This window comes from Chryseobacterium herbae, assembly GCF_025154075.1.
GTDB classification, from domain to species: Bacteria; Bacteroidota; Bacteroidia; order Flavobacteriales; family Weeksellaceae; genus Chryseobacterium; species Chryseobacterium herbae.
The window spans coordinates 1-115,343 of sequence record NZ_JAOAMU010000008.1; the positions used below are offsets into that span (position 1 = coordinate 1).

At 38.5% G+C, this 115,343-nt stretch carries 95 protein-coding genes and 1 riboswitch (1 of these 96 running past the window's edge); of the genes, 42 read left to right on the plus strand and 53 right to left on the minus strand.

Annotation, left to right across the window (positions count from 1 at the left end):
* Positions 1-254: 254 nt before the first annotated feature.
* The 17 genes from N0B48_RS20780 to N0B48_RS20860 form a co-directional block, all read right to left on the minus strand.
* Entirely contained in the window at positions 255-938 is a 684-nt protein-coding gene (locus N0B48_RS20780) for a hypothetical protein (protein ID WP_259841189.1), read from the minus strand.
* Positions 939-940: 2 nt separating this feature from the next.
* The gene (gene rfbD / locus N0B48_RS20785) at positions 941-1,828 is read right to left on the minus strand and encodes a dTDP-4-dehydrorhamnose reductase (protein WP_371830629.1); all 888 of its coding nucleotides are present in this window, start codon (positions 1,826-1,828) and stop codon (positions 941-943) included.
* 57 nt (positions 1,829-1,885) lie between these two features.
* On the minus strand, positions 1,886-2,371 hold the full coding sequence (locus tag N0B48_RS20790; protein ID WP_259841191.1) for an acyl-CoA thioesterase: 486 nt from the start codon (positions 2,369-2,371) through the stop codon (positions 1,886-1,888).
* 63 nt (positions 2,372-2,434) lie between these two features.
* Complete coding sequence (locus tag N0B48_RS20795; RefSeq protein ID WP_047452611.1) at positions 2,435-2,938, minus strand: OmpH/Skp family outer membrane protein; 504 nt, start codon at positions 2,936-2,938, stop codon at positions 2,435-2,437.
* A 63-nt stretch (positions 2,939-3,001) separates the two neighbouring features.
* Complete coding sequence (locus N0B48_RS20800; protein WP_259841195.1) at positions 3,002-3,553, minus strand: OmpH/Skp family outer membrane protein; 552 nt, start codon at positions 3,551-3,553, stop codon at positions 3,002-3,004.
* A 9-nt stretch (positions 3,554-3,562) separates the two neighbouring features.
* Positions 3,563-6,100 carry an outer membrane protein assembly factor BamA gene (gene bamA / locus N0B48_RS20805; protein ID WP_259841197.1) on the minus strand — a complete coding sequence of 846 codons (2,538 nt, stop codon included), beginning with the start codon at positions 6,098-6,100 and terminating at the stop codon, positions 3,563-3,565.
* Between the two features lie 27 nt (positions 6,101-6,127).
* A complete protein-coding gene (gene uppS / locus N0B48_RS20810; RefSeq protein ID WP_259841200.1) occupies positions 6,128-6,877 on the minus strand; it encodes a polyprenyl diphosphate synthase in 750 nt (249 codons plus the stop codon).
* Positions 6,878-6,882: 5 nt separating this feature from the next.
* The gene (gene porG / locus N0B48_RS20815; RefSeq protein ID WP_259841202.1) at positions 6,883-7,773 is read right to left on the minus strand and encodes a type IX secretion system protein PorG; all 891 of its coding nucleotides are present in this window, start codon (positions 7,771-7,773) and stop codon (positions 6,883-6,885) included.
* Between the two features lie 213 nt (positions 7,774-7,986).
* Entirely contained in the window at positions 7,987-10,485 is a 2,499-nt protein-coding gene (locus N0B48_RS20820; protein ID WP_259841204.1) for an exopolysaccharide transport family protein, read from the minus strand.
* A 2-nt stretch (positions 10,486-10,487) separates the two neighbouring features.
* Positions 10,488-11,342, minus strand: coding sequence for a polysaccharide biosynthesis/export family protein (locus tag N0B48_RS20825; RefSeq protein WP_259841206.1), 855 nt, complete (start codon positions 11,340-11,342; stop codon positions 10,488-10,490).
* Positions 11,343-11,368: 26 nt separating this feature from the next.
* Positions 11,369-12,496 carry a glycosyltransferase family 4 protein gene (locus N0B48_RS20830; RefSeq protein ID WP_259841208.1) on the minus strand — a complete coding sequence of 376 codons (1,128 nt, stop codon included), beginning with the start codon at positions 12,494-12,496 and terminating at the stop codon, positions 11,369-11,371.
* Positions 12,497-12,611: 115 nt separating this feature from the next.
* The gene (locus tag N0B48_RS20835) at positions 12,612-13,598 is read right to left on the minus strand and encodes a glycosyltransferase family 2 protein (protein ID WP_259841209.1); all 987 of its coding nucleotides are present in this window, start codon (positions 13,596-13,598) and stop codon (positions 12,612-12,614) included.
* Positions 13,595-14,371 carry an SGNH/GDSL hydrolase family protein gene (locus N0B48_RS20840; RefSeq protein WP_259841211.1) on the minus strand — a complete coding sequence of 259 codons (777 nt, stop codon included), beginning with the start codon at positions 14,369-14,371 and terminating at the stop codon, positions 13,595-13,597. Before N0B48_RS20840 ends, N0B48_RS20835 begins: the two co-directional genes overlap by 4 nt.
* An 11-nt stretch (positions 14,372-14,382) precedes the next feature.
* A complete protein-coding gene (locus N0B48_RS20845) occupies positions 14,383-15,450 on the minus strand; it encodes a formimidoylglutamase (protein ID WP_259841213.1) in 1,068 nt (355 codons plus the stop codon).
* 159 nt (positions 15,451-15,609) lie between these two features.
* Positions 15,610-18,168, minus strand: a complete 2,559-nt coding sequence (gene topA, locus N0B48_RS20850) for a type I DNA topoisomerase (protein WP_259841216.1) — start codon at positions 18,166-18,168, stop codon at positions 15,610-15,612.
* 275 nt (positions 18,169-18,443) lie between these two features.
* Positions 18,444-21,875 carry a T9SS type A sorting domain-containing protein gene (locus tag N0B48_RS20855; RefSeq protein ID WP_259841217.1) on the minus strand — a complete coding sequence of 1,144 codons (3,432 nt, stop codon included), beginning with the start codon at positions 21,873-21,875 and terminating at the stop codon, positions 18,444-18,446.
* A gap of 310 nt (positions 21,876-22,185) precedes the next feature.
* Positions 22,186-23,325: an EpsG family protein gene (locus N0B48_RS20860; protein WP_259841219.1), complete on the minus strand. Its 1,140-nt coding sequence runs from the start codon at positions 23,323-23,325 to the stop codon at positions 22,186-22,188.
* A 331-nt stretch (positions 23,326-23,656) separates the two neighbouring features.
* On the opposite strand from N0B48_RS20860, the gene N0B48_RS20865 reads away from it, so the two are divergent.
* The 6 genes from N0B48_RS20865 to N0B48_RS20890 all read left to right on the plus strand — a co-directional run bounded on the left by N0B48_RS20865 (position 23,657) and on the right by N0B48_RS20890 (position 30,985).
* Entirely contained in the window at positions 23,657-27,310 is a 3,654-nt protein-coding gene (locus tag N0B48_RS20865) for an MMPL family transporter (protein WP_259841221.1), read from the plus strand.
* A gap of 43 nt (positions 27,311-27,353) precedes the next feature.
* Complete coding sequence (locus tag N0B48_RS20870; protein ID WP_259841223.1) at positions 27,354-28,268, plus strand: dialkylrecorsinol condensing enzyme DarA; 915 nt, start codon at positions 27,354-27,356, stop codon at positions 28,266-28,268.
* Between the two features lies 1 nt (position 28,269).
* A complete protein-coding gene (gene darB, locus N0B48_RS20875; protein ID WP_259841225.1) occupies positions 28,270-29,409 on the plus strand; it encodes a dialkylresorcinol biosynthesis protein DarB in 1,140 nt (379 codons plus the stop codon).
* On the plus strand, positions 29,409-29,840 hold the full coding sequence (locus N0B48_RS20880; protein ID WP_259841227.1) for a hotdog family protein: 432 nt from the start codon (positions 29,409-29,411) through the stop codon (positions 29,838-29,840). Before darB ends, N0B48_RS20880 begins: the two co-directional genes overlap by 1 nt.
* Before the next feature lie 5 nt (positions 29,841-29,845).
* Positions 29,846-30,289, plus strand: a complete 444-nt coding sequence (locus N0B48_RS20885; protein ID WP_259841228.1) for a hotdog family protein — start codon at positions 29,846-29,848, stop codon at positions 30,287-30,289.
* Between the two features lie 426 nt (positions 30,290-30,715).
* The gene (locus N0B48_RS20890; protein WP_259841230.1) at positions 30,716-30,985 is read left to right on the plus strand and encodes a hypothetical protein; all 270 of its coding nucleotides are present in this window, start codon (positions 30,716-30,718) and stop codon (positions 30,983-30,985) included.
* Between the two features lie 80 nt (positions 30,986-31,065).
* Here the strand turns inward: N0B48_RS20890 and N0B48_RS20895 are convergent, their stop codons facing one another.
* The gene (locus tag N0B48_RS20895) at positions 31,066-33,978 is read right to left on the minus strand and encodes a M16 family metallopeptidase (RefSeq protein ID WP_259841231.1); all 2,913 of its coding nucleotides are present in this window, start codon (positions 33,976-33,978) and stop codon (positions 31,066-31,068) included.
* A 264-nt stretch (positions 33,979-34,242) separates the two neighbouring features.
* Here N0B48_RS20895 and DarG point away from each other — a divergent pair, with 264 nt between their 5' ends.
* The 17 genes from DarG (at position 34,243) to N0B48_RS20980 (ending at position 47,216) form a co-directional block, all read left to right on the plus strand.
* Positions 34,243-34,647 (plus strand): flexirubin biosynthesis protein DarG, encoded by a 405-nt coding sequence (DarG, locus tag N0B48_RS20900; protein WP_259841233.1) that lies wholly within the window; start codon positions 34,243-34,245, stop codon positions 34,645-34,647.
* Between the two features lie 67 nt (positions 34,648-34,714).
* Positions 34,715-35,710, plus strand: coding sequence for a BtrH-related acyltransferase DarH (gene darH, locus N0B48_RS20905; RefSeq protein WP_259841235.1), 996 nt, complete (start codon positions 34,715-34,717; stop codon positions 35,708-35,710).
* A gap of 1 nt (position 35,711) precedes the next feature.
* Positions 35,712-36,470 (plus strand): ABC transporter ATP-binding protein, encoded by a 759-nt coding sequence (locus N0B48_RS20910; protein WP_259841237.1) that lies wholly within the window; start codon positions 35,712-35,714, stop codon positions 36,468-36,470.
* Entirely contained in the window at positions 36,457-37,725 is a 1,269-nt protein-coding gene (locus N0B48_RS20915) for an ABC transporter permease (protein WP_259841239.1), read from the plus strand. The genes N0B48_RS20910 and N0B48_RS20915 overlap by 14 nt, the downstream gene beginning before the upstream one ends.
* Complete coding sequence (locus N0B48_RS20920) at positions 37,715-38,140, plus strand: acyl-CoA thioesterase (RefSeq protein WP_259841241.1); 426 nt, start codon at positions 37,715-37,717, stop codon at positions 38,138-38,140. Before N0B48_RS20915 ends, N0B48_RS20920 begins: the two co-directional genes overlap by 11 nt.
* A complete protein-coding gene (locus N0B48_RS20925; protein ID WP_259841243.1) occupies positions 38,140-39,273 on the plus strand; it encodes a beta-ketoacyl synthase N-terminal-like domain-containing protein in 1,134 nt (377 codons plus the stop codon). Before N0B48_RS20920 ends, N0B48_RS20925 begins: the two co-directional genes overlap by 1 nt.
* Before the next feature lie 10 nt (positions 39,274-39,283).
* Positions 39,284-39,823, plus strand: a complete 540-nt coding sequence (locus N0B48_RS20930; RefSeq protein ID WP_259841245.1) for a 3-oxoacyl-ACP synthase — start codon at positions 39,284-39,286, stop codon at positions 39,821-39,823.
* An 80-nt stretch (positions 39,824-39,903) separates the two neighbouring features.
* Positions 39,904-40,161 carry a phosphopantetheine-binding protein gene (locus N0B48_RS20935; protein WP_034727005.1) on the plus strand — a complete coding sequence of 86 codons (258 nt, stop codon included), beginning with the start codon at positions 39,904-39,906 and terminating at the stop codon, positions 40,159-40,161.
* A gap of 100 nt (positions 40,162-40,261) precedes the next feature.
* Positions 40,262-41,461, plus strand: a complete 1,200-nt coding sequence (locus tag N0B48_RS20940; protein ID WP_259841246.1) for a beta-ketoacyl-[acyl-carrier-protein] synthase family protein — start codon at positions 40,262-40,264, stop codon at positions 41,459-41,461.
* A complete protein-coding gene (locus tag N0B48_RS20945; RefSeq protein ID WP_259841248.1) occupies positions 41,458-42,519 on the plus strand; it encodes a beta-ketoacyl synthase N-terminal-like domain-containing protein in 1,062 nt (353 codons plus the stop codon). Before N0B48_RS20940 ends, N0B48_RS20945 begins: the two co-directional genes overlap by 4 nt.
* A 76-nt stretch (positions 42,520-42,595) precedes the next feature.
* Entirely contained in the window at positions 42,596-43,342 is a 747-nt protein-coding gene (locus N0B48_RS20950) for a polysaccharide deacetylase family protein (RefSeq protein WP_259841250.1), read from the plus strand.
* Positions 43,343-43,344: 2 nt separating this feature from the next.
* Entirely contained in the window at positions 43,345-43,971 is a 627-nt protein-coding gene (lolA2, locus tag N0B48_RS20955; RefSeq protein ID WP_259841252.1) for a flexirubin biosynthesis/transport protein LolA2, read from the plus strand.
* On the plus strand, positions 43,937-44,578 hold the full coding sequence (gene lolB2 / locus N0B48_RS20960; RefSeq protein WP_259841254.1) for a flexirubin biosynthesis protein LolB2: 642 nt from the start codon (positions 43,937-43,939) through the stop codon (positions 44,576-44,578). Before lolA2 ends, lolB2 begins: the two co-directional genes overlap by 35 nt.
* A gap of 1 nt (position 44,579) precedes the next feature.
* A complete protein-coding gene (locus N0B48_RS20965) occupies positions 44,580-45,182 on the plus strand; it encodes an outer membrane beta-barrel protein (RefSeq protein WP_051891224.1) in 603 nt (200 codons plus the stop codon).
* A 4-nt stretch (positions 45,183-45,186) separates the two neighbouring features.
* Complete coding sequence (locus N0B48_RS20970) at positions 45,187-45,558, plus strand: ApeI family dehydratase (RefSeq protein WP_259841257.1); 372 nt, start codon at positions 45,187-45,189, stop codon at positions 45,556-45,558.
* A 4-nt stretch (positions 45,559-45,562) separates the two neighbouring features.
* The gene (locus N0B48_RS20975) at positions 45,563-46,039 is read left to right on the plus strand and encodes a hypothetical protein (protein WP_259841259.1); all 477 of its coding nucleotides are present in this window, start codon (positions 45,563-45,565) and stop codon (positions 46,037-46,039) included.
* 4 nt (positions 46,040-46,043) lie between these two features.
* On the plus strand, positions 46,044-47,216 hold the full coding sequence (locus N0B48_RS20980) for a DUF2062 domain-containing protein (RefSeq protein WP_259841261.1): 1,173 nt from the start codon (positions 46,044-46,046) through the stop codon (positions 47,214-47,216).
* A gap of 241 nt (positions 47,217-47,457) precedes the next feature.
* Here the strand turns inward: N0B48_RS20980 and N0B48_RS20985 are convergent, their stop codons facing one another.
* The 11 genes from N0B48_RS20985 to flxA form a co-directional block, all read right to left on the minus strand.
* On the minus strand, positions 47,458-50,106 hold the full coding sequence (locus tag N0B48_RS20985) for a T9SS-dependent M36 family metallopeptidase (RefSeq protein WP_259841263.1): 2,649 nt from the start codon (positions 50,104-50,106) through the stop codon (positions 47,458-47,460).
* 362 nt (positions 50,107-50,468) lie between these two features.
* A complete protein-coding gene (locus tag N0B48_RS20990) occupies positions 50,469-53,141 on the minus strand; it encodes a T9SS-dependent M36 family metallopeptidase (RefSeq protein ID WP_259841265.1) in 2,673 nt (890 codons plus the stop codon).
* A gap of 184 nt (positions 53,142-53,325) precedes the next feature.
* Entirely contained in the window at positions 53,326-53,691 is a 366-nt protein-coding gene (locus N0B48_RS20995; RefSeq protein WP_259841266.1) for a DUF1648 domain-containing protein, read from the minus strand.
* The gene (locus tag N0B48_RS21000; RefSeq protein WP_259841268.1) at positions 53,688-55,370 is read right to left on the minus strand and encodes a C45 family autoproteolytic acyltransferase/hydrolase; all 1,683 of its coding nucleotides are present in this window, start codon (positions 55,368-55,370) and stop codon (positions 53,688-53,690) included. Before N0B48_RS21000 ends, N0B48_RS20995 begins: the two co-directional genes overlap by 4 nt.
* Entirely contained in the window at positions 55,357-56,892 is a 1,536-nt protein-coding gene (locus N0B48_RS21005; protein WP_259841270.1) for a phytoene desaturase family protein, read from the minus strand. The genes N0B48_RS21000 and N0B48_RS21005 overlap by 14 nt, the downstream gene beginning before the upstream one ends.
* Before the next feature lie 156 nt (positions 56,893-57,048).
* Positions 57,049-57,933 (minus strand): lysophospholipid acyltransferase family protein, encoded by an 885-nt coding sequence (locus N0B48_RS21010; RefSeq protein ID WP_259841272.1) that lies wholly within the window; start codon positions 57,931-57,933, stop codon positions 57,049-57,051.
* A gap of 124 nt (positions 57,934-58,057) precedes the next feature.
* Positions 58,058-58,312 carry an acyl carrier protein gene (locus N0B48_RS21015; RefSeq protein WP_034727052.1) on the minus strand — a complete coding sequence of 85 codons (255 nt, stop codon included), beginning with the start codon at positions 58,310-58,312 and terminating at the stop codon, positions 58,058-58,060.
* Positions 58,313-58,316: 4 nt separating this feature from the next.
* On the minus strand, positions 58,317-59,537 hold the full coding sequence (locus N0B48_RS21020) for a beta-ketoacyl-[acyl-carrier-protein] synthase family protein (protein WP_259841275.1): 1,221 nt from the start codon (positions 59,535-59,537) through the stop codon (positions 58,317-58,319).
* A gap of 73 nt (positions 59,538-59,610) precedes the next feature.
* Positions 59,611-60,342 carry a flexirubin biosynthesis SDR family reductase FlxB gene (gene flxB, locus N0B48_RS21025; RefSeq protein WP_259841277.1) on the minus strand — a complete coding sequence of 244 codons (732 nt, stop codon included), beginning with the start codon at positions 60,340-60,342 and terminating at the stop codon, positions 59,611-59,613.
* A gap of 18 nt (positions 60,343-60,360) precedes the next feature.
* Positions 60,361-61,467 carry a WG repeat-containing protein gene (locus N0B48_RS21030; RefSeq protein ID WP_259841279.1) on the minus strand — a complete coding sequence of 369 codons (1,107 nt, stop codon included), beginning with the start codon at positions 61,465-61,467 and terminating at the stop codon, positions 60,361-60,363.
* 3 nt (positions 61,468-61,470) lie between these two features.
* Positions 61,471-62,994 carry a flexirubin biosynthesis tyrosine ammonia-lyase FlxA gene (gene flxA, locus N0B48_RS21035; RefSeq protein ID WP_259841281.1) on the minus strand — a complete coding sequence of 508 codons (1,524 nt, stop codon included), beginning with the start codon at positions 62,992-62,994 and terminating at the stop codon, positions 61,471-61,473.
* 97 nt (positions 62,995-63,091) lie between these two features.
* On the opposite strand from flxA, the gene N0B48_RS21040 reads away from it, so the two are divergent.
* Positions 63,092-64,348 carry an NAD(P)/FAD-dependent oxidoreductase gene (locus tag N0B48_RS21040; protein ID WP_259841283.1) on the plus strand — a complete coding sequence of 419 codons (1,257 nt, stop codon included), beginning with the start codon at positions 63,092-63,094 and terminating at the stop codon, positions 64,346-64,348.
* Positions 64,349-64,382: 34 nt separating this feature from the next.
* On the opposite strand, the gene N0B48_RS21045 is transcribed toward N0B48_RS21040, so the two are convergent.
* From N0B48_RS21045 to N0B48_RS21055, 3 genes are all read right to left on the minus strand, one after another.
* Positions 64,383-64,991, minus strand: coding sequence for a hypothetical protein (locus N0B48_RS21045; RefSeq protein ID WP_259841286.1), 609 nt, complete (start codon positions 64,989-64,991; stop codon positions 64,383-64,385).
* A 44-nt stretch (positions 64,992-65,035) separates the two neighbouring features.
* The gene (flxY, locus tag N0B48_RS21050) at positions 65,036-66,328 is read right to left on the minus strand and encodes a flexirubin biosynthesis putative acyl-CoA ligase FlxY (RefSeq protein ID WP_259841287.1); all 1,293 of its coding nucleotides are present in this window, start codon (positions 66,326-66,328) and stop codon (positions 65,036-65,038) included.
* Between the two features lie 86 nt (positions 66,329-66,414).
* Complete coding sequence (locus tag N0B48_RS21055) at positions 66,415-68,103, minus strand: M23 family metallopeptidase (protein ID WP_283950730.1); 1,689 nt, start codon at positions 68,101-68,103, stop codon at positions 66,415-66,417.
* A gap of 629 nt (positions 68,104-68,732) precedes the next feature.
* Here N0B48_RS21055 and ileS point away from each other — a divergent pair.
* The 8 genes from ileS to N0B48_RS21095 all read left to right on the plus strand — a co-directional run bounded on the left by ileS (position 68,733) and on the right by N0B48_RS21095 (position 76,147).
* Positions 68,733-72,122, plus strand: coding sequence for an isoleucine--tRNA ligase (gene ileS, locus N0B48_RS21060; RefSeq protein ID WP_259841290.1), 3,390 nt, complete (start codon positions 68,733-68,735; stop codon positions 72,120-72,122).
* Between the two features lie 59 nt (positions 72,123-72,181).
* Positions 72,182-72,562 (plus strand): TraR/DksA family transcriptional regulator, encoded by a 381-nt coding sequence (locus N0B48_RS21065; protein WP_034726982.1) that lies wholly within the window; start codon positions 72,182-72,184, stop codon positions 72,560-72,562.
* Between the two features lie 81 nt (positions 72,563-72,643).
* Positions 72,644-72,889 carry a DUF6576 domain-containing protein gene (locus N0B48_RS21070; RefSeq protein ID WP_259841292.1) on the plus strand — a complete coding sequence of 82 codons (246 nt, stop codon included), beginning with the start codon at positions 72,644-72,646 and terminating at the stop codon, positions 72,887-72,889.
* A 20-nt stretch (positions 72,890-72,909) separates the two neighbouring features.
* Positions 72,910-73,095, plus strand: coding sequence for a DUF2683 family protein (locus N0B48_RS21075; protein WP_034726980.1), 186 nt, complete (start codon positions 72,910-72,912; stop codon positions 73,093-73,095).
* The gene (locus N0B48_RS21080; protein ID WP_259841294.1) at positions 73,095-73,733 is read left to right on the plus strand and encodes a lipoprotein signal peptidase; all 639 of its coding nucleotides are present in this window, start codon (positions 73,095-73,097) and stop codon (positions 73,731-73,733) included. The genes N0B48_RS21075 and N0B48_RS21080 overlap by 1 nt, the downstream gene beginning before the upstream one ends.
* A gap of 15 nt (positions 73,734-73,748) precedes the next feature.
* On the plus strand, positions 73,749-74,393 hold the full coding sequence (locus N0B48_RS21085) for a SanA/YdcF family protein (RefSeq protein ID WP_259841296.1): 645 nt from the start codon (positions 73,749-73,751) through the stop codon (positions 74,391-74,393).
* A gap of 30 nt (positions 74,394-74,423) precedes the next feature.
* Entirely contained in the window at positions 74,424-75,593 is a 1,170-nt protein-coding gene (locus N0B48_RS21090) for a hypothetical protein (RefSeq protein WP_259841298.1), read from the plus strand.
* Between the two features lie 2 nt (positions 75,594-75,595).
* Positions 75,596-76,147: a hypothetical protein gene (locus tag N0B48_RS21095; protein ID WP_259841300.1), complete on the plus strand. Its 552-nt coding sequence runs from the start codon at positions 75,596-75,598 to the stop codon at positions 76,145-76,147.
* Between the two features lie 3 nt (positions 76,148-76,150).
* Here the strand turns inward: N0B48_RS21095 and N0B48_RS21100 are convergent, their stop codons facing one another.
* Complete coding sequence (locus N0B48_RS21100; RefSeq protein ID WP_259841301.1) at positions 76,151-77,503, minus strand: hypothetical protein; 1,353 nt, start codon at positions 77,501-77,503, stop codon at positions 76,151-76,153.
* A gap of 138 nt (positions 77,504-77,641) precedes the next feature.
* On the opposite strand from N0B48_RS21100, the gene trpS reads away from it, so the two are divergent.
* Positions 77,642-78,610, plus strand: coding sequence for a tryptophan--tRNA ligase (trpS, locus tag N0B48_RS21105; RefSeq protein ID WP_259841303.1), 969 nt, complete (start codon positions 77,642-77,644; stop codon positions 78,608-78,610).
* A gap of 3 nt (positions 78,611-78,613) precedes the next feature.
* On the opposite strand, the gene N0B48_RS21110 is transcribed toward trpS, so the two are convergent.
* From N0B48_RS21110 to N0B48_RS21150, 9 genes are all read right to left on the minus strand, one after another.
* The gene (locus tag N0B48_RS21110; RefSeq protein WP_259841304.1) at positions 78,614-79,906 is read right to left on the minus strand and encodes a sensor histidine kinase; all 1,293 of its coding nucleotides are present in this window, start codon (positions 79,904-79,906) and stop codon (positions 78,614-78,616) included.
* Positions 79,906-80,577: a response regulator transcription factor gene (locus N0B48_RS21115; RefSeq protein WP_259841306.1), complete on the minus strand. Its 672-nt coding sequence runs from the start codon at positions 80,575-80,577 to the stop codon at positions 79,906-79,908. Before N0B48_RS21115 ends, N0B48_RS21110 begins: the two co-directional genes overlap by 1 nt.
* 124 nt (positions 80,578-80,701) lie before the next feature.
* Entirely contained in the window at positions 80,702-80,917 is a 216-nt protein-coding gene (locus N0B48_RS21120; RefSeq protein WP_259841308.1) for a hypothetical protein, read from the minus strand.
* Positions 80,918-80,949: 32 nt separating this feature from the next.
* On the minus strand, positions 80,950-81,399 hold the full coding sequence (locus N0B48_RS21125) for a PepSY-like domain-containing protein (protein ID WP_259841310.1): 450 nt from the start codon (positions 81,397-81,399) through the stop codon (positions 80,950-80,952).
* 250 nt (positions 81,400-81,649) lie between these two features.
* Positions 81,650-82,345, minus strand: a complete 696-nt coding sequence (locus N0B48_RS21130) for a YjjG family noncanonical pyrimidine nucleotidase (RefSeq protein WP_259841311.1) — start codon at positions 82,343-82,345, stop codon at positions 81,650-81,652.
* Between the two features lie 204 nt (positions 82,346-82,549).
* A complete protein-coding gene (locus N0B48_RS21135) occupies positions 82,550-83,140 on the minus strand; it encodes an RNA polymerase sigma factor (RefSeq protein ID WP_034726967.1) in 591 nt (196 codons plus the stop codon).
* 198 nt (positions 83,141-83,338) lie between these two features.
* Entirely contained in the window at positions 83,339-83,830 is a 492-nt protein-coding gene (locus N0B48_RS21140) for a hypothetical protein (RefSeq protein WP_259841314.1), read from the minus strand.
* Positions 83,831-83,914: 84 nt separating this feature from the next.
* The gene (gene metK / locus N0B48_RS21145; RefSeq protein ID WP_259841316.1) at positions 83,915-85,195 is read right to left on the minus strand and encodes a methionine adenosyltransferase; all 1,281 of its coding nucleotides are present in this window, start codon (positions 85,193-85,195) and stop codon (positions 83,915-83,917) included.
* A 230-nt stretch (positions 85,196-85,425) separates the two neighbouring features.
* Positions 85,426-86,376 (minus strand): LysR substrate-binding domain-containing protein, encoded by a 951-nt coding sequence (locus tag N0B48_RS21150; RefSeq protein ID WP_259841317.1) that lies wholly within the window; start codon positions 86,374-86,376, stop codon positions 85,426-85,428.
* Positions 86,377-86,508: 132 nt separating this feature from the next.
* On the opposite strand from N0B48_RS21150, the gene N0B48_RS21155 reads away from it, so the two are divergent.
* From N0B48_RS21155 to N0B48_RS21175, 5 genes are all read left to right on the plus strand, one after another.
* Positions 86,509-87,996 carry a catalase gene (locus tag N0B48_RS21155; protein ID WP_259841319.1) on the plus strand — a complete coding sequence of 496 codons (1,488 nt, stop codon included), beginning with the start codon at positions 86,509-86,511 and terminating at the stop codon, positions 87,994-87,996.
* Between the two features lie 104 nt (positions 87,997-88,100).
* A complete protein-coding gene (locus N0B48_RS21160; RefSeq protein WP_259841321.1) occupies positions 88,101-88,868 on the plus strand; it encodes an enoyl-CoA hydratase/isomerase family protein in 768 nt (255 codons plus the stop codon).
* Between the two features lie 43 nt (positions 88,869-88,911).
* Positions 88,912-89,334 (plus strand): deoxycytidylate deaminase, encoded by a 423-nt coding sequence (locus tag N0B48_RS21165; RefSeq protein WP_111958590.1) that lies wholly within the window; start codon positions 88,912-88,914, stop codon positions 89,332-89,334.
* 6 nt (positions 89,335-89,340) lie between these two features.
* Positions 89,341-90,255: a site-specific tyrosine recombinase XerD gene (gene xerD / locus N0B48_RS21170; RefSeq protein ID WP_259841323.1), complete on the plus strand. Its 915-nt coding sequence runs from the start codon at positions 89,341-89,343 to the stop codon at positions 90,253-90,255.
* 42 nt (positions 90,256-90,297) lie between these two features.
* Entirely contained in the window at positions 90,298-90,816 is a 519-nt protein-coding gene (locus tag N0B48_RS21175) for an NUDIX hydrolase (protein ID WP_259841324.1), read from the plus strand.
* Positions 90,817-91,129: 313 nt separating this feature from the next.
* Here the strand turns inward: N0B48_RS21175 and N0B48_RS21180 are convergent, their stop codons facing one another.
* From N0B48_RS21180 to N0B48_RS21215, 8 genes are all read right to left on the minus strand, one after another.
* Positions 91,130-91,588 (minus strand): heme-binding domain-containing protein, encoded by a 459-nt coding sequence (locus N0B48_RS21180; RefSeq protein ID WP_259841325.1) that lies wholly within the window; start codon positions 91,586-91,588, stop codon positions 91,130-91,132.
* A 4-nt stretch (positions 91,589-91,592) separates the two neighbouring features.
* Positions 91,593-93,350 (minus strand): Ig-like domain-containing domain, encoded by a 1,758-nt coding sequence (locus N0B48_RS21185; protein ID WP_259841327.1) that lies wholly within the window; start codon positions 93,348-93,350, stop codon positions 91,593-91,595.
* 22 nt (positions 93,351-93,372) lie between these two features.
* Positions 93,373-94,635, minus strand: a complete 1,263-nt coding sequence (locus N0B48_RS21190; protein ID WP_259841329.1) for a serine hydrolase domain-containing protein — start codon at positions 94,633-94,635, stop codon at positions 93,373-93,375.
* 216 nt (positions 94,636-94,851) lie between these two features.
* Positions 94,852-95,781 carry a 2-hydroxyacid dehydrogenase gene (locus N0B48_RS21195; RefSeq protein WP_259841331.1) on the minus strand — a complete coding sequence of 310 codons (930 nt, stop codon included), beginning with the start codon at positions 95,779-95,781 and terminating at the stop codon, positions 94,852-94,854.
* 36 nt (positions 95,782-95,817) lie between these two features.
* Positions 95,818-96,369, minus strand: a complete 552-nt coding sequence (locus tag N0B48_RS21200) for an acyl-CoA thioesterase (protein WP_259841332.1) — start codon at positions 96,367-96,369, stop codon at positions 95,818-95,820.
* Positions 96,357-97,106: an HU domain-containing protein gene (locus N0B48_RS21205; RefSeq protein WP_259841334.1), complete on the minus strand. Its 750-nt coding sequence runs from the start codon at positions 97,104-97,106 to the stop codon at positions 96,357-96,359. Before N0B48_RS21205 ends, N0B48_RS21200 begins: the two co-directional genes overlap by 13 nt.
* Before the next feature lie 138 nt (positions 97,107-97,244).
* Complete coding sequence (locus N0B48_RS21210; protein ID WP_259841336.1) at positions 97,245-99,383, minus strand: TonB-dependent receptor; 2,139 nt, start codon at positions 99,381-99,383, stop codon at positions 97,245-97,247.
* A gap of 401 nt (positions 99,384-99,784) precedes the next feature.
* Positions 99,785-100,498, minus strand: coding sequence for a WG repeat-containing protein (locus tag N0B48_RS21215; protein WP_259841338.1), 714 nt, complete (start codon positions 100,496-100,498; stop codon positions 99,785-99,787).
* A 499-nt stretch (positions 100,499-100,997) separates the two neighbouring features.
* Between N0B48_RS21215 and N0B48_RS21220 the strand changes: the two genes are divergently transcribed.
* Both N0B48_RS21220 and N0B48_RS21225 read left to right on the plus strand, forming a co-directional pair.
* Positions 100,998-103,778, plus strand: coding sequence for a bifunctional aconitate hydratase 2/2-methylisocitrate dehydratase (locus N0B48_RS21220; RefSeq protein WP_259841340.1), 2,781 nt, complete (start codon positions 100,998-101,000; stop codon positions 103,776-103,778).
* A 328-nt stretch (positions 103,779-104,106) separates the two neighbouring features.
* Positions 104,107-106,374, plus strand: coding sequence for an aconitate hydratase (locus tag N0B48_RS21225; RefSeq protein WP_259841343.1), 2,268 nt, complete (start codon positions 104,107-104,109; stop codon positions 106,372-106,374).
* Between the two features lie 51 nt (positions 106,375-106,425).
* Here N0B48_RS21225 and N0B48_RS21230 read toward each other — a convergent pair whose 3' ends face one another.
* Complete coding sequence (locus N0B48_RS21230) at positions 106,426-107,109, minus strand: LytR/AlgR family response regulator transcription factor (protein WP_259841345.1); 684 nt, start codon at positions 107,107-107,109, stop codon at positions 106,426-106,428.
* Entirely contained in the window at positions 107,096-108,112 is a 1,017-nt protein-coding gene (locus N0B48_RS21235; protein ID WP_259841346.1) for a sensor histidine kinase, read from the minus strand. Before N0B48_RS21235 ends, N0B48_RS21230 begins: the two co-directional genes overlap by 14 nt.
* 161 nt (positions 108,113-108,273) lie before the next feature.
* Between N0B48_RS21235 and N0B48_RS21240 the strand changes: the two genes are divergently transcribed.
* A complete protein-coding gene (locus tag N0B48_RS21240) occupies positions 108,274-110,394 on the plus strand; it encodes an outer membrane beta-barrel family protein (protein ID WP_259841348.1) in 2,121 nt (706 codons plus the stop codon).
* Positions 110,395-110,780: 386 nt separating this feature from the next.
* Here the strand turns inward: N0B48_RS21240 and N0B48_RS21245 are convergent, their stop codons facing one another.
* Positions 110,781-113,525, minus strand: a complete 2,745-nt coding sequence (locus N0B48_RS21245; RefSeq protein WP_259841350.1) for a TonB-dependent receptor plug domain-containing protein — start codon at positions 113,523-113,525, stop codon at positions 110,781-110,783.
* A gap of 288 nt (positions 113,526-113,813) precedes the next feature.
* Positions 113,814-113,912: riboswitch (SAM-I-IV-variant riboswitch) on the minus strand.
* Positions 113,913-114,034: 122 nt separating this feature from the next.
* Here N0B48_RS21245 and N0B48_RS21250 point away from each other — a divergent pair.
* Positions 114,035-115,343: the 5' portion of an outer membrane beta-barrel protein gene (locus N0B48_RS21250; RefSeq protein ID WP_259841352.1), read on the plus strand. It continues 914 nt past the right edge of the window; 1,309 of the gene's 2,223 nt are visible here — the first part of the coding sequence; the start codon lies at positions 114,035-114,037; the stop codon falls past the right edge of the window.

Below are 115,343 nucleotides of genomic sequence, written 5' to 3' on the forward strand. Positions count from 1 at the left end.
TTTTAAGAAGCTTTCTCGTCTACATCCCTTAAGCTCGTTTAAATTATTATGCTTATCTAAAAGCTCTTCTGTGCTACCGAAATACTCTCGTTTTTCAGTGGGGCAAAGATAACAACTTATTAAGACGCAAAACAAGTTTATTTAACTTAAAATTCACGAACAAGCCCCATTAAATCATAAAACACTGGTATGCAGAGAGAAAAATTTTAAACTAATGTTTAATTTTTATACTTCCCTTTTCTATAATAGTGATTCTACCTTTTTGAACGTTCATAAATCAGGCTCAAAAACTCGGCATAAGACTTTTCCAAGCCTATGATATCACCGGATTTTAGATTTAAACCGCCGTTTCCGGACGTATCGGATTTTACTTTTAATGAAGAAGCCTGGAAATATAAGTTTTCATCGGCTGTCTTTGGCTGAACCTTAATTGTAGAGCCCAAAAGTTTCTTGGTTGAAATGGTATAGATTTCCCCGGGAACGATATCCAGGGTAAGATAAGATCTTGGTGTCAGTATATAGTCCTTCTTATTGATATTAATCTTCTGATCTTTGTCTGAGGAAGCAAAAACATACAGCATCCCCTTCTGTACAACCAAATTTTCTTTGGGAGTATAGTATAAAGCAATTTTATAGTTTGCCGGATTGAGGGACTGCAGGGTTCCATCTATATTTTCAAAAGGTTTAAATGAAAATGTATTGGCTCCAACTTCTTTTGCCTTCTTATATATTAATGAAAAAATAGCAGCGTCATCATTTGAGAATCCCTGAACTTCGATTTCTCCCAAATATTCGGCATCGACTGTAGATTCTGTTTTTTGATACAGGAACTTGTCTGTGTTGTCGTTTGTTTTTGCCACTTTTGAAAGGTATACATTCTGGGCTGTACACCAATGGGCACAGAATATGGAAAAGGCAACGGCGAGATTCTTTATCATAATTATTGTTGTGTTAGTATTCTGACAGATTCTTCAAGACTATTTTCCCAATGTTTTGGTTCGATTCTGTAAATTTCTTCTATTTTATCCAAAGACATGGTGCTTCTGGCCGGTCTTTTTGCAGGAGTAGGATACTGTTCTGTTGTCAGAGGGTTTAACTGTACTGAAGCGTTTGAAAATTCTGCAATCTTTTTTGCAAACTCAAACCAGCTTGTTTCAGGATAATTTGAAAAATGAAAAACACCAAAGGTCTTATTTGGAGTCTTGATGATATCCATTATCGCTTCTGCAAGATCATTGGCATTGGTAGGCTGACCGAACTGATCGGCAACAATTCCAAGTTCGTCTTTCTGAGAAAAGAGGTTCAGCATTGTTTTAACAAAATTCTTATTGAATTCTGAGTAGAGCCAGGAGGTTCTCAAAACAATGGTTTTTGGGTTGATCTCCAAAGCCAGTTCTTCACCTTTTCTTTTTGACTCTCCATATATTCCTGTCGGACTGGTAAAGTCATCTTCTGAGTACGGAAGATTGGTATCTCCATCAAAGACGTAGTCGGTGGAAATGTGAATCAGGATACTTTTATAATCTACACAAGCCTGAGCGAGATATCCCACTCCGTCAGCATTGACCGCAAAAGCTTTATCACTTTCCTTCTCCGCAAGATCAACCGCTGTATATGCAGAAGCATTGATACAGTAGTCCGGTTTGTTGTCATAAAAAAAACTACTGACCTGATCTTCGTCTGTAATATCTAAGGTCTGTGAATCTGTAAATATGAACTCATATGAATTTTCATAATCAGGGGCAATTTTTCTGATACAGTTCCCCAACTGTCCATTGCTTCCTAATACGGCTATTTTTTTCATCTGTAATTTTATTATTTTACTTATCAAATGTAGTGTTAAAAGAAAATATTCAGTTTTATAATACGCGTTTATTTTCCTTTATCAAGCGTTTTTTGCGTTCTGAGATCTTAAAAACTTCACTCTAGGCTGGAAATCTTTCTGTTCAAGATCTACATAGAACTTATGGAACGTTTCTTTTATATCTTCCGGGTGGATTTCTGATCTTCTTGTTTTGATATTGAAATAGATCACGGTAACCCATAGCACGGCATGAACTGTTTTTTCATCCAGGCTTTTCATTAAAATTTCCACCTTAGCCGTTCTGTCCTGTATTTCGATGGTCTTGCTGCTGATCACAACCTGGGTATTGTATCTTACTTCTTTCAGGTAAGCGATCTCATTTTGAATGGCGATCCATGTACATCCTGTTTTTTTGGTGTATTCTTCATAGGTGAATCCATAAAATGTTTCTACGTGATCTTCTCTGGCATTGAACATATAATCCAGATATTTTACATTATTTAAATGTCCTATCGGATCACAATCGCTGAACCTAACTTTTACGGTTGTTGATACTTCTTTTTCCATAGCGCAAAAATAAAAAAACCACCTCTAAAAGAGGCGGTTAATTTATAAAACTTTGTTAATTTCTTAGTTGATCCCTAATTCTTTCTTAACAGCTGCTGTAGCATCAGCTCCAGATCTGTAAACAAAAGCCGGAGAGTTTGCATCCATGATGAATTCGTATCCGTTAGCTTTAGCTACTTTCTCGATAGCATCATTCAATTTTTTCTCAATTGGTCCGAAAACAACATCTTTCTTAGCCTCTAAGTCTTTTCCAGCTTTTTCCTGCATTTGTCCGATTTCTTCCTGAAGCTTCTGTAATTCTGCTTCTCTAGCTTTGTTCTCGTCAGCTGTTTTCTTAGGAGCTTCGTCCGTATACTGCTTTAATTTAGCCTGACCTGCATCTGCTTTTTTCTTGATCTCAGATTGTTTTGTATCTAAGAAAGTTTTTATATCAGCATCAGCTTTCTTTTTTTCCGGCATTGCATTAAGCACTCCCATTACATCTACAGTAGCAAATTTCTGAGCTTTTGCCATACTTACCGACACAACCATTATTACCGCGGCAAATAATACACTTAATTTTTTCATAATTGGTAAAATAAATAATTTAATTTGTTTTTAGATTGTAAATTTAAGCAAAAGTTAATTGATTTACTTTTTGCTTTTAGATTTTTCTTTTTTATCAGATGTAGATCCTTTTAATAAGATAGTCAATACTTTTTCTGTATAATCATATCTTGGTAAAAGGAAAAGCACATTGTTATCGGTTTTATCAAGAACCGTGCCCAATCCGTTTTTCTCAGCCATCGTTTTGATAGCATTCCAGATCTCATCCTGGAACGGCACTACAAGGTTTGTTCTCAGTTTTGTAATCTCTCCGTTGACTCCAAAACGTAAACTTGTTGTCGTTTTGATATTCTTTTCAAGATCCATTACTTCTTTTTCTCTAAGTTTGAGCTGGTCTCCTATCAACAATACTTTCTCACTTTCAAATGCCGATTTTTTTCTTTCGTACTCGGACTGCAGATTTTGAAGTTCTGACTGCCAGGTATCGATTTGGGAATTTAATCTTGCTTCAGCTTCTTTGTATTGAGGCAGCTTATCCAAGATATAGCCTGTGTCTACCACTCCTACTTTCTGGGCGTTTGAAAACCCGAAAAGAAGGAACAACACAAATGTGAAAATGATTTTAAAGTTCTTCATATCTATGAATTATAATGATTGGTTCATCAGGAAGTGAGTCTTCCATCCAGATGGTTCTGTTCCGGAAACGGTCTTATCGAATCCATAAGCAAAGTCAAATCCGATCAAACCAAAAGCACCCATGTATACTCTTACCCCAACCCCTACTGATCTTTTCAATTGGAATGGATTGTATCCGCTCCAGCTATTCCACACGTTACCACCTTCAGCGAAGGTAAGTGCATAGATCTTAGCAGTTTGGTTCATAGAGATCGGGTATCTTAATTCTAACGTAAATCTGTTATAGATTGTTCCTCCTCCTCTTTGTGTAATATCATCTGCTTCACCTCCATAAGTGGAAGCATTTTCATATCCTCTTAAAGGGATCAATTCACGACCGTCATATCGACCACCAAACAAACCGGTACCCCCTACATAGAATCTTTCGAATGGCGGAGCCCCAAGTTTTTTGTTATATCCGTCCATGAATCCCATTTCAGCAGAAGATCTTAATACAAGTTTTCCAGCTATCTCATTATAGATATCGGCTTTGAACTTGATTTTATAGAATTCCATCCACTTGTACTTATCCACCGGTGACATTGTAGAATAATCTTTATTGCTGAACAATGAGTAAGGTGCAGTCATTTTCGCGGAAAGCTCAATATTTGAACCCATTGTCGGGAAAATAGGGTCAAGACCTGCAGAGTTTCTGCTTAAACCTAAGTTAAGACTTAAGTTATTTGCATCACCATAGTATTCCGTGGTATCTCCAAACTGGAAAGGATAGTTGCTGAATTTATAATTCTGAAACTGAATCCCTGTGTACAGTGAGAAATAATCATCCGGCCAGTTTAACAGTCTGTTCAGACCTACTGATGCGGAGAAAATATTAAGTTTCTGATCATTTCCACTGCTGTCGTTATATTTTACTCTGGAAGTATTTAAACTTACAGAAAGAGCAGTTGGTTTAGTTCCAAATAACCATGGTTCAGTAAATGAAATCCCGTAGTTTTGGAAATATTGTCCAGCCTGTGCCTGAATAGACAAGGTCTGCCCGTCTCCCTGAGGTACCGGTCTGAAGTCTTTAAACTTAAGGAAGTTTTTCAGAGAGAAGTTGTTGAACGTAAGTCCTAAAGTTCCGATAAAGCTGTTACCTCCGTAACCTGCCTGTAACTGAACCTGAGAAGAACCTTTTTCAACTAATTTCCAGTTGATATCTACTGTATTATCTGTCTGGTTCGGCTGGATATCCTGACCTACCTGCTGTGGATCAAAGAATGTCATTCCCGCCAGATCAAAGTAAGTTCTCTTAATCTCTGTCTTTTTGAAAAGCTCTCCCGGTTTTGTTCTAAGAGCTCTAAGTATCACATGGTCATGGGTTGTTGTATTCCCCTGCCATGTTACTTTATTCCAGGTTGCCTGCTCTCCTTCAGTAATTCTGATCTCAAGGTTTACCGCATCTCCTGATACCGATTTTTCTACCGGTGTAACGCTGGAGAAAAGGTAACCGTTATTCATGTACACAGATTTGATATCTGAGTCATCTTCTTTACCTCCGTCTTCTCCTACTTTTTTATTGAAACCTACGGCATCGTAGATATCTCCTTTTTTATATCCTAAAAGTCTTTGTAAATGCTCAGTAGCGTAAACGGTATTTCCAGTGAATGTAATATCTCCGATATAATACTTTTTACCTTCTTTAAGCTTTACATTGATCTCGTAATTGTTTCTTTTATTTCTCCACACAGAATCTGAAACGATGGTAGCATCTCTGTATCCCAAAGAGTTATAATAGCTTACAAGGCCCTGCTTATCTTCCTGGTATTTTTCTTCAATAAATTTTGAAGATTTCAGAATTCCACCGATACTAAATCTTCTCTGCTTGGTTTCTTTGAAAGCTTTATTTCTAAGCTTGGAATCGGTAACGCTTTGATTTCCTTCAAATTCGATATGGTCAATTTTTATTCTTTTCCCTTTCTCTACATTGATGGTCCAGTCTACCATAGACGGATCATTCGCGTTTACTTTATCCTGAATCGTAATTCTAGCGTCAGCAAAACCCTTTTTCACGTAATCCTTCGGGACTTTAGTCTTAAGGCCGGAGATCAGGTTTTGAGTGATCTTTGTTCCAGGCTTCAGATTATTGTCTTTTATCAGTTTTTCGTTTTTAGATTTACCGATCCCTTTCCCTGCGAATTTTACTTCACCAAGTTCTTTAAGGTCTTGCAGGTAGAATTTTAACACTATGGTTTGCCCTTCAATACTCTGAACATACACTTCAACTTCTGAAAAAGACTGGGTATCCCAAAGCTTTTTAACAGCGTTGCTGATTTTTTGTCCAGGAATATCTACAACTTCGCCTTTTGTTAAGCCTGTAAATCTTAAGATCTGAGCCGGCGTATATTTTTTTACCCCATCTACAACAATGTCTTTAAGCGTGTAAGTGCCTGTGCCATTTTCTGCATGTACAGCATTATTTACTTTAGTGCTGTCCTGGGGAGTCACTTGTCCATAAAAATGCGCAGAAGCAGCAAACATTATGATGGGTAATAGTCTAAACTTCATTTTATCGAGTCTTTCTTTTCTTTAAATTTATTGGGCTTTTATCTGATCGCCGGTTAATCCGTATCTTCTTTCTTTGTTTTGATAATCAACAATACATTGGAAGAAAATATCTTTTGTGAAATCGGGCCATAGGACATTTAAAAACTGTAGTTCCGCATAAGCAATCTGCCAGAGGAGGAAGTTACTTACTCTTATTTCTCCGCTGGTTCTTATCAGCAGGTCTACAGGAGGAAAGTCTTTTGTATAAAGGTAACTTTCGAATAATTTTTCATCAATATTCTCCACATCAACTTTTCCTTCTTTCACGTCAGAACTGATGTTTTTTACAGCATCCAGTATTTCGTTCTGTGAGCCGTAGCTTATTGCCAGCACTAAGTTCCCTTTTGTGTTTTCTTTTGTAAGCTCTACTACACGTTCCAGCTGTTCTCTCACCAGGAGAGGGAGCTTTTCGAGATTCCCTATAACATGCATTCTGAGGCCCTTGCTAAAGATTTCTTCAGCTTCCAACAATAAGGTTTCCACCAACAAATTCATCAGTGTACTTACTTCATCTGCCGGACGGCTCCAGTTTTCAGAAGAAAATGTATACAGTGTTAAATAAGGTATATCAATCTCATTACAGGCATTAATGGCATTTCTTACTGCATTAATGGCATTCTTGTGACCGAAGGTTCTTTCTTCGCCACGAGTTTTTGCCCATCTTCCATTGCCATCCATAATGATGGCGACGTGTTTCGGTAAATTCTCAGAATTTATTTTATCTTTAATCAACGACATATTAATTAATCACAATAGCATGGAGGTCTTCCGAATGAATAGGTAAGTCCTAAACTAAAAGTATTCATCCAGTCCTTAGACCTTTCATCACCAATATTTCTTTTGTTAAGAAGTTCTTTCTCTCTTTCTTTAGAGACTGCATAATAGTTTCCGGACTGCAGCAGTGAAGCACCGGTAGCAGGATCCAGAATATCCGCATTAAAGCTGGATGTTACATCTTTTGACATTAATCTGCTATGATCAAGCTGATCCGTCAATGTATATCTGAACGTAGCTTCTGCAAATATAGCCCAATTATGGTTGAACTTATATTTTAAACCTACCCCAAAAGGGATATGCATCGTTACTTTTTTTCCTATTGTATATACCGGAGTACTTTTAAAATCCAGTTCATTAAGAGGAGCCTGTGCCACTCCGTCTGCATCTCTTCTGAAATCATTCACAAGATCAGCCTTCGGAGCATCAAACATCAAAGCACCGATACCTCCAAAGATGTATGGACTTACCATGCTTACCTGCTCATTATTGACAGGGAAAAGATTGTATTCGAACATTAAACTCGCTTCGTATACATTGTTTTTTCCATAAGAGTTTCTATTCACTCTGTATTCTTCTTTCGCAGCTTTATCGCTGAACTGAACCTGATTGTAACCCAAGTCCAATCTCACGGTCTGGTGCGGGTTAAAATTAAATCTATATAATAAACCTCCATAAAACGGGAATCCCCATTCTGACATCCTGTCTAAATCCAACGGCTTTTGTAAAATATAATTGGTCCTTCCGACGTCCCCTACCAGGTTACTCATCCCTAGACGAACTCCCAATTCGTTTCTTTGTGCTTTAACACTTACCATTCCAAGGAAGGCAAGAAAGCTAAACAATAATTTTTTATTCATAAAAGAATATGGATTTATGGTTATTTTAAAATTTAATTTTTGCAAATATAAAACATTTTTATATTAATGATATTCTTAATGTATAGTTAAAAATAAACAAAAAAACATAATTTGTTATAAAGTAAACGGCAAAGTGCCAAAAATATTCTTTTTTCCTTAGATTCCAAATACTGAAAGTATAAAAAAACCCCCATTTGCTGAGGGTTTAAAACGCTATTTTTTATTAAATATTGTTTGTACCTTATTTCGTATTTTAATCAGTAACGGTTCTTTATAATTTTTGTCTTCATCAAAATAGCCATACCCATATCCGTAGCCATATCCGTAGCCATATCCATATCCCTGCTTCGTATTGTAATCATTATATATTAATCCCAGATGATCAATCTCTCCCTGGTGGTATTTCTCCGTGATCATTTTCAGCATATATTTTTCTGTATATTCATGACGTACCACATAAATATTGGCATCAGAATACTTCATCAGTTCATAAGAGTCCGCTACCAGACCTACCGGTGGCGAATCGATGATGATGAAATCATATTTCTCTTTCAGCTCTTCTATAAATTTGATGTTTCTTTCACTCATCAAAAGTTCTGAAGGGTTTGGAGGGATCGGTCCTGAAGTGGCAACATCCAGATTCGGGATCTTGGTCTTGTTGATGATCTGCTCAATATCTACTTCTCCTGTAAGATAATTCGAGATACCATATTTATTATCAATTTTAAAATCGCCGAAGATCTTTGGCTTTCTAAGGTCCATCCCCAGAAGGATTGTTTTTTTATCACTTAGCCCGATTACTGAAGCCAGGTTGATGGAAATATAGGTTTTTCCTTCCCCACCAATGGAGGAGGTTATCAAAATCGTTTTCCCTTTTCCTTCTTCCTTACCGTTCTCCATCAGGAATCTTATGCTGGCACGTATTCCTCTGAAGGCTTCTGATACTGAAGATTTAGGCTGTTCAAGAACAGTAAGCATATTCTCGTTGCTGTTGTTTCCAATCACACCCAGAAGCGGGATCTTCGTTGCACTCAGCAATTCTTTGATATTTCTCATCTTATTATCCAGAACTTCTCCGATCAGGATGAATAATAGCGGCAACAGTAACAGCCCGGAAATGATTCCAAACTTGATTGCTTTCACGTTCGGTCCTATCGCGCCCTGGCCCAGATTCTTGGCAGGGTCAATTACTGTAATATCAGACTGATTGGTCGCTACTTTCATCTGCGCTTCATTCTGTCTGGATAAAAGACTATTGTAGGTGGCTTCTATCATATTGTATCCTCTCTCTGCATCCAGATATCTTCTTTCTTTTTCCGGATATGAGTTCAGATCGGAATTCGCATCTGCTACCTGTCGGTCTATCTTATTGATCTCATCATAATACCTCGTATAATAATTTCTCAAAGTACCGGATGAGCCCGATCTTGCTTCATCTATCAGCCTATTTATTTCTTTCATCGGCTCTGAATTAGCCTTATAAATAGTAGCCATCTCTCTTTTCTTCGTGTACAGCGCCTTAAGTTCGGTAACTGTAGCTGAAAAGAATCCATCCTCAAAACCTGCAGCATTGGTGCTGATCATCTTATCGAAGTCCTGCGTCTGCAACGTTGTTTTGATATTATTCAGAGAACTGATTTTGCTGATAATGTCCGCTTTTTTTCCTTCAAGCTCTTTTATTTTGTCCAAAGACTTTTCGTCTCTGTCTTTAATATTGTACAGCTTTTCCGAAGTTTTTAAATAATTCAGGACCGCCGCACTTGAATCCAGCTTTTTACGGATATTATCTATATTGGCCTGCAGATAGACATCGGTATTCTTATTGACGATATTTTTGTCGGCCAGCCTCTTTTTCTGAAGCTCTGTTACTGATTTGTTTAAGAAATTGACAGTACTGTTAAGATTAAATCCTTTCTTATTAATAATCATGATCGTCCCGATCTCCTTATCAAATTCTACTGCTATGGTAGAAACAATATCATTAACACTCTGGTTTACAGAATTAAGTGTTACAATAATATTATTCACTTTTATTTTAGGGGTCTCCGTATTTTTAACCAGTCTGAATCTCAGATTCGGGGAATTGTACCATTCATTGACCCTGATGATCTTATTGGCAGGTTTGGCATATTCGTTAATAGACTGGAAACCTTCTGATTCATAACTATATAGATTGGTAGATTGACCTTCTTCAGGAAGAACTACTTCATACATGTCTTTCCCTTTGGGAATAAGGGTCACAGGATAATTGATCTGCTGCAGATGTTTTTTATCTACCTGCATAAAGATTGGTGAATCTGTCTTATCAATATAGGTAGATTTGATCACTCCTTTCGTAGAGTAGTTCACGAAAAGATCCAGCTCTTTCACCAAAAACTCGTTATGAGATCTGGATAAAAGCATTTTTTTCAGATAAACTCCGTCCTGATTTCCGTTCTGTCCCCAGATAAAGTTGATAGACTGGGTGGGGGTAAAATAGCTGGAAGTATTGTTGGATACGCTTAAAGAAAGGTTTGAAGCATAAATGTTCTGTGCATAATATTTACTGTATATCCACGAAATAACATATCCGATACACAGCATAAACACAAACCAATACCAGTTTTTGAGTATTCTTCTCAGGAAATGTTCTATGTCAAATAATGCAAACGATCCGTACTTTTCCTTCTGGGGTTCGCTTTTCCCTACTTTGTTGTCTCTTTCTGGAATCATGGTTAAAGATTTTTAAGAAGCAGGTAAATAGATAATGCTGTCGTAATCACCGATACCCCGGTGGTTAGAGTCTGTACCGGATCTTTTCCAAATCCGTTCAAGCTTTTTCCTCTGGTATTCAGATAGATTTCATCCCCATTCTGCACGTAGTAGAAAGGAGAATTCATGATATCTTCACGGGTAAGATCTATTCTTGCCTTTTTGATTCCTTCCGGAAGTTTTCTGTGGATAACGATATTTCTACGGTCAATAGTTCTGTTCAAACCTCCGTTAATAGCTAATGCTTCGGTAATCGTCAGCGTATTTTTATGAACTACTTTTTCACCTGAAAGACCTGTGGTTTCCACATCTCCCAGAATATAATAGGTGATTCCGTTTGTATTCAGTCTTACTTCCGCTTTTCCTTCCTGAAAGTTTTCATTTACTTTTTCCTGAAGCTCCTGGGTAATATCTTCCACTGTTCTCCCTTCTGCTTTCACGTATCCTACTCCGAAAACATTGATATCTCCTTTGGAATCTACCTTCAGCCCATTAAAATAGAAGTTCATATTTCCACCGTTGGCAGAGCCTCCCACTGCTCCTGCAAATGCCGCAGGATTCGCACCCCCTCCTACTCCTCCGGATGTATTCAAAGATGAATAAAACTGAGCAGCATCTCCCTTGGGAGTCGTCACAATGTTGAGATTAAGGATGTCGTTTTTTGTAATTCGGTAAACGGGAATATTGTAGGGAATAAGTCCTTCTTCATTGATAACCAGGCTTTCGCTCGGCTGCATATACCTTACATCTTTTTTGGTGATGCAGGATGTCATAAAAAAGGGCAGTAGTAAAAATAAATACTTTAAGTTCTTCATCATATTTGAATGTTTTGCAAAAGTAAAAATTAAATTGATATTTTCTTATTATTTCGTAAATGATAAATCAAATCTGGTAAATAAGCTCCAAAAAAACCTAATAAAACGATTATCAGAAGCAAAAGATTTATATTAAGGTGCCTTAAGTAATAAGCCACGGTAACGATCATAAGATAATACACAATGATATAAAATGTGGAACGTCTGTGGGTAAGATCCAGTTTCAGTAATTTGTGGTGGATATGGTTTTTGTCAGCATCAAAAGGCGATTTTTTATTGCAAAGCCTTACAATAATCACATTTAAAGTATCCACGATCGGCAGAATAAGAATAGCTACCGCTACCGCAGGGGCCGACTGAAGGTGATACCTGGGAACATTAGGAAGTTCTTTATCAATGAAAATATCGATGAAACAGATGGACGTAAATGCCAGCAGGAATCCCAGAAGCATTGATCCGGTATCTCCCATAAAGATTTTATTGGTCCTGTAATTCGATAAATTATAGTAGAGAAATGCCAGCACGGTGCCTATGATGATTGCGGATAAAACCACCAGCGGATAGTTATATTCCCCTAATCGGTAATAGCTTATTCCGAACATTGCGCTGCAGATCACGGAATATCCTCCGGCAAGCCCGTCGATCCCATCGATCAGGTTGAATGCATTGATCAGAACTATAAAAGTAATAATGCTAAACACCACACTCACGATATAATTCATCTCATATATCCCGAAAATCCCGAATAAACTTCGGATTCTTATGTCTGATCCTATCACAACCAGTGATGAAACAACGATTTGTGCCACAAGTTTCTTATAGGCCCGCATCACGACGATATCATCCATTACCCCGACGTACAACAGGATAATTAATGAGGCGAATAAAAATTTGTAGAGATCAAAGAGTTCATATGCAAAAATTGATGCACTGATTCCGATCGAGTAAAAGATGGCAATCCCGCCAAGGTTGGGGATTTTTCTGAGGTGGGAACTCCTTACCCCGGGTTCATCCATAAGATTCTTTCTTCTGGATATTTTAATGATGGTGGGTATGGAGAAAAAGGTAATTAAAAAAGCAAACAGAAAACCTAATCCTATTTTCACATAAAAAATAGAAATTCCTGATTCGCTTAAGAACAATTCAAAATTCTTCATTTTTTTTTATCAAGCACATCATCAACGTCTTTGATAAAACTTATCCAAATTCCTCATAAAAGGCTTTCTGTCAAAGTTTTAGTGATGACTGAAATAATTGTACTTATCATTTGTGTTATAACATTTTTCTTATCAGCTTCTTTTGTCCGGCAAAAAACAACAGATAAAAAATCTTTTTTTTCACTGGCAAAGATAAAAGATAATTCTTACCAAAACGACTATAGTTCAATATATCTTGAATATTTATTTTCCTTTCACGCTTAAAAACAGCCAGTTCATCAGCCATTTTATTAAAAGTTTCCTCATTTTTTACAAAAGCCACATAAGCCAGAAAAGAATATACCCCTTCAAATATCTGAAAATTTTTCAGTTCCTCTCTTTTATGGGAATATTCGGATTTTTCGAAGGCATCTTCCACATCTTTCACGGCTTTCAGGATATCTAACCCTTTTTCTGTGTGGGTTTTTGTAATGGAATCCGTACGCTCCAGATACTGATAATGAAAATTCTGGGTCTGAGCCACCACTTTACACTCGAGAAGCAACTGCGGGATCAGCTGAATATCTTCAAAATGAACTCCCTTTTTAAATCTTTTATGATCAAAAAGCTCTTTTTTAAACAGTTTATTGCACGCAAAATAACTGAGATCTGAAAAAACGGAAAAATGATCTTTCAGCTCTATCTTTTCAGACATATTGGGAATCTGTGTCAGTTTCTGGGTGACTTTTCCATTCTGATCCACTTTCTGAATATTGCAGATCACCATTTTGGCTTCATGTTTTTCTGCCAGCTGTACCATTTCTTCAAACATGGTCTCTGTTACATAATCATCACTGTCCACAAAACCAATATATTCTCCCGAAGCTCTGTCCAGACCGAAATTCCGGGCATCGCTTAGGCCTCCGTTTTCTTTGCTGAAAGCCTTTATTTTATTCGGGAAATTGCGGGCGTATTCTTCAATGATCAATCCGGAACGGTCTTTACTCCCGTCATCAACAACGAGAATCTCAATATCCTGAAGACTTTGGTTAACCAGAGAATCCAGGCATTTGGCCAGATAATTTTCGACATTATATACGGGAACTATAATTGAAACCCTCATCTTTTGCCTGTTAAATTAACAATTCCTTTTGCTAAAAACTCACTGAACTTTTGGTATCCCAGCTTATTCAAATGCAGAGGATCTCCAAACAAGTTCCGGTCTTTCTCATAATCTTTGGTGACTTCATCAAAATTTAAAATGACTACTTTCTGATCCAGACCATTATGTTTTAAATCTTTCAGGAGCGCATTTCTGTAATCCTGTATTTTAAATGCTGTACCGCCGTTTAAGACCAGTTCAGCACCTTTGTTGCTGAGTCCGCTCAGGACATTTTTATTTTTAAAATCTTCTTCTACTCCAAATTCCGGCATAGAAACCACCACCGGTTTGATGTTGTAATGCAGCAGTGTTTTAATGATCATCATCATGTGATGGGTATAAAAATCCGGTCCTAAGTGCGTTGCCGCATCATTCACGCCTGCAATGACGATACAATAATCCGGTTTTTTCTCAATCACTTTTTTGGAAGAAAATTCTTCGTCATCTTCTTTAAAAAGGTTTTCATAGATCCTTTTGGTCTTCGCACCCGGATTTCCGGATGAGTAGATTTCCGCATGAACGCCCTGATCAGAAATTTTTCTGCTTAAAAGAGAATCCAGGTTCTGCCTTACGACCCAGCTGTCCCCAATGATACCGATCTGCAGACCCTGTTCAGGTTTTGTGTTTGACGAAAAATAATCTTCTTCGCCGGCATACGCATATTTATTCCAGAAATAAACGAAACAGAAGGCTCCGGTTAACAGAACAATACTTAAAACAATATTTTTTTTCATCTTGTGTATACTTAAAAGGTCAGCCTCGGATTAAGCGTTCCTCTTTTTGCCTCTTCGAAATCTTTTTTGGAACATGGGATGCAGTTTTCAATATTGTCATCATCTCCAAAATACCATAAATTGCTGAAAGTATCCCGTTTGAAAGCGTATTGGTCATCATCTATCAAAACATAGAACTGTTCATAATGCCTTTCCCTTGGATGAGACCGCTGGATATTGATCCCTTCGATCAGATACCAGATCATCTGGGCCAGCAGCTGGTGATTCAGCTGGTTTTCCGAATAAATATTGTAATTAAAAATCCCGACAGACTTTAAATTTTCACTCAGTCCTATTTCTTTCATGTAGGCACAAATCTCTCTTCTGTTCAATCCGTTGACCTGAGGATTCATAGAAAACGGTTCACTAAAACTTTCAACCGCATCACAATTCAGCGTTACCAGGTCGGTTTTCCTGAAGAAAGGCTCTGTTTTTTCAGTGGAATTCATCATTTCAGCGAGTCGGACGATGTCAAACTGCACTTCTTTGATCAGCCTGATGGAATCTGCTTCATTTAAATGCTTCTGATAGCCTAAATGATGGTAATTTTTAATGGAGAAATTTTTAGAACCTAATATTTTCCCTAAAAAAGTATGTTCATTAATCTGCTCACCCTGCTGCAGGGAAATAATATTGCTGATCTGGGTATAGTTGATGTTTTTCTTATGAAAATTCAATGTGGAAAACAATGAAAAAGCAAAATCACTGGATCCGCCGATAATCACCGGAAGGGCTCTTTTGTAATGGCATGCCGACAAAACCTCCTGCAGAATATAATGGGAATCCTGAACTGATTTTCCGGATACCAGATCTCCAAGATCTACGACAGGAATTTCAAAATCCAGCTGTGAAAGTTTATAAAACTCCTTCCTTACGGCTGTAAAATCCTGAACTTCCGCATCGCCGCCCGCTCCTCTGTAATCCGAGACAAAGAGAAGAACAATACTGTCTTCTTTTATATCTTTCGTGATCCTGCTGCCTATCTGCCAGCTTTCTGTTTTGAAATTTCTTGGTGAAATGATAAAATCTTCAAAATCCATATTTTTAATTTGAAAACTTGAGAAAATGTTAATTTATTAAATGCTTTACCGAACAAACATACAAAAAAACCACAGCAAGTACATATGCTGTGGCGTTTTTTGTTGATAAAAAAAGCCGTCAACATATATTGTTAACGGCTTTGTATATTTTTTTTACTATTACTTCTTTTTGGCGGCTGGCTTTTTGGCAGCAGTTGTTTTCTTAGCGGCCGGTTTCTTGGCGGCTGGCTTCTTTTTCTCTGCAAAAGCATTTTTATCCTGATCCGTGATCCATTTTTTCACCTCATCAAGTGATACGTCCTTCAGCTCTTCAGCTTCATATTTGGTATCGTCTTTTTTCTTCGGGATCTTGAACATGGCTTTTCCAAACTTTACGAATGGTCCCCATCTTCCGTTTTCAATGGAAATTTTTTCTTTTTCCCACTGCTGGATGTATCGGTTGGCTTCTTTTTCAAGTTTGGTATCAATCAATTCATTGATGTCGTCCTGAGAAAGATTGTCGAAATTATATTTCTTAGGAACATTGATGAACAGATCTTTGTATTTGATAAACGGTCCGAATCTTCCGGTTCCTTTCGTTACAGGATCTCCTTTGTAAGAAGCAATCGGTGCATCGGCTTTTTTCTTTTCGTTGATGATCTCTTCTGCACGCGCCTGGCTTATTGAAAGTGGATCTTCTCCTTTTGGAATACTGATGAATGTTTCGCCCCACTTCACATAAGGTCCGAATCTTCCAACTCCCACGGAAACAGGCTGCCCGTCAAATGCGTCCAGTTCAAACGGCAACTTGAAAAGCTCCAGTGCTTCTGCTAGAGAAATGGTTGCAATATTCTGCCCTGTCATCAGTGAAGCAAAGATTGGTTTTTCTTCATCTTCCGTTTCACCGATCTGGATCATTGCTCCAAATCTTCCGATTCTTGCATGAACATTTTTGCCGGTTTTAGGATCTACCCCAAGAAGTCTGTCACCATTGGCTCTGTCTGCATTTTCTTCTACGTCTTCAATTCTCGGGTGGAATTTTGAGTAGAAATTGGTCATCATTTCTTTCCACTTCTGATCTCCGTTGGCAATTTCGTCAAAACTTTCTTCTACTCTTGCTGTAAATCCGTAGTCCAGAATTTCTTTGAAGTTATCGGTTAGGAAATCATTTACGACCTCACCGATATCTGTAGGAATGAATTTATTTTTGTCGCCCCCGAATTTTTCTTCAAGGACTTCTTTTTTGATTTTATCTTTTGTAAGAGACATTCTCACCACTTCACGGGCCTGAGGATCAATTTCTCTCTTGTCTACATATTCTCTGTTCTGAATGGTCTGGATCGTCGGTGCATATGTAGACGGACGTCCAATTCCCAATTCTTCCAGTTTTTTCACCAAACCGGCTTCCGTGTATCTTGCGCTTGGTCTCGTGAATTTTTCTGAAGCTGTGATTTTTTTATAACTTAAGATTTCACCTACACTTACTTTAGGAAGTAATTTTTCGTTGTTTTCTTCATCATCGTCTTCTGTCTTTACAATTCCGTAAGCTTTAAGGAAACCATCAAAAATGATCACTTCACCTTGCGCTTCAAAATTCTGAGGCAATGATGCATTTCCTATTTCGATCACGGTCTTCTCAATTTTAGCATTAGCCATCTGCGAAGCCAGTGTTCTTCTGTATATTAATTGGTATAGTCTGTTCAGTTGAACATCACCGATACTTTTTACGGCAAAATCAGTTGGACGGATCGCTTCGTGAGCTTCCTGTGCCGATGCAGATTTTGTGGTATAATTTCTTGGTGAAGAATATTCAGATCCGTATTCTGAAGTAATTTGTTTTTTCGCGCCTTCAATAGCTTCCTGGGAAAGGTTCACGGAGTCCGTTCTCATATAGGTTATGTATCCTTCTTCATACAGTCTTTGGGCAAGACGCATGGTGTTGGTTACATTGTATCCTAATCTTGAAGAAGCTTCCTGCTGTAGTGTGGAAGTAGTGAATGGTGCAGATGCAGTACGGGTTCCCGGTCTTGTTTCAACATTCAGAACTTTAAATTCTGTAGTCTTTGCTTTTTCAAGGAATTTTTCTGCGTCTTCTTCTTTCTCGAAGTCTTTTTTAAGTTTAGCAGAAATTTCCTGCTCGGTTTTATTTAAGAAGATCCCGTCCAGTTTAAAGCTCGCTTTCGGAACAAACTCACGGATTTCTTTTTCTCTTTCTACGATTAATCTTACGGCCACAGACTGTACTCTTCCTGCAGACAGACCCGGTTTTACTTTTTTCCAAAGTACCGGAGACATTTCAAAACCTACGATTCTGTCCAGAACTCTTCTTGCCTGCTGGGCATTCACAAGATTCTGATCGATATCTCTTGGATTTTCAATGGCTTTCAGAATGGCATTTTTAGTAATCTCGTGGAAAACAATTCTTTTTCTGTTTTCAGGCTTTAATTTCAGCTCGTCTGCAAGGTGCCATGCAATAGCTTCCCCTTCGCGGTCCTCATCGGACGCCAGCCATACCATTTCTGCTTTCTTTACTGCGGCCTTTAATTCTGCTACCAGTTTCTTTTTATCAGCCGAAACTTCGTAATCAGGGCTGAAGGTGGCAAGATCTATTCCCATTCCTTTTTTTGGAAGGTCACGGATGTGTCCGAAACTCGATTTCACATCGAAATCCTTCCCTAAATATTTCTGAATAGTTTTTGCTTTTGCCGGGGACTCTACGATTACTAAATTTTTCGACATTCTAAAAAAAATTTTTTGCAAAAGTAAAGCTTTTTTATTATATACTTTTTGTTAAAACAGTTTAATTTAATATTTAGATGCGTTTAACAGGCCTTTCCGAGGGCCTTTTTATAGATATCAACTCCTTTAGAGCCTACAGTTTAGGGTAAAATTTAGCTTCAATAAAATAGATGATATAGAATTTTTCACCAATGCTGATAGATGCAACGTATATGAAAGGCATAAAAAAGCAGAACAGGAAACCCTATTCTGCTCTACTATTGCTTTTTTTAGTTTTATTGTTTGATGATTTTCACAATTTTTTCAGAATTATTGATTCTTACTAAATATATTCCTGACGTGAGCGTAGAAAGATCTGTTTTCCCGTTCTCAAATTTACCTGATCTCACCAGCTGTCCGGACATATTATAGAGCTGATAATAATACCCATGTCGTTCCGGTGCAGCGCTATACAGAATATCTTTTACCGGATTCGGGAATAAAGTGATTTTGTTCTCACTTATTTTTTCTTTCACCTCAGCACTGCTTAAAATTTCCGCTCCTTTTCCTGATGCTAAAACTGTAACCTGCAATTTCGGAATAGGTCCGGCTTCATTTCCATCGGAATCATATTTCATTTTTACACATCGGCAGCTCGTTCCGAAATACGGATCATTATTATCATTAAAAGCGATAAAACGGTTGGCTGTAGATGCTGCATCAAATAGAATATTAATGGATCTTCCCAGATAATTGGCAGCCAAAGATCCAGTCCAGACTCCCGGATATTGAAAATTGACTGTATTAAAAGTTCCTTGCGGAGACTGATTCGCCAGAACACTTCTGAAGCCTCGCGAGCCCGAATCCGGAAAATTCCCCACTGTGTAATTAGCACCGTTAAACATATATCCTATCGTAGAAGTGGTAGAAGGATTCCTTACTCTTGTTCCTGAATAATCTGTGGTCACACTGTAAAAGGTGGCAGCCTTTTTATCTTTTTTGTACCATGGCGATTGTCCAAAATCCTGATTCGAGATCAAAGCAGAACTTGTAATATCGGGTATTCTCCAGCCTTCAGGACATGGATCAAAAGGAGACTTCTTCCCACCTCTTCCCCATCGGTCCGGAGCAAGGTTCGGTTCATTAGCCAGCCAGTCTGTTCCATTGGTATAATTCGGCGTTGCACTGTTATACGGGGCAAAAGAACTTGGAATCATATACACCAAAGGGTTTTTAACAGAGTAAGACAGTACTTTCGCTATTTTTTCTGCCGGTCGGTCTGTACTCTGTGTGTTTGAAGCCGCTGCATACGTATTGTATGGAACAATATAATTTCCTGACATATTATTGTAAGTAGCAGGAGTGAGTGTTGTATAACTAACTGTCCCGTTGTCGGCTGCAGCGCCCAGAAATATAGTATAGGAAGCTCTGTTATCTGCGTTTTGAAATGTAGGAATCGGGTCTTTTCTTCCCCATTGATAATGCATTCCTGTCGAAGCTCTGATTTTGGCAAGCTCCGCAGTGGTGGGACTAAGTCCATTGGCCACCATAGGGAGAGCGTCTGTTGCTCCGAGGTTTCTATCCATAAACTCTGTCTGAAGAACGACATCTGCTTTATTTACATAATTCACATAATTTATCGCCTCATTTGCCGGAAGCTCTGTGGTATAATTAAAGGATGCAAGAGCAGAATCCGTGATCCAGATATGCCAGCTCCAGTATACCGGAGATGTAATACTTCCGTTATGAAGCGTTACCACAGCATTTCCGCTTTGATTGGGTCTGATCTCCACTGAAATTTTTGAGCTGCCGATGCTTTGGATTGAAGAAGGTGAAGGATTAACCACACTTATCTTATTAATCAGAGCTGTATTGGTTGTCCACAGCACATTCGCTTTTAAATTGCTGAAACTGGAAGGATCCAGAATCCCCTGGTTATTCAGCAATTGACTCTGTACTGAAAACGCTTTGCTTACAGGAATTTCTACTGTAAAAGGCTGGGTATTCTTAACAGCCTGATAGGTATTGGGATTATTAATTCCCTCTCCGTATTCTAAAGCCGGAGCTAAATATTCAGAAGGGAAATTATATTTATTCACAACATAAAGCGGATCTTTGATGCATCGGCAGCCATTAGCTTCGGAGGTATACATTCCTGACATGGGCATGTAGGTATATCTTCCTTTAATATTGGGATAGGCTGGATCAGGAACATCCGGCTGTCCTTTATCAGGGATCATATAAAGTCCTCTGGTAAGTACGGTGGGTGATCCATCAAAATGTCTGCCCATCGTAGCGGTCCATAAAGCTACATGATGCTGATCGGTATACTGTCCTTCATGTGCATCCCTGATCAACTGTCCTGTTCCCGGAAAAACACCCATATCATTACCTCCCACATTGGAAAGAACAAAACCAAAATTGGGATAAACCCGGAATCCGGTCATGAATGCAGGAATACCGGCATCCGTAGGTTTTATGAAGTGGTATTTATTTGTTTCAAAAACATTTTTAGCCATATTGGTTCTAACACCGAAAGGAGAAAAATCTACTCTTATATCATCTTCGTAAGACTGGGACCCTAAATTGGCAACAAGCATTGAGGGGACTCTCCATCCATTCGGGCACGGGTCGTAAGGTGACTTGTCTCTGTATGGCTGTGCACTGCTGTCATTATTATAATCCGCACTGATCATTCCGCGGGAATTATCAGACCAAAGATTAAGTTCAGAAAGCCTGCCGTCGCCCATTTCCAGGAAGCGGCCAAACCAGTTGACCGGAAGATTCGGATTGTTATTGTAATAGGCCTGATTACTGCTGTCATCTTTATTTACATAAATCAGGCTTAACGGATTTTTCACTGAAAGTCTGATATTCCCGATCACTTCAGCATTTGCTAATGCAACGAACTTCGTAAAGTTATCGATACTTACAGCACCGTTAAAGTTCTTCGCTGCTCTGTGTCTCACTCTCCCCACGGAACCTGATACTTCATAAAAGTCATTTCCTCTTGTCAACAATGGTGGAATCGGGTCTTTCCTTCCCCACTGATAGAGCAATCCGATATTTCTGTTCCAGTCTGAGGAAGTAATGGAGCCACTCAAAGCACCGAGATTACGGTCCATCCACTTCCAGTCGGCATCGGGAACAGGCTCAACAGTTCCGTCAGTCTTCATTCTTGTGATGTTGCTAAAACTTTTGTAAGTTGATCCGTTACCAGGATCGTCAGTTACCCAGATATGCCAGCTCCAATAGATCTCTCCGTTTACCCTGAAGGCGATGACGGCATTTCCTTTTTTGGTTTTATTGATGGGAACTTTTATTTTGGCGTTCTGATTAGAATCCAGAACCTCGAGAGAATAACCCGTTCCTGATTTGATGAGACCGTGGGTATCTTCCCACAATACATCGGCTGTTACTGTACCGGCAGGAATTCCGCCGTCTTTAATGTATTTATCTTCTGCCCACATGGCGTAGGCTTTTCGTACCGGAATCAACAGACCTTCACTGCTTTGACCGGGATCAAAAATATAGCTATTGGGAGCTTTTGTCCAGTCCGGAGCCGCTTCTCTGCTACCAGGTTTACGCAAGGTATCACCTGTTGACACTAATCTTTCCGTATATCTATACGAGGGAGGAATTTCATTTAATTCCCTACTATTCATGGAATAGGTACCAATCGACACTAAGCAAAAAATTGCCGCAAAATTTTTAACTAAATTTTTCATATCCTTAGACTTGTGTGCCCTTCAGGAAATACAACTTTTAATCCTTTGCTAACTATAAACCATTAATAACATAAATAAGAATTCAATATTCAAATTACACTATTAATAATCAATCAGTAAAAGATTATAAATATAAAAACGGCACAACTCGTTTCACAGGATGCAAAAATAAATGATTCAAATGACATATCGGATCCTGAAATTTCAACTTGAATATATCTTAATATTCCCGGGAAATAATACAGAAAAGATCACAAAAAAAGACAGCTCTGCCGCTGTCTTTTGTATGATATGATCAATAGATTACGTACTAAGGAAGAATGTGATTATTATAAAGTTCCGTTGTAAATCTGCCGACTTTGATATTGTTAAAGGAACAGAAAACAATAAAATTAAAAATAACAAGGGCTATGATAAAGGAGTAAATCACTTTTTTCATCCCACTCGAAACCACATACATTGTATTCGGGATAATGATGTAAGAGAACCCAATAAAAGCTCCTACCAACCTGGACGAAAATACCGGATTGTTTCTGAAAATAAAGTAAAAACATATCCCTATTACCGCATAGGCCCTATGGTATTCGTAGTATGGATACAGTTCTTTCATCTTGGTATCGAACGCAAAAAGGAAGAACGTGAGGATCATCATCATGGCCTCCGGGATCCCAAAACCACCATTTAGTCTTTCTATGGATTCGTCCATGTATCCGTTCAGACCTTCTACAAGGATATTGTCCGACGCCATACCACTCAGGAAATCCCCAAAAACCCGGTAGATTTCAAAAGGCGAAAGAAATATTGAAATTATAATCAGCACCAGCATTACGGTTTTGCTCAGAGGAATACGGGCCAGCCAATACAGCGGAAGAAACAGATAACTTACCGTGTGGATTCCGGATGCAATAAATATAAAGAAGAGATAATGCCAGAGTTTCCGCTCTTTGATATACCGTATGGCAAAATAAACAATGAATGTTCCTAAGTTCTGCCTGATCTGCCCACTCTCTCCAACAAAGAAGTAAGGAACAAACATAAACAAGGTAAATGTAAAGGGATAAAAAGTATTGTCTTCCGTATATTTTATCTTAAAAAAGATGGCGCAGATCGCGATCACGAGCGTGAGGACATAAAAAGGAGCATCGAATATATTGAGCAATATTTTATTGATCAAAGTATACAGCCATTCTACATCCAGCTGATCAGAGCCTTCTATATGCAGCATCTTCAGAAAGATACTTTCGTAACTTTTGGTATCGGAATAGATGTACAGTCCTCTGTAACTTCCGTAGTCGGGTCCTACATTATCACGGAAACCAACCAGTATAATAAGATATACTCCCAAAAACCAAAGCCACTTTTTTTCTACTTTTTTTCCAAAAACTTCCATCAGACTGAAAAAAAGCATGTAGACAATTGCAACTAAGAAATATGGATGTAGTATACTCATGCTAGTCTATCGTTTTTTTTAATCGGTGCAGCGCAGGGGGAAAATCCAGATCTGTCACCAGATAGGAAATACAGCAGAAAAGGAAATGCTATGGGGAATAGAAATCCGTCTATTTTTTCATCATTTTTTTTCAACATATCTAAACAGATTCTTATTTCTTTAATAATAATATGGGTTTAAAATATATTTTTTGAAAGGGAACTTTTGCAAAAGTAGAATATTTTTTTATTCTGCCTAGAATATTTTGTTGATTTTCAGACAAAACTTATAGCCTAAATGTTTTGAACTAATGCTGAAAAAATTAAATTTGCAGACTTGATTTCACATTGTAATGCATCGTTTTTTTATATTTTTATATTATCTGATTTCCAAAAATAAGATTCTTTCCGTAATTATTACGCTAGGAATAGCTGTAGTATGCGGTTTTTTTGCTTCAAAAATCAATTTCGAAGAGGATATTAACCAGATTATTCCTAAAAATGAAAAATCAGATCTTACGGCAAAAGTTCTTAAACAGCTGAATTTTTCGGACAAGATCATCGTGATCATAGAAAATAAATCTAAGGAAGATGAATTCCAGCTTTCTGAAACCGCTGACACTTTTCTGCAGAAAGTGGAACCTCTGAAAAAATACATTGGCTCCGTTCAGGGAAAGGTGAATGATAGTGAAATTTCAGAAACATTTGATTTTGTGAACCAGAATCTTCCTTTGTTCCTTGATGAAAACGATTATAAGGAAATTGAACGGAAACTTCAGAAAGACAGCATTTCAAAACGTGTAGAGAACAATTACGTATCTCTGGTTTCTCCAACGAGTCTTGTGACAAAAGAGTTTATCAAAAAAGATCCGCTGGGAATAACCTATTTAGGTATTAAGAAATTAAATGCTTTAAATATCAGCAAAGATTTCAAGCTTGAAGATAATTACATTGTCACCAAAGACGGAAAAAACCTGCTCCTATTCATTGAACCGAAAAATAAAAGCAATGACACCAAGGGCAATGAAGCCTTTGTCAATCAGCTTAATGAAATAAAAGACGGCATCAACAAACAGTTCAAAGGAAAAACAGAGCTCAGCTATTTCGGTTCTCCGGTGATTGCCGTGGCGAATGCCCAACAGATTAAAAAAGACATCCAGAATACAGTCATGATCTCAATGACGGTGCTACTGATCCTGCTTATTTATTATTTCAGGAACTTTTTTACTCCGATTATTGTATTTCTCCCAACTGTATTTTCAGTGCTTCTTGCCCTGCTGATTCTTTACTTCATTAAAGATAAGATTTCCGCTATTTCTTTAAGCGTAGGTGCTATCCTTATTGGAATTACGATAGATTATGCCCTTCATATTCTTACCCATTATAAGCATAATAACAATATAGAAGAGCTTTACAAAGAAATCACACAACCCATCGTACTGAGCAGTGCCACAACGGCCGTCTCTTTTCTGTGTCTGGTATTTGTGCGTTCTGAAGCGTTGAAAGATTTGGGTCTTTTTGCAGCGATTACTGTCATTTTTTCTTCCATCACGGCATTGATCATCGTTCCTCAGCTTTATAAGCCGAAACAGAAAGAAGATCATCAGAGCACCAATTTCATCGATAAGATCGGATCTTATCCTTATGAGAAAAACAAACCTCTGATCATTGGCTGTTCCATTATTATAGTGGCGTGTCTTTTTGGTTTCAGGCATGTAGGATTTAATGAAGATATCGGGGACCTTAATTATATTCCGAAAGATTTAAAAATAAGTGAAGCCAAACTACAGAAGCTTTCCGACATTACTTCAAAATCTATTTATACCATTTCTTATGGAGATTCTGAGGAAGAAGCGCTGGCAAGAAACTCCCGCCTGAGCAATTTCCTTGAAAAAGAAAAGAAGGAAGGAAAAATTCTGAGCTACAGTTCTCTCGGAAACGTTGTCCTTTCTGAAAAAGATCAGAAACAAAGGATTGAAACCTGGAAGAAATTCTGGGATCCGGATAAAAAGAACCGCACGGTTTCTGAGCTCGTGAGCAGCGGAAATCAATTTGGGTTCAACAGCGGTGCTTTTGCTCAATTTAATGAAGTTTTAAATAAAAATTATACGGAATTAAGTCTTAAAGATTACGAGAAAGTAAAGGCATTACAGATCTCCGAATTCCTTAGTAATGAAAACGGTTTTTATACGGTTTCCAATGTAGTCAAGGTAGATGAGAAGAAGAGGGATCACTTTATAAAAGATGTTGAGAAGCATCACGACGCACTGGCCATCGACCGACAGCAGATGAATGAAAACTTTCTGGGACTGCTGAAGAAAGATTTCAGTACTCTCATCAATTACTCTCTTCTCGCCATCGTTCTGACGATCATTGTTTTCTTCAGAAACTTTGAACTTACGGTTCTGACAATGTTTCCGATTGTATTGACCGGAGTCGTAACAGCCGGTATTCTGTATTTTCTTGGATTGGAATTAAATATTTTCAGTACAGTGGTCTGTACACTGGTATTCGGTGTGGGAGATGACTTCAGTATTTTCCTTACAAAGGCCATGCAGAAGGAGCATACAACCGGGAAAAACGAACTTCCGACTTACAGAACTTCTATTATTCTGGCAGTTTTTACAACGATATTATCGATCGGGTCTCTGATCTTTGCCAAACATCCGGCTTTACATTCACTGGCGCTGGTTGCTTTGATCGGAATGTTTTCCGTGATCATTATTACCTCAACGCTTTATCCGTTCTGGTTTAGATTACTGATTACAAACAGAGCTAAGAAAGGACTTTCGCCTATCACTTTCAGACTGTTGTTAAGATGTATCATTTCATTCTTTTACTACGGATTGGGAGGATTGGTCTTTTCACTGATCGGAAGTATATTTATCAAGAGATCAAAAGGGAAAACTTTAGATATTATTAAATTAATTTTAGCTAAATTTTTAACATCGGTATTGCATCTTAGTCCTTTTGTAAGAAAAAGAGTGATAAAAAATCCGGCAGAAGATTTCAGCAGACCAGCCGTGATCATCGCCAACCATACTTCTTTCCTGGACACACTTGCGATCGCCATGGCAACACATAAGATCATTTATCTGGTGAATGACTGGGTGTATGATTCTCCGGTTTTCGGAAAACTGGTAAGAGCACTTGGTTTCTATCCTGTTTCTCAGGGAATAGAGAATGGTATGGAAAAGCTGAAAGAAAAGATTGATCAGGGATATTCGCTGGTTGTTTTTCCGGAAGCGGAACGTTCTTATACGAATGATGTAAAAAGATTCCACAAAGGAGCCTTCTATCTTGCAGAACAGTTCGGATTGGATATTCTGCCCTTATACATTCACGGAAATTCTGAAGTACTGCCGAAGGGGGATTTCATCATCTATGATGGAAGCATTACCGTAAAAGTTGGTGACAGAATCAGCAAGGACGATCTGAGCTTTGGGAAAAACTATTCCGAAAGAACGAAAAAGATCAATGCCTATTTCAGAGAAAAGTTTGCAGAGTTGAGAACTGAACTGGAGGATGAAAATTATTTCAGGAAAAAATTATTTCTGAGCTATTTATTCAAAGACAGTGAGGTGGTAAAAGAAATTAAGAATGATTTCAATGCCCATAAATCGGTTTATTTTGAACTGAATAAGTATATTGCCAGAGATGCATCTATTCTGCACATAGCCGACGATTTTGGACAAAAAGATGTACTTTTAACTCTTTATCAGGCAGAAAGAAGGATCTTCTCACTCATTACCGATGAAGAAAAAAGGCAGGTTGCTATGCAGACTTATCTGGTGAAAAGAAGAAAGATTCATTATATCAAAAGTGTTTCTGAAATCCATAAGACTATTGATACTCTTCTGGTTTCGGATCAGCATTTTGACCTTCATACACTGGAGAAACTTCCTGAGACGATTATCTTCCTGAATACAATTCATTCAGAATTTGATAATTCAGATTATTATGAAGAATTTAATTCAAAAGGAATAAAAATATTCAAAAAACACTAAATAAATATGAAAAGCATATTTTTGTAATCGCTAAAGAATATTAATGAAAAAAAATATACTCGTAATCTATTATTCACAGACAGGACAGCTGGAAGATATTGTGAAGAATATGGCACAGCCTTTTGAAGCCAAAAAGGAGGAATATGACGTTACGTACTATAATATTCAGCTGAAAGAGGATTTTCCTTTCCCTTGGCCTGAAGATGTTTTCTTCAATACTTTCCCTGAATCTTATCTTCAGATCCCGAAAGAGATCTTTCCACCTTCTGAAGAAATTCTGAATAAAAAGTATGACCTCATCTTATTCGGATATCAGGTATGGTACCTTACACCATCTATTCCTATCATCTCCTTTTTAAAAAGTGGTTTTGCGGAAAAGATTCTGAAAGACACGGATGTGGTGACGATCTCCGGAACCAGAAATATGTGGATGCTTTCTCAGGAGAAGCTAAAGGTATATTTAAGAGACCTTGGAGCAAAGCTGGTAGGAAACATCGCTTTAGTGGACAGACATGACAATTATACAAGTGTACTGACGATATTACGCTGGCTGACTACAGGACAGAAAGAAAAATCAGGAATGCTTCCTGCTGCGGGAGTTTCAGATGAAGAAATTTCAGGATCTGTAAAATACGGCCGTATCATAGAAAAGTATTTCAACGGTGGAAATCTTTCCGGTCTCCAACCCGAACTGGTACAGAACGGAGCGATAGAAATCCGCCCTTTTTTGGTAAGGGTAGAAAAAGTAGGAAATAAAATATTCACCATATGGTCTAATCTCATTATAAAGAAAAAAGAGAAACGTCCATTGCTGATAAAATTCTTTAAGGTATATTTGATGGCCGCGATATGGATTATCTCACCTGTCGTCTTAGTGTTACACCTACTGACAACCCCCATATTCTGGTTTAAAAGACAAAAACAAAAAACATATTTACAAGGAATTAATTTAAAATAGAATGTACGACGTATTTATAACAAAAGCATCAACATATTTACCTAATAACCCGGTATCAAATGATGAAATGGAGACTTATCTTGGTCTGATAAATGACGCTCCTTCTAAAGCAAAATCATTGATTTTAAGAAATAACAAGATCACGACAAGATACTATGCTTTGGACAAAGAAGGAAATCCTACTCACACCAATGCACAGCTTACCGCAAAAGCTGTAGAAGGACTATTCGATGAAAATTTCAAAAAGGAAGATATGAAACTGTTGTCCGTAGGAACTACTTCTCCGGATCAGATGCAGCCTTCACACGCTTCTATGGTTCATGGCGAGCTGAATATCGGTAAATCTATTGAAATTAATACCGCTACAGGTCTTTGTAATTCCGGGATGAATGCCCTGAACTACGGATTCCTTTCTGTAAAAGCCGGTGTGAATGAAAATGCCGTATGTGCAGGTTCAGAGAGAATGTCTGCATGGATGACCGCAGATAAATTCAACCATGAAGCCGAAAATTTAAAAGTATTGGAAGAAAGACCTATCGTTGCCTTCAAGAGAGAATTCCTGAGATGGATGCTTTCTGATGGTGCAGGTTCATTCCTTCTTGAAAATAAGCCAAGAGCAACCGGAATTTCTTTAAAAATAGAGTTCATCGATTTTTATTCTTACGCTCACGAGATCGAAGCCTGTATGTATGCTGGATGCGATAAGCAGGAGGACGGAAGCCTTAAATCATGGGCAGACTACCCTTCTGATGAATGGCTGAAGCAGTCTATCTTTGCCATCAAGCAAGACACCAAGATTCTGGACAAATACATCCTGGTAAAAGGGGCGGAAAGCTTAAGATCTTCTTTCGACAAGCATCAATTAGATCCCGCAAAAATCGATCACGTTCTGGCTCATATTTCTTCAGGTTATTTCAAGGACGGCCTGAAAGATGAATTTGCTAAAAAAGGAATGGATTTCCCTGCAGAAAAATGGTTCTACAACCTTTCTGATATTGGAAATATCGGCGCTGGCTCTATCTTCGTTGCCCTGGAAGAATTAATGAATTCCGGGACATTGAAAAAAGGAGAAAAAGTATTGCTTTGTGTTCCTGAAAGCGGAAGATTTGCCTATTCTTGTGCCCTATTAACGGTTTGCTAATGGAGAACCAACTGCCAACATCCGATACAGATTTTGTGGGAAGCCTTATTCCCCAGCGTTTTCCGTTTGTCATGGTTCATGAACTTACGGAATTTTCTGAAAATCATCTGGTATCAGGATTTGAGATCAAAGATGATAACATTTTTATCCAGGACGGAACATTTCAGGCTTCGGGACTTATAGAGCATCAGGCACAGAGTGTGGCTTTACATACCGGTTACAAGTATTATCTTTTAGGAAAAGAAGCGCCTACCGGATATATCGGTGCCATCAAATCTTTTGAAGCGGAAACCCTTCCTAAAACAGGCGACCGTCTGGTATCGGAAGTAACGATCCTGCATGAAGTAATGGGCGTAACGCTGGTAGATATTGTCACGAAACTGAATGGCGGGATCATTGCAAAATCCCAAATGAAAACTGCTGTAAAATAACTGTCATGGAGATCAAAGAAGACCAACTTATCAATATACATAACTTTCTGCCGCACCGCGAACCGATGCTGATGGCAGATTACATTCTGGAATTGACCAAAGAAAAAGTTGTGACTTCCTTTGAAATTAAAGAAGATAATGTTTTCGTACACAATAATGAATTTGTGGAAGCCGGCCTGATTGAAAATCTTGCCCAAACCTGCTCTTCTATTCTGGGACAAAGCTTCTTTGAAAATCCTGAAGCAGATACCAAAGTGATTGGTTTTATCACCAATATTAAAAAGATCGAACTTTTCGGTCTTCCTAAAACAGGGGATAAGATCATTTCAAAAGCCTCGCTGATCTCTCAGTATGAAAATATCTGTAATATCTTTTGCGAGACGTTTAATGATGATGAGCTGCTGATCAGGGCGGAGATCAATCTGTTTATTCAGGAGGTAAAATCTTAAGAATCTATTTTAGTTAAACTATATAACCGTACGATTACCGTGCGGTTTTTTTTGCTACATCGGTGCGAAGGTTAGGTTTTGGCTAAAGCCTTTTGCAAAGCGTATATCTTGTAAGCGGGCTAAAGCCCGCCCCTATTGATGTGGATATTTGTAAAAAGATTGGCTTTATGTTCTTAACCACGGATGGCACGGATTTTCACAGATGATTGTGAAGAGGAGAGCCGGAGGCTGGGAGCGGGAAGTTATTGAAGTCGGAGAACAACTTTAAGCCGGGTTTTATTGTTCTTTTAAAACTATCTCATCAATTGTAAGATAAATTATCAGATATGGAAAGCCTGCCGGTAACTTTCTCCTTCCATCTTCCCTCTTCCTTCCCTAAATATTTAATAACCCTTATTTTTCGATATATTTGATGAAAATAAAAGTATGAGTGTAAAAGTAAGGTTCTATTCGGATAATGTTGAATTTGATTTTGAAAATTCTGTTGAGTTTCCAATCGCTCCGCAAATTGGGGATGAAGTGAATCTTATTTCATTTTTTAAATACAAAACCTCCGAAAGACTGGAATACTATAACAATATGGATGATCTTGATCTGTATAATGATGCTGTGGTTTCACAGCGTACCTGGTGCAATGATCTTGACAAAGAGGAAGTGTATCTGCTGGTAAAACTGAAATACCGTCCAAACAGATAAATGTATTTTCCAAATTAAAATCAGAAAATAAAAAAGCGGAGCATTGCTGCTCCGCTTAAAAAAATTGGTATCATAAAGGGTTAGTACCCGAAGATTTCTTCAAGAGATACCTCCTGGAACGTTCCCATTTTATTGATGGATTCCATATTCAGGTTTTCTTTTTTACCGATGATCGCTGTATTGTATTTTACAGGCTTGATCTCAGTATCATAGAAACTGGTAAGCTGCGGTAAAGTCAGCCCCTGAATCTCAGAATAAATATCTTTTCTGATATCATAATCTACACCCAGCTTTTTCAGCGCCATCTGATTAAAGAAAATATTCGTTCTGTTAATTCTGTTAGATGCAATCTGCTTCAGGGCAGAACCTCTGGAGTTCTCAAACTGTGCAGGAATCTGTGGCAGAGAGACCATAAGATCATTCATTGCATTGACCGCTAACGGAAGCTTGTTGGCCTGAGTTCCGATATAGTTGGTGATGTAGTTTGCATGTCCTTTCTCCGTAGCATTAGCGTAAGAAACATAAGCAGAATAAGCCAGTGACTTACTTTCTCTGATCTCCTGGAAGACAATAGAAGACAATCCTCTTCCGAAATATTCGTTGAAAACATTCGCTTTTCCGAAGTTACTTAAGTTTACGTCACTACCTTTAGCTACTTTAGACATTTCCATCTGAACCATGTCGTAGTTGGTGAAATATACTTTTCCGTCTGCTGCAGGCTCCGTATATTCTTTAGCTTTTGCCGGCTGAACGCTCGTTTCTGCAATATATGGCTTCACTGCTTTTTCTAAACCTGACTGCTCCTGTCCGTACAGGAACACTTCATAAGGAGACTGATTCAGTGCTTTGATTTTCTTAGTCAGTTCATTGGCATCAATGCTCTCAAGACGTTCTTTAGAAACAATGTCCGCCATTCTCGAATTCTTGCCATACTTAGCATAATTCGTCAGAGCAGCCATGATTCTTGTTTTATCCTTTTTACCGGCGGCTCTTGCCTCCAATATGGTTTTCACAGTCTTTGCATAAGTGTCTTTGTCTGCTTTTACATTCGTCACCCAGTGATTCATCAGCTCAGCACCTTTCTTCATATTGGCTTCAAGACCGCTCAATGTGATTATTAACTGATCATTTGAAGTTCTGAAGCTGTACGTGATTCCCAGTTCATAGAACTCACCTTTCAACTGCTCAGGTGTATATTTATCCGTTCCAAGATATTCGAAAAGGGTTACTGCTACTGAAAGCTCCTTATCATTATCTGTTCCGAAAGGGAAGATATAGCTGATCTGTGCTACATCATTATATTTATTCTTTACAAAGCTTACTTTCTTGTCCTTGATCTGAGTCGTCTGGATCGCCGCTTTATAATCGATGAATTCAGGTTTGGCCTCAGCTACCTTAGTGCTTAAAATATCTTTAAGGAAAGGAGATTGTGCTTCTCTGTTCAGTTTAATTGGAGTAATCCCAGGATTCTGTACACGAACCAGTTTATCATTCACTCCTTTTTCTTTGTAAACAACCACATAGTTATTCTTGAAAAATTCGTTCGCAAACTTTACAACATCAGCCTTTGAGATTTTCTCGTATTGGTTGATATCATCCAGTTCCTCCTGCCATGTTTTCTCATTAATATATGTATCATAAAGTGTAGTCGCCAGTCCGTCTGCAGTTTCCCACGACTTCATACGCTGTACCTTTTTATCATTAACGATTGCTTTCAGCATCCAATCCGGGAACTCCCCTTTTTTAACAAGCTCCAACTGATCCAATAACAGTTTTTTAGCATCATCAAAGCTTTGACCGTCTTTCGGAGTTACAGACATTGTAAAAGCACCATACCTTTTAAAAGCAGATTCATAAGCTCCTGCGCTTAATACTTTTTGAGTCTGATTCATATTAAGGTCAATCAATCCTGCATCTCCTCTATTGCTTAGGATTTCCGAAATTACATCAGCTAATCTTGCTTCTTTCGTACCATAAGAATCCGTTCTCCAGGCCATCGTCATTCTAGGCGTACTTGGACTCTTTACCGTTCTCGATACGATATTTGTCATTGGCTCTTCGCTCACCATTTTCTTCATTGGAAGTTCCTTGTATTTGAAAGAACCGAAATTCTGATCAACAAGTTTGATTGTTTTATCAAAATCAAGATCACCTACCAATACGATCGCCATATTATTAGGAACATAATAGGTATCAAAATATTTATGAATAGCAACCATTGAAGGACTCTTCAAATGCTCTGAAGTACCGATAGTGGTCTGCTGCCCGTTTGGATGTTTAGGGAAAAGTGCTTCCAGCATAGCATAGTTTACCAGACGTCCGTCATTATCCTGAGCTCTGTTAAATTCCTCATAAACCGCTTCCAGCTCAGTATGGAAAAGACGAAGTACCAGTTCCGAAAAACGTTCCTTTTCTACTTTAAGCCATTTTTCAAGCTCATTGGCCGGGATATTATTTTTATAAACCGTTTCGTCAAGAGAAGTATGTGCGTTTGTTCCGGTTGCTCCCAAAGAAGAAATCGCTTTATCATATTCATTGGCAATTGCATATTTAGATGCTTCCAATGAAACCTCATCTATTTTCTTATAGAGCAGTTTTTTCTTTTCAGGGTCCTTTTCAGCTTTGTGTTGCTCATAAAGATCAGAGATCTGCTGCAGCACAGCTTTTTCCTTTGCCCAGTCCTGAGTTCCCAAATGAGAAGTTCCCTTGAAAACCATGTGCTCAAGATAATGCGCCAAACCGGTATTGTCGCTAGGGTCATTATTTGACCCTGTTCTTACCGGAATATAGGTCTGAATTCTCGGAGCATCATCATTTTTAGCCAGGTACACCTTCAATCCGTTTTTCAGAGTATACACTCTTACTCCGGACTGATCATTCTTTACCGTTTGATAAGTATAGCCTTGATTATCTGTAAGTGTTTGTGTGTCAAATTTCTGCGCCATCGCACTGATCATACAGAAAAGCGATACAGAAATAAAAAATTTCTTCATAAGTCTTATTTATTTTAATCCAAATTTCTTAGAACCTTATTAGTCTACATTTAATATACACTTGTTACAGCATAAATGTTACAAATTGGGAATTAATATTTTTGTGTTAAAAAACCATTTTACCCCTTAAAAACACGCATTCGGCCCATTATAATTTAATATGATTTACATATAATGTATTTTCACTATTTTAGCCAACTGATTAAAAAGAATTAAAAAGGTGAATGAATTTTCATCTTAAAGTAAAAAAATAATACGGTTTACATGAAAAAACAAGACCTGCCTCAGGATGAAAGCAATCTGAAGTCAGCAAACATGACCGAAGTCTTGTATGTGACGGATGAAAACGATAATTATACGACAGCCAACAGCATCGGCTGGGAAGCTAAAAAAGCAGCCCTGGAAGAATCTCTGGAACTTATTCATGAAAGAATTGAAGAAGCCAGACAGGACGTCGTTAATCAGATATCAAGTCCCATCATGTATTTCATGGAACTGAATAAAATGGATCTGAGTGTCCTCGCTTCCTACGTCGGAATGTGGCAGTGGAGAGTGAAAAGACACGCAAAACCAAGAGTATTTAAAACACTAAACGAATCCGTACTGAAAAAATATGCCGATGCATTCGGGATTTCAGTGGATGAATTAAAGAACTTTGACGGAAAATAATACTGAAATGAAGCATATCATCTTATGCACAATTTCATTTCGCCAATGAAAAAGATAAAAGCAGCAAATGAAACTTAACTTTGAACACCATCAGACCGCACATTGCGAAAACGGTGTTGCCTCCAATCTGTTACTCAACAAAGGCTTAAAACTCAGTGAACCAATGATCTTCGGGATCGGTTCCGGACTGTTTTTTGTCTATCTGCCATTTTTGAAAGTCAATTTTGCTCCAGGCTTCAGCTATCGTCCGATGCCCGGTGCTATTTTCAGCAAAGCAGCCAAAAGATTGGGAATTAAAATCAAAAGAGAAAAATTTTCAAATCCTAAAGAGGCACAGTCCGCTTTAGAAAGAAACTTAAATCAGAATATCCCGACAGGACTTCAGGTAGGCGTTTTCAACCTTACCTATTTCCCTGAAGAATATAAATTCCACTTCAATGCCCACAACCTTGTGGTATACGGAAAAGAAGACGGGAAATTCCTCATCAGCGATCCGGTAATGGATTATACAACTTCCCTGTCCGAAGCTGAATTGGAAAAAGTAAGATATGCCAAAGGCGCACTGCCTCCAAAAGGACATATGTATTACCCGACTTACATCCCGGAAAATGTAAATATTGAAGAAGCCATCAAAAAAGGAATCAAAGACACCTGCAAAAATATGCTGGCTCCGGTTCCTCTTATCGGGGTAAAAGCCATGAGATGGGTCGCCAGAAGCATCCCGAAATGGGCAGCAAAGAAAGGAACTAAAGTTACCAACCATTATCTCGGACAGCTGATCAGAATGCAGGAAGAGATCGGTACCGGCGGCGGCGGTTTCAGGTTTATTTATGGCGCATTTCTTCAGGAAGCAGCTGTTATTCTTAAAAATGATGAATTAAAAGAACTGTCCAAAGAAATCACTGCTATCGGTGATCTGTGGAGAGACTTTGCCGTGGATATTGCCCGTGTTTACAAAAACAGGAATTCAAAAAGCGATATCTACAACAGCCTTTCAAAATCTATGCTTCATATCGCAGACCTGGAAGAAGCTTTCTATAAAAAACTGAGAAAAGCGATCTGATATGGCAGAGAACATGATTGAGATCAAAAATCTATACAAAAAGTACAAAAACTCCGAGGAGTTTTCTGTGAACGATATCTCGCTGAATATTGAGAAAAATGAGATCTATGGTATTCTGGGACCAAACGGTGCCGGGAAAACCACTTTGATTTCTATGCTTTCAGGATTAATCAAACCGACTTCCGGACAATTTACGATCAATGGACTGTCTCCTCAGAAAGACAGTTTTAAGATCAAAGAAATCATCGGAATTGTGCCTCAGGAATACGCGCTCTATCCTACTCTTACGGCTAAAGAAAACTTAATGTTTTATGGAAGCCTGTATGGATTAAAGCATAAAGAACTTAAAAGAACCATCGATGAATCTTTAGAAATCATGGGCCTTTCAAAGTTTGCAAATAAAAAAGTAGAACAGTTTTCAGGAGGAATGAAACGCCGATGCAACCTTATCGCAGGAACGCTTCACAATCCGAAAGTATTGTTCCTCGATGAACCTACGGTAGGTGTTGATGTTCAGTCTAAAAAAGTCATCATTGATTTCCTGCAGGAATTGAATAAAAACGGAACGTGTATCATTTACACCTCTCACCACCTTTCCGAGGCGGAAGAATTCTGTACGAAGATCGCTATTATCGACAGAGGAAGAATTCACGCGGTAGGAACGCCGGAAGAACTGGTGGCACAGATCGCAAACGCTGAAAACCTGGAAGACGTTTTCATATCATTAACAGGAAAAGAACTAAGAGATGTTGTTGTATAAACTTTGGAGAAGCTTCGTGAAGGAAATCCTTCTTCTGAAGAGAGATATTGGGGGAATTGTCATTATTTTCGTCATGCCGTTGCTGTTAATTGTAACGATCACTTTAATTCAGGATTCTACTTTCAAAAATCTGGAAGGTTCAAAAATCCCGATTATTTTCATTGACAATGACAAGTCTGAGGTATCCAAAAATATAAAACTGGAACTTGAAACCGGCAAAACATTCCAGCTGCTGACGAATTACACCGAAAAGTCAGCGCAGAAAGCCGTGTTTTCCGGAGATTACCAGATGGCGATTGTCATTCCTGAAAATTTAACGAAAGATTTAAATTCAAATATAGATTCCAAAGTTCAGACGATCGTAAGTTCGTTCGGACTGGAAGGTGACGCAGCAGCTGTGAAAAAAGCAGCTCCGAAAGCCAAAGAAATTCATCTGTATTTTGATCCGGCGACCAATGCAGGATTCAAAAACTCCGTGATGAATTCCGTGAATAAAATGGTTTTTGAGATCGAAAACAAAAAAATCTACAAAGCCTTTCAGGATCAGCTGGGAACGGAAGAAAACCTTGATGAGAACAAAAACCTCATCAGTTTCAAAGAGATCACCCCGAAAAAAGGAGCCATGGATGTGATGCCGAACTCAGTTCAGCACAATGTTCCGGCCTGGACCCTTTTTGCGATCTTCTTTATTGTCGTTCCGCTTTCTATCAATTTAGTCAAAGAAAAAAGTCAGGGAACAAGCGTAAGAGCAAGGATCAGCCCGACGCCGTACTTTGTTCATATTTTAGGAAAAACATTTACCTATCTGATCATCTGTATCATTCAGTTTTTACTGATGGTCGCTGTAGGAATCTATCTTTTCCCTTATATGGATCTGCCGGCATTTGATGTTTCAGGGAAAATGTTCCAGCTTATTGTGGTGACTTTATTTTCCGGACTGGCAGCCATCGGATTTGGGGTTTTACTGGGAACTATTGCAGATACCCAGGAACAGTCTGCTCCTTTTGGGGCTACTTCAGTAGTGGTTTTGGCCGCTATCGGAGGAATATGGGTTCCTGTATTTTTAATGCCGGAATTTATGCAGACCGTAGCCAAATTCTCCCCGATGAACTGGGGACTGAATGCCTATTATGATATTATTTTAAGAAACAGCGGTATCGGAGGAATTGCTAAAGAACTTGCTTTCCTTTTTGCATTCTATATTGCGATGGTCACTATTTCTATTTTTTACGAACGAAAACAAAATGCAGTCTAAAGAAAACATATTAACCTGTACGGAAGAAGTAAGGGTAAGATTTAACGAAACAGATCCGCTGGGCATCGTCTGGCACGGACATTATATCGTGTATTTCGAAGACGGAAGAGAAGCTTTCGGAAGAGAGCACGGCCTTACTTATCTCGATATTCAGAGAGAAGGCTATGTAACGCCTATTGTAAAAAGCACCTGTGAACATTTCCTTCCGTTAAAATATGGAGAAACATTCAAAATTGTTACCACTTTTGTGAATTCCGTATCTGCCAAACTGATCTATACCTATGAACTTTTCAATCAGGATGATCAGTTGGTATGCAGTGGAGAAACCATTCAGGTTTTCTTAGAAAGTAATGGAAGCTTATGCCTTTATAATCCTGAGTTTTTTCAGGCATGGAAAGATAAAATGGGATTATAATGAAGAAAGAAATTTTTATTACAGACTACAACTGTGTCACTCCTTTAGGTTTTGACGTCACTTCTAACTGGAATCATCTGGTAGAAGGAAAATCAGGCGTGGGTTTGCATCAAGTGATAGAAAATCAGGAAGCTTTTTATGCTTCAGTTATTGATACTGAAAAGCTGGAAGAAGAATTTAAAAGCAATTTTGAAAGTCAGGATTTTACAAGACTGGAGAAAATGTTTGTTCTAAGTTTAAAACCTCTGGTTGACAAGCATGAAATCTCAGAAGACACAGCTTTTATCTTATCAACGACCAAAGGGAATATCACCTTATTAAAAAATCAGACGGAATTACCGGAAGGTGTTTATCTGTCAAAATTAGCACAAAAAATTGCTGATTATTTTGGATTTAAAACAAAACCAATCGTGGTTTCCAATGCCTGCGTTTCAGGAGTAATGGCTATTGCCGTTGCTAAAAACATGATTCAGACCGGAAAATATAAAGATGCTTTCGTGATTGCCGGTGATGAGGTTTCGGAATTTGTGATCTCAGGATTCAATTCGTTCCAGGCCATCGGAACAGAACCGTGCAAGCCTTATGACAAAAACAGAAACGGAATCAATATCGGTGAAGCAACAGCAGCAGTGTATATTACCTCTGCTCCAAGCGAAAACGAAAAACTTAGGTTTAAAATCTCAGGAGACTCCGCAGTGAATGATGCCAATCACATTTCCGGACCTTCCAGAACGGGAGACGGGCTCTACGCAAGCATTAAAAATGCAATGACAGAAGCAAATATCACCTCTGATCAGGTTGATTTTATTTCCGCCCATGGAACCGCCACCATCTACAATGACGAGATGGAAGCCATCGCTTTCAACAGAATGGAACTTCAAAATGCTCCATTAAATAGCATGAAGGGATATTACGGTCACTGTCTTGGCGCATCGGGACTTTTGGAAAGCATTATCTCCATGGAAATCGCCCGTCACGGACTGCTGATTCCTTCTAAAAACTTTGAAGAAACGGGAGTTTCCCAACCTTTGAATATCATTACAGAAAACCAGTCTGCAGCTATTCAGTATATTTTAAAAACAGCTTCAGGTTTTGGCGGATGCAATGCAGCGATTGTTTTAGAAAAATGTTAAAATGAAAGTGATGAAGAAAACGGACAGCTGTACCATAGAACATTCCAAAATAACCGTTAACGGACATCCTGTTTTTGAAAGCGAGACGGAAACATTTCACGATTTTGCGAAAGAAGCTTATAAAAGTTTAGAAATCAATTATCCCAAATTTCACAAGATGGATAATCTGAGTAAGCTTGCTTTTCTCGCCTCTGAAATGATTTTAAAAGATGAAGATCACAGCAGAACAGCAGTGGTTTTTGCTAACCGATCATCCAGCCTGGATACAGATTTCAAATACCAGGAAAGTATCAACTCGGAGGAAAATTACTTCCCGAGTCCGGCCGTGTTTGTCTACACCTTACCTAACATCTGCGTAGGTGAGATCAGCATCAGACATCAAATGCAGACGGAGAATGCTTTTTTCGTTCTGGATGAATTAGATGAACAATTTTTAAATGACTATGCAGAGCAGATCCTGCTGTCCGGGAAAGCAGAAAAAGTTCTCTGCGGCTGGACGGAACTTTATCAGGAAAATTATAAAGCTTTTGTATATTTGCTAACCCTATAAAAATGTAACACTATAACAGTGTAGCAATGTAACAATTATTGGTAAACTGGTACATTGTTAAACTGGTAAATTAAATAATTATGGAAAACTTAAAAACAGAATTAAAGCACAAAATCATTGAAGTTCTAAACCTTGAAGACGTTTCTGTAGAAGAGATTAAAGATACGGATCCTCTGTTCGGAGGCGGATTGGGTCTTGATTCTATCGACGCTCTTGAGCTAATTGTTCTTTTGGATAAAGACTACGGAATAAAATTAGCCGATCCTAAAAAAGGAAAGGAAATTTTCCAGTCTATCGACACAATGGCTCAATTCATTGAAGACAACAGAACGAAATAAATAAATGTACCAATGTAACAGGTTAGCAGTCTAGCAATTATTGGTAAACTGGTACATTGATACATTGGTACATTGGTACACTGTCATATTAAAATAATAAATGAACAAGAAAATTGCCATCACAGGAATGGGCATCATTTCCTCCATCGGAAACAATGTGGAGGAAAATTTTATTTCGTTAAAAACCGGAAAACATGGAATTTCTGACATTCAAATGTTTGAAACCCGCCATGCCGGAACTATAAAAACAGGCGAGATAAAATGGTCTAATGAAGAACTTGTACAACAACTTCAGCTGCCTGAAGACAATAATGTGACAAGAACTTCTTTATTGGGCATGATCGCCGCAAGAGAAGCTGTAGCATCCGCCGGAATTTCAGATATCAATGAATACAAAACCGGGCTGATTTCTTCTACCAGTGTAGCCGGAATGGATATCACTGAAAGGTATTTCTACTCTTACGAAGACTTTCCTGAAAAGCAAAAATACATCGATGCTCATGATGCAGGAAATTCCTCATTGGCCATCGCTGACTATCTTGGGTTAAATGGTATGGTTTCCACCATCAGCACAGCCTGCTCCTCAGCAGCGAATGCTATTATGATGGGCGCTAAACTGATTAAAAACGGAGTTTTGGACCGTGTGATCGTGGGTGGAACTGATTCTCTTTCAAAATTTACTTTGAATGGATTCAATACATTGATGATCCTTACAGATTCTTACAATACGCCATTTGATAACGACAGAAAAGGATTGAATCTTGGTGAAGCAGCCGCTTTTATCGTTCTTGAATCTGATAATGTCGTAAAAAAGGAAAACAAAAAAGTTCTGGCTTATCTTTCCGGCTACGGCAATGCGAATGATGCTCATCATCAAACCGCATCGTCAGAAAACGGACAGGGCGCTTTTCTCGCCATGCAGCAGGCTCTTAAAATATCCGGACTGGAAAAAGAGAATATCGATTATATCAACGTTCACGGAACGGCGACTCCCAATAATGATTTATCAGAAGGAATTGCCATGATCAGAATTTTCGGTGAAGGACAGGTTCCTGAATTCAGTTCTACCAAAGCTTTTACAGGACATACTCTGGCGGCGGCGGCAGGAATTGAAGCGGTATTTTCCATTTTGGCGATGCAGCACAGCGTCATTTTCCCCAATCTGAATTTCAAAACGAAAATGGCAGAATTTGATTTAACTCCGGTTACAGAACTGAAAGAGAAGGATATCAACCATGTTCTTTCCAATTCGTTCGGGTTCGGAGGTAACTGTTCTACCTTAATTTTCTCAAAATCATGACCGCAGTATACATCAACAGTGCGTCCTGCATCTCTGTTCAGGACACTTTAAAAGAAAATTTTTTCCAGGATCTTAAAGCTGACCCATCTGTTCAGATTTTAAAAGCTGTAGATCCCAATTATAAAGAATTCATTCCGCCTGCGATGATCAGGAGGATGTCTAAGACCGTAAAAATGAGTTCCGTAGCTTCCAGCTATGCTTTAAAAGAAGCTGGAATTGAAAAACCGGATGCCATTATTGTAGGAACGGGAATGGGATGTTCCCAGGATTCTGAAAAGTTTCTGAAAAACGTAATCGATAATAACGAAGAGTTCCTGACTCCGACATTTTTCATTCAATCGACCCATAACACCGTTTCAGGGCAGATTGCTCTGGGACTTCAGTGTCATGCGTACAATTTCACGTATGTCAATACGTCTTCCTCACTGGAATTCTCTTTTCTGGATGCTCAGCTTCAGATCAACGACGGAGAAGCTGAAAATGTTCTCGTAGGCGCTGCAGATGAGCAGACGGCCAGAACCATGGAACTTTACCGTCTTAACAATACCATAAAAAAAGAAGAAGATCTTCCGGCTGATTATTTACATTCCAAAACGGATGGCGTGATCTGGGGCGAAGGTGCCGCTTTTTTTGTTTTAGGAAAAAATAAAACTGAAAATTCTTACGCCAAACTTAGAGATATTCAGATCATCAACAGATTGGTTATAGAAGAAACACCCTCTTTTATAAAAGATTTTTTAGCTAAAAACGATTTGAAGCATGAAGATATCGATGCTGTGATTTTAGGATTCAGCGGTGATATAACATCTGATGTTTATTACACAAGAGCAATGAATGCATTTCAGAATTCAGCTTTACTGTATTACAAGCATTTGAGCGGGGAATTCAATACGGCAAGTGGTTTTTCTACATTTATGGCCTGTCATATTTTGAAGGAGCAGCACATTCCGGAAGTTATGATGATCCGTTCAGCGCAAAAGACAGACATTAAAAATATTCTTCTTTATAATCATCTGGCTGGAAATGATCATAGTCTGATGTTGTTGGAAAGAGCTTAATAAAACAGGAAAACATCTAATTTGTGGGTTTTTCGAATGCACAGATCAAAATAAGTACAACTCAAAATACCGGAAGATGAAACATTATCCATTTATTCTATTTTATCTTTTCTGCAACGTATTTATTTATGCGTTTCACGGAAGTATTTGGGTTTATCTGGCTGGTTTTCTGGCTTTTTCTTTCGTAGTGGTCTGGGGATCATTTGATATTACGCTGGGATATTTTGTGAACAGTATTACCCATAAACGAACGAAAATCAATGAAGTCGCTCTGACTTTCGATGACGGACCGACTGAATTTACCCCCCAATTTTTAGATCTGCTTCAGGAACATCAGGTAAAAGCCACTTTTTTCTGTATCGGAAAACAGATCGAGAAATACCCGGAAACCTTTCAGCGGATTATTGCAGAAGGTCATACCATCGGAAATCATACCCTTTCGCATTCAAAAAATACCGGTTTTCTGTCAGCCTCAAAAATGACCGAGGAGATTGAAAAATGTGACAAAATCATCTTAAAAACGGGCAACATTAAAACCAATTTGTACCGACCTCCTTTCGGGGTTACCAATCCGAGCATCGCCAAGGCCATCAAAAGAACTCATAAAAAAAGCATCGGCTGGAATGTCCGCTCACTGGATACGGTTACAGAAAATGAAAAGAAAATCTATAAAAAAGTAACCAAAGGCCTGAAGAAAGGAAGTATTATCCTTCTTCACGATACCTCTGAAAAGACATACAAGGTATTGGTCGATTTATTGTTATTTTTGAAGGATAAAAAATATTCGACGTTTACAGTCGATTCAATTAACAAAATCAAATAAAAATGATTAAAAATATTGTTTTAGGAGCATTTATATTCTTTTCAGGCTTCCTTTCTGCTCAAATGACCGCTATGTCAGTTGCAGAAGCTAAAGCATTTGTAACGAAAGTGTCTTCTGAAACCCAGGAGATCAAAACACTTCAGAGCGATTTTACCCAAACCAAAAAGATGGATTTTCTGGATAAAAGCATCGTTACCTACGGGAAAATGTCTTTGAAATCACCGAATATGCTGAGCTGGAAGTATACAAAACCCTATCAGTATAGCATTGTTTTTAAAGAAGGTAAAATTTTCATCAATGATCAGGGGAAAAAATCGTCTGTAGATGCGAAGAGTAAGACCTTTGAGAAGATCAATAAGCTGATCGTAGGAAGTTCAAACGGAAAAATGTTCAGCGATCCTGAATTTACCGTGTCTTATTATAAAAACGGAAATTTCAATGTGGCCAAATTCACTCCAAAATCTGCCCAGCTTTTGAAATACATCAAACAGATTGAACTTCATTTTCCAAAAAATCAGTCTACGGTTTCACAGGTCAATATGACGGAAGCTTCCGGAGACACGACGAATATTGTATTCAAAAACACCAAAATCAATGCAGCGATTGCAGCTTCAGAGTTTAGTTTATAGTCTGGTTTTCCTGTTGTTTGTTTCCTGTAAAAGTTACCAACTGACAGATGCAAAACCGGTTCAGCGTTCTGAGAAAACGGTTGAAAATTTATATTTTTCTACCGGTGAAGATTATGTGTATAAATGCCAGATGGATATTTATAAAAATCACGTAAGCGGAATTCTGATTATCAAAAAACTGAATGAAACGACTCACCGTGTGGCCATGACTTCAGATTTTGGAAATAAATTAATTGATTTCGAGATTTCCGAGAATGATTTTAAATTGAATTACGTTCTACCGGATCTTGATAAAAAAATTGTCATTAATTTTTTAAAGAACGATTTCCGGGAGCTGTTAAAAAGGAAATTTCCGGTGAATGAATCTTTTGAAAACGATCATTCTAAAATCTATCTGTCAAAAGCCGACAAAAGGGCTTACTATCTCTTTTTCAATAAGAAAGACGGGCTGTTGAAAAACATCATTTACACGAAAAACAATAAGGAGAAAATCGATTTCAGTTTTGCAGCAAAAAAACATATCTTCGCGGATAGCTTAAACCTGCAACATAAGGACTTTAAGATCAATATAAAACTATTTCAAATAACTGAAACCGAACAGAATTAACATGAACAAATTTCTACTATCAGCTGTCCTATTCATTTCAAGTCTGTCTTTTGCACAGGTCACTTTCAATCCCGGAATCAGAGTGGGGGCCAATATTGCCCATTTTTCTGACGGTCCTGCGCACGACTACTGGTACTATGTGGATAGCCAAAACTATTATTATAATGGAAGCAATACATATGATATAAAATCGAAAATTGATTTTTATATCGGTTTTCAGGCGAATATCCGATTTGCTAAATTCTATGCTCTTCAACCGGAAGTTTACTATACGCGTCAGGGAGCGAAATACGAAAGCCAGAACCCGGCTGTAGCTTCAAAGACCGTAAGTGTTTCTTATGTGGGAGCGGCAGTAGTGAATAAATTTTATTTTGATAAATTTAATATTCATTTCGGACCTACTTTAGAACTTCTTACTGATCATAAAAATATTGAATCCCCTACCGATGCGGATTTAGGACTGCTTTTTGGAGCAGGATATGACATTACGAAAAACTTTGGGGTAGAAGCCCGAATTAAAAAAGGTTTTGTACACATCAAGAGCGATCAAACGAATGTGACCTTCCAAACGGGAGTTTATTATACCTTTAACATGAAAAAATAATTTTATGCAGACTATTCTTACAGACTTTTATACTTTAGAATCCTATGAAAAGGGAGACCATGGAAGTTTCACTGCAAACATTCATCTGAATAAAGATCATGATATTTTTAAAGGTCATTTTCCGGGTAATCCCGTGACTCCGGGAGTTTGTATGATGCAGATTGTAAAAGAGCTGACAGAAGAATTCACCGGTTCAAAATTATTTTTAAAAACAGCCTCGAATGTAAAATTCATGGCCATTATCAATCCTTTTGAGACGCCGGATCTGAAACTTCAGCTGGATATTACTGAAAATGAAGAAGATGTTAAAGTAAAAAATATCACTTCTTTTGGCGAGACTATTGCATTAAAAATGTCTGTAAGCTATAAAAAATAATCACATGAAACTTTTCTTATCCCTCATAACTGCTTTTATCTTTTTCTTCCAGACTGATCTTGAGTCTTTAAGAAACAGCTATGCAAAGGCCAATCAGTCTAATGAAAATACGGAAGCATTCATCAATCTTGCAGAAAAACAATCCGGTTCTGATGCCGTAACCACAGGCTATAAAGCTGCTGCACAGATTATGGAAGCGAAGATTGCTAAAAAGAACAGAAAAGCACTTGTAAAAACAGGCGCAACAAGTCTTGAAAGCATTATCAAAAGTAACCCGAATAATATAGAACTGCGACTGATCAGACTGAGCGTTCAGGAAAATATTCCCAAAATAGTAGGTTACAGAGGCAGTATCAAAGATGATAAGGCATTTCTGATCAGTAACTACGGCAAGCAGAACGCAGCCATGAAAAGCTATGTGAAGAAGTTTGCGATGCAGTCCAGATCCTTTTCAGAGGCAGAAAGAGCCACTATAAAATAAAACAATGACCCTTCAAGAAGTACAAAATGCAATGATTGAGAAAAAGATCTGCATTTTAATACCTACTTACAACAATGAAAAAACTCTGAAAAGAGTGATAGACGGTGTTCTGGACTACACCGACGACATTATTGCGGTCAGTGACGGTTCTACTGATTCTACTGCACACATCTTAGCAGATTATTCCCAAATAACAGTTATTTCCCTGCCTGAGAACAAAGGCAAAGGAAACGGATTGAAAATTGGCTTCAGGAAGGCCAAAGAGCTGGGTTATCATTACACCATCACCATCGATTCCGACGGACAGCATTATCCGGATGATATTCCTGTATTTGTAGAGGCTTTAATTCATGAGAAACACGATGTTCTTCTGATTGGAAACCGAAATATGTCTCAGGACGGAATTCCGAAAAAAAGCAGCTTTGGAAACAGGTTTTCCAATTTCTGGTTCTGGTTTGAGACCGGAATCAAGCTGGAAGACACGCAATCCGGCTACAGGTTATATCCGTTATTAAAAATTCCTAAGAAATATTTCACTCCAAAATTTGAATTTGAGATCGAAATTATTGTAAGGACTGCCTGGAGGCACGTTCCTGTAAAAAATGTTCCGATCAAGGTTTTATATGACCCTGCAGAAAGGGTTTCTCATTTCAGACCGTTCAAAGATTTTACGCGGATCAGCATTCTGAATACTATTTTGGTGACGATCACGCTTCTGTACATTATTCCCCGAAATTTCGTGAATAATTTCAAAAAAAAAAGCTTTAAAAGATTCATAAAGGAAGATGTCCTTGAAAGTGATGGCAGCAACCGTACGAAAGCATTTTCTATTGCGCTGGGCGTATTTATAGGGTTTTCTCCGTTCTGGGGATTCCATACGCTTCTTGTGATCTCGCTGTCTGTTCTTTTTAAGTTGAATAAAGTTTTGGCTTTTGTGGCATCCAACGTAAGTCTTCCGCCATTTATTCCTTTTGTCATTGCGGCTTCCCTGTTTTTGGGCTCGCCTTTCGTACACGGCGACAGTAATATTTTAAGTGGTGAGCTCAATTTTGAACTGATCAAAAATAACCTGCTTCAATATGTGATCGGAAGTGCTATTCTGGCCACGTCTATGTCCGCGCTCTCTGGCATTGCAACATTTTTTTTCCTGAATAAACTGAATCCGGAGAATAAGTAGGGAGATTTTAGATTTCAGATTACGGACATTAGATAGTCAATGGTGAATTTTGCTTCGCAAGTGAGAAGTGAATTTTGGGGTAAATAAGAGATTTCAGGTATTAGAAGACCCACATCTCGAAACTCTCAAACCCTAAAACACTCTGACTCTCAAACCTCATCTAAAACTCGGAAACAAATCCTAAAACAAAAAAGCCCTGAAGCTCGGCTCCAGGACTTTCCTCTTTAGATTGCTATTACTCTTATTTTGACACAATAATTTTCTGGCTATAATCAATGGCAGCACCAGTGATTTTGACGATATAGGTTCCGTTCAGCAGATTGTTAACATGTATTGTCGTCTGTTTGTTAAGATTAATTCTTTCTGTAGCAATAAGTTTCCCTGCAAAATCATAAATTGATACGGTAGTAATTCCTGACAGATTCATTCCTGAAGGTGTTTTGATTGTAAATTCTGTCTTCACAGGATTTGGATAAATGGATATTCCTTTTGTGCTGGAAGAAGCTTCATTCACTGCTAATGTGTTACATTCCGCAGGAATTGTAAAATCTTCCACCTGGTCATCGAGATCTTGTCCAGTCCCCAAAATAAGTCCGTTAAGTCCTCCTGGCGCAGCATTAACACCAAGTCCCCTTTTAGCAAAAACTTTCCAGATCATACATTTATCCTGTCCCCCGGTTCTTGCCAGATCTGCTGCTAAGATAGCATCTCTACCCTGCTTGAAATTAGGATTGCATTGCTGAAGTTTAAGGGCATCCACAACCAGCTGCAACACTCTAGCGCTTCCGCTGTTTGGATCGGCCATGACGTCGCTGTTGTATCCATATTTTTCTGCATATTTCCAGTGAAGATCCCAAAGCATTGTAGCCCAGACAAATCCGATACTATGAACATGAGGCTGCACTACAGTTATCCCCAAAAAGCTGCCTGTAATCTTCATTCCGTTTGTTCTTCCGTAAGTATAATTATTAACTGCAAAATCAGGTGAATACTTAGCCGGTCTTATTCCCACTCCGTTGATTGGCTGCTCGGTGGCAAATGTTCCTACTCCTCTGGGCACGGAAGCATTGTCTCCAGGTCTGTTGGTCAGCATTAAAGCAAAAAAGTCCGACCACCCTTCTCCCATCTGCTCATTTGAGGTAGTTCCTGACAAACAGCTGCTGCCTGTACCCGTCAGACGGTTGCTGATCCCATGGCCATACTCATGGATTACAATACCGTTATCCAGGCTTCCGTCTTTGTAAACGTAATTGAGTTTATCATATTTTAAAGTTGAATTGATAACTGCTCCACCCGCAATTTCACCTGCTATAAAAGACCCTTCCGGATTTTCAATGAGAACAGACGGAATTGTTATGGATGAATCACTTCCTCCCATTACACCAAAGCCCACCGATGCCGGGGCATTATATATTACAACTCCTACAGCTCCTTTCAGCTGGGCATTTTTTACTTTAGCTGGAAATCCACACACTCCTCCCCGCTGTATTAAGGCTATCTTTCCCGCAAGATCTTCGTTAATTGCAGTACAGCCGTCTACAGGTGTCGTAAGAGCCAGATTGGCGGTCACCGGCGGTATTGTTTCAAGCTTTGGACCGAAAATGGCAGTTCTGCTTCTGAAAGTTCTTGATGTATAAACAGAAGGAGAGTTATAGAATAGGTTCTGCATATTGTCAGGTTCCCACAGATACATTTGCATCGTTGGCGGAGAGCCGTCAGCAGGAGAATAGAAGTTGGCATTATTATATCCTCCTCCATCCCAGGCCTCTGCTAAAACGGCATCACCCTGAGCACCGCCTTTTCCAAAATTATTGGCCTGAAAATTTCTGGCTGTTTCTGCAAATCCAAGCTTATAAAATACATCATGCACTTTATTATTGACGTAGAATAGATTAGTGACTGATGCAGATTTGTAGTTATGTGCAGGCAGGCTGATATCCATTGGAAAGTCAAAAGCTCTTACTGAGCCGCCGTCCGGAGAAAACTGGGGTGTATTGGTATTATTTTCATCTGTATAAGCATAAACATTGTTTCCTCTCGTATTGGTATAGCTGCTCGTTCCGTCGAAATGCCACCCTTCCGGAGAAGCAGTAGTATCCCATGGATTGTTAAGCAATGCTCTGCTTCCAAAAGTAGGAGCCTCTACAGGAAAGGGCAATACATTGTAAGAGGCATTATCAGGAACCAGGACAAGGTTATTGGTTAACTTACCAATCCCCGAATTTATCTGTACAGGACCAGGGACAGGGTGGATATTGGCAGTTGAATGAGACATTTCATCATGATGTTTATAAGCACCATCATGAAAGCTACATGAAAGAGTCAATTTCTCTGTGTATAAAATGCCACCATCATCTGTACTGATGATTACATTCCACATATTACCTGTTTCTTTTTCTTTTACATCAAACCTGTAGCCAAGGATTAGTTCTCCGTCTTTTGCAAAATAAATCAGCTGAGTTTTTAAAGGTTCTTCTTTTCCTTCACTGTTGCGGGTAGTAGGATACCCTTTGATTTTTTGGACTGCTTCTGTTACCAGCGCATCTTTTCCGGCATTCTGATTACCTTTCACACGGGAGGGGTACATTTTGATAAAAGTATCTGCCAGGTTTAAGACTTTCCCCTCTCTTATCAGAACATTAGCTGAACTTCCAAAAATAGGAATCCCATTGATGGTCTGCTGTATTCCTACAACGTCGCCGTTTAAACTTTTTGAAGGGTCTACATTGACAACGGTAAATGTCTTCAGTTCAGGATTTACTTTCTGAAATGTCTTTTCAGAATGAATGTAGTCTTTTATAACCTGTTCATAGTTTTGAGCATTTGACAAGCCAAAACCGAATAAAGAACAAAGCAGTAAAATTCTAACACTTAGTTGATTTCTTTTCATAATGTCTTTTTATGATGGGTAATGTAAATTCATTTCATAAAAAAACACAGCTAAATCGACATAAAATTAAATAATCAACAAATAAAAACAGAAATAACATAGAATAATTAAATTAATTTACCAAAATACATAAAATATGTTTTTATTATTAACCTTTATTTGGTGAATTGACCGTGAGAAAACCTCTTGACAATATGAAAATTAAACAATTGTTTACTAAATCCGCATGGGATTCCGGGGTGACTGGATTAAATCTTAAAATAATTAACCTCAGTCCATATAAAGAAAATCAGTATTCATAACAAAAAAGCCCTGAAGCTGTGCTCCAGGACTTTCCTCTCTATGTTGTTATTATTCTACTTTTATTTTGAAACAATAATTTTCTGGCTGTAATCAATGGTGTTACCCTTGATCGTCACCATATAAGCTCCGTTCAGTAATTGACTTGCATTCACTGTAGTCTGCTTATTAAGATTGATTTTTTCTGAAGAAACCAGTTTCCCGGTAAAATCATAAATTGAAACTGTAGTGATTCCTGAAAGATCCATTCCTGAAGGTGTTTTGATTGTAAATTCAGTTTTCACCGGATTCGGATAGATGGATATTCCTTTGGTATTAGCAGCAGCTTCATTCACTGCCAATGCATTACAATCTGCAGGAACATCGAAGTTTTCAACCTGGTCGTTCAAATCCGGAGCCGGCTGATTATAATTCTGCCATATTCCAACCAGTCCTCCTGATGCTGCATTGACCCCTAAACCTCTTTTAGCAAACACTTTCCAGATCAAACACTTATCAACTCCATTCGTCTTTGCCAGTTCAGCAGCTAAAATAGCATCTCTTCCCTGTATAAAACTAGGGTTACACTGCTGCAGTTTAAGAGCATCAACTACCAATTGCAGCACTCTTGCGCTTCCACTGTTCGGATCCGCCAGTACATTGCTGTTGTACCCATATTTTTCTACGTATTTCCAGTTAAGATCCCAAAGCATCGTTGCCCATACAAATCCGATACTGTGAACATCTGCTCTGGTGACTGGAATTACAGTACCGTTAGTTAGCCTCACATTATCGTTAATTTTCATACCGTTAGTTCTTGTATAGGTAAAATTATTAACTGCAAAATCAGGTGAATATTTCGCCGGTCTTATCCCAGGTCCATCTGTAGGCTGGCTGGCCGTAAAAGTAGCCATACCTCTGGGAACAGAAGCGTTGTCTCCCGGTTTGTTGGTTAGCATTAAGGCAAAGAAATCAGACCAACCTTCTCCCATCTGCTCATTGGAAGTACCGTAATTTAAACAGTTGTTTCCGGTACCCGTCATACGGTTGGTAATCCCATGTCCGTATTCGTGTGCCATAACCCCATTGTCTAAGCTTCCGTCTTTGTAAACATAATTTAATTTATCATATTTTAATGTTGCGTTAATCGTTGCCCCACCAGTAATTTCAGCCGTTAAAAACTGTCCTTCCGTTTTTCCAATCATAATGGTAGGAATTGTAATTGTAGCATCAACACCTCCTAAAGGTATTGGGGTGTCACTGTTTGGATGATATTGTACAACTCCTATAGCACCGGCATTCTGCAGGTTTTTGGTCTTCACTGCAAAACCACAAGTCGCCGCAGTTACTACCGCTATTTTACCCGTTAAGCTACCCGCTGCTACAGCTGTACATGCATCGGCAGGTACTGAAAGTGCCAGATTTCCGGTTACGGGAGCATTTCCTTCAAGTGCAGGTCCAAACTGTGCCGTCTTACTGATCGGTGTTCTTCCTGTATAAGTTGATGGTGAATTGTAAAAAAGATTCTGCATCTGCGTAGGCTCAAACAGATACATCTGCATTCTAGGTGCAGATCCGTCTGCCGGCGACTGGAAATTTGCATTATTATACGCCCCACCATCTCTGCCTTCTGCTAAAACAGCATCATTTCCTGTCCCTCCTATCCCGAAATTATTGGTTTGAAAGTTTCTTGCCGTCTCCGTAAATCCTAATTTATAAAAAACGTCATGCATTTTATTATTAACGTAAAATAAATTGGTCACAGCCGCAGACGTGTAATTCTGTGGAGGAAGCGTCACATCCATCGGAAAATCAAAAGCTCTTGCTGCTCCGCCATCGGCAGAAAACTGAACCGTATTGGTATTGTTTTCGTCAGTATATGCATACGCATTATTTCCTCTGGTATTGGTATAGTGATTGGTTCCATCTGAATGCCATCCCTCAGGAGAAGCTGTCAGATCCCATGGATTATTAAGCAATGCTCTTGCCCCAAAAGAAGGTCCTTCTACAGGGAAAGGCAGGACATTATAAGAAGCGTTGTCCGGAGCCAGAACAAAATTCTTGTTAAGGCTATTATTTTCTGCCTTTATATAAGCAGGAAGTACAGAAGGCTGATTATTCAGTTCTGACTGATGTAATTCGGTAGGAAGATGCTCGTGGTCACCATCATGGAAATTACATGAAATAGTAAGATTCTCACGGTATAAAACCGAACCATCTTCTGTGCTGATTACCAAGCTCCAAAGATTGCCAGTTCCTTTCTCTTCTACATTAAACAGATTTCCAAGGATCAGTTCTCCACCCTTTGCGAAATAAACAAGCTTGGTTTTTATAGGTTCTTCTTTTCCTTCACTGTTTTTGGTCGTAGCTAATCCGTTCCATTGTTCCGCAGCTTTTGCCACCAGCGCATCTTTTTGTGCACTCTGCTTGCCTTTTACAGCTGAAGGATAGGTTTTAATAAAGGTATCTGCAAAGTTGAGTACTTTATCTTCTCTGATCAGAACATTCGCTGAACTTCCAAAGACAGGAACTCCATTAATAGTCTGCTGTATACCTACGATGTCTCCGTTCAAACTTTTAGAAGGGTCTACATTCACAATGGTAAATGCTTTCAGCTCAGGATTTATTCTTTGAAATGTTTTTTCAGAATTAACGTAGTTTTTAATAACCTGCTCGTGTTTTTGAGCAGACAATGCGCCAAAACCAAAAAAAGAACAAAGCAATAAAAACTTAGCACTTAATCGAATTCTTTTCATATGATTTACTTTTTAACGAAATATTGATTTGATTACTTCCCCAGTTAGTAGTAAAAATATTAAAATGTTACATTATTTACACATTAACCTCAAAAAAAATTATTTTATATTAAGTAAAAAGCGCATTTTGGATGCAAATATCAATTAACTCACGTATCGAAATTAAATTTTATTAAGTGAACCACTATTTAAATACAACACCCGAAAAAGATAGCGGACTCATCACCAGGGTTACGAATATGGCGAGAATGATTAACACCAGCTGATACTGATAATAGGTTTTTTCTTTATCCTCTTCTTTCACTTCAAAAGTAAATTTGATCTTATCCGGTTTTCTGATGATCATCCAGATAAATCCCAAAATGATAAGATTTAAGACGATAGGTGCAAAAAGAAACAGTTTACTCCCGAATCCGTCATTCTTCCCTCCGTATCCGTGAATCGGGATCACATCCGGAATAGTGCTGTATCTAGTAAGCAGATAAGCTGTGTAGCCGATAATGATGATAAAAGGAATGCAGAACAGCAGTTTGATATGTTTGGGTATCATTTTATTTTTTTTAAAGTCTTCTTGAGATATTTTTCCACATTTTTGCGGTCCGGAACTGTAGTAATTTCTTTTGTCAGGGCTTTTTCAAACGCAGTTTTAGCATTGGCAAACTCTTTTTTACTGTAATAATATTGACCTGCCTGGTCATAACCCAACCAGAAATCAGGATTCAAAGACAGATAATGGGGAATGAAGTCATCTGTCAAGAATATATCTTTACTGTTTGTCGCAGCACTCACCTCTTCGCTCATCATTTTATACATTTCATAATTCTCAAATTCCTGAGAATCTGCAAAAGGATCTCTGGCGATATTCAGTGCTGTTTTTGCCTGTAAACTTTCTGCTGCCTTTTTACCTGAAAATATTTCATTGAGATCATAGCATACAAATTCTCCCAGCTGATAAGGATTGGAAGACACCCAGACCAGTCTTTTTTCAGGTGAAAATATAACCGAATGGTGAGCCAATAACTGGTTGATTGCTTTTTCATTTCCGTACCCGATCTTTTGGTCTTTTAAACCTGATTTATCACGTAAAATAGCCGCCATTTTTTCAGGATTGAGTTTTTTCTTTTCCTCAAGAAGTTCCTGAAGTTTCTCGTAACGGTATTCGGAATGGCTTTCTACTATGTGTTTCTGATTTCTCTTATCGTCTTTATAAGCTTCCGACTGAAAATGGTTGGTACAGAAAACTTTGCTAGTATTTTCAACTTTGTAGACTCCAAAATTTTGGGGTGAAACTTCAATGATCACCGCATTTTTATCATGAGCACTTCCTACCAGAATGGATTCGGAGACGAACACTTTTCTTTTTTTTGCAATGGCAATGGCTTCGTCAATATTTTTCGCATATTGTAGAATTTCCCGTGTCACGAGAGAAATTGGAGTTTTGGCAGTCAGGGGAATTTTAGATTTTCCGGCATTGATGGTTACCGTAATTCCTTCTTTATTCATCCCTGAAACGACGCCTATCATTCCCGGCCAGCTTACTGACATGTATGGAATTCCAGTATCGGGTTCCACGAATTCAATCAGTTTATTTTTAGCAAAATCGTCTCCGACATAGAAATCAAAGTTTCTTCCGATCAGCAGCTGACCGTCTTCTGTATTTTCGTTCCAGACTGCGAGTGAAGTACAGCCTACCATCGCCAGATCCTGCATGGCATGGCCAATATCGTGAGCTCCATGAAGATATAAGTTCCGAAGGTATTTGGGTGCAATAAAATTGTATTTATCCGAGGAATACTGCGCCAATCCGTACAATTCAGCCTGATAATCTTCCCTTACATTCAGATACATTTTTCTGTTGTACCATTTCAGAAATCCCCGAAGAAGCTTCTGTTTAAATTTTGAAGGAACAAAACCTTCCACTTTGGAAAAGAAGATCTCTTCCTGCTGCTGCATCAGGTTTTGAGTCAGCGCTCCGTTATTATAGCCCAGCTGTACAGGATTTCCTTTGATATAAAGTTCCCAGAGCTGCTGTTTATTTTTGGTTAAATAATTCTGATTGAAACTGAACGTAGAATCATTGATCTTATTGACTTTCGGAGTTTCCAAGGCATATTTGCTGATATCCGGAATATGATGAATCGATTTCGAAACGCCACACGACATCAGGGAAAAGATCAGGAAAAACTGAATTCCCCGGAATGCTGCAGCGAGCCTGTTATTTGTTTTCATTAATGTTGATCATTTGTTTCAGACGATCGTCTATCGTTTCTTTTCCGAGAATTTCCGCGCAGGTATTGAAAGCACCGATTGTTACTCCCAGAATTCCATGCATATTCACAGACTGTCCGGTGAGGAACAGATTATCGGTCTTTGTGCGGGGCGAAACCATTGTTTTTAACGGGTTATCCGAATTTTTCATGTATCCGTACATATTTCCTTCAAAACTGCCGATATAGTCCCTGTAAGACAGTGGCGATGAAGTATAGATGCTTTTTATGGAATGTCTGAGGTTTGGAATTTTCTTTTCTAATGCCGAGATCATTTTTTCTGCCTTTTCAAGCTTGAACTCTTCATATTTTAATCCTCTTTCATGTTCTTCTGCAACAGTATTGATGGTTTTCTCCCACGATTTCACCTCATCAAAATCCATATAAGAGATCGCTGTAAGGCTTTCTGCATAATCGGGATGATGCTTTGATTGTGTAGAGGAAAGCATATAAGTTTCCGGCCAGCTTTCTTTGCGGTATCGGAATGCATTCCAAACCATTTCTTCTGATGAATAGTGGTAGATATTATAATTAAAATTCGGAAAAGACTGTGGTTTTAAAACCAGATAGACACTGAAGCACGAAGAAACAGGTTCCCAGCTCATCACTCTGTTCGAAAAGGATTTTCTCAATCGGTCTTCCCCCATTAGTTTCATCGCAGAGCGGATTTCTATGTTTGAAATGAATTTTTTCGCTGCATATTCCTTTCCTTCCTTCGTTTTCACGGAAGACAGAACATTATTTTCATTAAAGACAAATTCTGAAACTTCGGAGTGTTTATGAACTTCTGCTCCATACTGGCGAAGTTTTTTAATCAGAAGTTTAGTGATCTGGCTTCCTCCTTTGACACATTTATAGGCACTCTGAATATAGGAATTCACCGTAAGCGCATGAACGTAGAACGGTATATTCTCCGAATCACCGCCGTATAAAAAATTCGACCCGAGCAATACGGCCTGTAGTTTTTTATCCTGAGTCACAGACTCTATGAATCTTTTGGTATTGAGGTGAAGGATCTCTTCATTATAGCTGTCTTTCCCTACGACCTGATATCTCGGAAACTGGGCACAGACATACTGGATCTCTTCGCAATAGCTTTCCAGGTTTTGTTTTTCATTAGGGAAATGTGCGGTGAGCTGTTCAACAAAGTTTTCATAGCCTTGCGCATGAGGATATTCTATGCTTTCTTCTCCAAAAGAAATCCTGTCGTAACCATCTTCATTCATCTTGTGGAGTTCCAGATCATCCATAATCTCAAGATAGGAAAAGAAACGGTGAAGATTCTGTCCTTTTGAAAGGCCTCCAAGGTAATGAACTCCGGTATCAAAGATCAGTTTATCTCGTGAAAAGGTTTGAAGATTTCCGCCATACTGGTTGTTTTTTTCCAGGACACAGACTTTCAGACCTTCTTTCGCCAAAATTAGAGCCGAAACAAGACCTCCCAATCCGCTACCGATTACAAGTATGTCGTATTCTTTTTTCAAAAGGAGAAAAGATGTGTGTTTTTATTTCAAAAATTAAGAAATCCTGAGATTTAGAAATTATATTTAAACCTAAATGAGAGGTTCAGATATCCAATTCCCGAATTTATTTAACGATTTGAGTTTATTAATTAGTTTTCAGGGATAAAATTAGAAAAATTAATCAATATCATCCCAAAAATCGAAATAATTGAACCATTGAAGGGGATATTTTCTGATCATAGATTCCAGATTCTGAACATAAGAATTGAGAAGCCCCTGAGAATCACGGTTTTTAATATTTTTCGCGACCCTTGCATATAAGTGGTAATGAAGATTTTTTTCTTTCATTACGTACACATACACTACGGGAACACCAAGACGGGAAGCAATAAGGAACGGACCGGCCGGAAATTTAGCACTTTTACCCAGCAGATCGGCTTCAAGATATTTAGAACCTTCAAAGTATCGGTCTCCGGTAAAGCAGATCAGTTCATTATTTGACAAAGCCTGATTGATCTCAAAAATATGCGACATATCCTCTTTGACGTAGATGAATTTGATATTGCTCTGTTTTACGGCGACACTTTCGAGATATTCTTTGATCACCGTCACTTCCTGATCTGTAGTCACCAGATTGATCTGACAGTCGAAATCGATATCGGCAAAGAAGTGTTCTGCAATTTCAAAATTCCCGATATGAGCACTGATGAGAACCCCGCCTTTCTTTTCAGCTAAAAGATTCTTAAGATTTTCTACACCATCAAATTCATAGGTATATTTTTCCCTTAAACCGGCAGAAATTGCTGTTTTATCAATCAAAATCTTTCCAAAAGTAAAATAACTTTTAAAGACACAAGCTTTTGATTTCCAATAACTATAATCAAGTCTTTTCTGAAAATAATAAAAGATGTAACGGTTGCTCTTTTTTAGAAACAAAAAGTAATAGGAAGCTACAAAGTAGAGCACAACATATGAACTCCGGATCCCGATATTTCTAATACACCAGACGAATATTTTATATCCCAGTATGGTTCCTTTAGATTTACCTTTCCACTTGTTCATAAGTCTAATTTATCAATGTAACAGTCTACCAATGTAACAATGCTATTGCTGCATCTATACATCATTGGTACACTGTTACACTATTACATTGGTATATTGTTAAAGAGTAAAGTTCGATCGATAGTTATGCGTTTTTTTCAGCAATCTTCTGCTCAATCGTAGTATAGAAATCATCAAACGTGACCATTTTTTTAAAATCTGCCTCTCCTAATTTCACTCCGAAATTAGATTCAATCACTACGACCATATCGATATAGTCCAGACTGTCCAGTCCAAGCGTCTTTTTCAGGTTGGCGTCATTACTGATCTCATCGCCGTCGACCTCGAATTCGTTTACTAAGAAATCATTAACGATGTCAACAATTTTTTCCCTTTCCATGTTTTTAATCAAATTTTTTTACTATTAATGCGGAGTTGGTTCCCCCAAATCCGAAAGAATTCGACAAAAATACGTCAATTTTTTGAGTTTTCGTTTTTGAGATTAAATTTATCTTTTTCGCCTCATCGTCAGGGTTTTCCAGATTGATGTTCGGTGCAACAAAATCATTCTGCATCATCAGAATGGAGTAAACCACTTCACTCGCCCCTGCCATCCAGCATTCATGACCGGTCATAGACTTGGTAGAACTTACCGGAATCTCGCTTCCGAAGATCTCGTGAATGGCTTTGGCTTCATTGGCATCTCCAATAGGTGTGGAAGTCGCATGAGCGTTGATATAATCGATATCTTCAACTTTTAATCCTGACTGTTTCAGAGCTCTTTGCATCGCTAAAGCAGGACCATCAACATTCGGTGTTGAAATATGTCCACCGTTTGATGAGAAACCATATCCTACAATTTCTGCAAGAATAGTTGCTCCTCTTCGCTGTGCAGATTCTAAACTTTCCACCACAAGACTGGCTGCTCCTCCGCTTGGGATCAGTCCGTCTCTTCCGGAATCAAAAGGTCTTGATGCTTTGGTAGGTTCGTCTTCTCTCACAGAAAACACACCCAGTCCGTCAAAACTTGCCATTGAATATTTGTTCGTTTCCTGAGCTCCGCCGCAGATAATCATATCCTGAAAACCATTGCTGATCATCATATGCGCCAGTCCCAAAGAATGCGAGCCGCTGGCACACGCTGCACTAATGGTAAGGTTGATGCCTTTCAGTTTAAAAATAGTCGAAAGGTTCATTGTTACCGTAGAATTCATTGATTTAAAGATCGCTCCGGATCCCATCAATGTTGTATCTTTCTTTTCTCTTGCAATATCGATAGACTCAACAACTGCCTGAGAAACACTGTCGTTTCCGTATAAAATCCCTACTTCATGGCTGTCCATGAAATCCTGGTCTATGCCTGCCTGTTTAAGCGCATCGCTGGTCGCAAGGTAAGCATATTCACTTTCCTCGCCCATGCTTACACGCTGGCGTCTGTTGAGTAGATTTTTGAGGTCCGGTTTCGGCACTACGCCTGTAAGGCCAGACCTGAATCCGAATTCTTTTCTTTCCTGTACTAAAGCAATACCGGATTTTCCTTGATATAGGGATTCTTTGACTTCTTCCAAAGAGGTCCCGATGCAAGAATAAATTCCCATTCCGGTAATTACAACCCTATTTTCCATTTATAATTAAAGGTTTTAGATTGCAGGTTTTAGGTTGCAGCTCTTCACTGCTACCTATGATCTGCTACCTGATTTATGAGTAAATTCCTCCGTTGATGTTCACTATTTCACCGGTAATGTATGATGCTTTTCTTGACGCTAAAAACGCAACCAGATCCGCTACTTCTTCCGCTTCTCCAAATCTGTTAGCCGGAATCATCGCTTTAAGTTCGTCTTCATTGAAATCCTGGGTCATATCTGTTCTGATGAATCCAGGAGCTACTGCATTTACAGTGATATTTCTTTTAGCCACTTCCTGAGCCAAAGCTTTTGTAGCGCCTACCAAAGCTCCTTTTGCTGCAGAATAATTGGTTTGTCCTGCCGTGCCTTTTACTCCGGAAACAGAAACCATATTGATGATTCTTCCGTATTTGTTGCGCAAAAGTTTCTGGATAAAGAAATTGGTCACGTTAAAAAAACCGTTCAGACTTGTGTTGATGACACTGTTCCAGTCTTCACTCTGCATCCACATGAATAATCCGTCTCTTGTGATGCCGGCGTTATTTACGATCACCTCAACGATGGCGTCCGGATTGCTGTCCTGCCATTGGGTCAAAACATTCAGGCTTTCTTCGGCATTGGCTACGTCAAATTTAAGGATCTCTCCTGTAGCACCCAACTCCTGTACTTTAGCTAAAGTTTCCTTTGCTGCCATATCGTTTGAAGTATAATTAATTAAAATATGGTAGTTTTTTTCTTCTGCCAGTTTTAGACAGATTGCCCTTCCAATTCCTCTGGATCCGCCTGTTACGATTGCACATTTCATGTCTTAGTGTTAGTTTTTTTAATTTTGAAAAAGCTCTGCGTTAAAGAACCATTTATCGCCAAGCAGATTTCCGGATGTATCGATGAATCCCCATTTTCCTCCTTTTTTCACTCTTGAAACACCCTGATTAAATCCTTTATTTTTTTCTCCGAAGCCAAAACTTGCAGAGATTTCGTACCCCATTGGAATAACTATTTTTCCTGTCTTGTCAATAAATCCCCAACCTTTTCCTCTTACCGGAGCAAGATTGTCACTGCTGAAAACTTCTGCATCACTGTACTGTGGCTCTATCACAAAGTTTCCTGTGGGATCAATATAGCCCCATTTATTTTTCAGACAAACCGGAGCTAAGTTTTGACTAAAGCTTCTCGCCTTCTCAAACTGAGGTTCAATAATCCATGTTCCCGTTTTATCTACGAAACCGATTTTGCCGTTTTTCTTGGCATAAGTAATCGTTTGATTATCAAAATCCCAGATTTTATCTACTCCATCTAATACTTTAAAGTCTTTTCCATCGATAATTCCAAAAGATTTATCTTTTTGTGCCCATGTAATTCCGTTTGAATATTCTCCAACGTCGTCATATTCAAAAGGAACAATAATTTCACCTTTTGTATTGATGATTCCCCACTTACTGTTTTTTGAGGCTTTTGCAAAACCGTTTTGAAAAGGTTTAATCACGTCATATTCTTCACGGATGACCACTTTTCCTGCTGTATTGAATGCTCCTATTTTATTATTAATTTTAAAAAAAGCTAACCCTTCATTAAAATCATACAGCTTTTCTGAGGAAGGCATCGTCAGTTTCTCCCCTTTTTTATTGATGTACATCCATGCTCCGTCTTTTTCAACGATGCAGATTCCATCATGGAATTCTCTTATATTGGTGAAAGAAGGTTCAATAACCATTTTACCGTCTTTTCCGATGAATCCCCAAAGTTGCTTTATCTTCACAGCAGCTAAGCCATCTGAGAAGCTTTTTGCCGCATCGAAAGTCGGATAGATAATATACTTCCCGGATCTATCGATGTATCCTATTGTTGATTTTTCCTTCACCAAAGCTAATTCCTGGGCAAAAAGTATTTGTCCTATTGCTAACAGAGAAAAAATCAGTGCCTTTTTCATGTCTTACTTTATATTTTTAAGATACTGCTTTACGTTTTCCAAATATGGATACATTACCATATCGTCTGAAAATGCAGGAATAATCTTTCTTATTTCGTCGTACAGTTCTTTGGTAGAAGACGAAACTTTATCCTGGAATCCAAGGTATTCAACAGCCTGAATGATGGTAATCGCTTCAATCGCCAATACTTCAAATGCATTCTCGATCACTTTTCTACAAATCACTGCTGCATTGGTTCCCATGCTTACAATATCCTGATTATCATTATTATTAGGTATACTGTGTACATACATAGAATTGGATAACATCTGGCTTTCCGCCGTAGTAGATGTTGCTGTAAACTGCACCCCTTGCATCCCGAAATTAAACCCTAATTTACCTAAATTTACAAAAGGAGGCAAAATTTCGTTGATCTTTGCATTTAAAAGGTAGTTCAACTGCCTTTCTGCCAGCATCGTCAGCTTGGTAACTACGATTTTCAGCTTGTCCATTTCCAATGAAATATAATCTCCGTGGAAATTTCCTCCGTGATAAACATGCTTGTCTGCAACATTGATAATCGGGTTGTCATTCGCTGAATTGATCTCGTTTTCAAGAACATTCTCAGTATATTCCAAAGTATCTAAAACAGGGCCTAAGATCTGCGGAACACATCTTAATGAATAGTATTCCTGAACTTTTTCCTTAAACACTTTTTCCTGCTCTTCAAAATGGGTATAAAGATGGTCTTCTCTTTTTCTGATCAGTTTACTGTCTGCCAGATGAGTACGCATTCTTTCTGCTACTTTCTGCTGACCGTAATGTTTTTTCGTCCCGTTCAAAGCTTCCGAAAGGTGGTCGTCATACGCCTGAACGATTTCATTGATCGCACATGAAAGCCTGATTGAAATATCAGTTAACTGGTTCGCTTTATAGGCATTAACGATTCCTATCCCGGACATCACAGAAGTTCCGTTCATCAAAGCAAGTCCTTCACGAATCTCTACTTTGATAGGCTCTAATCCTTCCGCTTCAAAAACATCTTTTGTCGCTTTTCTTTCACCATTATAAAAAACTTCCCCTTCTCCTATCAGTACCAAAGCAAGATGGGCAAGCTGTACCAAATCCCCACTTGCTCCTACTCCTCCGTGTTCAAAGATCAAAGGTGTAATATCTCTGTTGATCAATTCTTTAAGTAAATGAACCACAGACTGGTGAACGCCGGAATTCCCAAGTGAAAGGGTATTAAGTCTTGCCAGCATACAGGCTTTTACTTCCTGAGCAGGCAACGGATTTCCGATCCCTGAAGAATGACTCCTGATCAGGTTATACTGAAGCTGATGGGTATCTTCATCGCTGATTTTGAACTGAGCCATAGGCCCAAACCCGGTATTCACACCATATATTACTTTGTTCCGCGAAAATTCCTTTAAAAACTGAAAACTCGTTTCCACTCTATTCAAAAGTGTTTCGTCCAGTTCAATTTTTTCGTTCTCAATGATAATTTTTTGAAAATCCTTCAGTTCTAAAAAGTTATTTATTTTCATCAATTAAAAGTAATAGTTGATAATTTTGTAAAATATTAATTATTTGTCACTAATTTTGCGGCAAAGATAGAAGTTATTATTAAAATAAAAAATCAAGATGAGCAAAGAATTTGTTGATGTTCTTGTAATCGGGGCTGGGCCTTCCGGATGCGTATCTTCTTCATACTTAAAGAAGAACAATATCAACGTAAAAGTGGTCGAAAAGACAAAATTCCCCAGACTTGTAGTAGGTGAAAGCTTAATTCCCAGAGTAATGGATCATTTTGACGAGGCCGGACTTTTCCCCGCTTTGGATAAAATGGGCTTTGAAAAAAAACTGGGCGCCCGTTTTTTACGGGGCGATGAAGTCTGCATTTTTGATTTCAGCGATAAGTTCGGGGAAGGCTGGGACTGGACCTGGCAGGTTCCTAGAGCTGATTTTGATAATACTCTTGCTCAGGAAGTGATCAACAAAGGCATCGATCTTGAATTTGAAACCGAAGTAATCGATATCCAATTTAACGGTACAGATTCTATCACGACTGTAAAAACCAAAGATGGCGAAACGAAAGAAATCCATTCTAAATTCGTTATCGATTCAAGTGGATACGGAAGAGTGCTTCCAAGGCTTCTAGATCTTGAAAAACCTTCCAAACTTTCTCCACATTCTGCGATTTTTGCCCATGTAGAAGATATTAACAGAGAGGAAGGCGAAGAAGGAACGCTGATCTCTTTTGATATTATAGAAACTGAAGTATGGCTTTGGGTGATTCCTTTCTCTAACGGAAATACGAGTGTTGGAATTGTAGGCCCTACAGAATATATCGATAAGCTTTCTGAAAATGGTGATACTGCAGAAGCTCTAAGAAAGGCTATTTCTCTGTCCGATTATTATGTAAAACGTTTCGGGAATGTAGATTTCCTTTTTGAACCAAGACATCTGAAAGATTATTCATGTTCGGTAAAACAATTATTCGGGGACGGATATGCGCTTACCGGAAATGCATCTGAGTTCCTTGATCCTGTGTTCTCATCAGGAATGGCCTTTGCCACGGAATCCGGGATGCTTGCTGCAAAACTGGCTTTACGACAGCTGAACGGCGAGAAAATTAACTGGCAGACGGAATACTCAGATTATATTCTTTACGGGGTGGATGTTTTCACCACTTATGTGAAGGAATGGTATACGGGAAATCTTCAGGAGCTTTTCTTCCACAGACCGGAAAACGAAGATGTGAAGAGAAAAATATGTGCGGTACTCGCAGGATATGTCTGGAATAAGGACAATCCGTTTGTAAAGAAGCACGATACGGTTATTAAAAATCTTGCGAATCTGATTAAGCTTGAAAAACAGCAACAGCAGGAACAATCATAAAAAAACCGGTCTGAATTTCAGACCGGTTTTTGTTTTATCTTAAAGCTTTCTTTATTTCTCTTCCTACATATCTTCCGGCAGATTCATAACCTGCGGCAATTCGACCATACTCCATTACGAACTCTTTATTATTCACAAATTTATCAAATTCATTAAGTTCTATTTCAGCTAAAATAACTGAAGGATTGCCTGTTTCCACCAGTTTTATCTTACCTGTTATTTCTGCAGACATTGCAGTAATTCCTGCGTGCCAGCCGGGGAAGACCCATTTTGTTTCCAGCAACAAGGTATATTTTGCAGAATTGTCCTTTTTAAATGAAATATTTTTATATGATTTGTTTAATCCTTTTATCAAATAATCTGCATAAGTCTCTTTTTTATATTGTTCCCACTCGTCAATCCATTTCTTCCATGCTTCTTCGCCTCTTTTAGGATTTTCCAGAACTTGTTTTTTCCTGTTTTCAAGATATTGAGATTCTGTAATATTTTCTTTCATAAATAATACATTTTCAAACTTCAGTTCTACATTTACTTCAGTCTGATCTTTTAAGGCAAGAAAATTTCCTGACACAACACTGAATTTTTCCTGTGCGAAAGTGGTCGTTGCAACTGCCATAAACAGTAGCAATAATAATTTTTTCATGTTTATAATTTTTTTTAAAATTTAATACGCAAAAAATTTGATTTTTATCTCAAATCTATAAATGTGATCGGTTTTCTGCTGTTTGGATTAAAAACAGTTTTGGACAAAATATCAAAGTCTATGATTTCAATTTTAGGGCTTACTCTGAGCTTTGCACGGAAGTGGTCACGAACTTCATTGACGAAAGTTTCCTGATCCTGATCTGTGCTTAGTTTAATAATAATTTCATCCAGCCCGATTTCATTAGACTGAATAACGATCTGATAGCATAAAATAGTATTGAAATCATTTAAAATATCAGTCATCGCCGGCGGATACAGCGTTGTTCCTTTATATTTGATCATCTGCTGTTTTCTTCCGACAACAGGACCGAGCCTCATTGTGTTTCTTCCACAACCACATGGTTCATTATGAGCTTTGACAATATCCCCCGTCTTGAAACGCAGCAAAGGAATGGCTTCAACACCTAGAGTGGTGATCGTCAATTCACCGTTTTCTCCTTCTGCGACAGCATTTTCGTTATCATCAAGGATTTCAGTGATAATCAATTCCGGATGATGATGTCCTCCAATTTGAAATTCACACTCCGTGAAGGCTGTGCTCATTTCTGTAGAAGCGTATGTGGAGAATAATTTAATATTCCACTTCTCTTTAATCTTCTGCGAAAGAATATTGTCTGTAAAATCCTGGTTCTTGATACTTTCACCGATACAAACGGCTCCGTAAACACTTGAATTTTTGTAATCTACTCCATGTTTTTCAGCATAATCGATCATCTTTAAAAGGAAAGACGGAACGGTGATCAGGTATTTGGGTTTGTATCTGAAAATAGAATCCCATTGCAGCTCCGGAATACCGGGTCCCATTCTGACCACACTGGCACCCATCTTTCTCAATCCCAGAAAATAAGCTAGCCCAGCCATAAATCTTTTATCAATCGTAGTGATCATCTGGACAACATCCCCTTTCTGAATTCCTGCACAGGCAAAGGAAATTGCTTCATTGTAAGCCAGTCTTTCGAGATCACTGTCGGAAAGCCCGAAAGTAACCGGATCGCCCAACGTTCCTGAAGTAGTGCTGTAGTCCACAATTTTATCCGGTGGAATACAGAAAAAGTCGTGATTGTGCTGCTGCAGGTCATCTTTTGTAGTTGTAGGAATTTTCCGCAGGTCTTCCAACGTCTGAATATCCGAAATATTGATCCCGTTTTCCTGAAACAGTTTCTGATAAAAAGGTGATTTTTTTTCAAGATAAGCGAGAAGCTCCTGAAGCTTATGCTCCTGAAACTTTTTGATGTCCTGAAGATTTGATTTCTCGATGGCCGGATAGAATTCCAATGATTTAATTTTAAGGAACAAATTTATTTAATTAAAATTAAAAGATGGAATGATTAAAAAATTAAAAACCTGAAGTCCCAATAATTTTATCGCTCAAAGGTAAAAGTCTGTGTATTTTCATTCCCGGCTGTGTTGATTGTGGTTACTTTTAAAGTATGTGCGCCTGAACCTTTGGGACATTTTTCATCAAAAACATAAACAAAATCATCTTTAACACGGGCGAATCGAAGCCATTTCCCATCCAATTCCGCACGGAATGATATGATGTCTCCAATTTTAGTTTTTCCGCTCAACCTCAAAGTGCTGCCGTTTACAAGAGCTCCATCTTTCCAACCCGTAGAGACAGATGGTAAACTCTGATCCAATAGCAATGTTGCTGTGCCCAATCTGTTGAACTGTGTTTCCATTCTGTCACCACTCCACTTTCCTTTGATTGCCTTTGTATCGCTTCCATAATCAAAGAGAACAATTGTTTTTTCTTTTTCATCACTGTTTAATTTTCTGTTGGGTTTTATTTTTAAGGTGTAATCATCATGCATCGGAATGTAGGAAGATTGCAGAACAATTGTATTTGAAATTCCATCCGCATTGGTCGCCTGCTTTTCAGACATTTGAAAATTCACGGCGTCATACACTGCATTTTTACTGAAACTGATCTCAGCATTTTCACTAGTAATTGTTTTTCCCTGATTCGGCAGTATCGCGTTTCCAATCGGTGAAACTGTCTCTGAATTTTTATTCAACTGTACTTTTGTTTTCAACCGGCTTGTATTTCCGTTGACATCCTTTAAAACAATTTCAATATTGTGAATATCTTCATCCTCAAGCGTGATCAGTCCATTTAAATCCGGTTGACTGTAATTTTTCAATTTCATTCCCGGTAAAGAAGATAAATGCTGAATGCTCATCTTATCTTTTGAAAACTTGGTATAATCGATACAGCCGTTGATATACCGGGTATCATCATAACTTACCTGATCAATGGAAAAACTGTAGATCAGGCGGTCGTCCATTAATAATTCTGCATGATAAATTCCTAGATTAAATCCCTGATTGGCTTTATCTACTGCTTTTATCGCAAAGCTGACTGTTGGTGAACTCACCTGAACCAAATCAGTTGTGTACGTACTGCCAGCTTTTTTTACAGCAATTCCGTTGGCACCGGGTTCATAGGTACTGAAACGTCGGTCATACCAATAAAGTCCGCTGATAATAGGTGCTATACCATCAGGAATATTAAATCCGAAGAGCAAAGGATTGATACATTCTTCCGTTTTTGTATCTCTGATTTCAAAATGCAAATGCGGTCCGGCTGAGCCTCCGGTATTTCCGCTCAAAGCAATGAGCTGTCCTTTGGTTACAGGAAACTGTCCGGGAGAAAATGTGATATCCTGCTCCCATTTTTCGTCTTTATATTGTCTTTCTTTTACAAATTCATCCAGTTTGTCATAATACTTGTTGAGATGCGCATACAGCGTAGTATAACCATTCGGATGAGTAATATAAACGGCATTTCCAAAGCCATATCTTTCCACTTTTATCCTGCTCACATAACCCTCAGCTGCAGCAAGAACCGACAGATTTTCCTGACTGTTAGTCCGTAAATCCAATCCCATGTGAAAATGATTGGAACGAATAGCTCCGAAGTTGGCTGCCAGCTGCATGGGGATATTCAGAGGATTCCGGAAATAATTTTGTGGATAGTTTCTCTGAGCAGATGTGATAATCGTACTGATGAAACAAATAACAAATATAACTTTGGACAGGGCTTTCATGCAGTGGTTGGGTTTGGGAGTTATTTAAATTTACGAAATTTTAAATTATACTACATGGGATTTTTATGATTTTCTGTTCGCCTTTATGGGGAATGATTTTATTTTAACCACAGATCGCACGGATTTACACGGATGATTGCGTGAAATACTGGTGTGTTTGTATACACTGAATATTCTTTGGGCTAAGGTTTGGCTAAAGCCAAGGGTTGGAACGTTATTTTTTAAGCGGGCTAAAGCCCGCTGCTATTGAATAGGATAGTCCGATACATTTCTGCAGATGGGTATAGGTTCGAAAGATCTGCGATATCTTGTAAAAACTGTGAGTTGTATTATTTACCGCTGACTGCACAAATTGGCACAATGCAAATTGTTTTACTGTTTGGATTTGAGCTAAAACTCTATTTTGTTAAGTGAGCTAAAAGCAGTCATTATTGCTGAAAAAATGTTATAAAATTCACAGGAAAAATTGACGTATTCACCATTCACCATCACTTTTTATCTCTTCCCCTATTTATATTTCTGAAATTGAACTTTTTAATAGATATAAGCTAAATAAAACATATATTATAAACCGACAAAATTTAGTAAATTTGCAGACTTAATTAATCAACGATATTGAGATATTTACAATGAGCCAATTTAAAGAATACAAAAACCTCAACCTTATTGACATAGCCGAGAATGTATCGGAGTTTTGGAAACAGAATAAAACGTTCAGTAAAAGTGTTGAGATTCGCGAGGGTAATGCCGAGTTTGTTTTTTATGAAGGTCCGCCTTCGGCAAACGGTATGCCCGGAATTCACCACGTTATGGCCAGAGCACTAAAGGATATTTTTTGTCGTTACCAGACTCAGAACGGAAAACAGGTTTTCCGTAAAGCGGGCTGGGATACACATGGACTTCCTGTAGAACTGGGCGTAGAAAAGGAATTAGGAATTACTAAAGAGGATATTGGCAAAAAAATCTCTATTGAAGACTATAATAAAGCTTGTCGTGAAGCGGTAATGCGATATACAGACGTATGGAACAACCTTACGGAAAAGATCGGATACTGGGTAGATCTTGAAGATCCGTATATCACGTATAAGTCAAAATATATGGAGACGGTTTGGTGGTTGCTGAAGCAGTTGTATAATAAAGAATTATTGTACAAAGGCTATACGATCCAGCCTTATTCTCCGAAAGCAGGAACAGGACTTTCTTCTGCGGAATTAAATATGCCGGGAACTTATCACGATGTTTCTGATACTACAGTTGTAGCTCAGTTCAAAGTCAAAAAAGAATCTTCTGAATTATTTAGTGACGCTGAAGGAGATGTAAGCATTCTTGCATGGACAACAACTCCATGGACCTTACCATCCAACACAGCATTGGCTGTAGGTAGAGATATTGAATATGTTTTAGTTAAAACGTTCAACCAATATACTTTTGAACCCATAACTATTGTTTTATCCAGAGTTCTTTTACCTAAAGTATTCGGTAAGAAATATGCAGAAGGAACCGATGAAGATTTCGCTGGTTATACTGCAGAAAGCAAGGTGATTCCTTTCAAAATCGTAAAAGAATTTACAGGAGAAAAGCTTGCCGGAACTCAATATGAGCAGCTGATTCCTTGGTTTACGCCTAATGATTCCCCTGAAAAAGCTTTCAGAGTGATTTTGGGAGATTTCGTAACCACAGAGGACGGAACCGGTATCGTTCACATCGCTCCTACTTTTGGTGCGGATGATGCAAGAGTGGCAAAAGAAGCCGGAATTCCGCCAATGTTGATAAAAGACGACAATGACAGTCTGGTTCCGCTGGTAGATTTACAGGGAAGATTTATCAAAGGAGAAAATGTTCCTGAATTATTCTCAGGAAAATATATCAAGAACGAATATTATGATGACGGAACTGCGCCAGAGAAATCATGGGATGTGGAACTTGCCATCGTTCTGAAGACTGAAAGCAAAGCCTTCAAAGTAGAGAAATACGTCCACAGTTATCCGCACTGTTGGAGAACTGACAAACCTGTTTTGTACTATCCGCTGGATTCATGGTTTGTGAAAATGACCGCTGTGAAAGACAGATTGGTAGATTTAAACAAAGAAATTAACTGGAAGCCTAAATCTACGGGAGAAGGACGTTTTGCTAACTGGATTGAAAATGTAAACGACTGGAACCTTTCCCGCTCAAGATATTGGGGAATTCCTTTGCCAATCTGGAGAACGGAAGATCTGAAAGAAGAAAAGATCATCGGATCTGTAGAGGAATTATATAATGAGATCGAAAAGTCTGTTGCAGCAGGATTTATGAAAGAAAATCCGTTCCAGGGTTTTATCATAGGAAATATGTCTGAGCAGAACTATGAATTGGTGGATCTTCACAAAAATGTAGTAGACAAAGTGGTTCTGGTTTCAGATTCAGGAAAATCAATGAACCGTGAGAGTGACCTTATCGACGTTTGGTTCGATTCAGGTTCGATGCCTTACGCTCAGTTGCATTATCCTTTTGAGAATAAAGAATTAATTGACAATAATAAAGCATTCCCGGCAGATTTTATCGCAGAAGGCGTTGACCAGACTCGTGGTTGGTTCTACACCCTTCACGCGATCGGAACGGCGGTTTTTGATTCAGTTGCCTATAAAAATGTAATGAGTAATGGGCTTGTTCTGGATAAAAATGGCCTGAAAATGTCAAAATCCAAAGGAAATGCAGTAGATCCGTTCGAAACCCTTTCAGTATACGGTCCGGATGCTACCAGATGGTATATGATCTCGAATGCGAATCCTTGGGAAAACCTGAAATTTGACATCGAAGGAATCGACGAAGTGAGAAGAAAGTTCTTCGGAACACTTTACAATACGTATTCATTCTTTGCCCTGTATGCGAATGTGGATGGATTCAATTATACGGAGAAAGAAGTGGAAAACCGTCCGGAAATAGACCGATGGATCCTTTCTGAGCTTAATCTTTTAATTAAAGAAGTAAAAGCATTCTACGAAGATTACGAACCGACAAGAGTAGCCAGATCAATCAGCACATTTGTGAATGATAACCTGAGCAATTGGTATGTAAGACTGTGCAGAAGACGTTTCTGGAAAGGAGAATATTCTGATGATAAAATCTCGGCTTACCAGACTTTATATACCTGTCTTGAAACGGTTGCGAAACTATCCGCGCCTATTGCTCCGTTCTTTATGGATCAATTGTATCAGGATTTAAATAAAGTAACAGGAAAAGAAAACTGTGAATCTGTGCATTTAACAGATTTCCCTGTCGCTGACGAAAGTCTGATCGATCAGGATCTGGTTGAAAAAACGCACTTGGCTCAGAATATCACGAGCATGGTTTTCTCCCTGAGAAAGAAAGAAAATGTAAAAGTTCGCCAGCCGTTACAGAAAGTATTGGTTCCTGTGTTGGATTCAAAAACGGAAGAGCAGATCTTAGCCGTTGCAGACCTGATCAAACAGGAAGTGAACGTTAAAGAATTACAGTTGATCAATGCTGAGGAAGCCTCTCATTTAATTGTAAAACAAATCAAGCCGAATTTCAAAGCTTTAGGTCCTAAATTAGGAAAAGACATGAAAACGGTAGGAGGAGAAATCGCCAATCTGAATACAGAACAAATCGCCGCTCTTGAAAAAGACGGAAAAGTAGATATTCAGGGATATGAGATCACTCTTGATGATGTGGAAATCTCTACAAAAGATATCCCGGGATGGACGGTAACTTCCGACGGGAAAACAACTGTGGCACTAGATTTGACGTTAACAGAAGAATTAAAATCTGAAGGTATCGCAAGGGAGTTCATTAACAGAATTCAGAACCTGCGAAAAGAGAAGGACTTTGAACTGACAGACAGAATAAAAATATCTCTTGAAGAAAACTCACCATTCCTTGAAGATGTTAGGAAAAATGAGGAATATATTTCTTCAGAGGTCTTGTCAAATAAAATAGAAATTGTATCTTCACTTTCAAATTTTAACGAAATCGAAATAGATGAGGTTAATTTTAAGATAAATGTCGAAAAAAATTAACATATAGTTATTGTATTTCAAATTCCATTTCATAATTTTATTAAAAAAGAGAAAAGAATATGTCAGACGAAAGAGTAAGATACAGCGATGCTGATTTACAGGAATTTAAGGCTATCATAAAAGAAAAAATAGAAAAAGCAGAAAGAGATCTTCAGCTGATCAGAGAAAGCTTCATCAACGACCAGAACAATGGTACGGATGATACTTCTCCTACCTTCAAAGCTTTTGAAGAAGGAGCAGAAACACTGAGCAAGGAGCAGAACTCTATATTGGCCGGGCGCCAGGAAAAATTCGTACGTGATCTTAAGAATGCTTTGATCCGTATCGAAAATAAAACCTACGGTGTATGCAGAGTGACAGGAAAGCTGATTCCTAAGGAAAGACTTTTAGCCGTTCCTCACGCTACGCTGAGCATTGAAGCGAAAAATATGCAGAAATAAACCATTTAGGTTTGTAAAAATAATATTGGGTTTATATCGTATTCGCGGATACTTTATAAACCTAATTTTTAATGTATACCCATGAGCGGAGTATTAATTTTAGGCATCATCGTGGCCGCAGTTTTGCTGTTTGTAAACAGGGCCTGGATCAAAAACAGATTCTTCCCCGATCAGCAGAAGAACTACACCATCGATGATCAGTTTAATTCTGATAAACGGGAAAGGGAAAAAGAAATCGACAGACTTTTGAGTAAGATGGGCAAAAACGGGATCCATGACCTGTCTGCAAAAGACCGGAAAAGACTCGATGAACTGTCCAAAATGTAACATTTAAAACAGAAAAGAAAATGGAATCTATCATAGTACATCCTAAAAATCCTATGGAAATGAGCGCACTGAAAAGTGTTTTAAAAGATATGAACATCAGATATGAGCGTACTCAAACCAAAAATACGTTCCATACGGAAAAGGTGGCGAAGAAAATTTTCGACAAGAAAAACCCGGAGAAACCTTCTAAACCAAAAGGACAGTAATGAAAAAGATCTTAGCTATAACATTTTTAGTATTGTTAATTGATCAGGCTTCAAAAATTTACATCAAAACCCATTTCAATCTGGATGACAGTGTCACTGTTCTTCCGGGCTTTAAACTGACTTTTGTAGAGAATCCGGGAATGGCTTACGGGCTTCATTTCGGAGGAATCATCGGAAAATATTTCCTGGTGATCCTGAGACTTTTCTTAATCGGAGGAATGGTTTATATGTTCAAAAAATGGCTGAAACAGGGAGCTTCCAATTATCTTCTGATCCCAATGGCTATTATTTTTGCCGGTGCTATCGGAAATATCATTGACGGTATGTTCTACGGACTGATCTTCGACAGCGGAACGGTTTACGACCAAAGCATCGACCGATGGATCGGGTACGGCGGCGTTTCCAAGTTTGTTCCAATAGGACAGGGTTATTCTTCCTTTATGAAAGGCTGCGTGGTAGACATGCTTCACTTCCCTTTGGTAGACTGGTACGTTCCTGAAAATATCCCTTTGATCGGTGGTAAGCATCTTGAATTCTTCAAATATATTTTCAATGTAGCTGATTCCGCTATTACGGTAGGAGCAGCTTTACTATTAATATTCAGAAAAAAAGCTTTCCCGAACGGACTTGAGTTTTAAAAAACAGTATTCCGGATGAAAAAAGTAATTAAAAATATTTTTAAAATGTTCCTGCTGCTTCTTGCGGTGGGAATTATTTTTATAGCCTGGGCCAATTACAGCATCAGAAAAGAAAGCAGCGCTTTTGTTTCTTACCGCATTGCCGATGTTCCTGAAACGAAAACGGCTTTACTACTGGGAACCGGCAAAACATTAAGCAACGGAATGCCTAACGCTTATTTCTATAACAGGATTCAGGCAGCCATTGATCTGTACAAAAGCGGGAAAATCAAATACATCATCGTAAGCGGAGATAACAGCACCAAGGATTATAATGAACCTGAAGACATGCAGCTTACTTTGATGAAATATGGCATTCCAAAAGACAAAATCGTGATGGACCATGCCGGATTCCGGACACTGGATTCTGTGGTCAGAGCTAAGGAGATTTTCGGGCAGAATAAACTGGTGATCATTTCACAGAAATTCCACAATGAGAGAGCTGTGTTTCTCGCCAGGGAAAACGGAATGGAAGCTTTCGGGTTCAATGCGGCAGATGTGAACAAATATGCAGGTTTAAAAACCAACCTGAGAGAATACCTTGCGAAAGCAAAAGTGTACTGGGACCTGCTTTTCGGGGTACAGCCGAAATTCGGAGGAGAAAAGATTGAAATAAAATAATTTTCTTACTTTAAAGTCCTAAATTAGGCTATGGTAAAAATTTATTCCACATTCCTCATATTTGGACTTCTGTTCCTGCTTTCGTGTAAGAAAGAAGTAGTAAAAGTTGATGAATATAATGATCAGCTGCTGGGAATTCCTCAGGCTCAGATAGATTCTATCCGCAAGGCTGAAGATCAGAAGCAACTATTCCTGACCAAGGTTTCCTACACTATTGATTCTGCAAATACCATTGATTTAATGCTTCCTGTGAACAATCATGTGAAAGAATATTCATTTTCCAGTTCTAATCTTAATCTCACTGATCCTGAGCAAACGCGGGACGCAGAAGATGAATCTTCGTATCCTCAGGGGATCAGCATTAAGAATGATTTTTCGGAAGATGATTCCGGAGAGCTTCTTTTTGTTGGAAAATCAGACAATCCGGACCTATTTCCGGTTGCAGACATCAAAAAATATAATGACCCGGAAAAAATTCTTTCTGAGGACAAAAATTCTTTACTGTATATCGACTCTTTTGGCCGCAAAAAGCTGTACTTCCGTCAATATAATCCTGCGAGCCAAACTTATTATCTCTATACTGCAGAAGTACCCAAATATAATAACGAAAAGCTTCAGTATGCCGCCCTGTTTTCAATATATAATAAAGCAAAAAACATCCTTTCATTTGATAAGGAAGCTCCGCTCGAAAACTTAACCTGGGAAAAAGTAAAGCCCGGTGTTTCTGAAGCAGAGTTACAAAATTATAGAGTTTATTATATGTCACTTGGAAAAGAACTTAAGTATTTTCTGAAAAACAACGACAGCGCCTATATCAAAAACGATAATTTTGACCTTTATCTTTACCGTGACCAATCCCATACTCAAAATGCACTGGATCAGACTCATCTTATAGCCGACTCCAATTTCTCAGGAACCTTTGATGGACTTCCTTTTGAGAACCGCCTCAGATCCGGATATTTCGTTAACAGATACAGTAATGACGATGAGTTTACATTCGTTAAAAGACTGAGCAGCCATACGATCTTGGTAAGCGCAAAAGAGGATAACGGATATGTAAAGGACAGCACCGAATATTTCACCATCAGTTCCATAAAAACACCTAAAGGACAGTTTTATCTTATCAGCACGACCAATAAAGATGGTAATGATATGACCGCTTTAATGAATGATTACTTCAGTAAACATTTAAAAATCTAATTATGAAGCCATTAGCTCTTATTATATTGTGTTCGCTTTTTGTTCTTTCCTGCAATCCTGTAGGCGAAAAAATAACAGAAGAAACGCCCGCAGACATGCAGCTGGTCAACACCATTGATGGTCTGGATCTTAAAAAAGGGGACGTTATCGTAGTCTGGAGCAAACTGGATGCTTCTTTCGTAAAAAATGGAATGCTTCCATCCTTTGATTTCATCTACAATTTAAGCCTGAACGGAAATACCACAGATAATTCTTCCGTTGCCCTGTTTACTGATAAAAAGAATATCATCCATTCGACTTACACCAAGCAAAAGGAAGAAGAAGAGGAAGAAACGCCAGTGACGGAAGAAACCTCCGAATACAGTGATGATTCCGACACGATAAAAGTGGAAAAACAAAAGGAAGTAACCGCTTCATGGCAATTTGAACAGAAAGTGACTGAAATTCCAATAAAACAAGATGGCAAATATACCCTCGACTATAAAGTAAAAGCCAAGGATGCAGATAGCAACAGTATGTTCAATAAAGTAGCTATTATGATCAGAAAGAAATAGTTCTTATTTTTTGGTATTCAACGCCTGATAAGCGATATAGTATATTCCATAAAAGACAATAACGGTGAGCACAAGCGCAATGGAGAACGTGTGCTTTAAAAGATCTACCACATAGTCCTTGAATACAAACTCCTGAGCATAAACTCCGTTATAAAAAGGGTATACTTTGATCACGGTTACCACCGCTGCTAAGACTACCGGGAAAAGCCATGTGAATTTCTTAATATAAGCCACTATCCAAAAAGCAGCAATGTAGATCACAGCCATCAGAATATCATCCACTTTCTTTTCCATGATCCCATTTCTAAACTGGAATATGACTAAAAGAGAAATAACAGCCAAATGTATTTTTTTGGCTTTTTCAATATTGGAAGGAGCCAGAAATTTAATTTTATCATCAAACCTGATCATTAAAAGCGAGATCATATTGATCAGCGGTACCCAGATCGAAGCACCCACTGCTCCATAATATTTTTGTTTAAGCACACTTCTTTCTTTGAGCAGCTGACCTGTAAATCTTGTCCCGATTATAAAAAAAAAGACAATGACCACCGTATTCATCCATCCGAAAAGCGTAAGATCTTTTCCGAAAAAGTCGAGTTCCAGTGAGAATGCACTTTCCAGAAGACCTCCGAATGAAAAAATGATACAACTGATGACAATAAGCATTGCAGGAACAAAGTACTTATTCCCCGTTTGTAAGGCATCTTTCGAAAAGGTATAAAAACTTTCACGGTTCGCAAGACAGGCCGTTAAAAATAAGAACGCCCCCAGATAAGCCACATTCTTTATACTGGCAAGGGTGTAATAAACGAAATTGACTATGAATTCCGTTGTTTTTGAATCATAAGAAGCAGATCCAATCAGTTTTTCTATAAGGCCAAGATCTGTATTGTACAGAATAAAAACTCCGAGATTTAACAGAAACAACTTAAGTAGCGGTTGTTTAATATTGATCTCCTCTTCCACCAGATATCGCTTTGAAACCACAAAAACAGTGACAAACTGTATGATCAGATAGGTCCATTTTCTTAGTGTATCAGAGTTGATGGTCTCTTCAAAAGGCACATAATAATCCACCATATTCCGGATTCCTTTCATACAGAAGAACAGGATGATAAAAAAAGGAAGGATGATTAATACGGACTTCCAGCGTTTGTTCACGAGGAAATACCAGAGGAAAAACAGGCTGCTTAAAGTATAGGACAGGTAATCCAAAATGGTAGACAGCGCATTATCCTTTTCGGGATAAAAATAATTGCCTGCAAAATCCAATACAACGAAGATCAGTAATAAGATCCATAAGCTTTTAAGCGCATTAAACAGCTTTGGAGACAAAAAATTGTTATTTCCCATGTAGAAGAGGTGTTTCTACAAATATAATTTAAAAACTGTTACTGAGCACCTTAAATCATTCCCCATTAAAAAGGATTTGCCAGCCATCGCAATCTTTCTTATTTTTGTTCTTTATTTTAAACTTAATAATTTAAACAAATGTCAAGAATTCTTACCGGCATTCAAGCCACCGGAACACCCCATCTTGGAAATCTCCTTGGGGCGATCATTCCTGCTATTGAACTTTCCAAGCAGGAAGGAAATGAATCATTTTTATTCATTGCGAATCTTCATTCTCTTACCCAGATTAAAGATGCGAAGGAACTTAAACAAAATACCTACGAGATTGCTGCGGCTTGGCTTGCTTGTGGGCTGGATACAGAAAAAACATATTTTTACAGACAGAGTGATATCCCTGAGACCTGTGAACTTTCTTGGCATTTATCATGTTTTTTTCCTTACCAGAGATTAACGCTTGCCCATTCGTTTAAGGATAAGGCAGACAGACTTCAGGATGTGAACGCCGGACTGTTCACCTACCCTATTCTGATGGCTGCAGATATTTTACTGTATAATGCAGAAATAGTTCCCGTAGGAAAAGACCAGCTTCAGCATCTGGAAATCGCCCGTGATGTAGCCTCAAGGTTCAACAATCAGATGGGAGAAGTTTTTGTACTGCCTCAGTCTGAACTTCAGGAAGACACGAAATATGTTCCCGGAACAGATGGCCGTAAAATGTCTAAATCCATGGGGAATATCATCAACATCTTCTTACCTGAAAAGGAACTGAAAAAGCAGGTGATGAGTATAGAAACCGATTCTAAAGGTCTGGAAGAACCGAAAGACCCTGAAACAGATAAGGTTTTTGCTATTTACGAACTGATCGCCACTCCTGAGCAAACGGAGGAATTAAGAGCGAAATACCTGGCTGGAAACTTCGGGTACGGACACGCCAAATTAGAGCTGTTAAATCTGATCTTAACCCGTTTTGCAAAAGAAAGAGAAATGTTCTCTTATTATATGAACAATCTGGATGAATTGGAAGCAAAACTTCAGGAAGGGGCAGCAAAAACAAGAGTGGTTGCTACCGAAACCATTAAAAAAGTGAGAACAAGCTTAGGAATTTAAACATTAAGATATCAAAGCATTGTTTTTCGAAAGAATAAAACAGTGCATCCCTTTTTCAAACTCATAGACAATATCCCAACCGGGATATTGTTTTGTTATAGTCCTGATGATAGACAGCCCCAAACCGGTTGAACTGTGGTCTGAACCCTGCTTGTAAAAACGGTTGAAGATCTGTGTTTTATCCAATGGAACGCCACTACCGCTATTCTGAAAGATCAGTCTGTTGTCTTCTATGATGATATTGACATCTCCATCCTGACTGTTATACTTCACTGCATTTTTAAGCAGATTGGAAAGCAGAATATCCGCCAGATCAGGGTTAAAGTCTGCTCCAAAGAATCCTTTCTCCATAATGCTGACCTTAATCTTTTTAAACTCGATAAAGTCTTCATAGCTTTTCACCAGTTCCGCAATCATTTCATTAAAATCGACTTTCGAAGTTTTATTGAACTGGCTGTTTTCTATTTTTGAAAGCATCAGAAGGGATTTATTCAGTCCTGCCATTCTTCTCAGATCTCCTTTCACTTCGGTAAGGAAATTCATATTCTTTTTGTCCAAGTCATCATTCTGGATGACAAGATCGATCTTATTAATCACAATAGCCAAAGGGGTCTGAAGTTCATGCGATGCATTTTCAATGAACTGTTTCTGCTGATGGAAGACCAATTCATTACGCTCAATCATTTCCTCTATTTCCACATTCAGTTCTTCAAATTCTTTGATGGAATAATTTTGAGCCTCATTGGAAGCAGAAACCCCGAACTGATATTTTTTAAGCCGATCGAGGATCGTATAGAAAGGGCGCATTGCTTTATTCAGCATATAGCCATTGACCGCCAAAATACTTATCACGAGTAGAATATATAGCACGATCAAAGCGGTAGTCAGATCATATACCAATTCATCCTGCTCTACGGTAGAAGTCCGTATTTCAAGTCTCTGGCGTTTTCCGAACTGATCTATAAAATCGGTTTCAAGTACGCGATACGGCTGGTCTTTATCGTCGTACTCCATATAAAACATCTTGTTATAGAGCCGGTTCTTGTCTTTATACTCAGATTCTGAAATAGGTTTGATTTTAAATTCATTAAATCCAAAATCCTTACTGTCTAGAAGATTTGGATCGTGATAGACGGCTTTAATGATCTGTATTTTTCTGTCTTTCAGTCCGTCATCCACATTATCATACACTTCATCCAGAATATAGGCGTAAAAGAGAGCGGCCCAGACTGCAATGATGAGCAGCAGGATAACGATCATGTATTTGATGGTGTAGTATTTTAACGAAACTTTCATCAGACAAATTTATAACCTATTCCGTAAACAGCCTGGAAATCGGCTTCTGCATTAAGGGTTTTCAGTTTTTTTCGGAGATTTTTGATTTGTGAATAGATAAAATCCAGACTGTCTGCCTGATCTATATAATCTCCCCAAATGGCTTCAGCAAGAGTAGTTTTCTGCAGCGTTTTTTCAGGATGAATCACAAAATAATACAGCAGATCATATTCCTTACGGTTAAGAATCAGATCTTCATTACCTACTTTTACCGTTCTGTTTTCCGGGTCAATGCTGATATTTTTATACGTGATGGTATTTTCTCCATCCTGATTCTTTCTTCTGATCACTGAACGGATTCTCGCCATCAATTCGGCAAGATGAAAAGGTTTTGCCAGATAATCATCAGCGCCGATCTCCAGTCCTGCGACTTTATCATCTACGGAATCCTTCGCCGATAGAATGATCACAGGATCTTTTTTATGCAGATTCTTGATTTCTCTCAGCAGATCCATTCCATTTCCGTCAGGCAGCATGATATCCAGAAGAATACAGTCATATTCATAGGAAATGATCTTTTGCAGCCCGGCACTGTAGGTCAAGGCAAATTCCACAATAAAATGCTCTGCTTCCAGAAAAGTCTGTACAGTGTCTTTCAGTTCCGGCTCATCTTCTACGATTAATATCTTCATTCTGCTATTGGCTTATCAAATATATGAAAATGGGAAGGAAGACGGAGGATAGATGCCTGAACTTATTCCCGGACAATCAATATCCTGTTTCCAAACTTCCATCCTCCGGCTTCCCTTTTCCTATTTAATTACTTCTCGTCTTCACAGCGCCTCCGTCTGCATCAAAAGTAAGGCAAAGGCCGCTCATCAGGTATACTTTATAGACATTGTATTTCTTTTCGATAGCATCTACCACACTGCATGGATAATGCCTTGTCAGGAAAGAAACGATGCTTTTTCTTACACTTTGGGAAGACTGATTTCCTTTGCTGCTGTTTATTATGTTCCAGTTGACCATCATATTAAGATTTTAAGGTGTTTATTTAATTTGAATTAATCGTCGATTTTTTTGAAATTTCCGTTTCTGTCAAATTCAAGATCCAGTCCGTTCGAAAGCTCGGCTTTATAAGACCATCTTTCTTTTTCTATCTTAACGATATAGGTGTTCGGGAAATTTTTAGCCGCGTAATTTCTGATTGATGCCGGAATAAATCCATAAGGCAGTTTCTGATGTTTCCCATCTACTTCTTTCCAGTTTCCTTTGCTGTCGAATTCTACTTTCGTTCCGTTCGCCAGATATACCTGGTATTCATCAACGCCATAGATTTCTCTGTCTTCAATGGCAGATCCTACAGCAATCCCTTTGAAATTAGTGGCAAGAAAATTCTTAGCTGTTTTAGGGAGTTGGTTTACATTGATTGCTTTGTCCTGTGCAAAAATAAATCCGCCCGCCAATAAGAATAATATAACAAGCGCTCCTGTGATTTTTCTAAACTTTTTCATAATGTTAAATTTTTTCTGTCTTTATGATGGAGCAAAGTTCAGAATCAATTTAGGAAAGAATTAGGAAAAACGAAAAGTGGAGAATAAATAGTAAAAAATATTTGAACCATTAAGATCGGATAAGTGATTAAGAATATTAAGAAAGCTACTGCTTAAAAAAAGCATTTGATTTATCTTAATTAAACTTAAAACCGTCAATCATCTTAATGGTTCAAAAAATCAGTTTTAACAGTACTGATAACTGTATATTTTATAAGTATTCTTTAATCTGTAAAAGATGAGTGATAGCCTTCAATCCCTCTTCCTGCTTATTTTCATTATATACATCAAAGAAGATTACATCGAGGCCATAGTTTTGAGAACCTACCACATCTGCGATCCAGTCGTCTCCGATCAGGATGCTTTCTTCCTTAGTGGCTTCTGCCAGTCCGAGAGAATATTCGAAGATCTTCGGGTTGGGTTTTCTCACCCCTATAGAATCGGCGCTGGTAATGGTTTTAAAGTATTTATCAATTCCGGATAGAATACACTTCCTTTCCGTTACTTCCTTGAAGCCGTTGGAAATGACATGCAGCGTGTAGTGTTTGGATTTCAGGTATTCCAGAATATATTCTGCTCCTTCTACCAGCTCGTTGTGATTAAGGATTTTATCAAGAAAATGTTCCTCGAAGAATTGGGAAAGCTCTTCATCGTCCACTCCAAAATGTTTGAATGTATCATAGAAACGGTGCTTCCTCAGATATTCTTTATCGATAAGACCGTCTCTGATTTTCTCCCAAAGACTTTCATTGATGTCGTGATAGATGGTATGGAAGCTTTCAAAGTCAATATGATAATGTAAAGTGATTTCCTGCTTTTCAAAAAGGTCTTTGATGGTAAGATAAGCGTTCTTACGGTGATCCCAGAGAGTATTGTCCAGGTCAAAAAAAATGTGCTGAATTTTCATACAGCACAAAATTACTCAATTTAATTTTTGGAAATCGGGAAATTCTTGTTTTTGGTTTGTACCACTTCAAGACTTTTTGAGTAATTCAGTAAAAAATCAATTGTTTGTTTCTTAGGTTTCAAAGTTTTCACTTTTAAGGAATCATTTTTTTTCATAGGCGAAAGCATGTTTTCCTTTAAACGTGAATTTTTTAAAAATATTATCCTATCGTGTCAATACAATATTATTTTCGTCCATGATTTTTCTCAGGTTGATGAGTGCGTAGCGTACTCTGCCCAATGTGGTATTGATACTCATATTGGTGTGATCCGCAATTTCTTTGAAGCTTAGCCCGTCAAAAAACCTTAGTTTAATAACTTCCTGCTGGTTTTGCGGCAGAAACTGAAGCATCCTCAAAAGATCTTCCTGGATCTGAAGGGTCACCAGCTGATCTTCAATGTTTTCCGATGGTTCTCTGATCAGATCAAAAATAGAATACTCGTCTGTTTCGAAAGTGGTTTCCGAAACTTTAACGTTTTTCGCTTTCAGTCTGAAATGATCGATGATAAGGTTGTGTGCGATTCTTTTTGCCCAAAGAATGAATTTGCCTTCTTCGTTATACCGTCCTTCTTTCAGCATCAGGATGATTTTCATGAATGTATCCTGAAAAACATCATTGGCCAGGTCTTCATCATTAATTTTGTAAAAAATGAATGTAAACAGTTCTCTCTGATGACGATGAATAAGGGCTGATAGGGCTTCTTCGTCTCCTTTCTGGTAAAGGGAAATTAGTAGGCTGTCCGTTTTTGATTTCATAACTCTTCTCAATAATAAAAAATTTGCAGACCAGCAATTCTCCAGATATTCTATCTGGCCCTAGCTGTAAATACAAAACAGTTTTTTGGAGTAAAGTAAAATCAATAGGCGGTACAATTATTATATGGTGTAAATATAATAATTTTTTAATAACTGTTAAGCAATTATTAAATTTTTACGATAAAAATGTAAAAAAACTTATTTAAACATATCATGAATAAAGACAGTAGGGATATTTAATGTTAAATTAATATTTAAACCTTTCATCTCTTTTCCGTTCAAACGAGCCTCTCCGATCGGAAAAGCATAGCCCCCCGCCAGATCCAAAAGCCCGAAAAGTGTAACTCCTATTTTCGGAGCGATATATTTATTGGTTCCCTCCGCACCGATCAGAAGATAGTAGGAGTGATAAAAGTCTACATTTTTCTCAAAATTCAGCATGACATCAGCCTGCAGTTTCGGCATGATCGCAAATTTGGAACCGGCTGAACCCATCAAAGCAGATCCACCCAACCTGTATATCACATCATCATTCTTCAGGAAAAGCAACTTGCCCCCAACTTCTCCAAAGCTCTGGTTCTGGTAGGTATACCCCACAGTAACCATTTTATGCATGGTGTACTGGGCCTTTGTCATTATGCTCAGGAAAAATACAAATAGTATAGCAGCTGCAGTTCTAAAATTCATCATCTCTAAATTATTTAAGGTGTAAAATTAAAAAAAACTGCCTTACCCAAAGATAAAGCAGCCTTATTTATTATTTCTGAAGAAAAATTAAATACCGAAAGCGGCTTTAATTTCTTCTACTTTGTCAAGTTTTTCCCAGGTAAAGAACTCAAGTCCTGTAAGGGTAATTTCATTCTTCTGACCTTTATTGAATGTTTTGTCAGCTGTATAATGCTCTTTCCCCATGTGTCCGTAAGAAGCCGTTTCCAGATAGATAGGGTTTCTTAATTTTAAGTTCTGCTCGATAGCATAAGGTCTTAAATCGAAGATGGTAGACACTTTCTTAGCAATGTCACCGTCGTTAAGATCTACTTTCGCCGTTCCGTAGGTATTGATGTATAGTCCACAAGGTTCAGCAACACCGATCGCGTACGAAACCTGTACCAAAACTTCGTCAGCTACTCCTGCAGCCACTAGGTTTTTAGCAATGTGTCTTGTAGCATAAGCAGCACTTCTGTCTACTTTTGAAGGATCTTTTCCGGAGAAAGCACCACCACCGTGAGCTCCTTTTCCTCCGTATGTATCTACGATGATTTTTCTTCCTGTAAGACCTGTATCTCCGTGAGGACCACCGATCACAAATTTCCCTGTAGGGTTGATGTGATATTTGATCTGATCATTGAATAATGCTTTGATCTCTTCAGTCTGCTGAGCTATTACTCTTGGAACCAGGATACTTTTGATATCTTCACGGATCTTGTTCAGCATTGCTTCTTCAGTTCCGAAATCGTCGTGCTGTGTAGACACTACGATAGAATCAATTCTTACCGGTTTGTGGTCATCAGAATATTCAATAGTCACCTGGCTTTTTGCATCAGGACGCAGGTAAGCGATTTCGCTTCCGTCTCTTCTCAATACAGAAAGTTCTTTAAGGATGGTGTGGGCAAGGTCTAAAGCAAGAGGCATATAATTAGCCGTCTCGTTGGTTGCATAACCGAACATCATCCCCTGATCACCAGCTCCCTGTGCGTTTGCCTTAGCTTCGAAAGATTCGTCGTTTACTGCTCTGTCTACCCCCTGGTTGATATCCGGAGACTGCTCATGGATCGCGGAGATTACTCCACAAGAATCACCATTAAACATATATTCTCCTTTAGTATAGCCTATTCCGTTGATAACGTCTCTTGCAATAGTCTGAACATCAAGATAGGCGTCAGATTTCACTTCACCCGCAAGTACTACCTGTCCTGTAGTTACAAGGGTTTCACAAGCTACCTTAGAGTTTTTATCGTATGCTAAAAAATGATCGATTAATGCATCGGAAATTTGGTCGGCAATTTTATCCGGATGTCCTTCTGAAACGGATTCAGATGTAAATAGATAAGACATATTATTCTTTGTTTTTTAGATTAAAATAAGTGAAGAAAAATAAGAATAAATTGCCCAAAAAAGAATACTGTTTTAGCATATTTTTAGAGAGGTTGCAATCAGGTCAAATTTTTCCTCGTTTATAAACGTCTGCAAATTTAAGTACTATTTTTTTAATACTCAAAATTTTTGCTTATTAATTATAATTTTCTTAAAATTAATGATTTATATCACTTTGCGGACTTCTTAGTTCATTGCGGTTTAATGCTCACAAACTCCTTCGGGTTGATGTGATAATTAAGCTTCTTCTCTAAAGAACTCTTGATAGAATGAGACAATTCATCAATGATCTTCTGCTTAAAAGTTGGCTTATAATAGATGATCTTGATCTCTCTGTAAGGGAAAGGTTTTTTGAATCTGAACACATTCTCCTTCTGATCATCAGAAAGCTGACTCAATGCCAATTCCGGCAGAATACTGATTCCTCCTACCTTATCTACCATGTGCACCAACGTTTGAATATTGGAAGCCAGGAAATCAAGATTTTTAGGCTTCAAAGTATTTTCTTTTAGGTGGCAGATATTCTCGAACTGATTTCTCAGACAGTTTCCTTCCTCCAGAAGCCATACTTTTTCAACGTTCAGCTCTTCAGGAATGATATAAGAATTCTTTTTATTAGCTTCCGTATTGGAGCTGTAGATCATCAGTTCCTCATTGAAAAGGAAATCCTGATAGAATTCATCAGCCGTGTCGTATGGTGTAGAAATAATTCCTGCATCCAGTTCACCGGCTTTTAAGGCCTTGATAATATTATCTGTGGTCATTTCCTTCACATTCATCTGAATTTTCGGATTGTCTTCCAAAAACTTAAAGATCTCTGTTGGTAAAATGAAAGATGAAACGGTAGGAATGATTCCTAAATTGATCGTTCCTCCTAAAATATTATTCAGAAGATTCGCTTTATTTTTCAGCTCATTGACAGATTCTATAATTACCTTTGCCTGATCAATGATCTGAAGCCCTACATCTGTAGTACGGATCGGGTGTGTAGTTCTGTCGAACACCTTCACATCCAGTTCATCCTCAAATTTTTGTATCATCGCACTTAACGTGGGCTGCGTAATAAAGCATGCCTGAGCAGCTTTACCAAAATGTTTGTACTTATCTACAGCGATAAGATACTCCAGTTGCTGAATGTTCATCTGATTAATATTATCTATTACAAAGATAAAATGTTTTTGCTATTAGTAATCAAAAATTCAAGTAAATTTGATATTTCATACGTCTGCATAAGACAGTTTACAAGGTAAATCAATCATACAAATCATAACTCTATGGATTCTAAAAAATTAACGCTAAGCAATGGCGCTCCTTATTTTGAACACCAGGACTCACAAACCGTAGGTCCTAGAGGGCCTGTCCTGCTACAGGATTTTATCCTTCAGGAAAATCTCGCGCACTTTGTTAGGGAAAGAATCCCTGAAAGAATTGTACATGCCAAAGGAAGCGGCGCTTATGGAACATTTACAGTGACTCATGACATCAGCCAGTATACCAAAGCCAAATTATTTTCAAAAGTTGGAAACTCATGCAGGATGTTTGCCCGTTTCTCTACCGTAGGCGGAGAAAAAGGAAGTGCAGACACGGCAAGAGATCCCAGAGGTTTTGCTTTAAAATTTTATACAGAAGACGGAAACTGGGATCTGGTTGGAAATAATACACCGGTATTCTTTATTAAGGATGCTAAAAAATTCCCGGATTTTATTCACACCCAGAAAAGAGTCCCGAAAACCAATTTAAAAAGTGCCACAATGATGTGGGATTTCTGGAGCCACAATCCGGAATCTCTTCACCAGGTTCTTATTTTAATGTCAGACAGAGGAACACCTCACGGCTACAGACATATGCATGGATTCGGATCTCATACTTTCGCGATGATCAATGATAAGAATGAAAGAGTATGGGTGAAATTCCATTTTATAACAAAACAGGGAATTAAAAACTTCACCGATGCTGAAGCGGTAAAAATGGCCGGAGAAAATCCTGACTTTGCACAGGAAGATCTTTGCAACGCCATTGAAAACGGAGACTTCCCAAAATGGACGATGTTTATCCAGGTGATGACAGAAGAGCAGGCAAAAGACTTCAGATGGAATCCTTTTGATGTAACGAAGGTTTGGTTCCATGACGATTTCCCGATGATCGAAGTAGGAGAAATGGAGCTCAATGAAGTGCCTGTTAATTATTTCGCACACGTAGAGCAATCTACTTTTTCACCAAGCAGTCTGATTAACGGAATAAGTTTTTCTCCGGACAAAATGCTTCAGGGAAGATTATTCTCTTATCCTGATGCCCACAGATACAGAGTGGGAGTCAATGCTCACCAGTTGGAAGTGAACCGATGCCCTTTTGCCGTCAACAACTATCAGAGAGATGGTTTCATGGCAGATTCAAGTGAATACCAGGACAAACCGAATTATTTCCCGAACAGTTTTGATGAAGTAAAGCCGGATCCTTCTTATAAGAATTACGAATATGAGCTGGACAGTGCCCATGTTGCCAGCTACAACAGGAACGAAAACGACGACGATCATTATACCCAACCCGGGTTACTGTATACAAAATCTATGACCGCTGAAGACAGAGAACACCTAATCAGCAATATTGTTGGAAGTATGAAAGGAATCACCGGACCGAAAAAAGATGAGATCATCAACCGTCAGTTATGTCACTTTTTCAGGACTAATATTGAACTTGGCATGAAAGTGGCATCTCAGCTTCATGTCAATATAGATGCAAATATGATGAATCATTCGAAATAGTATTTTGAAAGATAAATCAATTAAAAGGAAAAAAAACCAATATTTTTTCCTTTTTTTTGTAAAAAATTTATAATTTGCAGAAAATAATATTTTAAAGTGGAAAAATGAGTTACGAAAATATATTATTAGAAAAAGAAGGCAGGATTGCCGTTATAACGATCAACAGACCACAGAGCTTAAATGCTTTAAATGCGAAAACTATTCAGGAAATTGGTTCGGCCATAGATGAACTGAACGCTGACACTACCTGTAGAGCAATTGTTCTAACAGGAAGCGGAGAAAAATCATTTGTAGCCGGAGCAGATATAAAAGAATTCAGTGATTTTGGACAGGAAAAAGCCGAAGAACTGGCCAGAAACGGGCAAAACAGCCTGTTCAACAAAATTGAAAATACATCTAAACCCGTGATTGCGGCCGTAAACGGTTTTGCATTAGGAGGTGGTTTAGAGCTTGCTATGGCGTGCCACATCAGATATGCATCAGAGAATGCAAGACTGGGGCTTCCGGAAGTAACTTTGGGATTGATTCCGGGTTATGGAGGAACACAGAGACTTCCTAAATTAGTAGGAAAAGGCATCGCCAACGAACTGATCTTCTCTGCCAAAATGATTCCTGCTCAAAGAGCAAAGGAAATCGGATTGGTGAATGAAGTATACCCTATTGAAGAATTATTAACCAAAACAAAAGAATTAGCAAGTATTATAGCCAACAACTCACCAATGGCTATATCAAAGGCCATCCAAGCCGTCAACTTGTCTGATACGGATAAAGGTTTTGAATCTGAAATCAAGTATTTCGGGGAACTTTTTGACCTGGCAGACAAGAAAGAAGGAGTTACCGCTTTCCTAGAGAAAAGAAAGCCCAACTTCTAAGATTTTTAATCCAAATTATTTCGAAAAAAACTAATGCTGCGGTATGAATAAGTTTGATAAAGCTTATCTAAAAATGGCCCAGGAGTGGGCAAAACTATCCTACTGTAAGAGAAAACAGGTAGGAGCACTTATCGTAAAAGATAGGATGATTATTTCAGATGGTTACAACGGAACGCCTTCGGGGTTTGAAAACTGCTGTGAAGATGGAGAGGGGAAAACACACTGGTATGTACTTCATGCGGAAGCCAATGCGATATTAAAGCTGGCCGCTTCCACTCAGTCTGCAAAAGGTGCCACGTTATATTTAACGCTGTCGCCCTGCAAAGAATGCAGCAAACTGATTCTGCAGGCAGGAATTACAAGACTTGTGTATATCAATGAGTATTCAGACGACGATGGGATAGCGTTCTTGAGAAACCATAACATTGAAATAGAACAAATATCGGACTGTGAACTAAAAAAATAAGCACAAATGACTTGGGATGAAAAGATCAAAGATTTTGAAATATTTCTTCGTTTTGAAAGAAATTTTTCAGAAAACACTCTCGATGCCTATATTCGAGACATCAAAAAATTAAAAGATTATGCCATAGTGGATCTGGAAAACGTCGGTCCGGATGCTATAGGCTATGAAAACTTACAGGAATATATCTTCAATCTTTCCAAACAGAAGTTCAGCGAAAGATCTCAGGCAAGATGGATTTCTTCTATAAAAGCTTTCTTCAAGTTTCTTCTTGAGGACGAGTTCAGAGAAGACAATCCTGCATCATTGCTTGAAGGCCCGAAACTGGGATTATATCTTCCTGACACCTTGAGCCTGCTGGATATCAACAAGATTATCGCAGCCATCGAGGCCAATTCTGATCTCGGAAAGAGAAATCATTGTATCATTGAAGTTCTATACGGATGCGGATTACGTGTCTCCGAACTTATTGACCTTAAAATTTCGAACATCAATTTCAAAGAACAGTATATCAAAGTAAACGGAAAAGGCAATAAAACGCGTTTCGTTCCTTTGGCAGATTATACTGCAGAACTTTTGGAAACCTATATCAACGAGGTCCGTTCTACCAATAAGATCAATAAAAAGTATGAGGATACGCTGTTTCTTAACAGCCGTGGAACATCTATGTCCAGAGTGATCGTATTTCTGATCATCAAGGAACTTACAGACAAAGCAGGAGTAAGCAAAAAAATATCTCCACATACGTTCAGACATTCTTTTGCCACACACCTTTTACAGAATGGTGCAGACCTTCGTTATATTCAGGAAATGCTGGGACATTCCAGTATTACCACTACGGAGATTTATACCCATCTGAAGACAGAAGAACTTCGGGATGTGATCCTGAATTATCACCCGAGAAATATTAATATTGCTCAGTGATATGAAGTTCCATCTGGATTTTGAAAAAATAATGATAAACAGATGAAATTATTGAAATATTGCCCAAGCTGTGGCAAAGAAACGCTTCACTGGGACGGTGAAAAGAAATGGAGCTGTCCTGAATGCGGGTTTACCCTTTACAATAACGTAGCCGGCGCAGTAGCCGTTGTTATCCGATGTGGTGACGAAATCTATCTGACCAGAAGAAACAGGGACCCTAAAAAGGGAAAACTGGATCTGGCCGGTGGTTTCGTAGATCCGAAGGAGAGTGCTGAGGAAACCTGCAAAAGAGAGCTTTTCGAAGAACTTCAGCTTGATGTGGATATTTTAAATTTAAAGTACCTGACCAGCCTTCCGAATGTCTATCAGTATAAGGAAATTGATTACAATACCATCGATCTCTTTTACGAATATACAGTTGAGGAAAAGTTTGAGGTCAGTCTTGAGCTTTCTGAAATATCAGAAGCAGTCTGGATTCCTTTGAGTACATTGGATCTTAATGACATTGCTTTTGATTCTCAGAAGAAGTTTTTTGAGGAATATGTGAATAAAAACTTATAATATTTCCCACAGATCTCACAAAAATCACAGCTATTTTTAATAATACGGTGTGGCTTGTGATATCTGTGGGATTTTTTTTGGATAAGAAGTTAAGATTAAAAGGTGGGAAGATGGAGGATGGAAGTCACGGAATTTGGGGGTTGAAAGTATATGGGTGTAACAGTTTGTCCCTGGTATAAACCACGAAACCCGCATCCCGAAACGTACTGAGCTGATAAAATTCCCGGGAAAAATCTCAAATCTCCAATTCACATCTGAAATCTGATGTCTGAAATCTGGTATCTAAAAAAACATTTTAACCCGAACTCAGTTTTTAGTAAGATTTAGATTTCAGCATCTCTTCGAAGTACTGAACCATCAGGCTTCTTTCGGCTTCGGAAAGATTGGCTTCTTTGTGATACACAATATAGCCCGGCATAGGCATCGTTTTACTTTGAACCGTCTGAATCGCCTTGCTCAGCATACTCTCTTTTAATTCCTTGCTATAAGTTCCCCAAACAGAAAAATTGAGGTGTTCTCTGCCTTCATTCACGTGGCTTTTTACAGACCAGGAAATGGGTGCGAGATAAGCATATTTAGGATATACCGTTTCATTGGAATGACAGTCGTAGCAGGCTCCTTTTATCAAATCCCTGATCTTCTCCGGGGTTTTCTTTGCCTCCACAAAATTAGCTGCTTTATCAACAGGTTGATTCACTCTGTCAATAGGAATAAACTGGATCAGCGCAAAAGCAACCAATGTCCAGAACAATACTTTTTTTACCGTTTTCATACGTCTATTTTACCGGTGTCAGTACTGCGTTTCCGGATTCTGATTTCAGTTCTTTTTTTACTTCCTTCTGTACAGTTTCTTTCGGGGTTTCTTCCGTCGGAATATCTGCAGGTTTAGGAACAGTTCCTTTAGGGTTATCCAGTGTTCTGGTGTCTTTAAGATCCCAGTCTTCCTTGGTTTCCCAAAGTGGCCTTACAATGGCTTTTTTGTAGAAGACATAAGAATCTTCCGCAGGGGTTTCCGTTTCGAAATCAGCGACGTCCCAGAATTTATTTCCGTTGTTGTCTACCAGTATCCTGACGACGTATTCATTAGGTTTCAGGATATCAAATTTCACGTTGTTCCCTTTGGTATATCTTGAATAAACGACTTTATCCGAAGCATCCAGAAGCTGAATCCAATAGCTGGCTTCCGGCGCATTCTGAATGGTAAACGCCAGACTTCCGAACTGATCTATCTTTTCTGCTTCAAAATCAAAACGTTTTGACTGTACATTTTTAGCATAATAAGATGAAACGGTTTCTTTCGGAACGGTAAGCTGATATTTTTTACCCGGTACAAAATCTGAATGAATCATGATCTGGTACGGATCTGTTTCTGAAATTTTTGCAGTAAACTCCTGAGTGGTTAAACTATCGCTCTTCAATATCCATTTTTCAGGGCTGATCTTATCAATGATATAACCGGATCTTATCTTAAAATCAGAATTCGGGGCTAAGGCTGGACCACCGTTATCATTCTCAAGATCCATTGCATTTTTCTTATTGTACTTGTAGAAGACGGATACGGTATCCTGTTTAGTGCCGGTATCGTAACTGAATTTAAGGTTCTCAGTGACGGTTTGCCCTACATCGCTTTTCACCGGATCAAACCAAATCCTTACGGTATCTGATTTCGGACGGTGAGTGAATTTTATATCTTTAAGTTTATCGTTTACAGAAGCTACTTTCACACTTTCCGGATTCCCTTCAAATGTCATGACCACTCCGCCTGGGTTTTCTTTCATCTCAACATATTTCAGAGGCTTTTTGGACGGATATACTTTTAATTTTAATCCTGAAATAGATTTCTCAACATCTACAGGGTCTTTTTGGAAACCAATTTTTTCTTTCCCCGGATCATACACGGAATTACTGTTCTCATCTTCAAAGGCGATGATCTTATATTTTCCCTTTGTCAGATAATTGAGCTCGAAATACCCATCTTCATCCACCTTTGAGATGTAATACGGTTTCTGCTTATAATTAATGGTATCCTTTACCTGATAAAGGCCTACTACAAGCTTATTTTCGCCCTGTTTCTTTTTAATCGCCGACGCATCAATGATATCACCACTGATGTATAAATCATCCAATTTATCTCCCGTAGAAAAAGCAAAATTGAAATAGCGGAGAATATTCGCTTCATTATTATCTGCAATAGAGTTTCCGAAGTTGAAATTATAGGTTGTATTCGCCTGAAGCGTATCTTCCCATTGGATCATCACGTATTTATTGGCAATATTGGAAGGAAGAATCCGCTTTATACTTTTGATAGGCGGAGAAATGATCAGGTTTTTATTGATATCCTTTAAGGTAATATATTCGTCAAAATCCAGTCTGAGCTCGTGGATGTCTCTTTTCACATTGACTCTTGTGGTATCAATATTTGAACTTAAAAACTTTGGAGCCAGAGTATCTTTCGGGCCACCAACGGGAGCCCCCACTCTTGCACATGAGTGTACAAGAAAACAGATAACGAATAATAGAAGAAGTCTTTTCATATATGTTTAACAAAATTAAACATTATTCTCCAAAAACTTCATGTCCGGCATTCAAAGTATCTTTATTGTCGTTCATTACACTGTGGAGTTTATCTTTCTGAGCAGGAAAATCCTCAAATAATCCTGACAATGAAAGGGCGGTATATACTTTATTTGAATATCTGTTTCCAATGGCTACGATGGTCACCTTGGATTTCAGAAGATGCGCAAATACAGAATTCGTCCCGTGCCACCAACCGTTGTGATAGGTAAGTTTTTCCCCATTATCAAAAATTTTCATCCTGAAACCGAGTCCGTAATTATTCATTCCTGACTTTTCGTTGCTGTACGGCGTGAAAACCATCTGCATCAAATCAGATTTTAAGAAATCTTTTGAATACATGGCTTTTGAGAAATTATAAAGGTCTCTCGGCGTGGTGTACACATTTTTATCTCCATAAATAAGATCAAGTCTGTCCAATGGATACAATCTGTTTCCGCCGTAATAAAAAGACTGTGCCGCCGTAGGAATATTTTTTTCCTGGAAAATATACGTGTGCTCCATTTTCAGAGGCTGAAATATCATTTCCTTCATCGCCTGTGGAAAAGGAGTTTTTGTAATCTTTTCGATCAGGAGAGCCAGCATCGCAAAATTAGTATTACAGTACATAAAACCGGTATCCGTATCTCTTGCAAGATCCGGTTTGTACTTGATGATCATATCCAGAACATCCTGATTGGTAATGAAAGACTTTGAAAGTTCCGCCGGAGCCGGCTGTATTTTAGGGATAAAATACTCGTATTTCGGAAGACCGCTTCTCTGATCCAGTAAGGTTTGTACGGTAACATTCGGATAAGGAAATCCAGGGAAATACTGGGTAAGGTGGTCCGTTAGTTTAATTTTTCCGGCTTCTACCAGCTTTAACATCGCCATGGCCGTCAAAGTTTTTGAAACGGAAGCCACGTGAAGCGGCGTATTTTTATCGATCGGCATCTGGTTTCCTTCTCTTCCGAAACCTCTGTAGTTTTCATACAGAATTTCGTCTCCTTTTGCTACCAGGATTCCACCACTCAGGTCTCCTCCTTCCCAGATTTTTTTATAATACTGATCAATATACCCCGTGACTATTCCTTTGTCACCAAGCTGGCTGTCAGCTTTGGTAAAAACACTATTCAGATCTACGTTTCCATAGTTCGGAAGGTTGGTTGTATTTTCTGCTGAACTCTTTTTGGAATCAGCATCTTTTTTACAAGAGATAAGGGATAAAAAAACAGTTACAATAAGTAGTAAATTACGCGTCGTCATGAGTATCAAAAAATGAGCAGCAATTTAATAAAACTCAAAATAAATCCTCACTCCGGAACGTACATTATGAATTATTTAACATAAAAGAAGAAAGAGAAAAAAGAAAAAGAGCTGAGCAGGCAAATATTAATTGCCCTTCTCAGCTCTCTTATAATCTAAGTGATTCATGTCAATATTTAAAACCTTGACATGGATAATTTCAAAATTGCTCTTGGTTTAGCAGTATGATGCTACTATTTTATCTACAATCACCTGTGCCAGCTTCTCCTTGCTTTGATGCGTCCAGCCGGCAATGTGCGGGGTTACAATTGTTTTTTCAGATTCCAGAAGGTACTTGAGATCTTCGTTTTCTGTTTCCAGGTTTTCGAAGGATGCTTTCTCATATTCGAGAACATCCAGACAGGCACCTTTTACTTTCCCTGACTTTAAAGCATCAACTAAATATTTAGTTTCTATATTTTTCCCTCTTGCCGTATTGACAAAATAGAAGTCTTTTTTCATTACTGAAATAAACTTTTCATCAACAAGATAGTGGGTTTCAGAAGTAAGCGGAATATGCAGACTTACAATATCTGCAGACTGCTGTAGTTCTTCCAGACTGACCTGAGAAGCATACTCATCAGCAAGACCAGGAAGGATATCATGGAAAACGACTTTACAACCGAATCCTGAGAATCTTTTTGCAGTAGCTTTTCCCATATTTCCGTACCCGATAAGTCCAACCGTTTTTCCAAGCAACTCGTCACCTCTGTTCTCTTCACGTTTCCAGATTCCGTTTTTCACTTCATTGGAAGCGATGAAAAGACGATTCATGAGAATCAGCAACATTCCCACAACATGTTCCGCTACAGAATCTCTGTTGCCTTCAGGAGAATTGATTAACTGTATTCCCAATTGTTCCGCAACAGGAATATCAATATTTTCCATTCCCGCTCCTACTCTGGCAATGAATTTCAGGTTTTTCCCTTTTTCAAGAAAGTTTTTATCCAAAGGGATTCTGCTCCTGATGATGATTCCGTCATAATTTTCAATTTTATGGCAAACCTCATCGTAGGAAGACGTAAAATCCTCTTCCAGCACAAAGTTTTTAGCCAGAAGCTGCTCTGTAATGAGAGGATGGTTTTTATCTAAAAGGAGAATTTTCATTTTTTAAACACGAATGATTATAATAAAAACGTTATTTTATTTCTTATCCTTCTTTGAATCCTTTGTTTCTTCCGGCTCCTGGAACAATTTCTTAAGTTCAATAGAGTCAAGAGGTTTCATTCTTCCGGAAAGAATAAGGGAAAGTTCTTTTCTTCTGATAGCCGCAGCATGTCTCAGTTTTTCTTCTTCTGTTTCCGGGATCATATCCGGGATTGGAATAGGACGGTTGAATTCATCTACCGCAACGAAAGTATAAATTCCTTCATTGGTATGAATTTTCTTCTGATTGATCGGGTCATCCAACCATACATCTACATACACTTCCATTGAAGTTGAAAAAGCTCTGGATACTTTAGATTCCAGGACTACTACTCCACCTTCAGGAATAGGATGATTGAAAGAAACGTGATTTACTGATGCCGTTACTACTCTTCTTTCACAATGTCTGGCTGCAGAAATGGAAGCACAACGGTCCATTTTTGCCAGAAGCTCACCTCCGAAAAGGTTTCTTAAAGAGTTGGTTTCGTTCGGAAGAACAATATTGGTCATGATGGTCAGGGATTCTGACGCTTTTTTTACTTTTGCCATTGAGTCTTAGTGTTGTTTTGAACGGCCGGAACTGGTTTTACAACTTTCCCGGCAGGTTTTGATAATGAATCTTTTTTCAGGGAATCCGAAACTGCTGTTTTAGGAGCAACGATAGCTTTTACAGTATCTTTTGCAATTCTGTGCGTAGAAGTCTGTACAGAAACCTTGTCAAAAGATTTTTTTCCGAAAAGAAGTTCCTGTTGGGTAAAGGCTAAATATATTATTCCCAGAACAGGAATCACAAGAAGGAAAATCCAGAGAATCGTCTTTTTGAATTGATAATCTTTTTCCCTGTTGACTGCGGTGTTTATTTTTTCACCGTTATTGATATCCGAAATCCTGATTTCTTCGAGTCCGTAAAAATCCGGATGTCCCGATTCTATTCTTTTCCCTTTGAAATGGGTATGATTTTCTTCAATATTGATGAATCCAAGGTTTTGAATGTCCAGAACCTGATCTGCCTGAAGTTTTTTCTTCCAAAAATCGGTCTGGATCTTCAGATCACTTTTGGATGCTTCCAGAGACATCTGCTTCTGCGCCGCAATGAAAGCTGCCAGTTCATCAGACTGTATCTCATAATCCACCGCAAAAACAATCTCGCTGGCGGGCGGAAGGATGCTTCCGTTCTCAGAATTAATAATTGCCTTGGAGTTTTTAAGCGAAAACACACCGAAGCCCGGAACCGTCACAGTTCCAAATTGTTTCAGATATTCTAAAATGTAAGCTGAAATATTCATTTGGCAGCAAATTTATAATTTTTTCGTGACTTTTTGAAGAGATTTAACGGATATAAAAAAAGACTGCCGAAACAGTCTTTTGATAAATATGTATAAAATTGAAAGTATTAAAACCTGTTTGGTAAATTATTTTACAGATTATTGAATTTTCCAGCTAATCCCAAACATAAAATTAGTTCCTGCCTGTGAAAAATAATATGGATCGCCACTGTAAACGGCACCATTGTTTACATATTTTTTGTTGAAAAGATTATTCACCAATAATTTTAAAGCGATATCATTATGGGCGATGGTAAAATGATACTGGGCATTAAAATCAGTTAAGAAATAATCTTTCAACTGCAGGTTTTTATCCCCTGTATTATCCAGATACTGCTTTCCAACGTATTGATTCATTAAAGCAAACTGGAAGTTTTTGTTAGGATTGAATTTCAAACCCAGATTGGCGATAACATTCGGGGAGAATGATATTTCGGTATCGCCCAGATTCTGAAGAACTCCTTTATTCTTTATATTAAAATCAAGATTTTCATTCTGGCTAAGGCTGACATTCCCGGTTACTTCCCATTGCTTAGAAAGTTTAGCCAATGCTCCGATCTCAATCCCTCTTCTGTAGCTTTTCCCTGAGTTTGTTCTGATAAATGCTCCTACATTGTTCAATTGGCCGTTCAATACCAATTGATTCAGGTAGTACATATAATATAGATTGGCCGTTACCGATACAATTCCAAACTGCTTTTCAATCCCTGCTTCGAAATCGTGTAGTTTTTCAGCTTTCACGTTGTTGTCACTCATCAGGTCATCTCTGTTGGGCTCACGCTGCGCATGGGCATAGGAAAGAAAGACTTTTCCGTTTCCTATTTTATAATTCACACCAGCTTTTGGATTAAAGAAAAGCCAGTTTTTATCAAGGTTTCCTCCTTCCCCATCTCCTGCTGCCAGAATCTTTGTATCGTAATCAATATTTCTAAGCTGAAGATCTCCAAAGAATTCAAAGTGCTCTCCCGTTCTCCACAACGCTTTTGCAAAACCTGCGAATTCAGTTTTCACAGAACGGTTTCTGTAATATTCATACTCATTGATTTGCGGAAAATAAACTCCGGTCACATTTCCAAAGTGTCTTCCGTAATACTGATTAGCCACCACACCGAAATTAAGATCTACATTCTCCAATTTTCCATACAATGTGGAAACCGCACCGTAAAAATCATTATCCAGCCATTTTTTTCTGATAAAATCAGTTATTTCTACCGGAGCGCCATTCACTATAGGCACCAAGAGGTTATAATTGGAATAATGTGTGGCTTCTACATCCGTTTCATCCACTCTTTTGTAGTTTTCGTAATATCCTCTTCCTTTTGTATAATGAAGTGTGGTTTCTAAACTCCAGTTATCATTAAATTTCTGCTCCCATAAAAGCTGATAATGATTCTGTCTATAATTGTCCGTCTCATTATCATAAAACTTCTCTTCTCCGGTAACCAGATCTGTATATTGTCCTGAATAATTGAACTTTGGATTCGTTTCCCAAGTCGGTCGGTCTATCCCGTTCCAGGCCTGATATGTTTTTTCTTTTCCTCCGAAAGCCATCAGACGAAGCCTTGTTTTTCCTTCTTCAAACAATGCCGTGAAGTTGTAAGAATCCAGATTGGAGGAAGCTCTGTCAATATATCCATCAGAATGAATTTTTGTATATCTACCCATCACCGAAAGTCTGTTTTTCCAGAATTTTCCGGAACCTGCCTCCGCTGAATATTTGTAGGTATTGAATGAGCCATAACTGTCATCCGTCTTGAAATACATTTTCTCATCCGGTTCTTTAGAGATCACATTAATGCTCGCTCCAAACGCAGAAACTCCATTATTGGAAGTTCCCACCCCTCTCTGAATCACGATTTGTGAGGCTGAACTTGTAAGGTCCGGAACATTCACAAAGAAAGTTCCCTGACTTTCAGAATCATTGTACGGAACTCCGTTCATCATCACATTAATCCCTCTTCCGGCTACCCCACGGATCCTAAATCCAGTATAACCCACCCCGTTTCCGGCGTCAGAAGTAGAGATAATGGAAGTTTGATTTTTCAGGAGGATCGGAAGATCCTGGCCCAGATTTCTGCTGTCTACATCTTTCTGTACGTTGATGATTTCCTTAGCAACGGGCAGTCTTTTTGTAAAACTGACCGCTTCAATTTCCCTGATCTTCAGAGAATCCTTATTTTGAGCCTGGATAAAGGCTGCAGAGCCTACGGTAAGCCCTAAAAAAAATAATCCCTTCATTCTATAAATCTTTAAAATTTAATGAATAAAAGGGGCGGATTATAATGAGTCATCAGTAATCGGTAATAAGTAATATGTTGACAATTACTCATTGCTCATTACCTATTGCTCATTTTTAACTTCCCTAAACAGCATTATCCGTTCCAGGTTCATTGGGTATAATCTCAGCCTGTTAAAGCACCCCTTTATTTCAGCCGCGAAATTACAAAAAAAATACGGGTTTTCGGGATACGGGGTTCGGGGTTTTGAGATGCGAGGTTCGGGATTCCGGGTTATAGAGATTAGTTGAACGATACAAATCTGTTTAATTTGCCTGATCTGCGCGAGATTTTTAAACGTTGAAGATTCATTCTCTCCACATTTCAAAAAGCCAGAAGCCAATCGCTAACTGCCTACCACCATTAATACGTTTTATTTCTCACATCAATATAATAATAATTCGTCCCGTCTTTTGTGACTTCAAACATTCTCCCTAGTTTCCAGCTGAAGTTTCTTTTGATATTGGAATATTCGAAAGGAATAATCACTTTATTATTAACATCAATCACTCCGAATCTGTCGTTATGGGAAGCTACGATCATCGGGTTTGAGGTGTCGTCACCTTCCATGATAAATAAATACTGATACTGAGGATAGATCTGATATTGTCTGTAATCCGCTGCGTTCACGAATTTAGCTTTTTCAATGATTCCATAAAAACCATTCAGAACATAGGCTTGATAAACCTGCTGTTTATAGTCTCCAAATTTACATTTACCCAGATCAGCATCTTTGAACTGATACACTCTTTTTCCTGTTTTGTCTACGCGGTAAGAGATCATATCTTTTTCTACTGTTGCATAGTCATCGCTTCCAAATTTTCTTGCTTTGAGGTTCGGAGAGTTCAGCAAATTACAGTCTTCATAAAAAAAGACCGCGATATGATATTCAGGCTTGATGATGAATTTACCATTTTGATTGACGTATCCGAATTTACCATTCTCCTTTTTCGGGATCAGGACAGGAAGATCCTGATGAATCGTTACAAGATCCGGGTTCGGCTTAGTAACCGAAAGCGCCTTTTTTACTGCGGATTTCGTTGCATTTTTAACCGGTAGCTTTTTCACAGATTTCATCTGAGAAAAAATGAAAATCGAAATAAATACGCATAAAAAATTCAGGATATTTTTCATATTCACCATTTGCGTGCAAAACTACGGCCAAAAATAGAAATTATCAAAATCATATTTATAAAGAATCTAAATAATTTAGAGTATAAAAAATATTAAAAATCCGTAAATTTGGGAACACTTTTTAAGTGTTTGATAATTTAAAAACGTTTTGGAGATATAATTTTTGGCAGTCACGCTGTCAAAAAGGTGTATAAATCTTACCCAAAGAGAGTTTTTTCAACAAGACAAACCGCAGGTAAACTACGTACACTTCTATTAGAGATCATCTATATTTCACTTCAAAACTGAACATTATCTCACATTTTTTAAGGAGGTAGATGATGTTGTTTATTACTATAGTCGTTTTGCCGCGGCAACTTTAAATGTTTTATTGTAATTTATAACCCTGTTAAGAATAGCAGTATTGACTCTACTTTTAAAATTTTAAAAGACTTCTATTATTATGAATATGTATCAGGATTACATCCAAGAGATTGAGGAAAGAAAAAACCAGGGGCTTCATCCAAAGCCAATTGACGGTGCCGGATTATTAAGCGAAATCATCGCACAAATTAAAGACTCAGGCAACGAATACCGATCGGATTCTCTTCAATTTTTCATTTACAACACCTTACCGGGAACGACCAGTGCAGCGGGTGTGAAAGCTCAATTTTTAAAGGAGATCATTCTCGGTGAATCCGTAGTAGAAGAAATAACCCCGGCGTATGCTTTTGAGTTATTATCTCATATGAAAGGAGGTCCTTCCATTGAGGTATTACTGGATTTAGCTTTAGGTAATGATATTTCTATTGCTAAACAGGCTGCCAGCGTTCTTAAGACACAGGTTTTCCTTTATGAAGCGGATACAACCCGTCTGAAGGAAGCATTCAATAGCGGTAATGAAATCGCACAGGAAATCGTTGAAAGCTATGCAAAGGCTGAGTTCTTTACTAAACTTCCGGAAGCTGCTGAAGAAATTAAAGTCGTTACATTTATCGCTGGTGAAGGTGATATTTCAACTGATTTGCTTTCTCCGGGTAATCAGGCTCACTCAAGATCAGACCGTGAACTTCACGGAAAATGCATGATCACTCCTCAGGCACAGGAAGAAATCAAAGCTTTACAGGCACAACATCCTGACAAAAGCGTCATGCTTATTGCTGAGAAAGGTACGATGGGTGTAGGTTCATCCAGAATGTCAGGGGTAAACAACGTGGCTTTATGGACTGGAAAACAAGCAAGCCCATACATTCCATTCGTGAATATTGCTCCAATTGTTGGAGGAACAAACGGTATTTCTCCGATTTTCCTTACTACAGTGGATGTTACCGGTGGTATTGGTCTTGACCTTAAAAACTGGGTAAAAAAACTGGATGAGAACGGACAGCCAATCCGTAACGAAGCAGGAGAGCCGATTCTTGAAGAAGCATATTCTGTGGCTACAGGAACTGTTCTTACCATCAATACAAAAACAAAAAAACTTTATAACGGCGATCAGGAGCTGATTGACATTGCTAAGGCATTCACGCCTCAGAAAATGGAATTCATCAAAGCCGGTGGATCTTACGCTATTGTATTCGGTAAAAAGCTTCAGACTTTTGCTGCAAAACTTTTAGGAATAGATACTCCTCTTGTTTTCGCCCCATCTAAAGAGATTTCTCACGAAGGACAAGGTCTTACAGCCGTTGAAAAAATCTTCAACAGAAATGCTGTGGGTTCTACACCAGGAAAAGTATTACACGCAGGTTCTGACGTTCGTGTAGAAGTTAATATCGTTGGATCTCAGGATACAACAGGTCTTATGACTTCTCAGGAACTGGAATCAATGGCAGCAACGGTGATTTCTCCGATTGTTGACGGTGCTTACCAATCCGGATGTCACACCGCTTCAGTATGGGATAAAAAAGCTCAGGCTAATATTCCGAAACTAATGAAATTTATGAACGATTTCGGTTTGATCACAGCCCGTGACCCGAAAGGTGAATACCACGCCATGACTGATGTAATTCACAAAGTTCTTAACGATATTACCATAGACGAGTGGGCGATCATCATTGGTGGTGACTCTCACACGAGAATGTCTAAAGGAGTTGCTTTCGGAGCAGACTCAGGAACTGTAGCACTAGCATTGGCTACGGGTGAAGCATCTATGCCAATCCCTGAATCGGTGAAGGTAACATTCAAAGGAAACATGAAAGAACACATGGATTTCCGTGATGTGGTTCATGCGACTCAAGCTCAGATGCTTAAGCAGTTTGGAGGAGAAAACGTATTCCAGGGTAGAATCATTGAGGTTCACATCGGAACACTTCCTGCTGACCAGGCATTTACTTTTACAGACTGGACTGCAGAAATGAAGGCAAAAGCTTCTATCAACATTTCTGAAGACGAAACCCTGATTGAATCACTGGAAATTGCAAAAGGCAGAATCCAGATTATGATCGATAAGGGTATGGATAATCACAACCAGGTTCTTCAGGGATTGATCAATAAAGCAGATAAGAGAATTGCAGAGATCAGATCAGGTGAGAAACCTGCTTTAACTCCGGATTCTAATGCTAAATATTACGCTGAAGTTGTTGTGGATCTTGATATCATCGTGGAACCAATGATTGCTGACCCGGATGTAAACAATGATGATGTTTCCAAGAGATATACTCACGATACAATCAGAACTCTTTCTTACTACGGTGGAGAGAAAAAAGTAGATCTTGGGTTTGTAGGATCTTGTATGGTTCACAAAGGAGATTTGAAGATTGTTTCTCAAATGCTTAGAAACATCGAAAAGCAGCAAGGGAAGGTAGAATTCAATGCGCCTCTTGTAGTAGCAGCTCCAACGTATAACATCATCGATGAATTAAAAGCAGAAGGAGACTGGGAATTTTTAGAAAAATACTCAGGTTTCGAATTTGATGATAATGCTCCAAAAGGCGAAGCACGTGTTGAATACAAAAACATGATGTATCTAGAGCGTCCTGGCTGTAACCTTTGTATGGGTAACCAGGAGAAAGCGGCTAAAGGAGATACAGTACTAGCAACTTCTACCCGTCTTTTCCAGGGAAGAGTGGTTGAAGATTCTGAACGTAAAAAAGGAGAATCTTTACTGGCTTCAACTCCGGTTGTTGTTCTTTCAGCGATCATCGGAAGAATTCCTAATATCGACGAATACAAAGCAGCTGTTGAAGGTATTGACCTGACTAAGTTTGCTCCACCAATCAAGGAGTTGGTTCAGGTTGGACATTAATAGAATGTAACGAAGTCTCAGGACTTTTTAAAAATAATATAATTGAAAGATTTTAGTCCTGAGGGATTTAAAATCTTTCAATTTTTGTTTAGAACCTTTCCATTTAAGACCGGTTAAGAATTATTTTACATGAAATTGAGACATGAAATTCCATTTTTTCTTAACTTGATAGAAATAAAACATCCCGATTATTGATTAGAAATATCCTTTTTATAAGCCTAAGGAACAGAATTTGATGAATTGTAGTAACGAAAGAATTTTTTCCGTTTTAAGCATTCAGTTAATGACGGAAAAGAGTATTTAAAAAGAAGAAAAATTAAATTAAGATATGACTTTTGATATTGATATGATCAAAAAAGTGTACGAGCGTTACCCTGAGAGAATTGCTGCGGCAAGACAAATCGTGGGAAAACCTCTTACCCTTTCAGAAAAAATCCTTTACACCCATCTTTGGGAAGGAAATGCCACATCAGCGCATGAAAGAGGAAACTCTTATGTAGATTTCGCACCGGACAGAGTAGCCATGCAGGATGCCACTGCACAGATGGCACTTTTACAGTTTATGCAGGCTGGAAAGACCAAAGTAGCGGTACCTTCAACAGCTCACGCCGATCACCTGATCCAGGCAAGAGTAGGTGCAGAAGCAGATTTACAGGAAGGTATCAACAAAAACTCGGAGGTTTTCAACTTTCTGAGTTCTGTTTGTGATAAATATGGAATTGGTTTCTGGAAGCCCGGAGCCGGTATCATTCACCAGGTGGTACTTGAAAATTATGCATTCCCGGGTGGAATGATGATCGGTACCGACTCTCACACGGTAAATGCAGGAGGTCTAGGAATGGTAGCTATCGGTGTAGGGGGTGCAGATGCAGTAGACGTAATGGCCGGAATGGCATGGGAACTTAAAATGCCAAAACTTATCGGAATAAAATTAACCGGTAAAATGAGCGGATGGACATCGGCAAAAGACGTTATCCTGAAAGTAGCAGGTATCCTTACCGTAAAAGGTGGAACGGGATGCATCGTAGAATATTTCGGAGAAGGAGCAGAATCTCTTTCAGCAACAGGTAAAGGAACCATCTGTAACATGGGTGCTGAAATTGGAGCGACAACTTCTACTTTCGGATATGATGATTCCATGAGAAGATATCTGGCAGCAACAGGAAGACAGGATGTAGTAGATGCTGCTGACAAAATAGCAGAACACTTAACGGGTGATGCTGAAGTATATGCCAACCCTGAGCAATATTTTGATCAGGTTATCGAAATCAACCTTTCTGAGCTTACACCACACTTAAACGGACCTTTCACTCCGGACTTAGCTACACCAGTCGCTGAATTCAGAGCTAAAGCTGAAGCGAACGGATGGCCAATAGAAGTAGAATGGGCATTGATCGGTTCTTGTACCAACTCTTCGTATGAAGATTTATCAAGAGCGGCTTCTATCGTAGAAGATGCAGTAGCAAAAGGGGTTAAACCTAAAGCGATCCTTGGAATCAACCCGGGTTCTGAGCAGGTAAAATTCACTGCAGAAAGAGACGGTTTCTTAGATTCTTTCAGAAAATTTGAGAATACGAGAATCTTTACCAACGCTTGTGGACCTTGTATCGGACAGTGGGACAGAGAAGGCGCTGATAAAGGGGAGAAAAACTCTATCATCCACTCTTTCAACAGAAACTTTGCAAAAAGAGCTGACGGTAACCCGAATACCCATGCTTTCGTAGCTTCTCCGGAAATGGTAGCTGCGGTAGCCATTTCAGGAAGATTAGACTTTAACCCGATTACAGATACATTAACCGCTGAAAACGGTGAGCAGGTAAAACTGAATGAGCCTAAAGGTTCTGAATTGCCACCAAGAGGATTCGCGGTAGATGATAACGGATACCAGGCGCCATCTGAAGACGGTTCTTCAGTGGTTGTGAATGTAAGTCCTACTTCAGACAGACTTCAGCTATTGGAAGAATTCCCGGCTTGGGACGGTAAAAACATCGAAGGAGCTAAGGTATTGATCAAAGCTTTCGGAAAATGTACGACTGACCATATTTCTATGGCGGGACCATGGTTGAAATACAGAGGTCACCTTGACAATATTTCAAACAATATGTTGATTGGAGCAGTCAATGCTTACAACATGGAAACGAACCACGTTAAAAATGAAATAACGGGTGAATTTGGTGAAGTTCCGGCTGTACAGAGAGCTTACAAAGCTGCTGGTATTCCTACGATTGTTGTGGGAGACCAGAACTACGGTGAGGGTTCTTCAAGAGAGCACGCCGCTATGGAACCAAGACACCTTGGCGTAAAAGCTGTATTGGTAAAATCATTCGCAAGAATCCATGAAACCAACCTTAAAAAACAAGGGATGCTGGGAATCACTTTCGCTAATGAGACTGATTATGACAAAATCCAGGAAGATGACACGGTTAACTTCTTAGATCTTGACCAGTTTGCTCCAGGAAAACAGCTGACTTTGGAATTCGTTCATGCTGACGGAACTAAAGACATTATTATGGCGAACCATACGTATAATGATCAGCAGATTGATTGGTTTAAGGCAGGTTCTGCGCTTAACCTGATTAAGAGACAAGAAAATTAATTGTTAGATTTAATTAATCATAGAAAAGCGGCTTCCCTTGGAAGCCGCTTTTCATTTGATCTTACTCAGAAGATGGCTGCGGTAGCTTTCTCCGATCGGGATTTCCTGTTCTGAGACTAAAACAATTTTCTTGATCCCAATATTTTTGGTTTGATCCAGATTCACGATGAATGATTTATGAACGCGGACAAATCTGTCAGAAAGCTGGGTTTCCAGAGATTTAAGGGTATCCAGAACAATATATTCGTCATTTGACGTTTTGATGTTTACATAATCCTTGATGCTTTCAATGTAAAGAATATCACTAAAATTGATACGGTGCTGCTGGCCGGAAGATTTCACGAAAAAATAAGATTCTTCATTGTTTTCAGAAAAGGAAAAACGGTCCTGCGCTTTCACTGCACTTTTATAGAAACGGTCAAAAGAAACCGGCTTCAGAAGATAGTCGATAATATTGTGCTCATACCCTTCCAGCGCGTACTCGGAATAGGCTGTCGTCAAAATGTATTTTTTCTTTTCCCCGACAATTTTCATGAAATTAATCCCTGAAAGTTCAGGCATCTGAATATCCAGAAAGATCAGATCCGCCTCATTGTTTTGTATATATTCCAATGCCAGAATAGGATTTTCCGCAGAGAAAACCAGTTCTAAAAAAGGAATTTTTCTTACGTAGTTTTCCAGCAGCGATATCGCCAGTGGCTCGTCATCTACAATGATGCATTTAATCGTTTTCATAAGGGAAAATAATTCTTAAATCTACAATAAATTCAGATTCCAGGTCTTTTATATAGAGCTCATGTTTCTTCGGATACAGAATTTCCAGCCTCTTTTTTACGTTTTCAATTCCAATGCCGGACGCTGTATCTTTCATCCTTTGATTTTTATAATTATGGAGGTAAAAATGAAGAACTTTATTGTCATCCGACACTTTTAATACAAATCCTTTTTCCCTGAAATCTCCGTGTTTAAAAGCATTTTCCACAAACGGAACCAACAGCATGGGTGAAATATTGATTTTAGGATGATTGATATTCTTTTCAATAACCAGAAGCTCTGGATTTTTGATTCTGAGTTTTTCCAGACCGATCAAGCTTTCAATATAACCTATTTCCTTATCCAGACTAATGACATCTTTTTCAAGATCTTTGGTGCTGTACCTCAGCAGTTCGCTCAGTTTTTCAATGGCAGGAAGTGCTTTATCCGAATTCTGATACACCAGGGAATAGATGTTATTCAAAGAATTAAAAATAAAATGAGGATTGATCTGGGTTTTCAGGGCTTGAAGCTGGGCATGTTTTCTTTCTTCAATAAGTCTGGTACGCTCTGCTTCAACTTTAAAATAATACTTAAAGAACCACAAGTTTGTACTCACAAAAACCGTTAAGCTAGAATAATAAATGTTGTCATAAAAATAGTACAGAAAAGTCGTTCCCTCTGCGTAATTTCTCAAGCCTGTCAGCGCCGGAAGCAACAGTTCTTCCGTTGAATATCTGAAAAGCACGAAAATAAATACACCCACAAAAAAACCGATGATCATCATGTAGAACTTCTTGGGATTGAAAAACCTTGGTGCCACGAAAAAATAATTGGCGTAAAAACCAAGGAAATTGGCAATGAAGATGGTGACATCCAAAACATCAAGACCAGATTTACTGTATACTGCCCTGGAAAGGAGGCCATTAAAAATCATCAGTAGCCAATAAAAAACGTGCAGGAGGAGAACTTGTTTTTGCTTCATGTCCAAATTTAAGCTTCATAAGTTTTAAATTCCTATACATTTCCGACGAAACCCGTTTTTTTTCCGATGAAAATATTTTGAGCGGATTAATCTGTGCTGAAATCTAAACGCCATTTCATACAAAGAAGTTTGAAAATACCTTTGGACCAAGATTTTAAACTATGAAACTGAAATATATCCTTATCAGCACTTTCTTATCAGCCGCGTTATCTGCACAGATTCAAAAAGACAGTATCCGGCATGTGGAGCAGATCAATCTTTTGGTCAAGAAAAAACTCCTTGAAAGAAAAGCAGACCGCCTTATCTTTAACGTAGAAGCATCGATAGCTTCTCAGGGAATGGACGCAACAGAAACCCTTGCCAATGTTCCTATGCTGAAAGTAGATGAAAACATGGGTTCTATTTCAATTACCGGAAAAAGCAGTGTGAACGTAATGATCAACGGAAGAATGCTGAACCTTTCGGGAAATGCTCTTTTGAATTATCTGAAATCCATCCGTTCAGAAAATATCTCAAAAATAGAAGTCATCACCACACCTCCTTCGAAATATGAAGCTCAGGGAAACAGCGGACTCATTAATATTATCCTGAAAAAGAATCCGAATTTAGGGTTTAGTGGAAATATCAATTCGAACCTCATCCAAAGAAGTTATTCCGGCTTCAGTTCCAATGGTTCACTTAATTATCAGACCGAAAAATTCAGCAGCAGTTTGAAACTTACCTATTATGATTCAGCCAAGCGTACCGACGAAAATTACAATATTATCGGAGCTTCCCAAAACTACAGCAACTCCATCCGGAAAGATATGTGGAAGGAACTGACTCCAATCCTTAATCTATCTTATAAAATCGGTAAAAACGCTGAGATCGGAATGGAATACATCTATGCTCATCAAAAATCTGGGATGGATATCGTGAATACCACAAAGAATATTGACGCCAATCACAAGGAAGAAAGCCTTTTAACCAACACTTTCCACCGTGAAAAACTTCCTACTCATACCTTAAGCGCGTATTATGACCTAAAGCTGGATTCATTGGGTAAAAAACTGAGCATTGCAGGAAATTTTTATAAGAGCAATTCTGATACGGAAGTGAATTTTTCTACCATTACACTTTCAGATCATTCCGTTCAGGATGTAAAAACAACGTCTCTGATTTCGCCACAGATCTTTTCTGCTCAGGCTGATCTGGAACTTCCATTCTCTTTCGGAACCCTTGAAACCGGACTGAAGTTTAATCAGTTTAAAAACAGTTCGGACATTCAATATTTTAACCTGAATGGCGGACAATATGTTCCGGATCTTTCAAGAGCTAATCTGTTCACGTATCAGGAAGAAAATTATGCCGCATATTTCAGTTATGCCAAAACATTCGGGGAGCACTGGGAAACCAAGGCTAGTCTTCGCTACGAACATACGAATGCAGAAAGTTCCACTCCTTCTTCCAATTCAGAAAATAAGTACAATTATGGCCAATGGTTTCCTTCCGCTTATGTTTCGTATAAAGAAGATAAAAATGTATTCAGTTTTTCCTATTCCAGGAGGATCAACCGCCCGAGTATGGGTAATCTTAACCCATTTCGCTGGTACTCCAATCCATATTCTTATTCTTCAGGAAATCCTTTACTGACACCGGCTTACATCAATAACTGGGAATTGGGATATACCTTTAACAATAAGTTTTCAACCAGTGTTTATTATCTGAGAATGAAAAATGCATTCGGGCAAATCTCTGCCATTGATGATATTTCACAGATTTCAACCTACCTGAACTATTACAACAATAATTTCTGGGGTCTTAATGCCTCTTATACGGATACTTTTTTCAAATTCTGGGAAAGCAGCATCTCGATGAATGCCTCGCTTCAGAATTCATCTGTATTCAATGTTGATGCGGAAACTCAGAAAGGAAGTTCGTTCAGCTATTCCATCAATAATACGTTTACTTTAAACAAAAGCAAGACGCTTGTATTCTTCCTTAACTACAGCCACAGCCTTGCTTACAAAAATGTGAACTCTTACTTCCAGGCTTACCCGGAACTGACTTCAGGGTTAAAGGTTTCACTCATGGAAAAGAAGCTCCAGATCAATGCAACGTTGACCAATATTTTCGCCCAGAGATACCGTGGAGAATTGTATTTCTCTGATAATACGCAATACATGAATAACTATTGGGATGGCAGAAGTTTCCGTTTAAGTGTTAATTATACTTTTGGAAGCAGCAAAAAGAAAATCAATAAAAAAAATATCAAATTTGAGGAAAAAGAAAGAGCTCAGTAATTGTTTTTGTTGGCTCATTATCAAAACTTTGATTGTATAAAATATACCTTTTGATTTTTAACCGTTTTTTTTAACATTAAGATAAATGAAGGACGTAAGGCTAGTTAAGAAAAAATCAAATGATTTTTTAAGTTGCACGTCTTAAAGCGAAGCTAAAAACTTAATGTTCTTAAAAGCTTAACAGAATCTTAATGGTTTAAATTTTTACTCTCGCAGATGAACGAGCAAAAGTGAAAAATCTGCATCATCTGATTAATCTGTGTGAAATTTTAAAATGATGTGATCTCTATCCATTTCCAAGTTTGCAATTAATCCTTTTTGCTATTCACCCAAACAAAAAAAACAGAGAACCATTCTCTGTTTTTTTGTTTTATCTTATTTGTTTTTTAAAATTTAAATTCTACTCTCGCGAAAACAAATCGTCCTCCTATTCCGTATTGCGAAACCTGTCTGGAATACACAAACTGGTTATCCGCCGTCAATGAACTGATGTTGGGACTTTTGGAAGGCAATACATTAAATATATTATTACTTCCCACCGTCGCTGAAATGTTTTTGTTGAAATCATAGCCTACGGAAAGATCTGTCACAAAGCGGTCATTTAAAATGAAATGTTCTCTGCTTTCCTTAATTCCGTCAAAGTTGGCATCCAGTACATCCGCATCCGTCACTTTTCCAAAGTAGGAATTTCTAAGAGCAACCGTAAGCGCGGAGAATTTCAATGTATTGGCTAGCGTAGCTTTGATACGGGGTACGGCTTCTTCAAAATACACTCTGTTAGGTTCGGAGAAGTAATTATCAATCTGGCTTACCAGCTTTGGCGAGGCGTGAATATCTCCCACTCTTCTGGTCTGATTCAGATTAAGTCCTAAATTATTCTCCAAAGATATTCCCTCCGAAATTCTTGTATTCTGCGAAACGGTGATATCCAATCCTTTGGTCTGGGAATCTACTGCATTAGCAAAGAAATTCGCGGCACTGGCTCTCGCAAGATCGAAAGCTCCCTGAAGAACCGCCTGGTCTGATCCCGCTTCAAAATCTCCGTTAGGACGATAGAACAAATCTGTAAGTACCACTCTATCCTTGATCTTTATCAGATAGGCATCCGCTGTAAACACCAGACTTAAAGCCGGAATCTTCCACGTAATTCCCGTACTGTAAGACTGCGAAGTTTCCTGTTTCAGTTTTGGAATTCCCAGTGCTTGAGCTGCTTCGGAATTATTTCTGAAAGTTCCCACCTGCGTAGTCTGCCCCTGCTGGATCAGTGTAGAGGTAGAACTATAATAGATCTGTGCTAAAGAAGGGGCTCTGAATCCTGTGGAAACGGCTCCTCTCCAGTTGAAATTTTTCGCCAGCTTGACATTCGTAGCCAATTTATAATTAAAGGTAGAACCGAAGTCTGAATAATTTTCAAAACGTACCGCTCCTTCCAGCAACCACCAATCCGTTGGTTCAATCTCAACATCTGCGTACGCCGCTACACTGTTTCGGCTTCCTGAAACGGCATTATCCGGGCTAAAACCTGGAAATACCTGCGAACCGGCAGGTCTTGTAACTCCGAAAAAATCCTTAACCAACTCATTCTCTGGGGTAGCAGCAGTTACTACACGTCCGAAAATATCATAGGAAACATAGGAATTTTCATTTCCAGCATTCACTTTATAGTTTTCATGGCGGTATTCTCCTCCGAAAGCTACATTTAACCCGTGAAGGACATCATATTTTTTGGAGAAATCCAGATTCAGGGTATTTTGTGAAAACTCAGATCCTCCTGCTTTAAAAGTTCTCGGTGAATTGTCACCCAGAGATGCATTAAATGTATTAACCACCCCAAAATTAAAAGCATTCTTCCCGAAAATATTACTTAAATCTACATTCCAGCCATTCCATTTTCCTTTGATTCCTCCGGCTAAGGAATAATCATTCACATTGGCTTCTATTTGTGGTAAATATCCATTAGGAGTAATGGCATTGATGTTTCTTTCCGTATTTGGAAGACGGAAAAATCCTCCGGCATTTCCCAAACGGTAGCTGTAGCCTCCAAAGGAATACACTTTCCAGTCTTCATTCACAGGAATTTCAGAGTTGAAAAAAAGCTGTCCCGACTGAAGTTTAGACTGCCCTGCTCTCAGGCTGAAATCTTTTCTTTCTAAGCCTCTGTAATTAAGCTCCTGATCCGTAAAATCTTTTCCTAACAAGCCCTGCAAATCAGCAATACTGCTGGCATTCGATATCTTAGTCTTGAAATCCTGTGAAAAATAATCAACCTGCGATGCGTACTGCTTGACTGTATTAATAATTTGCTGGCTGTTGGCGGTATTGGTAATATTCTTATACAATCCATCGATATTGACACCATCCTGCAATGCCCTGTAATTAATGGCATTATAGGCATTAAAAATATCTCCCTGACGCACACCCGCCCTTGAATACGGATCACGGTATTGTACAGAACCTGTTACATTAATAAATCCTTTCTCCCCAATTTTCGCTCCGTAGTTCAGATCTGCAGAGATGGTCTGTCCGTCTACTCCTCCGGAAAAATTATTGGCAACTGATGAAGCGTATCCGCCCAGGAAAACCTGTCCTGAAAGTCCAAGTCTTCTTTTAAGTCCTAAATTCACGACGCCTGCAATGGCATCGGAACCGTATTGTGCAGAAGCTCCATCTCGTAAGACTTCAATCTTTTCCAATGCAAATGCTGGAATAGCATTAAGATCTGTTCCCACTGAACCTCTTCCCGGAGTCAATGTAACATTGATAAGAGAAGACTGATATCTCCTTTTTCCGTTAAGCAGGACCAGAACCTGATCCGGGCCAAGTCCTCTGAGAAGGGCCGGATCTACAAAATCGGTTCCATCGTTCACGGTATGTGAAGTGGAAGAAAATGACGGCACCACATAGTTGAGGGCCTGACTGATATTGTTAACAGGACTTTGTCTTAAGATTTTTGAGATATTGATGATATCTACCGGTACCGGAGTATCTGTAAGAGATCTTCCTGATCCTCTTGATCCCAGAATTACCACATCATCTATCTTTTTGGATGATGTAGAATCCGACTGTCCAAAGTAAAATGCTGATATAAATGCTGCCGAAGCTATGATTGTTTTTTTCTCGAAATTGCGCATGTGTTTTCTATTTTTTTATTACTGACTGTTGGTTTGATTTCAGGCCATAGTTTTTCCGCAACCTATTTTTTAGGTCACTGTAAAAGCCGGAATATTTAAATTATTTTTTAAAGAAGTCTAGAAACAACAACACATGCGCATGTGAAAATGGCATGAAAAGAGGTCAGAATAACGAAGTGATACTTCATGATCTGAGAAACGAAAATTTAAATTGGTCTTGTGGTTTCCCTTGTCTTTAAACATTGATTTTATTTTTAAAACAAAAATGTCAAGATGGGGAGAAAATAGAGAATAAACATTTTTTCCGGGCATACCGGCTTATCTATTTCAGCACCTTGCTTGTTTTTGCAGGTTGCTATCCCATCTATGAGATTCTTGATAATTACGTGGCAAAGATATAAATATTTCGGAATAAAAAAAATAATTGCCTAAAATTTTAACTTTTCGCAAATTTTCCCGTAACAAATTACTCTTTTTTACGTCTAACAAGAGAGTAGTAAAAAAACATTATGAAAAAAACTATATTAACTTTATCTCTGTTGGGGTCTTTTTTTGCCTATTCACAGGAGAAGCCGAACAGCGGTCCTGAGAAGGAAAAGCAAATTGAAGGAGTAGTTATTACAAAAACTAAAAAAGCCGTTGAACAAAAAGCAGACCGTACTATTTTTGATTTTTCTGAACAGCCACAACTTAATAACGGTAACGTTCTGGAGGGAATTAAAAAACTTCCGGGGCTGGTTTCTACCGATATCGCGGGAATGATGTATCAGGGGAAAATTCTGGATGTATATCTGAACGGAAGACCTTTAAATATTACCTCCAATGAATTGAATTCTTTCCTTGAAGGAATGCCTGCCAACTCGGTAGACAGAATTGAAGTGATAACTCAACCGGGCGCTGAATATCCGGCCACTTCGGGAGGTGCCATCATGAATATCATTACAAACAAGAATGCCAATAAATATTTAACGGCAACGTATTCCGGAAACTACTCATTTACCAATTACGATAAATTCAGAAGCAGAACCACTCATTCCCTGAACCTGAATGCCAGAAATAAGTTATTCGGATGGCAGCTGAATGTAGGCCAGAATTACCGTGAAAGTATGCTGAACGGTGATCAGGATGTTCTTCTGCACAATAATACAGACAGGATCGGACGCGGTTATTTCGCTAAGTCAGGTCTGACTTTTGATCTTGGACAGGACAGATTATTGGTGAACTACGATATTTATCACAACAATAACGACAACTATACCGCGAGTACAGGATTTGCCGACATCCCTGTCAGCCTTAATCCTGTCAAATTCCGTGAAGCTGATTATGAAGCATCGGATGTTGCTCATACCAACAACCTAAGACAGGAGGCGGTTGTAACGTTTCAGAAACGTTTCAGTGACAAGTCTCAAAAACTGGATTTCCAGTTCGGATATACAAAATCTACGTCTAAATTCGCTCAGGATAACTTTTTCCAGAGAGGATTTTATACTGACACTAATCCGTTAGAACCTTTCCTTTTTTATCGCGGAGAAAATGTGCTTGACAACAAATCGGATATGAGGGTCGCGAATTTTAAGGTAGACTACTCACAGCCGATCAAGCTTATGGACGGTGGGAAAGTAAGTTTAGGGGGTTTATATGAAAGACAGGATTATGACACGGAAAACAAAGGTCTTACCAATCTGGAATACCAGAGACAGACGGCTTCCACTTATCTTGAATTCCAGGCAAAACTGAAGAAGTTTGACTTTACTCTAGGGGCCAGAGCTGAAAATTATGATATTTCCGGGATCACAAGAACCATAAAGGACGACGCTG

Bases quoted from the DNA above. Each gene is read 5' to 3' on its own strand.
- uppS (WP_259841200.1), bottom strand. From the start codon at position 6,877: ATGTCGTTGATTAAAGATAAAATAAATTCTGAGAATTTACCGAAACAC.
- N0B48_RS21015 (WP_034727052.1), bottom strand. From the start codon at position 58,312: ATGGAAAGGGAAAAAATTGTTGACATCGTTAATGATTTCTTAGTAAAC.
- N0B48_RS21185 (WP_259841327.1), bottom strand. From the start codon at position 93,350: ATGAAAAGACTTCTTCTATTATTCGTTATCTGTTTTCTTGTACACTCA.
- N0B48_RS21135 (WP_034726967.1), bottom strand. From the start codon at position 83,140: ATGAAATCAAAAACGGACAGCCTACTAATTTCCCTTTACCAGAAAGGA.
- N0B48_RS20795 (WP_047452611.1), bottom strand. From the start codon at position 2,938: ATGAAAAAATTAAGTGTATTATTTGCCGCGGTAATAATGGTTGTGTCG.
- N0B48_RS21010 (WP_259841272.1), bottom strand. From the start codon at position 57,933: ATGAACAAGTGGAAAGGTAAATCTAAAGGAACCATACTGGGATATAAA.
- N0B48_RS21160 (WP_259841321.1), top strand. From the start codon at position 88,101: ATGAGTTACGAAAATATATTATTAGAAAAAGAAGGCAGGATTGCCGTT.
- N0B48_RS20830 (WP_259841208.1), bottom strand. From the start codon at position 12,496: ATGAAGAATTTTGAATTGTTCTTAAGCGAATCAGGAATTTCTATTTTT.
- N0B48_RS20780 (WP_259841189.1), bottom strand. From the start codon at position 938: ATGATAAAGAATCTCGCCGTTGCCTTTTCCATATTCTGTGCCCATTGG.
- N0B48_RS21080 (WP_259841294.1), top strand. From the start codon at position 73,095: ATGAAAAAGATCTTAGCTATAACATTTTTAGTATTGTTAATTGATCAG.
- N0B48_RS21180 (WP_259841325.1), bottom strand. From the start codon at position 91,588: ATGAAAACGGTAAAAAAAGTATTGTTCTGGACATTGGTTGCTTTTGCG.
- N0B48_RS20910 (WP_259841237.1), top strand. From the start codon at position 35,712: ATGGCAGAGAACATGATTGAGATCAAAAATCTATACAAAAAGTACAAA.
- N0B48_RS21195 (WP_259841331.1), bottom strand. From the start codon at position 95,781: ATGAAAATTCTCCTTTTAGATAAAAACCATCCTCTCATTACAGAGCAG.
- N0B48_RS20870 (WP_259841223.1), top strand. From the start codon at position 27,354: ATGAAAAAAAATATACTCGTAATCTATTATTCACAGACAGGACAGCTG.
- N0B48_RS21190 (WP_259841329.1), bottom strand. From the start codon at position 94,635: ATGACGACGCGTAATTTACTACTTATTGTAACTGTTTTTTTATCCCTT.
- N0B48_RS20825 (WP_259841206.1), bottom strand. From the start codon at position 11,342: ATGATGAAGAACTTAAAGTATTTATTTTTACTACTGCCCTTTTTTATG.
- N0B48_RS20925 (WP_259841243.1), top strand. From the start codon at position 38,140: ATGAAGAAAGAAATTTTTATTACAGACTACAACTGTGTCACTCCTTTA.
- N0B48_RS21235 (WP_259841346.1), bottom strand. From the start codon at position 108,112: ATGAAGCAAAAACAAGTTCTCCTCCTGCACGTTTTTTATTGGCTACTG.
- N0B48_RS20940 (WP_259841246.1), top strand. From the start codon at position 40,262: ATGAACAAGAAAATTGCCATCACAGGAATGGGCATCATTTCCTCCATC.
- N0B48_RS20865 (WP_259841221.1), top strand. From the start codon at position 23,657: ATGCATCGTTTTTTTATATTTTTATATTATCTGATTTCCAAAAATAAG.
- N0B48_RS20980 (WP_259841261.1), top strand. From the start codon at position 46,044: ATGACCCTTCAAGAAGTACAAAATGCAATGATTGAGAAAAAGATCTGC.
- porG (WP_259841202.1), bottom strand. From the start codon at position 7,773: ATGAATAAAAAATTATTGTTTAGCTTTCTTGCCTTCCTTGGAATGGTA.
- bamA (WP_259841197.1), bottom strand. From the start codon at position 6,100: ATGAAGTTTAGACTATTACCCATCATAATGTTTGCTGCTTCTGCGCAT.
- N0B48_RS20890 (WP_259841230.1), top strand. From the start codon at position 30,716: ATGAGTGTAAAAGTAAGGTTCTATTCGGATAATGTTGAATTTGATTTT.
- N0B48_RS20935 (WP_034727005.1), top strand. From the start codon at position 39,904: ATGGAAAACTTAAAAACAGAATTAAAGCACAAAATCATTGAAGTTCTA.
- N0B48_RS20975 (WP_259841259.1), top strand. From the start codon at position 45,563: ATGAAACTTTTCTTATCCCTCATAACTGCTTTTATCTTTTTCTTCCAG.
- DarG (WP_259841233.1), top strand. From the start codon at position 34,243: ATGAAAAAACAAGACCTGCCTCAGGATGAAAGCAATCTGAAGTCAGCA.
- N0B48_RS21115 (WP_259841306.1), bottom strand. From the start codon at position 80,577: ATGAAGATATTAATCGTAGAAGATGAGCCGGAACTGAAAGACACTGTA.
- N0B48_RS20915 (WP_259841239.1), top strand. From the start codon at position 36,457: ATGTTGTTGTATAAACTTTGGAGAAGCTTCGTGAAGGAAATCCTTCTT.
- lolB2 (WP_259841254.1), top strand. From the start codon at position 43,937: ATGCAGCGATTGCAGCTTCAGAGTTTAGTTTATAGTCTGGTTTTCCTG.
- trpS (WP_259841303.1), top strand. From the start codon at position 77,642: ATGTCAAGAATTCTTACCGGCATTCAAGCCACCGGAACACCCCATCTT.
- N0B48_RS20990 (WP_259841265.1), bottom strand. From the start codon at position 53,141: ATGAAAAGAATTCGATTAAGTGCTAAGTTTTTATTGCTTTGTTCTTTT.
- N0B48_RS21230 (WP_259841345.1), bottom strand. From the start codon at position 107,109: ATGAAAACGATTAAATGCATCATTGTAGATGACGAGCCACTGGCGATA.
- N0B48_RS21065 (WP_034726982.1), top strand. From the start codon at position 72,182: ATGTCAGACGAAAGAGTAAGATACAGCGATGCTGATTTACAGGAATTT.
- flxA (WP_259841281.1), bottom strand. From the start codon at position 62,994: ATGAAAATAAATAACTTTTTAGAACTGAAGGATTTTCAAAAAATTATC.
- N0B48_RS21125 (WP_259841310.1), bottom strand. From the start codon at position 81,399: ATGAAAAAGTTTAGAAAAATCACAGGAGCGCTTGTTATATTATTCTTA.
- N0B48_RS21200 (WP_259841332.1), bottom strand. From the start codon at position 96,369: ATGGCAAAAGTAAAAAAAGCGTCAGAATCCCTGACCATCATGACCAAT.
- lolA2 (WP_259841252.1), top strand. From the start codon at position 43,345: ATGATTAAAAATATTGTTTTAGGAGCATTTATATTCTTTTCAGGCTTC.
- N0B48_RS21140 (WP_259841314.1), bottom strand. From the start codon at position 83,830: ATGATGAATTTTAGAACTGCAGCTGCTATACTATTTGTATTTTTCCTG.
- N0B48_RS21085 (WP_259841296.1), top strand. From the start codon at position 73,749: ATGAAAAAAGTAATTAAAAATATTTTTAAAATGTTCCTGCTGCTTCTT.
- N0B48_RS21045 (WP_259841286.1), bottom strand. From the start codon at position 64,991: ATGAAAAAATTATTATTGCTACTGTTTATGGCAGTTGCAACGACCACT.
- ileS (WP_259841290.1), top strand. From the start codon at position 68,733: ATGAGCCAATTTAAAGAATACAAAAACCTCAACCTTATTGACATAGCC.
- N0B48_RS20945 (WP_259841248.1), top strand. From the start codon at position 41,458: ATGACCGCAGTATACATCAACAGTGCGTCCTGCATCTCTGTTCAGGAC.
- N0B48_RS20965 (WP_051891224.1), top strand. From the start codon at position 44,580: ATGAACAAATTTCTACTATCAGCTGTCCTATTCATTTCAAGTCTGTCT.
- N0B48_RS21130 (WP_259841311.1), bottom strand. From the start codon at position 82,345: ATGAAAATTCAGCACATTTTTTTTGACCTGGACAATACTCTCTGGGAT.
- N0B48_RS21245 (WP_259841350.1), bottom strand. From the start codon at position 113,525: ATGCGCAATTTCGAGAAAAAAACAATCATAGCTTCGGCAGCATTTATA.
- N0B48_RS21000 (WP_259841268.1), bottom strand. From the start codon at position 55,370: ATGAAAACAAATAACAGGCTCGCTGCAGCATTCCGGGGAATTCAGTTT.
- N0B48_RS20840 (WP_259841211.1), bottom strand. From the start codon at position 14,371: ATGAAAAAAAATATTGTTTTAAGTATTGTTCTGTTAACCGGAGCCTTC.
- N0B48_RS21020 (WP_259841275.1), bottom strand. From the start codon at position 59,537: ATGGAAAATAGGGTTGTAATTACCGGAATGGGAATTTATTCTTGCATC.
- N0B48_RS21175 (WP_259841324.1), top strand. From the start codon at position 90,298: ATGAAATTATTGAAATATTGCCCAAGCTGTGGCAAAGAAACGCTTCAC.
- N0B48_RS20860 (WP_259841219.1), bottom strand. From the start codon at position 23,325: ATGAGTATACTACATCCATATTTCTTAGTTGCAATTGTCTACATGCTT.
- N0B48_RS21210 (WP_259841336.1), bottom strand. From the start codon at position 99,383: ATGAAGGGATTATTTTTTTTAGGGCTTACCGTAGGCTCTGCAGCCTTT.
- N0B48_RS21225 (WP_259841343.1), top strand. From the start codon at position 104,107: ATGACTTTTGATATTGATATGATCAAAAAAGTGTACGAGCGTTACCCT.
- N0B48_RS21240 (WP_259841348.1), top strand. From the start codon at position 108,274: ATGAAACTGAAATATATCCTTATCAGCACTTTCTTATCAGCCGCGTTA.
- N0B48_RS20930 (WP_259841245.1), top strand. From the start codon at position 39,284: ATGAAGAAAACGGACAGCTGTACCATAGAACATTCCAAAATAACCGTT.
- topA (WP_259841216.1), bottom strand. From the start codon at position 18,168: ATGTCGAAAAATTTAGTAATCGTAGAGTCCCCGGCAAAAGCAAAAACT.
- N0B48_RS21215 (WP_259841338.1), bottom strand. From the start codon at position 100,498: ATGAAATCTGTGAAAAAGCTACCGGTTAAAAATGCAACGAAATCCGCA.
- N0B48_RS20800 (WP_259841195.1), bottom strand. From the start codon at position 3,553: ATGAAGAACTTTAAAATCATTTTCACATTTGTGTTGTTCCTTCTTTTC.
- N0B48_RS21150 (WP_259841317.1), bottom strand. From the start codon at position 86,376: ATGAACATTCAGCAACTGGAGTATCTTATCGCTGTAGATAAGTACAAA.
- N0B48_RS21055 (WP_283950730.1), bottom strand. From the start codon at position 68,103: ATGAAAGCCCTGTCCAAAGTTATATTTGTTATTTGTTTCATCAGTACG.
- N0B48_RS21100 (WP_259841301.1), bottom strand. From the start codon at position 77,503: ATGGGAAATAACAATTTTTTGTCTCCAAAGCTGTTTAATGCGCTTAAA.
- N0B48_RS21040 (WP_259841283.1), top strand. From the start codon at position 63,092: ATGAGCAAAGAATTTGTTGATGTTCTTGTAATCGGGGCTGGGCCTTCC.
- N0B48_RS20985 (WP_259841263.1), bottom strand. From the start codon at position 50,106: ATGAAAAGAAATCAACTAAGTGTTAGAATTTTACTGCTTTGTTCTTTA.
- N0B48_RS20835 (WP_259841209.1), bottom strand. From the start codon at position 13,598: ATGAGGGTTTCAATTATAGTTCCCGTATATAATGTCGAAAATTATCTG.
- N0B48_RS20790 (WP_259841191.1), bottom strand. From the start codon at position 2,371: ATGGAAAAAGAAGTATCAACAACCGTAAAAGTTAGGTTCAGCGATTGT.
- N0B48_RS20820 (WP_259841204.1), bottom strand. From the start codon at position 10,485: ATGATTCCAGAAAGAGACAACAAAGTAGGGAAAAGCGAACCCCAGAAG.
- N0B48_RS21120 (WP_259841308.1), bottom strand. From the start codon at position 80,917: ATGATGGTCAACTGGAACATAATAAACAGCAGCAAAGGAAATCAGTCT.
- xerD (WP_259841323.1), top strand. From the start codon at position 89,341: ATGACTTGGGATGAAAAGATCAAAGATTTTGAAATATTTCTTCGTTTT.
- N0B48_RS20845 (WP_259841213.1), bottom strand. From the start codon at position 15,450: ATGGATTTTGAAGATTTTATCATTTCACCAAGAAATTTCAAAACAGAA.
- N0B48_RS20855 (WP_259841217.1), bottom strand. From the start codon at position 21,875: ATGAAAAATTTAGTTAAAAATTTTGCGGCAATTTTTTGCTTAGTGTCG.
- N0B48_RS20995 (WP_259841266.1), bottom strand. From the start codon at position 53,691: ATGATACCCAAACATATCAAACTGCTGTTCTGCATTCCTTTTATCATC.
- N0B48_RS20920 (WP_259841241.1), top strand. From the start codon at position 37,715: ATGCAGTCTAAAGAAAACATATTAACCTGTACGGAAGAAGTAAGGGTA.
- N0B48_RS21095 (WP_259841300.1), top strand. From the start codon at position 75,596: ATGAAGCCATTAGCTCTTATTATATTGTGTTCGCTTTTTGTTCTTTCC.
- N0B48_RS21165 (WP_111958590.1), top strand. From the start codon at position 88,912: ATGAATAAGTTTGATAAAGCTTATCTAAAAATGGCCCAGGAGTGGGCA.
- N0B48_RS21155 (WP_259841319.1), top strand. From the start codon at position 86,509: ATGGATTCTAAAAAATTAACGCTAAGCAATGGCGCTCCTTATTTTGAA.
- flxB (WP_259841277.1), bottom strand. From the start codon at position 60,342: ATGAAATGTGCAATCGTAACAGGCGGATCCAGAGGAATTGGAAGGGCA.
- N0B48_RS21090 (WP_259841298.1), top strand. From the start codon at position 74,424: ATGGTAAAAATTTATTCCACATTCCTCATATTTGGACTTCTGTTCCTG.
- darB (WP_259841225.1), top strand. From the start codon at position 28,270: ATGTACGACGTATTTATAACAAAAGCATCAACATATTTACCTAATAAC.
- N0B48_RS20895 (WP_259841231.1), bottom strand. From the start codon at position 33,978: ATGAAGAAATTTTTTATTTCTGTATCGCTTTTCTGTATGATCAGTGCG.
- N0B48_RS20970 (WP_259841257.1), top strand. From the start codon at position 45,187: ATGCAGACTATTCTTACAGACTTTTATACTTTAGAATCCTATGAAAAG.
- N0B48_RS21075 (WP_034726980.1), top strand. From the start codon at position 72,910: ATGGAATCTATCATAGTACATCCTAAAAATCCTATGGAAATGAGCGCA.
- N0B48_RS20880 (WP_259841227.1), top strand. From the start codon at position 29,409: ATGGAGAACCAACTGCCAACATCCGATACAGATTTTGTGGGAAGCCTT.
- N0B48_RS21070 (WP_259841292.1), top strand. From the start codon at position 72,644: ATGAGCGGAGTATTAATTTTAGGCATCATCGTGGCCGCAGTTTTGCTG.
- N0B48_RS20950 (WP_259841250.1), top strand. From the start codon at position 42,596: ATGAAACATTATCCATTTATTCTATTTTATCTTTTCTGCAACGTATTT.
- N0B48_RS21110 (WP_259841304.1), bottom strand. From the start codon at position 79,906: ATGAAAGTTTCGTTAAAATACTACACCATCAAATACATGATCGTTATC.
- N0B48_RS20885 (WP_259841228.1), top strand. From the start codon at position 29,846: ATGGAGATCAAAGAAGACCAACTTATCAATATACATAACTTTCTGCCG.
- N0B48_RS21030 (WP_259841279.1), bottom strand. From the start codon at position 61,467: ATGAAAAAGGCACTGATTTTTTCTCTGTTAGCAATAGGACAAATACTT.
- N0B48_RS21220 (WP_259841340.1), top strand. From the start codon at position 100,998: ATGAATATGTATCAGGATTACATCCAAGAGATTGAGGAAAGAAAAAAC.
- darH (WP_259841235.1), top strand. From the start codon at position 34,715: ATGAAACTTAACTTTGAACACCATCAGACCGCACATTGCGAAAACGGT.
- N0B48_RS21205 (WP_259841334.1), bottom strand. From the start codon at position 97,106: ATGAATATTTCAGCTTACATTTTAGAATATCTGAAACAATTTGGAACT.
- metK (WP_259841316.1), bottom strand. From the start codon at position 85,195: ATGTCTTATCTATTTACATCTGAATCCGTTTCAGAAGGACATCCGGAT.